Annotated in this window: 94 protein-coding genes, 2 tRNA genes and 6 pseudogenes (2 of these 102 running past the window's edge); 52 read left to right on the top strand and 50 right to left on the bottom strand. The window is 71.3% G+C overall.

Annotated elements, in window-relative coordinates; genetic code table 11:
- The 4 genes from QF034_RS13895 to QF034_RS13880 form a co-directional block, all read left to right on the top strand.
- On the top strand, positions 1–869 hold the 3' portion of the coding sequence (locus QF034_RS13895; protein WP_370880796.1) for a serine/threonine-protein kinase. Its footprint begins 1,789 nt before the window's first position; 869 of the gene's 2,658 nt are visible here — the last part of the coding sequence; its start codon lies beyond the left edge, outside the window; the stop codon is at positions 867–869.
- 3 nt (positions 870–872) lie between these two features.
- Entirely contained in the window at positions 873–2,354 is a 1,482-nt protein-coding gene (locus QF034_RS13890) for a PP2C family protein-serine/threonine phosphatase (protein WP_307175245.1), read from the top strand.
- Positions 2,355–2,454: 100 nt separating this feature from the next.
- Positions 2,455–3,801: a vWA domain-containing protein gene (locus QF034_RS13885; RefSeq protein ID WP_307175244.1), complete on the top strand. Its 1,347-nt coding sequence runs from the start codon at positions 2,455–2,457 to the stop codon at positions 3,799–3,801.
- 32 nt (positions 3,802–3,833) lie between these two features.
- Positions 3,834–5,273: an FHA domain-containing protein gene (locus QF034_RS13880; protein ID WP_307175243.1), complete on the top strand. Its 1,440-nt coding sequence runs from the start codon at positions 3,834–3,836 to the stop codon at positions 5,271–5,273.
- A gap of 5 nt (positions 5,274–5,278) precedes the next feature.
- Here QF034_RS13880 and QF034_RS13875 read toward each other — a convergent pair whose 3' ends face one another.
- Positions 5,279–6,262: a methyltransferase domain-containing protein gene (locus QF034_RS13875; RefSeq protein WP_307175242.1), complete on the bottom strand. Its 984-nt coding sequence runs from the start codon at positions 6,260–6,262 to the stop codon at positions 5,279–5,281.
- A gap of 66 nt (positions 6,263–6,328) precedes the next feature.
- Here QF034_RS13875 and QF034_RS13870 point away from each other — a divergent pair, with 66 nt between their 5' ends.
- Positions 6,329–6,742: a globin gene (locus QF034_RS13870; RefSeq protein WP_307175241.1), complete on the top strand. Its 414-nt coding sequence runs from the start codon at positions 6,329–6,331 to the stop codon at positions 6,740–6,742.
- Between the two features lie 33 nt (positions 6,743–6,775).
- Here QF034_RS13870 and QF034_RS13865 read toward each other — a convergent pair whose 3' ends face one another.
- The 3 genes from QF034_RS13865 to ettA are packed head-to-tail and all read right to left on the bottom strand — an operon-like array spanning position 6,776 to position 9,521.
- On the bottom strand, positions 6,776–7,444 hold the full coding sequence (locus QF034_RS13865; protein ID WP_307175240.1) for a DUF8010 domain-containing protein: 669 nt from the start codon (positions 7,442–7,444) through the stop codon (positions 6,776–6,778).
- A complete protein-coding gene (locus tag QF034_RS13860) occupies positions 7,441–7,854 on the bottom strand; it encodes an acyl-CoA thioesterase (RefSeq protein WP_243380696.1) in 414 nt (137 codons plus the stop codon). The genes QF034_RS13865 and QF034_RS13860 overlap by 4 nt, the downstream gene beginning before the upstream one ends.
- A 2-nt stretch (positions 7,855–7,856) precedes the next feature.
- Complete coding sequence (gene ettA, locus QF034_RS13855; RefSeq protein WP_307175239.1) at positions 7,857–9,521, bottom strand: energy-dependent translational throttle protein EttA; 1,665 nt, start codon at positions 9,519–9,521, stop codon at positions 7,857–7,859.
- A 270-nt stretch (positions 9,522–9,791) separates the two neighbouring features.
- Between ettA and QF034_RS13850 the strand changes: the two genes are divergently transcribed.
- From QF034_RS13850 to QF034_RS13840, 3 genes are all read left to right on the top strand, one after another.
- Positions 9,792–10,193 (top strand): DUF4234 domain-containing protein, encoded by a 402-nt coding sequence (locus tag QF034_RS13850; protein WP_307175238.1) that lies wholly within the window; start codon positions 9,792–9,794, stop codon positions 10,191–10,193.
- Between the two features lie 72 nt (positions 10,194–10,265).
- Complete coding sequence (locus tag QF034_RS13845) at positions 10,266–11,030, top strand: hypothetical protein (protein WP_307175236.1); 765 nt, start codon at positions 10,266–10,268, stop codon at positions 11,028–11,030.
- 44 nt (positions 11,031–11,074) lie between these two features.
- A complete protein-coding gene (locus tag QF034_RS13840; RefSeq protein ID WP_307175235.1) occupies positions 11,075–11,872 on the top strand; it encodes a DUF1963 domain-containing protein in 798 nt (265 codons plus the stop codon).
- Positions 11,873–12,184: 312 nt separating this feature from the next.
- Here the strand turns inward: QF034_RS13840 and QF034_RS13835 are convergent, their stop codons facing one another.
- From QF034_RS13835 to QF034_RS13800, 8 genes are all read right to left on the bottom strand, one after another.
- Positions 12,185–12,406 carry a hypothetical protein gene (locus QF034_RS13835; RefSeq protein WP_029181646.1) on the bottom strand — a complete coding sequence of 74 codons (222 nt, stop codon included), beginning with the start codon at positions 12,404–12,406 and terminating at the stop codon, positions 12,185–12,187.
- A gap of 117 nt (positions 12,407–12,523) precedes the next feature.
- Positions 12,524–13,495 carry an N-acetylglucosamine kinase gene (locus tag QF034_RS13830; RefSeq protein WP_307175234.1) on the bottom strand — a complete coding sequence of 324 codons (972 nt, stop codon included), beginning with the start codon at positions 13,493–13,495 and terminating at the stop codon, positions 12,524–12,526.
- Positions 13,486–14,751, bottom strand: coding sequence for a 6-phospho-beta-glucosidase (locus QF034_RS13825; protein ID WP_307175233.1), 1,266 nt, complete (start codon positions 14,749–14,751; stop codon positions 13,486–13,488). The genes QF034_RS13830 and QF034_RS13825 overlap by 10 nt, the downstream gene beginning before the upstream one ends.
- Positions 14,752–14,755: 4 nt before the next feature.
- Complete coding sequence (locus QF034_RS13820; RefSeq protein WP_307175232.1) at positions 14,756–15,649, bottom strand: carbohydrate ABC transporter permease; 894 nt, start codon at positions 15,647–15,649, stop codon at positions 14,756–14,758.
- Complete coding sequence (locus QF034_RS13815; RefSeq protein WP_307175231.1) at positions 15,646–16,590, bottom strand: carbohydrate ABC transporter permease; 945 nt, start codon at positions 16,588–16,590, stop codon at positions 15,646–15,648. The genes QF034_RS13820 and QF034_RS13815 overlap by 4 nt, the downstream gene beginning before the upstream one ends.
- A 21-nt stretch (positions 16,591–16,611) precedes the next feature.
- Positions 16,612–17,949, bottom strand: coding sequence for an ABC transporter substrate-binding protein (locus tag QF034_RS13810; RefSeq protein WP_307175230.1), 1,338 nt, complete (start codon positions 17,947–17,949; stop codon positions 16,612–16,614).
- A gap of 56 nt (positions 17,950–18,005) precedes the next feature.
- A complete protein-coding gene (locus QF034_RS13805; RefSeq protein ID WP_307175229.1) occupies positions 18,006–19,217 on the bottom strand; it encodes an ROK family transcriptional regulator in 1,212 nt (403 codons plus the stop codon).
- 235 nt (positions 19,218–19,452) lie between these two features.
- Positions 19,453–20,559 (bottom strand): mechanosensitive ion channel family protein, encoded by a 1,107-nt coding sequence (locus QF034_RS13800; protein WP_307179875.1) that lies wholly within the window; start codon positions 20,557–20,559, stop codon positions 19,453–19,455.
- A 319-nt stretch (positions 20,560–20,878) separates the two neighbouring features.
- On the opposite strand from QF034_RS13800, the gene QF034_RS13795 reads away from it, so the two are divergent.
- Positions 20,879–21,415 carry an HNH endonuclease gene (locus tag QF034_RS13795; RefSeq protein WP_086560153.1) on the top strand — a complete coding sequence of 179 codons (537 nt, stop codon included), beginning with the start codon at positions 20,879–20,881 and terminating at the stop codon, positions 21,413–21,415.
- Between the two features lie 94 nt (positions 21,416–21,509).
- On the opposite strand, the gene QF034_RS13790 is transcribed toward QF034_RS13795, so the two are convergent.
- From QF034_RS13790 to QF034_RS13775, 4 genes and pseudogenes are all read right to left on the bottom strand, one after another.
- Entirely contained in the window at positions 21,510–22,865 is a 1,356-nt protein-coding gene (locus tag QF034_RS13790) for an FtsX-like permease family protein (RefSeq protein WP_307175228.1), read from the bottom strand.
- Complete coding sequence (locus QF034_RS13785) at positions 22,862–23,548, bottom strand: ABC transporter ATP-binding protein (protein ID WP_307175227.1); 687 nt, start codon at positions 23,546–23,548, stop codon at positions 22,862–22,864. Before QF034_RS13785 ends, QF034_RS13790 begins: the two co-directional genes overlap by 4 nt.
- On the bottom strand, positions 23,545–24,078 hold the full coding sequence (locus tag QF034_RS13780; RefSeq protein WP_307175226.1) for a PadR family transcriptional regulator: 534 nt from the start codon (positions 24,076–24,078) through the stop codon (positions 23,545–23,547). The genes QF034_RS13785 and QF034_RS13780 overlap by 4 nt, the downstream gene beginning before the upstream one ends.
- Positions 24,079–24,160: 82 nt before the next feature.
- A pseudogene (locus QF034_RS13775) lies at positions 24,161–24,394 on the bottom strand (hypothetical protein); the annotation flags it as partial.
- A 198-nt stretch (positions 24,395–24,592) separates the two neighbouring features.
- Here QF034_RS13775 and QF034_RS13770 point away from each other — a divergent pair.
- The 4 genes and pseudogenes from QF034_RS13770 to QF034_RS13755 all read left to right on the top strand — a co-directional run.
- Positions 24,593–26,216 (top strand): annotated as a pseudogene (locus QF034_RS13770) (IS200/IS605 family accessory protein TnpB-related protein); the annotation flags it as partial.
- A gap of 283 nt (positions 26,217–26,499) precedes the next feature.
- A complete protein-coding gene (locus tag QF034_RS13765; protein ID WP_307175225.1) occupies positions 26,500–26,796 on the top strand; it encodes a hypothetical protein in 297 nt (98 codons plus the stop codon).
- Positions 26,797–28,890 (top strand): annotated as a pseudogene (gene malQ / locus QF034_RS13760) (4-alpha-glucanotransferase). It begins immediately after the preceding gene.
- A 61-nt stretch (positions 28,891–28,951) separates the two neighbouring features.
- A complete protein-coding gene (locus tag QF034_RS13755; RefSeq protein WP_307175224.1) occupies positions 28,952–29,251 on the top strand; it encodes a hypothetical protein in 300 nt (99 codons plus the stop codon).
- Positions 29,252–29,386: 135 nt separating this feature from the next.
- Here QF034_RS13755 and QF034_RS13750 read toward each other — a convergent pair whose 3' ends face one another.
- Positions 29,387–29,965 carry a TetR/AcrR family transcriptional regulator gene (locus tag QF034_RS13750; protein WP_307175223.1) on the bottom strand — a complete coding sequence of 193 codons (579 nt, stop codon included), beginning with the start codon at positions 29,963–29,965 and terminating at the stop codon, positions 29,387–29,389.
- 155 nt (positions 29,966–30,120) lie between these two features.
- Between QF034_RS13750 and QF034_RS13745 the strand changes: the two genes are divergently transcribed.
- Complete coding sequence (locus tag QF034_RS13745) at positions 30,121–31,563, top strand: FAD-dependent monooxygenase (protein ID WP_307175222.1); 1,443 nt, start codon at positions 30,121–30,123, stop codon at positions 31,561–31,563.
- Positions 31,564–31,572: 9 nt separating this feature from the next.
- On the opposite strand, the gene QF034_RS13740 is transcribed toward QF034_RS13745, so the two are convergent.
- The gene (locus QF034_RS13740; protein WP_307175221.1) at positions 31,573–32,091 is read right to left on the bottom strand and encodes a MarR family winged helix-turn-helix transcriptional regulator; all 519 of its coding nucleotides are present in this window, start codon (positions 32,089–32,091) and stop codon (positions 31,573–31,575) included.
- A gap of 104 nt (positions 32,092–32,195) precedes the next feature.
- Here QF034_RS13740 and QF034_RS13735 point away from each other — a divergent pair, with 104 nt between their 5' ends.
- Positions 32,196–33,164, top strand: coding sequence for an EamA family transporter (locus QF034_RS13735; protein ID WP_307175220.1), 969 nt, complete (start codon positions 32,196–32,198; stop codon positions 33,162–33,164).
- Positions 33,165–33,271: 107 nt separating this feature from the next.
- On the opposite strand, the gene pepN (QF034_RS13730) is transcribed toward QF034_RS13735, so the two are convergent.
- Both pepN (QF034_RS13730) and QF034_RS13725 read right to left on the bottom strand, forming a co-directional pair.
- Positions 33,272–35,845 (bottom strand): aminopeptidase N, encoded by a 2,574-nt coding sequence (pepN, locus tag QF034_RS13730; RefSeq protein WP_307175219.1) that lies wholly within the window; start codon positions 35,843–35,845, stop codon positions 33,272–33,274.
- 55 nt (positions 35,846–35,900) lie between these two features.
- Positions 35,901–36,797: a LysR family transcriptional regulator gene (locus tag QF034_RS13725; RefSeq protein WP_307175218.1), complete on the bottom strand. Its 897-nt coding sequence runs from the start codon at positions 36,795–36,797 to the stop codon at positions 35,901–35,903.
- A 96-nt stretch (positions 36,798–36,893) separates the two neighbouring features.
- On the opposite strand from QF034_RS13725, the gene QF034_RS13720 reads away from it, so the two are divergent.
- Positions 36,894–38,138 (top strand): MFS transporter, encoded by a 1,245-nt coding sequence (locus QF034_RS13720; protein ID WP_307175217.1) that lies wholly within the window; start codon positions 36,894–36,896, stop codon positions 38,136–38,138.
- 5 nt (positions 38,139–38,143) lie between these two features.
- On the top strand, positions 38,144–38,659 hold the full coding sequence (locus QF034_RS13715; RefSeq protein ID WP_307175216.1) for a DUF1203 domain-containing protein: 516 nt from the start codon (positions 38,144–38,146) through the stop codon (positions 38,657–38,659).
- Here the strand turns inward: QF034_RS13715 and QF034_RS13710 are convergent.
- Complete coding sequence (locus QF034_RS13710; protein WP_307175215.1) at positions 38,656–39,672, bottom strand: aspartate-semialdehyde dehydrogenase; 1,017 nt, start codon at positions 39,670–39,672, stop codon at positions 38,656–38,658. The two genes, QF034_RS13715 and QF034_RS13710, sit on opposite strands and share 4 nt — an antisense overlap.
- 362 nt (positions 39,673–40,034) lie before the next feature.
- On the opposite strand from QF034_RS13710, the gene QF034_RS13705 reads away from it, so the two are divergent.
- Positions 40,035–40,571, top strand: coding sequence for an RNA polymerase sigma factor (locus QF034_RS13705; protein WP_307179874.1), 537 nt, complete (start codon positions 40,035–40,037; stop codon positions 40,569–40,571).
- A gap of 1 nt (position 40,572) precedes the next feature.
- On the top strand, positions 40,573–41,637 hold the full coding sequence (locus QF034_RS13700; protein WP_307175214.1) for a hypothetical protein: 1,065 nt from the start codon (positions 40,573–40,575) through the stop codon (positions 41,635–41,637).
- A 66-nt stretch (positions 41,638–41,703) separates the two neighbouring features.
- Here QF034_RS13700 and QF034_RS13695 read toward each other — a convergent pair whose 3' ends face one another.
- The gene (locus QF034_RS13695) at positions 41,704–45,000 is read right to left on the bottom strand and encodes a S8 family serine peptidase (RefSeq protein ID WP_307175213.1); all 3,297 of its coding nucleotides are present in this window, start codon (positions 44,998–45,000) and stop codon (positions 41,704–41,706) included.
- A gap of 219 nt (positions 45,001–45,219) precedes the next feature.
- Here QF034_RS13695 and QF034_RS13690 point away from each other — a divergent pair, with 219 nt between their 5' ends.
- Both QF034_RS13690 and QF034_RS13685 read left to right on the top strand, forming a co-directional pair.
- Entirely contained in the window at positions 45,220–45,687 is a 468-nt protein-coding gene (locus QF034_RS13690; protein ID WP_307175212.1) for an NUDIX hydrolase, read from the top strand.
- Positions 45,688–45,918: 231 nt separating this feature from the next.
- Positions 45,919–47,688, top strand: coding sequence for a TIGR03767 family metallophosphoesterase (locus tag QF034_RS13685; protein ID WP_307175211.1), 1,770 nt, complete (start codon positions 45,919–45,921; stop codon positions 47,686–47,688).
- On the opposite strand, the pseudogene QF034_RS13680 reads toward QF034_RS13685, so the two are convergent.
- Positions 47,685–48,922, bottom strand: a pseudogene (locus QF034_RS13680) (RNA-guided endonuclease InsQ/TnpB family protein). The gene QF034_RS13685 and the pseudogene QF034_RS13680 overlap by 4 nt on opposite strands.
- Positions 48,923–49,172: 250 nt before the next feature.
- Here QF034_RS13680 and QF034_RS13675 point away from each other — a divergent pair.
- The 7 genes and pseudogenes from QF034_RS13675 to QF034_RS13645 all read left to right on the top strand — a co-directional run bounded on the left by QF034_RS13675 (position 49,173) and on the right by QF034_RS13645 (position 59,366).
- A complete protein-coding gene (locus QF034_RS13675) occupies positions 49,173–50,312 on the top strand; it encodes a serine hydrolase domain-containing protein (protein ID WP_307175210.1) in 1,140 nt (379 codons plus the stop codon).
- Positions 50,313–50,491: 179 nt separating this feature from the next.
- A pseudogene (locus QF034_RS13670) lies at positions 50,492–52,988 on the top strand (Pls/PosA family non-ribosomal peptide synthetase).
- The gene (locus QF034_RS13665; RefSeq protein ID WP_307175209.1) at positions 52,988–55,450 is read left to right on the top strand and encodes a non-ribosomal peptide synthetase; all 2,463 of its coding nucleotides are present in this window, start codon (positions 52,988–52,990) and stop codon (positions 55,448–55,450) included. Before QF034_RS13670 ends, QF034_RS13665 begins: the two are co-directional and overlap by 1 nt.
- A gap of 30 nt (positions 55,451–55,480) precedes the next feature.
- Complete coding sequence (locus QF034_RS13660; protein ID WP_307175208.1) at positions 55,481–56,506, top strand: TauD/TfdA family dioxygenase; 1,026 nt, start codon at positions 55,481–55,483, stop codon at positions 56,504–56,506.
- Positions 56,503–57,570, top strand: coding sequence for a 2,3-diaminopropionate biosynthesis protein SbnB (gene sbnB / locus QF034_RS13655; protein WP_307175207.1), 1,068 nt, complete (start codon positions 56,503–56,505; stop codon positions 57,568–57,570). The genes QF034_RS13660 and sbnB overlap by 4 nt, the downstream gene beginning before the upstream one ends.
- A 45-nt stretch (positions 57,571–57,615) precedes the next feature.
- The gene (sbnA, locus tag QF034_RS13650; protein WP_307175206.1) at positions 57,616–58,629 is read left to right on the top strand and encodes a 2,3-diaminopropionate biosynthesis protein SbnA; all 1,014 of its coding nucleotides are present in this window, start codon (positions 57,616–57,618) and stop codon (positions 58,627–58,629) included.
- A 128-nt stretch (positions 58,630–58,757) separates the two neighbouring features.
- Complete coding sequence (locus QF034_RS13645; protein ID WP_307175205.1) at positions 58,758–59,366, top strand: 4'-phosphopantetheinyl transferase family protein; 609 nt, start codon at positions 58,758–58,760, stop codon at positions 59,364–59,366.
- A gap of 3 nt (positions 59,367–59,369) precedes the next feature.
- On the opposite strand, the gene QF034_RS13640 is transcribed toward QF034_RS13645, so the two are convergent.
- The 4 genes from QF034_RS13640 to pepN (QF034_RS13625) form a co-directional block, all read right to left on the bottom strand.
- Entirely contained in the window at positions 59,370–60,110 is a 741-nt protein-coding gene (locus tag QF034_RS13640) for an anti-sigma factor (RefSeq protein WP_307175204.1), read from the bottom strand.
- On the bottom strand, positions 60,107–60,718 hold the full coding sequence (gene sigK / locus QF034_RS13635; RefSeq protein WP_307175203.1) for an ECF RNA polymerase sigma factor SigK: 612 nt from the start codon (positions 60,716–60,718) through the stop codon (positions 60,107–60,109). Before sigK ends, QF034_RS13640 begins: the two co-directional genes overlap by 4 nt.
- A 258-nt stretch (positions 60,719–60,976) precedes the next feature.
- Entirely contained in the window at positions 60,977–62,017 is a 1,041-nt protein-coding gene (locus QF034_RS13630) for a hypothetical protein (protein ID WP_307175202.1), read from the bottom strand.
- A gap of 196 nt (positions 62,018–62,213) precedes the next feature.
- Positions 62,214–64,793, bottom strand: coding sequence for an aminopeptidase N (pepN, locus tag QF034_RS13625; RefSeq protein WP_307175201.1), 2,580 nt, complete (start codon positions 64,791–64,793; stop codon positions 62,214–62,216).
- A 136-nt stretch (positions 64,794–64,929) separates the two neighbouring features.
- Here pepN (QF034_RS13625) and QF034_RS13620 point away from each other — a divergent pair, with 136 nt between their 5' ends.
- Complete coding sequence (locus tag QF034_RS13620; protein WP_307175200.1) at positions 64,930–65,565, top strand: mycothiol-dependent nitroreductase Rv2466c family protein; 636 nt, start codon at positions 64,930–64,932, stop codon at positions 65,563–65,565.
- Between the two features lie 9 nt (positions 65,566–65,574).
- Here the strand turns inward: QF034_RS13620 and QF034_RS13615 are convergent, their stop codons facing one another.
- Genes QF034_RS13615 through QF034_RS13570 form a run of 10 tightly spaced genes read right to left on the bottom strand, consistent with a single transcriptional unit; the run spans position 65,575 to position 75,423 of the window.
- On the bottom strand, positions 65,575–65,796 hold the full coding sequence (locus tag QF034_RS13615; RefSeq protein ID WP_086562740.1) for a hypothetical protein: 222 nt from the start codon (positions 65,794–65,796) through the stop codon (positions 65,575–65,577).
- Entirely contained in the window at positions 65,796–66,839 is a 1,044-nt protein-coding gene (locus QF034_RS13610) for a glycerophosphodiester phosphodiesterase family protein (RefSeq protein ID WP_307175199.1), read from the bottom strand. Before QF034_RS13610 ends, QF034_RS13615 begins: the two co-directional genes overlap by 1 nt.
- 26 nt (positions 66,840–66,865) lie before the next feature.
- Complete coding sequence (locus tag QF034_RS13605; RefSeq protein ID WP_307175198.1) at positions 66,866–68,290, bottom strand: FGGY-family carbohydrate kinase; 1,425 nt, start codon at positions 68,288–68,290, stop codon at positions 66,866–66,868.
- An 18-nt stretch (positions 68,291–68,308) separates the two neighbouring features.
- Positions 68,309–69,340, bottom strand: a complete 1,032-nt coding sequence (locus QF034_RS13600; protein ID WP_307175197.1) for a 2-hydroxyacid dehydrogenase — start codon at positions 69,338–69,340, stop codon at positions 68,309–68,311.
- A complete protein-coding gene (locus QF034_RS13595; protein ID WP_307175195.1) occupies positions 69,337–70,416 on the bottom strand; it encodes an ABC transporter ATP-binding protein in 1,080 nt (359 codons plus the stop codon). The genes QF034_RS13600 and QF034_RS13595 overlap by 4 nt, the downstream gene beginning before the upstream one ends.
- On the bottom strand, positions 70,394–71,218 hold the full coding sequence (locus QF034_RS13590; protein ID WP_307175194.1) for a DeoR/GlpR family DNA-binding transcription regulator: 825 nt from the start codon (positions 71,216–71,218) through the stop codon (positions 70,394–70,396). Before QF034_RS13590 ends, QF034_RS13595 begins: the two co-directional genes overlap by 23 nt.
- Complete coding sequence (locus tag QF034_RS13585; RefSeq protein WP_307175193.1) at positions 71,215–72,303, bottom strand: ABC transporter ATP-binding protein; 1,089 nt, start codon at positions 72,301–72,303, stop codon at positions 71,215–71,217. Before QF034_RS13585 ends, QF034_RS13590 begins: the two co-directional genes overlap by 4 nt.
- Positions 72,300–73,124 (bottom strand): carbohydrate ABC transporter permease, encoded by an 825-nt coding sequence (locus QF034_RS13580; RefSeq protein ID WP_307175192.1) that lies wholly within the window; start codon positions 73,122–73,124, stop codon positions 72,300–72,302. The genes QF034_RS13585 and QF034_RS13580 overlap by 4 nt, the downstream gene beginning before the upstream one ends.
- On the bottom strand, positions 73,121–73,999 hold the full coding sequence (locus QF034_RS13575) for a carbohydrate ABC transporter permease (RefSeq protein ID WP_307175191.1): 879 nt from the start codon (positions 73,997–73,999) through the stop codon (positions 73,121–73,123). Before QF034_RS13575 ends, QF034_RS13580 begins: the two co-directional genes overlap by 4 nt.
- A gap of 2 nt (positions 74,000–74,001) precedes the next feature.
- The gene (locus QF034_RS13570; protein ID WP_307175190.1) at positions 74,002–75,423 is read right to left on the bottom strand and encodes an ABC transporter substrate-binding protein; all 1,422 of its coding nucleotides are present in this window, start codon (positions 75,421–75,423) and stop codon (positions 74,002–74,004) included.
- 156 nt (positions 75,424–75,579) lie between these two features.
- Between QF034_RS13570 and QF034_RS13565 the strand changes: the two genes are divergently transcribed.
- Positions 75,580–77,097, top strand: a complete 1,518-nt coding sequence (locus QF034_RS13565; protein ID WP_307175189.1) for an FGGY-family carbohydrate kinase — start codon at positions 75,580–75,582, stop codon at positions 77,095–77,097.
- Positions 77,094–77,708, top strand: coding sequence for a histidine phosphatase family protein (locus tag QF034_RS13560; RefSeq protein ID WP_307175188.1), 615 nt, complete (start codon positions 77,094–77,096; stop codon positions 77,706–77,708). Before QF034_RS13565 ends, QF034_RS13560 begins: the two co-directional genes overlap by 4 nt.
- A 119-nt stretch (positions 77,709–77,827) precedes the next feature.
- On the opposite strand, the gene QF034_RS13555 is transcribed toward QF034_RS13560, so the two are convergent.
- From QF034_RS13555 to QF034_RS13520, 8 genes are all read right to left on the bottom strand, one after another.
- Positions 77,828–78,475 (bottom strand): superoxide dismutase, encoded by a 648-nt coding sequence (locus QF034_RS13555; protein WP_307175187.1) that lies wholly within the window; start codon positions 78,473–78,475, stop codon positions 77,828–77,830.
- A 130-nt stretch (positions 78,476–78,605) separates the two neighbouring features.
- On the bottom strand, positions 78,606–79,985 hold the full coding sequence (locus QF034_RS13550) for an amino acid permease (RefSeq protein WP_307175186.1): 1,380 nt from the start codon (positions 79,983–79,985) through the stop codon (positions 78,606–78,608).
- Positions 79,986–80,105: 120 nt separating this feature from the next.
- A complete protein-coding gene (locus QF034_RS13545; protein WP_307175185.1) occupies positions 80,106–80,999 on the bottom strand; it encodes a TauD/TfdA dioxygenase family protein in 894 nt (297 codons plus the stop codon).
- Positions 81,000–81,016: 17 nt separating this feature from the next.
- Positions 81,017–82,360 (bottom strand): LLM class flavin-dependent oxidoreductase, encoded by a 1,344-nt coding sequence (locus tag QF034_RS13540; protein WP_307175184.1) that lies wholly within the window; start codon positions 82,358–82,360, stop codon positions 81,017–81,019.
- The gene (locus QF034_RS13535) at positions 82,357–83,130 is read right to left on the bottom strand and encodes an ABC transporter ATP-binding protein (RefSeq protein ID WP_307175183.1); all 774 of its coding nucleotides are present in this window, start codon (positions 83,128–83,130) and stop codon (positions 82,357–82,359) included. The genes QF034_RS13540 and QF034_RS13535 overlap by 4 nt, the downstream gene beginning before the upstream one ends.
- Positions 83,106–83,984, bottom strand: a complete 879-nt coding sequence (locus QF034_RS13530; protein ID WP_307175182.1) for an ABC transporter permease — start codon at positions 83,982–83,984, stop codon at positions 83,106–83,108. The genes QF034_RS13535 and QF034_RS13530 overlap by 25 nt, the downstream gene beginning before the upstream one ends.
- The gene (locus tag QF034_RS13525) at positions 83,981–85,036 is read right to left on the bottom strand and encodes an ABC transporter substrate-binding protein (RefSeq protein WP_307175181.1); all 1,056 of its coding nucleotides are present in this window, start codon (positions 85,034–85,036) and stop codon (positions 83,981–83,983) included. Before QF034_RS13525 ends, QF034_RS13530 begins: the two co-directional genes overlap by 4 nt.
- Before the next feature lie 230 nt (positions 85,037–85,266).
- Positions 85,267–86,466 carry an ROK family protein gene (locus QF034_RS13520; RefSeq protein ID WP_307175180.1) on the bottom strand — a complete coding sequence of 400 codons (1,200 nt, stop codon included), beginning with the start codon at positions 86,464–86,466 and terminating at the stop codon, positions 85,267–85,269.
- A gap of 451 nt (positions 86,467–86,917) precedes the next feature.
- On the opposite strand from QF034_RS13520, the gene QF034_RS13515 reads away from it, so the two are divergent.
- Together QF034_RS13515 and QF034_RS41775 are read left to right on the top strand one after the other, a co-directional pair.
- The gene (locus QF034_RS13515) at positions 86,918–87,499 is read left to right on the top strand and encodes a biotin transporter BioY (RefSeq protein WP_307175179.1); all 582 of its coding nucleotides are present in this window, start codon (positions 86,918–86,920) and stop codon (positions 87,497–87,499) included.
- 185 nt (positions 87,500–87,684) lie between these two features.
- On the top strand, positions 87,685–88,056 hold the full coding sequence (locus tag QF034_RS41775; protein ID WP_503167798.1) for a serine/threonine kinase C-terminal domain-containing protein: 372 nt from the start codon (positions 87,685–87,687) through the stop codon (positions 88,054–88,056).
- Positions 88,057–88,113: 57 nt separating this feature from the next.
- Here the strand turns inward: QF034_RS41775 and QF034_RS13505 are convergent, their stop codons facing one another.
- Positions 88,114–89,574 carry an amino acid permease gene (locus QF034_RS13505; RefSeq protein WP_307175177.1) on the bottom strand — a complete coding sequence of 487 codons (1,461 nt, stop codon included), beginning with the start codon at positions 89,572–89,574 and terminating at the stop codon, positions 88,114–88,116.
- A 216-nt stretch (positions 89,575–89,790) separates the two neighbouring features.
- Here QF034_RS13505 and QF034_RS13500 point away from each other — a divergent pair, with 216 nt between their 5' ends.
- Together QF034_RS13500 and QF034_RS13495 are read left to right on the top strand one after the other, a co-directional pair.
- Positions 89,791–90,276: a ribose-5-phosphate isomerase gene (locus QF034_RS13500; protein ID WP_307175176.1), complete on the top strand. Its 486-nt coding sequence runs from the start codon at positions 89,791–89,793 to the stop codon at positions 90,274–90,276.
- 630 nt (positions 90,277–90,906) lie between these two features.
- Entirely contained in the window at positions 90,907–91,716 is an 810-nt protein-coding gene (locus tag QF034_RS13495) for an Fpg/Nei family DNA glycosylase (protein ID WP_307175175.1), read from the top strand.
- 25 nt (positions 91,717–91,741) lie between these two features.
- On the opposite strand, the gene QF034_RS13490 is transcribed toward QF034_RS13495, so the two are convergent.
- Positions 91,742–92,998: a GNAT family N-acetyltransferase gene (locus tag QF034_RS13490; protein WP_307175174.1), complete on the bottom strand. Its 1,257-nt coding sequence runs from the start codon at positions 92,996–92,998 to the stop codon at positions 91,742–91,744.
- A 161-nt stretch (positions 92,999–93,159) separates the two neighbouring features.
- Between QF034_RS13490 and QF034_RS13485 the strand changes: the two genes are divergently transcribed.
- Positions 93,160–94,338 carry a PP2C family protein-serine/threonine phosphatase gene (locus QF034_RS13485; RefSeq protein WP_307175173.1) on the top strand — a complete coding sequence of 393 codons (1,179 nt, stop codon included), beginning with the start codon at positions 93,160–93,162 and terminating at the stop codon, positions 94,336–94,338.
- Between the two features lie 30 nt (positions 94,339–94,368).
- A complete protein-coding gene (locus QF034_RS13480) occupies positions 94,369–94,830 on the top strand; it encodes an HD domain-containing protein (RefSeq protein ID WP_307175172.1) in 462 nt (153 codons plus the stop codon).
- Between the two features lie 15 nt (positions 94,831–94,845).
- Here QF034_RS13480 and QF034_RS13475 read toward each other — a convergent pair whose 3' ends face one another.
- Positions 94,846–95,958, bottom strand: coding sequence for an acyltransferase family protein (locus QF034_RS13475; protein WP_370880942.1), 1,113 nt, complete (start codon positions 95,956–95,958; stop codon positions 94,846–94,848).
- Between the two features lie 694 nt (positions 95,959–96,652).
- On the opposite strand from QF034_RS13475, the gene QF034_RS13470 reads away from it, so the two are divergent.
- A complete protein-coding gene (locus tag QF034_RS13470; protein ID WP_031114136.1) occupies positions 96,653–96,847 on the top strand; it encodes a hypothetical protein in 195 nt (64 codons plus the stop codon).
- Between the two features lie 86 nt (positions 96,848–96,933).
- Positions 96,934–99,370, top strand: a pseudogene (locus QF034_RS41735) (serine/threonine-protein kinase).
- A gap of 74 nt (positions 99,371–99,444) precedes the next feature.
- On the opposite strand, the gene QF034_RS13455 reads toward QF034_RS41735, so the two are convergent.
- Positions 99,445–99,515: transfer RNA gene (locus QF034_RS13455), tRNA-Gly, on the bottom strand.
- 164 nt (positions 99,516–99,679) lie between these two features.
- On the opposite strand from QF034_RS13455, the gene QF034_RS13450 reads away from it, so the two are divergent.
- From QF034_RS13450 to clpX, 5 genes are all read left to right on the top strand, one after another.
- Positions 99,680–99,756 (top strand) — tRNA-Pro (locus QF034_RS13450).
- 194 nt (positions 99,757–99,950) lie between these two features.
- Entirely contained in the window at positions 99,951–101,336 is a 1,386-nt protein-coding gene (tig, locus tag QF034_RS13445; protein ID WP_307175170.1) for a trigger factor, read from the top strand.
- Positions 101,337–101,595: 259 nt separating this feature from the next.
- Positions 101,596–102,201, top strand: coding sequence for an ATP-dependent Clp protease proteolytic subunit (locus QF034_RS13440; RefSeq protein ID WP_030240055.1), 606 nt, complete (start codon positions 101,596–101,598; stop codon positions 102,199–102,201).
- A 109-nt stretch (positions 102,202–102,310) separates the two neighbouring features.
- Positions 102,311–103,018, top strand: coding sequence for an ATP-dependent Clp protease proteolytic subunit (locus tag QF034_RS13435; protein WP_086560987.1), 708 nt, complete (start codon positions 102,311–102,313; stop codon positions 103,016–103,018).
- A gap of 182 nt (positions 103,019–103,200) precedes the next feature.
- Positions 103,201–104,487: an ATP-dependent Clp protease ATP-binding subunit ClpX gene (gene clpX / locus QF034_RS13430; RefSeq protein ID WP_020271910.1), complete on the top strand. Its 1,287-nt coding sequence runs from the start codon at positions 103,201–103,203 to the stop codon at positions 104,485–104,487.
- A gap of 61 nt (positions 104,488–104,548) precedes the next feature.
- Here the strand turns inward: clpX and QF034_RS13425 are convergent, their stop codons facing one another.
- Entirely contained in the window at positions 104,549–105,499 is a 951-nt protein-coding gene (locus QF034_RS13425) for a hypothetical protein (protein WP_307175169.1), read from the bottom strand.
- A gap of 138 nt (positions 105,500–105,637) precedes the next feature.
- Here QF034_RS13425 and QF034_RS13420 point away from each other — a divergent pair, with 138 nt between their 5' ends.
- The 8 genes from QF034_RS13420 to mrdA form a co-directional block, all read left to right on the top strand.
- On the top strand, positions 105,638–108,262 hold the full coding sequence (locus QF034_RS13420) for a valine--tRNA ligase (RefSeq protein ID WP_307175168.1): 2,625 nt from the start codon (positions 105,638–105,640) through the stop codon (positions 108,260–108,262).
- A 172-nt stretch (positions 108,263–108,434) separates the two neighbouring features.
- Positions 108,435–109,958 carry a bifunctional tetrahydrofolate synthase/dihydrofolate synthase gene (gene folC / locus QF034_RS13415; RefSeq protein WP_307175167.1) on the top strand — a complete coding sequence of 508 codons (1,524 nt, stop codon included), beginning with the start codon at positions 108,435–108,437 and terminating at the stop codon, positions 109,956–109,958.
- A 5-nt stretch (positions 109,959–109,963) separates the two neighbouring features.
- Complete coding sequence (locus QF034_RS13410; protein ID WP_307175166.1) at positions 109,964–110,320, top strand: DUF4233 domain-containing protein; 357 nt, start codon at positions 109,964–109,966, stop codon at positions 110,318–110,320.
- A 65-nt stretch (positions 110,321–110,385) separates the two neighbouring features.
- On the top strand, positions 110,386–110,799 hold the full coding sequence (gene ndk, locus QF034_RS13405) for a nucleoside-diphosphate kinase (RefSeq protein WP_020271915.1): 414 nt from the start codon (positions 110,386–110,388) through the stop codon (positions 110,797–110,799).
- Between the two features lie 265 nt (positions 110,800–111,064).
- Positions 111,065–112,084 carry a rod shape-determining protein gene (locus tag QF034_RS13400; RefSeq protein WP_004001297.1) on the top strand — a complete coding sequence of 340 codons (1,020 nt, stop codon included), beginning with the start codon at positions 111,065–111,067 and terminating at the stop codon, positions 112,082–112,084.
- Between the two features lie 144 nt (positions 112,085–112,228).
- Positions 112,229–113,176 (top strand): rod shape-determining protein MreC, encoded by a 948-nt coding sequence (mreC, locus tag QF034_RS13395; RefSeq protein WP_307175165.1) that lies wholly within the window; start codon positions 112,229–112,231, stop codon positions 113,174–113,176.
- A 13-nt stretch (positions 113,177–113,189) separates the two neighbouring features.
- Positions 113,190–113,861, top strand: a complete 672-nt coding sequence (gene mreD / locus QF034_RS13390) for a rod shape-determining protein MreD (protein ID WP_307175164.1) — start codon at positions 113,190–113,192, stop codon at positions 113,859–113,861.
- 202 nt (positions 113,862–114,063) lie between these two features.
- A protein-coding gene (gene mrdA / locus QF034_RS13385) for a penicillin-binding protein 2 (protein ID WP_307175163.1) crosses the window boundary here: on the top strand, positions 114,064–115,343 show its 5' portion. Its footprint extends 967 nt past the window's final position; 1,280 of the gene's 2,247 nt are visible here — the first part of the coding sequence; its start codon is at positions 114,064–114,066; its stop codon lies beyond the right edge, outside the window.

Raw genomic sequence — 115,343 nt, 5'->3', positions numbered from 1 at the left:
CCGGCTTCCTGGCGGGCCTGATGACCTCCGCCCCGGCCGAGCTGCTCGGCGCCCTCGCGGCGGCTCCGGCCCCCTCGATCGAGACGCGGCTGCGGCAGATCCGGGCCTGGCTGGAGACCGGCGATCCGGCCGCCGCGCTGGAGGCGCTGGTCACGCTGGAGGGTGAGCGGCCCGACGACTGGCGGGTGGTCTGGTACCGGGGTGTGGCCGCGCTGGTGACAGGCGACGACGAGGGCGCCGCGCTCGCCTTCGACGCGATCTACGACGCCTTCCCCGGCGAGATCGCGCCCAAGCTGGCGCTGGGCCTGTGCGCGGAGGTACTGGGCCAGCTCGACAACGCCGCCGAGTACTACCGGCTGGTGTGGTCCACTGACCCGAGCTACGTGAGCGCCGCGTTCGGCCTGGCGCGCGTGCAGTTGGCGACCGGCGACCGGCACGGCGCCGTGCGGACGCTGGAGTCGGTCCCGGAGTCCTCCATCCACTACACGGCCGCCCGTGTGGCCGCCGTCCGGGCGCGGTTGCGGCAGCGCACGGCGACCGCCTCCGACGTACCGTTCCTGGAGGACCTCACGGCCGCCGCGACGCAGGTCGAGGCCCTGGACGCGTACGGTCTGGACCCGGCGCGCCGCGAGCAGTTGTCGGCCGAAGTCCTCGGCTGCGCGCTGGACTGGGTACTCTCCGGGGGCCAGGGTTCCGCCCCTCCCGCCGCCGGAGGACGGACGCTGCTCGGCAGCGGCCTGGACGAGCGGGGCCTGCGTTTCGGCCTGGAACGCTCGTATCGCACGCTGGCCCGGCTGGCGCGCGGCGGCGAGGAGAGGATCGACCTGGTGGAACGTGCCAATCGTTACCGCCCCCGGACGTGGGTGTAGTTGATGTCGCAGATGCCCCAGTTGTCCGCCTGCCCGAGTTGCGAGGAACCCCTCGAATCGGGTGACCGTTTCTGCGGCGCGTGCGGATATGACCTGTCCGCCGTGCCGGTACGGCCTCAGGACAACCCGACCATCACCATGAACGGCTCGGTGCCCGCGCAGGGCGCTCCGGCCGCTGCGTATCCCGAGCCGCCGTCGGAGCCGCCCACGGGCGCGCCCTGGCCCGCCCCCGGGCCGGACGGCGCGCGCGGATCGCAGGCGGCGCACCAGCCGGCGGACCTCCCGGGCACGGACTCGGGCGGCTCCGCGCTGCCCCCGGACACACCCCCGCCCCCCGGTGCCCCGCCGGCCCCGGCCGCGGGCGTCCGCTTCGACAACCCGCCCCAGGCCGAGGGCCACCCACAGGCCGAGGGACACCACCCCGCGCCGCCCGGCGGCCACGCCCCACAGCCCGAGGGATATCCGGCACCGTCCGAGACCTACCAGGCGCAGCAGCCCGACGAGTACCTCCTCCAGGCACCGGACCCACGGGTGTCCGCCGACCCGGCGGCCCAGGCCGCGGGCGCCGGCGGCAAGGTCTGCGTGGCCTGCCGGGCCGGCCGCGTGGACGACGACGGCTACTGCGAGAACTGCGGCCACGCCCAGCCGCGCGAACGGGACCACATGGAGCAGGAATCCGGCCCGGTGGCCGCGGTCAGCGACCGCGGTCTGCGCCACCACCGCAACGAGGACGCGTTCGCCATCGGCAGCACCGCGCTGCCGGACGGCTCACCCGCCTCCGTGGCGATCGTCTGCGACGGCGTCTCCACGGCGACCCGCCCCGACGACGCCTCGATGGCGGCGTCGAAGGCGGCGAGCGAGGCACTGCTGGCCGCCCTGCCGCGCGGCACGCACCCGCAGCAGGCGATGCACGACGCGATCATCGCCGCCTCGCGCGCGGTCAACTCGCTCGCCGCGGAACCCGCCACGGCCCGCGAACACGCCCCGCACCAGAACGCGCCCGCGTGCACCATCGTCGGCGCCGTCGTCACATCCGGCCTGCTGATCGTCGGCTGGGTCGGTGACAGCCGCGCCTACTGGGTCCCGGTCGACCGGAGCGCACCCCCCGCCCGGCTCACCGAGGACGACTCGTGGGCCGCGCAGATGGTCGCCGCGGGCCTGATGAGCGAGGCCGAGGCCTATGCCGACGAGCGCGCCCACGCGATCACCGGCTGGCTCGGCGCGGACGCCTATGAACTGGAACCGCACACCGCCGCGTTCAAGCCCGACCGCCCCGGCGTGGTCGTGGTCTGCACGGACGGCCTGTGGAACTACGCGGAGGCGGCCGACGAGATGGCCAGGGTCGTCCCGCTCGACGCGGCCGCGCATCCGCTGCACAGTGCCCGGGTGCTCGTCGGTCACGCCCTGGACGGCGGGGGCCACGACAACGTAACAGTGGCCCTCGTGCCGTTCCCGGCGGTCTCCCAGGGGGCAGGATCGGCCTGAGGCCGCGTTATGGGGGCGGCTCAGCGGACCGGAGGGGACCGGTCCGCCCACCGTCATCACCCCGCTGAAGCGGGGGCTTTCGAGGGGGATCGAAGCAGGCATGGCCAATTTCTCGAAGTCGAACGTGCCCCAGTTCTCGGTGGACGTCTATCAGAACGAGTACCTGCCGGAGGGCGCCGGCGAGGTCAACGCCATCGTCACGGTGACGGCGACCGGCGGCGGCACGATCGGCAGCGCGGTCTCGGCGCCCCACCTCTTCTCGCCCGGCCAGGGCCCGTCCGCGGCCGTGGCGATCATGGTCGACTGCTCCGGGTCGATGGACTACCCGGCGACCAAGATGCGCAACGCCCGCGACGCCACGGCCGCCGCGATCGACACCCTGCGCGACGGCGTGCACTTCGCCGTGATCGGCGGGACGCACGTGGCCAAGGAGGTCTACCCGGGCGGCGGTCGCCTCGCAGTCGCCGACGCCACCACCCGCGAGCAGGCCAAACAGGCGCTGCGCTCGCTCAGCGCGGGCGGCGGCACGGCCATCGGCACCTGGTTGAAACTGGCCGACCGCCTGCTGTCCTCCGCGGACGTCGCCATCCGGCACGGCATCCTGCTCACCGACGGCCGCAACGAACACGAGGCGCCCCAGGATCTGAAGGCCGCGCTCGACGCGTGCGCGGGGCGCTTCACCTGTGACGCGCGCGGCGTGGGCACCGACTGGGAAGTGAAAGAAGTCACAGGGATCGCCTCCGCCCTGCTCGGCACCGCCGACATCGTCGCCGACCCGGCGGGGCTCGCCGCCGACTTCACGCAGATGATGGAGACGGCGATGGGAAAGGAGGTCGCGGACGTCTCCCTGCGGCTGTGGACCCCGGTCGACACCACTGTGAAGTTCGTCAAGCAGGTCGCGCCCACGGTCGAGGACCTGACCGGCCGGCGCGCCGAGGCGGGCCCGCGCGCCGGCGACTACCCCCTGGGTTCCTGGGGAGACGAGTCCCGTGACTACCACGTCTGCGTCGAGGTCCCGGTCGCGAACATCGGGCAGGAGATGCTGGCGGCCCGGATCTCGCTGGTCATTCCGCAGCCCGACGGCACCGTCCGGAACCTCGGCGCGCAGGGCCTGGTGCGGGCCGTGTGGACGGACGACATGGTCGCCTCGACGTCGATCAACCCCCAGGTCGCCCACTACACCGGGCAGGCAGAACTGGCGCAAGTCATCCAACAAGGGCTGGATCTTCGCAAGTCGGGAGATATGGACGGAGCAACGGCCAAACTGGGCCGGGCTGTTCAGCTCGCGAGTGCCTCCGGGAACGCCGATACTGCGAAACTGCTTGCGAAGGTGGTGGACGTGGTCGATGCCGCGACCGGTACTGTGCGACTGAAGGCGAAGGTCGAAGAGGCCGACGAGATGACGCTCGAGACCCGGTCCACCAAGACTGTTCGTGTGAAGAAGTGACCTAGAAGGAATCGAAGGAGGGACGCGCCGACATGCCGACCTGCCCGAACGGACACCAGTCGGGTTCCGACGACTGGTGCGAGGTCTGCGGTCACCGCATGGCGGGTGCCGTGCCTCCGCCTCCTCCCCCGCCGCCCCCGCCCGGCGGCTACGGCTTCCCGCCCCCCGGCGGCCCGGGCGGTCCCGGTGGCCCGCCCGGTGGGCGTCCTCCGCACCTGTCCGCCGTGCCGAACGCCGAGCCGGAGCTCTGCCCGCAGTGCCGTACGCCGCGTGAGGGCGGCGCACCGTTCTGCGAGGAGTGCCGGTGGAACTTCCTGACGAACACGGCGACTTCGTACACGCCCGCCGCCCCGCCCCCGCCGGCGCCCGGCCCGGGCGTGCGCTTCCAGCCGCCGGGCCAGCCCGGTCAGTCCGGTCCTCCCGGCCCGCCCGGTCCTCCCGGCCCGTCTGGTCCGTCGTACGGCGGTGGTGACTCGTACGAGTACCAGGGCTCCCGCCCGTCGCAGGTGAACCGCCCGGCCGAGCCGATCCCGCCGTTCGGCAGCGACCCCTCGGGCCACCCGGGTCCCGGCGCCCCCGGCGGTCGTCCCGGTCCCGGCGGTCCTGGTGGCCCCGGTGGTCCTCCCGGCCCGCCCGGATTCGGCCCCGACCCCTCGCGGCCGGTCCCGCCTCCGCCCGGCCATGGGGGCCCCGGCGGTCCCGGTGGCCCCGGCGGCGCTCCGCAGGGCTTCCACCAGTCCGGCCCGCCTGCCCCGCCCGGGTTCCCGCAGGAGACCCAGCGTCCCCAGCAGGGCGGTCAGTCCTTCGGCGGCGGCGGTGACGACTGGGTGATCTCCCCGCCGTCGTCCACCGGCCCGGGCGGCGGCCCTGGCGGACCGGGTGGCCCTGGCGGTCCCGGCGGCGGTCAGGGCGGTGGCTACGGCTATCCGCAGCCCGGTGCCACCCAGGCCCCGCCCGGTCCCCCCGGCGGTCAGGGGGGCGGCTACGGTTACCCGCAGCCCGGTGCCACTCAGGCCCCGCCCGGCCCCGGCGGCTTCCCGCAGCAGCCCCAGGCTCCCCAGGGACCGGCGACGTGGACCGCGACCATCGGCCCGGACCGTGAGTACTTCATGGCGATGATGCAGCGCTCCGGCCCCGAGGCCGCGGGACTGAACCTGCCCGCGTACTCGCCCGAGCAGCAGCGCACGCTCACCGGCAACCAGATCACGATCGGCCGCCGCCGGCACTCCACCGGCGACACCCCCGACATCGATCTCTCGGTGCCGCCGGAGGACCCGGGCGTCTCGCACCAGCACGCGGTGCTGGTCCAGCAGCCCGACGGCAGCTGGGCGGTCGTCGACCAGAACTCGACGAACGGCACGACGGTCAACGGCTCGGAGGACCCGATCCAGCCGTTCGTCCCCGTGCCGCTCCAGGACGGCGACCGGGTGCACGTGGGCGCCTGGACGACGATCACGATCCGCCGCGGCTGAGCCTGTCACGACGGGAGGGGCCAGGCGTACGGCCCCTCCGGGTCGTCCAGCCAGGCCCACTCCCGGTCCCCGCGGACGGTGATGCCGTAGCGCTCGCGCTGCGGCCTGCCCTCCTGCTCCCACAGCGAGTGCGCCTCCTGCGGGTCGAGGGTGCCGCGGGTCAGAGCCAGCAGGAACCGGAACAGGTCGTCCTCCCTGGCCCGGCGCGGTACGCCGCCCAGCTGGAGCGGCTCGCCCCCGGGCCGGCTCCCGCCGCGCAGCGGCACGAAGTAGGCGGGCGTGTGCAGGAAACGCCCCTCGGCGTGGCCGGCGTCGGTCACCGTGAGCGCCATCAGGCCGGTGGCGAGCGGCATCAGGATCCGGCCACCGGGGCGGCTCTGGGCGAGCCAGGCGCGCGGCACGGTGCTGAGCGCGCAGGTGGCGATGATCCGGTCGAACGGCGCGCGCTCGGGCACGCCCCGGGCGCCGTCGCCGGTGACGACGACCGGGTGGTACCCGGCCGCGGCCAGGTGCCGGCGGGCCGACTCGGTGATCTCAGGGTCGAGATCGACGGTGGTGACCCGGTCGTCGCCCAGCCGGTGGGCGAGCAGCGCGGCGTTGTAGCCGGTGCCGGCGCCGATCTCCAGGACCGTGTTCCCGTCCTGCACGCGCAACGCGGCCAGCATGTCCGCCATCAGGGACGGCTGGCTGCTGGAGGAGAGCAGTTCGCCGTCGCGCAGCCGGGTCGCCAGCGGGGTGTCCTGGTAGGCGCCCCGTATCCACCGCTCGCGCGCCACGGGGTCGGGGCTCTCGCCCCACCGGCGTTCGTAGCCGCCGGCGACCCCGACGTAGTAGTACGGCACGAAGAGGTGACGCGGGACCGCCGCGAACGCCTCCCGCCATACCGGGTCGGCGGCCCAGGCTCCGTTCGCGTCGATCCGGCGCACCAGCGCCGCCCGTGCGGAGGCGGCGAGATCGTCCGGTTCCCTGTCGGGTGCATGCCCGCCCATACCCCCACAGTAAGGGCACCGGGGCCGGTCCTAGGCCTTGAGTCCTATGCCCCCGCGTCTGAGAGCATGGAGGGCGTGAGAGAGATTCGGCGCGGCACGCTTCAGGAGCAGACCTTCTACGAGCAGGTCGGCGGGGAGGAGACCTTCCGTCGGCTCGTCCACCGTTTCTACGAGGGAGTCGCCGAGGACCCGCTGCTGCGGCCCATGTACCCCGAGGAGGACCTGGGCCCGGCCGAGGAGCGCCTCACGCTCTTCCTCATCCAGTACTGGGGCGGCCCCACGACGTACAGCGACAACCGCGGCCACCCGCGCCTGCGCATGCGGCACGCGCCCTTCACGGTCGACCGTGCGGCGCACGACGCCTGGCTGAAGCACATGCGGGCCGCCGTCGAGGAACTCGGGCTCTCCGAGGAGCACGAGGAGACGCTGTGGAACTACATGACGTACGCGGCGGCCTCGATGGTGAACGCCCCGGGCTGACATCCGCGCAGACTCGCAGGGGCGTTGTGACCGTCAGCGGACGCTGACGTCCAGCGCCCCGAGCCCGGCCTGCCGTACGGCGACCGACCCGTACGGCGTGCGCAGCCTGAGCCACGCGCCCGACGAGAACAGGCCCAGCGTCACTCCGGGCCGCAGGAACCCCAGCGACTGTGCGGCGTGCACGGCCCGGACCGGGAGCCGGGTGTCGCCGACCGTACGGGACCAGATGTCCCGTCCGATCCCGTCCAGCTCGGCCCTCGTGCGCCGCTCGGCCGGCAACTCCCGCGTACGGGAGCGGAACTCGGCGACGGAGGCGGCCACGAGGGATCGCAGGGCGTCGGGCGCCGGCAGCCCCGGCTCGGCCCGCCAGCCGCCGCGCGGCGGCAGTACGCCCGCCCACGGCGGCCCGGTCACCGCGCCCGGCACGACGGCCGTGGCGCCCTTCTCGTCCACCGACTCCAGCAGCTCACCGGCGGACACGGTCACGTCCAGCGTGACGTCGAGCCCGTCCTCGTACGGCTTTGCCAGCCGCACCGCGCGCACGGCCAGCACCTCGAAGGACGGCGGCCGTCCGAACACGGCCAGGGCGGTGCCGGCCGCCTGGAGGCGCACCGCGGCCCCGCGGTCGTAGTGGAGCAGCCGCGAGAGGAAGGCCGCGAGGTCCGCAGCCTCCCCCTCGTCGGCGAGGTGGAGCACCGTCATGCGGCGACGGCCTCCTCCTCGTCGTCGTCCGTGTACTCCCGGAGGAACTCCCGTTCCTCCGAGGTGAGCCGGCGCGGGCGCTGTGCCTCGAAGTCGAACGGCACGATCACCGTCGAGGCCCGGACGTAGACCACGTCGTCGTCCTTCACCTCGTAGGTGAGGGTGAAGGACGCCGCCCTGATCTCCGTGACCCACAGCTCGATGTCCACCGGGTGGTGCCGGTGGACGAGCTGCCGCTTGTAGTCGATCTCATGGCGTGCCACCACGGACCCCTGCTTGAAGTCCTTCTCCGGACGGAACAGGAAGTCGATACGGGCCTCCTCCAGATAGCGGAGGAACACCACGTTGTTGACGTGGCCGTACGCGTCCATGTCCGCCCAGCGCAGCGGGCAGCGGTAGATGTGCCGCAAGATCAGCCCCGGGTCAGCTTCTTGTAGGTGGCGCGGTGCGGACGCGCGGCGTCCGGGCCGAGCCGCTCGATCTTGTTCTTCTCGTACGACTCGAAGTTGCCCTCGAACCAGAACCACTTGGACTCGCCCTCGTAGGCGAGGATGTGCGTGGCGACCCGGTCCAGGAACCACCGGTCGTGGGAGACGACCACGGCCGCACCCGGGAACTCCAGCAGCGCGTTCTCCAGGCTGGAGAGGGTCTCGACGTCCAGGTCGTTGGTCGGCTCGTCGAGGAGCAGCAGGTTGCCGCCCTGCTTGAGGGTGAGCGCGAGGTTCAGGCGGTTGCGCTCACCGCCGGAGAGCACACCGGCCGGCTTCTGCTGGTCCGGCCCCTTGAACCCGAAGGCGGAGACGTACGCGCGCGAGGGCATCTCGACCTGGCCCACGTTGATGTAGTCCAGCTCGTCGGAGACGACCGCCCACAGCGTCTTCTTGGGGTCGATGTTCTCGCGGCTCTGGTCGACGTACGAGATCTTGACCGTGTCGCCGACCTTGATCTCGCCCGAGTCGGGCTCCTCGATGCCCTGGATCATCTTGAACAGCGTCGTCTTGCCGGCGCCGTTCGGGCCGATGATGCCGACGATGCCGTTGCGCGGCAGCGTGAAGCTGAGGTCGTCGATGAGCAGCTTCTCGCCGAAGCCCTTGGTGAGGTTGTTGACCTCGACGACGACGTTGCCCAGGCGCGGGCCCGGCGGGATCTGGATCTCCTCGAAGTCCAGCTTCCGCATCTTGTCGGCCTCGGCGGCCATCTCCTCGTAGCGGGCGAGACGCGCCTTGGACTTGGCCTGCCGCCCCTTGGCGTTCGACCGCACCCACTCGAGCTCTTCCTTGAGGCGCTTCTGCCGCTTGGCGTCCTTCTGGCCCTCGACCTTGAGGCGGGCGGCCTTGGTCTCCAGGTACTTGGAGTAGTTGCCCTCGTAGGGGTAGAGGCGACCGCGGTCGACCTCGCAGATCCACTGGGCGACGTTGTCGAGGAAGTACCGGTCGTGGGTGACCGCCACGACGGTGCCCGGGTACTTGGCCAGGTGCTGCTCCAGCCAGTTCACGGACTCGGCGTCGAGGTGGTTGGTGGGCTCGTCGAGCAGCAGCAGGTCGGGCTGCTCCAGCAGCAGCTTGCACAGCGCGACGCGGCGGCGCTCACCGCCGGACAGGTTGACGACGGGCCAGTCGCCGGGCGGGCAGCCCAGGGCGTCCATGGCCTGCTCCAGCTGGGCGTCGAGGTCCCACGCGTTGGCGTGGTCGAGGTCCTCCTGGAGCTTGCCCATCTCGTCCATGAGCTCGTCGGTGTAGTCGGTCGCCATCTGCTCGGCGATCTCGTTGAACCGGTCGAGCTTGCCCTTGATCCCGGCGACACCCTCCTGGACGTTCTCCAGAACGGTCTTCTCCTCGTTCAGAGGGGGCTCCTGGAGCAGGATGCCGACCGTGTAGCCGGGGGTGAGGAAGGCGTCGCCGTTGGACGGCTGCTCGATCCCGGCCATGATCTTGAGGATGGTCGACTTGCCGGCGCCGTTCGGGCCGACGACGCCGATCTTCGCTCCCGGGTAGAAGCTGGTCGTCACGTCGTCGAGGATCACCTTGTCGCCGTGCGCCTTACGCGCCTTGCGCATGGTGTAAATGAACTCAGCCAAGAGAAACCGTCCGGCAGCTTGAATACGGCAGTGGGCAGATACACCCCATCTTGCCGTACCGCCACCCCTGGGTGGAAACGCGTCTGGTCAGAGGGCTCTGACCTGCGGTTTCGTGGTCGACAGCGGAGGCGCGCCGACCCGTCTCGGTCGCCGTCGGCCGGCCCGGGGCGCCCTCGCGCGGCCCGGAGACGGCCCGGCCCGAGGGCCCCGGGTCTCACCACGCGCGGGTGGCGGCTGATCGTGATGCACTGGATTCATGGGAGGTGCGTCATGTCAGGTCGCGCTGGAAAAACCCGCAACATATTTCTTGTTTGGCTGATCTGGCCGCTGATCACGCTGGGCATCTACCATCTGGTCTGGTATTACAAAGTGAATCGCGAAGCCCAGGACTTCGATCACCGAATCGAGGTCAATCCGGTGATGGCTCTCCTGGCTCTTGCCGTCGGCTGGCTGCTGATCATTCCCCCCTTCGTGTCGGTCTACAACACCGGTCTGCGCATTGCCCGCATGCAGCAGTCGGCCGGGATGGAGCGGAGCTGCAATCCCTGGATCGGCCTCATCCTTTTCATCGTGGCCGGCCTCTACCCGCTCTACTACCAGCACGAGCTGAACCAGATCTGGGCTCACTACCAGGTCCCGGAAGAGGGCGAGCAGGTGCCTCTTGCGGCCTGATACGGGGACCGCGTAGCGTGGCGATCTTCGCTCGGCGGAAGTCGTACGGAGTCCTCGAAGGCCGGGCACACCATGCATCTCGCCCCTCATTCCGCACGCCGCCGCCTCGGCGCCGCCCTGGAGAACCTTTCCGTCACTTTCCGCGGCATGACCGCGCATCCGGACGAGGCCAACTGCGCATGCCACTGGGGCAGCCCTGAGGAGCTTTCCCTTCTGAAAACACCGGACGTGGAACTGGAGCCGGACCTTCTGCGCCGGACCTGGCAGGCCATCGACTGGACCGATCACGCTGCCGTGCTGCGCCGCATACTGCCGCAGTTCGCCACGGTCCTGGTCGCCGGTCGCGCGGAGCCGCTGTTCGGGCTGGAAGAGGCCGGATACTCGTTCGCCCGCGGCTGCTGGCAACAATGGCCCGACGAACAGGCCGAGTCGGTACGCGAATTCCTGCATGCCTGGTGGGTGCAGAGCCTCACCGACCCCAATGCGGTCGTCCCGGCACACCAGGTCTTCGTGGCGTGCGCCGAGGCGTCCGGAACGCTCGGCCCTTGGCTCGCCGACTGGGAAGAGCAGACCGAGCACCTCAGTGACCGGCGTCTCATCGAGGCGGCCGCGGAATGGGAGTGCGAGCTTTTGAGGGACGCTCTGCCGTGGAGCGTCGGCTGGTACGAGCACGACGAGGAGGAGCTGCGCGCCGAACTGGTCGCCTGGCTCCTGGGCCACGCAGCGACGCGGCTCCGCGAGGCGGGCGCACCGGCGGATCTGCAGCACCGGATACGGCTGCTCGGACTCACCGGCGAGGATCGCTGGACGGATCCGCACTGGCCCGGCTACCGCTGACTGAAGGCTGGCCGAGGCCGAGCGGCGGTTGAGAAGATCCCGGCATGCAGTTCGATGATCCTGCCGGCTTGAGCCGGGTATGCGCGGAACGGCTCGGTGAGAAGACCGGCCGGCAGTTTGCCGCCATGGCCCGCCGCGGCTTTCGACTCGTCCAATCGACGGGAAGTGTCCAGGCCACCGGTCGATGCCGGCTCGGTGGGCCTGCCCTCCTGGAACCGGAGACCCCCTGGCCCGAACACAGTGGGGTTCCCTTGTCCCTGCACGCCGTACTGGACACCGATGCCCTCGCCGCATGGCTGGGCGATGAACTGCCCATACGGCCTGGTCTGCTCAACTTCTTCTATCTCGATCCGGACCTGCCGTACGAGGAGTACCGCAAGCTGGACATGTACGGAGCCGGGGTGTGCCGCGTGATTCCCGCAGACCCGGCACGGGCCGTCGAGACGACCGCACCCGAACCAGCACGAAGCTACCCCGCGATGCCCGTCCACGCGGCTGAGGTGACCATGCTCCCGGACTGCTGGGACGTCGAGGACACGGACCTGGAGTTCGACAGGGAGCAGCACTGGGGAGCGCCATCGCTCATTCTCAGCGAGATGGGAGATCTCGACGGGAACACCGCCGGCAGTCACTGCGCCTTCGGCTGGCCGGACACCTCGCACACGCTCCAGGTGTCGTCCCGCGACGACGACGGCTCGGCTGTCCATCTGCTCCAGCTCGCCGAGGACACCGAACTCGGATGGGGCTGGGGGGACGCCGGAACGCTGTATTTCACGATCCCGGTCAAGGCACTCGCGACCGGCGACTTCCGCGAGGCAGTGGCACAGGTCCTCTGCGGCTGACTGGTCCGAGCCCGCCGCAAACAGCCCCTCATCGGCAAGGAAACAGCTGGTGAGGGGCGGTTTCGTGCCCTCTCTGGGGCAAGTTTGGTGTCAGTGCCGGTCGCCGTTGAGGGGCTCCGGTGCTGTCGCGCCGTCGTCCTCTCCGAAGTCCGGGGCCTGGAAGGGGTTCGTGGTGGGAGGCGGCGAGGTCGTGGCCGTGCTCCGGGGTGCCCCTTCCGGGGCGGAGAAGAGCGAGGTCAGATCGATGGGAGGTCTCCTTCTGGTGCCAAGCCCCCGGAGGGACCTGGTGTGCCGTGACCGGGCACAGCGATGTCAGAGCTTGGTCATCTTGGCGTACGGGCTCAGGATCCGATGCTGGGCCGAGCCGAAATCCACGAGGACCGCGATTCCGTCCTCGATGCCGATGACCCGGCCGAGGCCGTACATGTCGTGTGTGACCTGGTCGCCCACAGCGAAGTGCTTGGGAGCTGGAATGACCGGGGCCCTGAAGGGGCTGGTGGGCAGATGGCGCTTCGGTGCAGCAGGCTTTGTCATTGCCCCTAGTATGCGCCCTCGCGTGTTCGGGCGCCTTCGTCTGTCCATCTCCGCTGTCCCGCAGGGCTCCGGCCGGTCCCGTGAGCCGGCCTCTCTCACGTCCCGTGGTACGCCCCCTCACGCCCCGAAGTGCGCCCGCAACCGCTCCTGTGCCCCCTTGTCGGCTGCCACCGTGTCCAGCCCCAGCAGCGCCGCCCCGAGGACGGGGCCGGCCGTGACGACCTGCGGGGTCGCCTTGGGCGCTCGGTCGGACAGCACCTCGGCGATCCTGCCGTCCAGCTGGGCGTGCCGGGCGGCCAGGACCCCGCCGCCCAGGAGGACGGGCGTCGGTTCGTCCAGGAGGTCCAGGCGGGTCAGGGCGACCACGGCCATCGCGACCACCTCGTCCGCCTGCCGTTCGACGATCGTGCGGGCGACCGGGTCGCCGTCCGCCGCGGTGGCGAAGAGGACCGGCGTCAGCTCGTGGCGCCGGGATTGTTCTACGGCGCCCAGGTGCAGCGCCTCGATGAGGGCGTACATCGACGGCAGGCCGAAGTGGGCCGGGAGGGTGTGGGCCAGGGCCGTGTGACGCCCACGGCCGTCCTCCGCGCGCGCCGCGTGCCACAGGGCCTCCTCGGACAGGCCCCAGCCGCCGCCCCAGTCGCCCGAGACCCTGCCGAGTGCCGGGAAGCGGGCCGTGCGGCCGTCGGGGCGCATGCCGACGCAGTTGATGCCCGCGCCGCAGACGACCGCGACACCCCGGGGTTCCGTCACACCGGCCCGGAGGATGGCGAAGGTGTCGTTCCGGACCGTCACCGTCGTGCCCCAGCCGCGCGCCTGCAGCGCTGCCGCCAACTGGTCCTCCTCGACCGGGAAGTCGGCGTTGGCGAGGCAGGCCGAGACGTGGTCGACGGTGGTGAGTCCGGCGGTGGACAGGGCCTGGGTGACCGTGTGGGTGAGAGTGGTCATCGCCGTGTCCAGGCCGACCGCGGGCGGGCGGAAGCCGCCGCCGCGTGCCGTGGACAGGACCTCTCCGTCCGAACTCACGATCGCGACGTCCGTCTTGCTGTTGCCGGCGTCGATGGCGAGGACACGTGCGGTCAGGCCCACGCGAGGTGCTCCCGGTTGTGTGCGATCAGTCGGTCGGTGAGCGTCTCGGCGTACTCGTACTGGCCGATGAGGGGGTGGGCGAGGAGGGCCCGGAAGACGCGGGCCCGGCCGCCGTGCAGAGCCGCCTCCAAGGCCAGGTCCTCGTACGTCGTCACGTTGGCCATCAGGCCCGCGTAGAGGGGGTCCACGGACGGGACCGGGAGGGGGGTGGCTCCCTGCGGGCCCACCGCCGCCTGGACCTCGATGACCGCGTCGTCGGGGAGGAACGGGAGCGTGCCCCGGTTGTACGTGTTCACCACCTGGTAGGGCGTGCCGCCGCCGCCCAGCAGGGCCGCCGCCAGGTCCACCGCCGCCTCCGAGTAGTAGGCGCCGCCCCGTTTGGCGAGCAGGGCCGGCTTCTCGTCCAGGGACGGGTCGGCGTACATGGTGAGCAATTCGCGTTCCATGGCGGCCACTTCGGCCGCGCGGGAGGGCTTCGCCCCGAGTTCGCGTACGACCTCGTCGTGCGCGTAGTAGTAGCGCAGGTAGTACGACGGGACCACGCCCAGGCGGTCGAAGAGCGGGCGGGGCAGGCGCAGGTCCGCCGCGATCGTGTCGCCGTGGTCGGTCAGCAGTTTGGGCAGGACGTCCTCGCCTTCCGGGCCGCCGAGGCGTACTCCCGTTTCCCAGGTGAGGTGATTGAGACCCACGTGGTCCAGATGGACGTCCGGGGGCTCGACGCCCAGCAGGCCCGCGAACTTGCGCTGGAGGCCGATCGCCACGTTGCACAGGCCCACCGCCCTGTGGCCCGCCCGGAGCAGGGCGCGGGTCACGATGCCGACCGGGTTCGTGAAATCGATGATCCAGGCGTGGGGGTTCGTGCGGCGTACCCGGTCCGCGATGTCCAGGACCACCGGGACCGTGCGCAGGGCCTTCGCCAGGCCGCCGGCGCCGGTCGTCTCCTGGCCCACGCAGCCGCACTCCAGGGGCCAGGTCTCGTCCTGCTCGCGGGCCGCCTGGCCGCCGACGCGGAGTTGCAGGAGTACCGCGTCCGCGCCCTCGACCGCCCGGTCGAGGTCGCTCGTGGTGGTGATGCGGCCGGGGTGGCCCTGGCGGGCGAAGATGCGGCGGGCGAGGCCGCCCACCAGGTCCAGGCGGTCCTGCGCCGGGTCCATCAGGACCAGTTCCTCCACGGGCAGGGTGTCCCTCAGGCGGGCGAAACCGTCCACGAGTTCGGGGGTGTAGGTCGAGCCTCCGCCGACCACGGTGAGTTTCATGTGTCTAACCCTTTACTCCTGTGAGCGTGACTCCCTCTACAAACGCCTTCTGGGCGAAGAAGAACACGAGGATCACGGGGGCCATCACCAGCACGGTGGCGGCCATGGTGAGGTTCCAGTCGGTGTGGTGGGCGCCCTTGAACGACTCCAGGCCGTAGGAGAGGGTCCACGTGCCCGGGCTTTCCGAGGCGTAGATCTGGGGTCCGAAGTAGTCGTTCCACGCGTAGAAGAACTGGAAGAGGGCCACTGCGGCGATGCCCGGTTTCGCCATCGGGAGCACGACCTTGAGCAGTGTGCGCAGGTCGCCGCAGCCGTCCACCCTGGCCGCGTCCAGGTACTCGTCGGGGATCGTGGTGAGGAACTGGCGCAGCAGGAAGATGGAGAACGCGTCGCCGAACGCCATGGGGATGATCAGCGGCCAGAGCGTGCCGGACAGGTCGAGCTGCTTCGCCCAGAACAGGTACATCGGGATGATGATCACCTGGGGCGGCAGCATCATCATCGAGATGACCAGCATCAGGGCCAGGTTGCGGCCCCGGAAGCGGAACTTCGCGAGGGCGTAGGCCACCGGGATCGAGGAGACCACCGTGAGCACCGTGCCCAGGACCGCGTAGAACAGGGTGTTCCGCCACCAGGTGAGGAAGCCGGGGGTGTCGAAGACCTTGCGGTAGTTGTCCCATTCCCAGGTGTGCGGGATCAGGTCGCGGCTGAGCGCCTGGCTGTCGCTCATGAGCGAGGTGAGGAAGACGAAGAGGAAAGGGAGGGTGAAGAAGAGGGCCGCCGCGACGCCCAGGGAGTGGATCGCGATCCATTCGAGGAACGCCCTGCGGTGGGCCGTGCGCTGCGCGGGAGAAGGGGCTGCCTTCAACTCCAGGGGATTGTCCAGTAGTTGGGTCATCGGTCACCTGTCTGGATCAGACCGCCCTTGCGGCGCATCAGGAGTGCGGTGAAGGCCATGGAGAGGGCGAAGAGGACCAGGGCGACCACGCAGGCGGAGCCGTAGTCGAAGCGCTGGAAGCCCAGGTTGTAGACGAGTTGGGGGAGGGTGAGGGTCGACTTGTCCGGGTAGCCGGGCTCGAACTGGGTGCCCGCGCCCTGGATCACGCCCGAGGCGACCTTTCCGGCGATCAGCGGCTGTGTGTAGTACTGCATGGTCTGGATCACGCCGGTGACGACCGCGAACATGACGATCGGGGAGATGTTCGGCAGCGTGACGTAGCGGAAGCGCTGCCAGGGTGTCGCGCCGTCCAGTTCGGCCGCCTCGTACTGCTCCTTCGGTACGTCCAGCAGCGCGGCCATGAAGATGACCATCAGGTCGCCGATGCCCCACAGGGCCAGGAGGGTGAGGGCCGGCTTCGACCAGGCGGGGTCGTTGAACCAGCCGGGGGCGGGGAGTCCGGCCTTTTCCAGGATCGAGTCGACCGGGCCCGTGCCGGGGTTGAGGAGGAAGGCGAAGGCCATGGTGGCCGCCACGGGCGGGGCCAGGTACGGCAGGTAGAAGAGGGTGCGGAAGACACCCGTAGCCGTCTTGATCTTGGTGATCAGCAGGCCCACGCCCAGGCCGAAGGCGACCCGGAGCGTGACCATGACGAGGACCAGCCACAGGGTGTTGCGCAGGGCGGGCCAGAAGAACGGGTAGTGCTCGAAGACGTACGTCCAGTTCTTCGTGCCCGACCACGTCGGCGGCTTGAAGCCGTCGTAGTGCATGAAGGAGAAGTAGACGGTGGAGAGCAGGGGGTAGGCGAAGAAGACCGAGAAGCCGATCAGCCAGGGGGAGAGGAAGGCGAGGGTGCGCAGCGTCGAGCGGCGGTGTTTCGCGCGCAGGGTGTACGTGCTCACGGTGTTCACGGTTTTCATGGCCTACTTCGCCTGCGCGATGTCCGTGTCGATCTGCTGGGCCGTCTTCTTCAGGCCGGCCTTGAGGTCGGTGGCCTTGCCGCTCTCGTAGTCGTAGCCGAACTCCTGGATCGTGGTGAGGTAGACGCCGCCGTTGACGGAGGCGGGGGCCGTGGTGGAGTCCGGGTTGGCGGCGATGTCGAGGAACGTCTTGAAGCGCGGGTCGTACTTCAGCTTCGGGGACTTCAGGGCCGCGAGCGTGGAGGGCACGTTGTGGATGGCGTTGGAGAAGTTCACCACCGCGTCCGTGTCGGTGGTCATGTACTTCACCAGCTCCCAGGCCGCGTTCTGCTTGGTGCTGGTCGCCGCGATGCCGGCGATGGTGCCGGTGATGTAGCCCTTGCCGTACTGGTCGGCCTGGTCGTCGGGGACGGGCAGCGGGGCCACGCCGATCTCGAACTTCGGCTTGGTGTCCAGGGCCATGCCCAGGCGCCACTCGCCGTCGAGCTGCATGGCGACCTGGCCGGTGTGGAAGGGGTGCTTGGGGCCCCACTCGTCACCGAGCCTGGAGCGGTAGGTCTCGAGCTTGCGATAGCCGCCGAGTGCGTCGACCAGCTTCTTCTGGACCGTGAAGGCCTGTGCGAAGGCCGGGTCCTTGGCGACGTTCGACTTTCCGTCCTTGTCGAAGTACGTGGGGGAGAACTGGCCGAGGTAGTGCTCGGTGGTGGTCTCCCAGCCGTGGTAGTCCGGCATGAAGCCGAGCTGCTTGTAGGAGTCGCCCTGGGGGGTCGTCAGCTTCTTGGCGACCTTCTCGAACTCGGACCAGGTCTTCGGCGGGCCGGTGATGCCGGCCTTCTCGAACGCGGTCTTGTTGTAGTAGAGGCCGTACGCGTCGCCGAGGAGGGGGACCGCGCAGCGGTCTCCGTCGAACTGGGTGTACTCGTTCATCGCCTTCGGGAAGGTCGTCTCCGGGTCGATGCCCGACTTCTCGAAGAACGGGTTCAGGTCCACCAGGGCGCCGGAGGAGCAGAACCTCCCGACGCTGTTCGTGGTGAACGACGAGATCACGTCCGGGGCCTTGCCGCCGCCGGTGCGCAGGGCCTGGTTGATCTTGTCGTCGGTCATGTTGCCGACGACGTTCACATGGATCTTGGGGTGCGTCTTCTCGAAGCCGGCGACCAGGTCCTTGACGGCCTTCACCTCGGAGGGCGCGCTCCAGGCGTGCCAGAAGTTGAGGGTCGTCTCCTGGGAGGCGTCGTCGGAGGCGCCGGAGTCCGCCTGGCCCGTACAGGCCGTGGCGAGGAGGGCGAGGGAGGCGGAGGCGGCGAGGGCGATGGCTGCTTTTCTGGATATTCCGGGCATGGCAGAGCTCCCTGAGGTACGGGGGAAGAAGGGAAATACCGGGGAGGGGGGTGGGGTCAGCGGGAGGTGTCGAAGACCTCGTCGCGCGTGGTCGCGAGCGCGCTCTCCAGCGCGCCGCGCAGCACGGGGTGTTCACGGACGTCGCCCACGACCAGGCGTGGGCGGGACGCGGCCAGTTCCTCCAGCTCGGCCTGGACGAGGGCGCGCAGCGTCTCGCCGCCCGAGGTGAGGGAGGCGCCGCTCAGCACGACGAGCTCGGGGTCGAGGACCGAGACCAGGGAGGCCAGACCGGTGGCCAGCCGGGTCGCGTAGGTCCGCAGGAGGTGGCGGTGCGGTTCGTCGTCGGTCTCCGCGGCCCGGGCCAGCAGGTGTGCGGCGGCCTCGGCGTACGGGCCCGCGGGGATGTCCTCGATGCCGAGTTCGCGGGCCAGCCCGGGGACGGCCTGGGAACCGGCCAGCTCCTGGTAGCCGCCGCTGTTGGCCTTGGCGACCTGGCGGACCAGGGGCGTGCCCGGCACCGGCAGGAAGCCGACCTCGCCGGCGCCGCCGGTCCAGCCGCGGTGCAGCCGGCCGCCCAGCACCAGGGCGGCGCCCAGGCCCTCCTGGTTCCACAGCAACACGAAGTCCGTGTGGTCCCGGGCCGCGCCGAGGCGCTGTTCGGCGAGCGCGACCAGGTTGACGTCGTTCTCGTACTCGAACGGCATCGGCAGGGCGGCGGCGAGCTCCTCCAGCAGGGTGGGGGAGTGCCAGCCGGGGAGGTGGGAGGCGTAGCGCAGGCGGCCCGTGGTGGGGTCGAAGGCGCCGGGGGTGCCGATGACGAGCCGGTGGATGTCGCCCCGGGCCAGGCCCGCCGCCTTCACCGCGCCGTCCAGGGCGTCGGTGACCTGCTGGACGACGGGGATCCCGGTGCGCCTGCCGGGGGTGGGCAGCTCGTGGCGGCCGACCGTACGGCCGGTGATGTCGGCGACCGCGGCGAGGATCCGCTGAGGGGTGACGTCGAGTCCGGCGGCGTACCCGGCCGCCGGGTTGACCTCGTAGAGCTGGGCGTTCGGGCCCGGCCGGCCTTCGGTGGTGCCGGTGGCCAGGACGAGGCCCGCGGCCTCCAGGCGGGCCAGGAGCTGGGAGGCGGTCGGCTTGGACAGGCCGGTGAGCTTGCCGATCCGGGTGCGGGACAGCTGCCCGTGCTCCAGCAGCAGGTCCAGGGCGGCCCGGTCGTTCATGGCGCGCAGGACGCGCGGGGTGCCCGGCGTGCCGGCGGTTCCTGCCATGCCTGTCCACCTGCCCTTCGGCTGCTCAGCTTCTCAGTGATCAGGCGGGGAAGTCCATCGGCCGACCTGCGTCTGATCACTGTTAGGAAAGTTTCCTATCGGTGGGGAGGAAGGTAAGCCCGGCGCCGCGCGGGCGTCAATAGGGGACGGTCCAGGCAACACAGTCGTTACTCGGGCATGCGAAAGGGCGGCACCCGGAAGGCCCGGGTGCCGCCCTCTTCGTGCGGCGGGACGGTTACTTCGTGGTGCTCGTCGGCGGTGCGACGGGCGTGAGCGGGGACGCCGCCGCCGACTGCGGGGACGACGAGTTCGCGTACACCGACGGGGCCGCGATTCCCTCCGTCGGGTCGGTGGAGCCGTCCTCCGCGGGGGCCGTGGCGCCGCCGACGATCTGGATGTCCGCCGCATCGAACGCCCGCTTGACGCGCCAGCGCAGCTCGCGCTCCACGGCCAGGGACTTGCCCGGCATCGTCTTGGCCGAGACGCGCACGACCATGGAGTCCAGCAGGACGCTGTCCAGGCCGAGGACCTCGATCGGGCTCCACAGCAGCTCGTTCCAGGGCTCCTCGGCGTTCATCTTCTCGGCCACCTCGTCCAGGGTGGCCTTCACCTTGTCCAGGTCCTCGCCGGCGTGGACCGTGACGTCGACGTTGGCCGTCGCCCAGCCCTGCGACAGGTTGCCGATCCGCTTGACCTCGCCGTTGCGGACGTACCAGATCTCGCCGCCGTCGCCGCGCAGCTTGGTCACGCGCAGACCCACCTCGATCACCTCGCCGGAGGCGACGCCCGCGTCGATCGTGTCGCCGACGCCGTACTGGTCCTCCAGGATCATGAAGACGCCCGAGAGGAAGTCCGTGACCAGGTTGCGCGCACCGAAGCCGATCGCCACACCGGCCACACCGGCGGACGCCAGCAGCGGGGCCAGATTGATGTTGAACGCGGAGAGGATCATCAGGGCCGCGGTGCCCATGATCAGAAAGCTGGCCACCGAGCGCAGTACCGAGCCGATCGCCTGCGATCGCTGGCGACGGCGCTCGACGTTGACCAGCAGCCCGCCGAGCCCCGAGCCGTCCACGGACTGGCCGGACCGGTTCATGCGATCGATCAGCTTGGTGATCGCGCGCCGGACGACGACCCTCAGTACCGCCGCCACCACCACGATGAGCAGGACCCGCAGGCCGACCGCGAGCCACGTCGACCAGTTCTGCTCGACCCAGCCGGCGGCGTTCGTCGCGCTCTCCTGGGCGTCCTGGAACGAGGGCACTCTCGGGGTCTCCGACTCCGAGGGGGTCGGGGACGGCGACGGGCCGGCGGCCGGCAGGACGGCGTCCGCAAGGGACAAGGACACGGCAGGTACCTCCAGGTGCAGCGGTCTGCCCCGGCGCGGTGGTTCAGGGGGGTCAAGGTCACGACTGGGTCACCGAAGGGGCAGAACCACCACACTAACGGGGCATTGTGTGTGCTCCCGCGGGATGTGTGAAGGAGAGACCGTGCTCACCTGGGCTTGAACAGGCCATGATCCGGGGGATGAATGAGGTGTGGTCGAAAACACTCCCAGCCCGTTACGGGGACATGGTGGCGCTTTCACCAGGCATGAGGGGAGACTGGCTACGAATCGTCCCGGCGCGAGCCACGCGCCGCCGGCGTCCAAGGAGGCATCCGTGCCGCACGTCCTGGTCCTCAACGCGTCGTACGAGCCGCTAGGTGTCGTACCGCTCCGCCGCGCGCTCGTCCTCGTCCTCGAGAACAAGGCCGTCTGTCTCGAGGAGTCCGGCGCCTATCTGCACAGCGCGACCGTCACAGTCCCCGCACCCAGCGTGGTCCGGCTCAAGCGATTCGTCCGGGTCCCCTATCGGGGGCCCGTTCCACTGACCCGCCGGGCGCTGTTCGCCCGTGACGGGGGCCGGTGCATGTACTGCGGTGGCGTCGCAACCAGCGTCGACCACGTCATCCCGCGCAGCCGCGGGGGCAAGCACGTCTGGGACAACGTGGTGGCGTCCTGCCGCCGCTGCAACCACGTGAAGGCCGACCGTCACCTCTTCGAGATCGGCTGGCGGCTGCGCCACAAACCCGCTCCGCCCTCCGGCCTGGCCTGGCGCATCATCGGGACCGGCCATAGGGACCCGCGCTGGCTGCCGTACTTGCAGCCGTACGGCGCGGACGACGCCATGGCCCGGATCGACGGCATTTCCGCCTGACGAGGATCCGGGCTTTCGTATTGCCGCCTGCGGCCGGCCGACCGGCCCGGGGAACCCCCGTTCCCCCGGGCCGGCCCGTCATGAGGCGGGGCGCTCACGCGTACCGCAGTTCCCCCGGGCGTACCGACCGGCGCAGCAGGGGCAGTGAGGTGGCCGCGGCCAGCAGGCAGGCGGCGTAGACGGCGACCGGCATCAGGGTGATCGCCCAGGGCACCGGCCGGCCGGAGAGCACGGCGTACCCGGTGCCGATGGTCATCCCGCCCAGGCCCGAGAGCAGCACGGCGGGGGCGAGCGGCAGCGCGGTCTCCAGCAGCAGGGCCCGGCCGAGCACCGTGTGCGGCACCCCGGCGGCGGCCTGCGCGGCCAGGCCCCGGCGGCGGGTGGCCAGGGACTCGGCGGTGCCGACGGCGAGGCCGGACAGGGTGATCGCGAAGGCGATGGCGATCGCGGCGCCGGTGAGGTCGAGGCCGGTGGTGTAGTAGGACGCGCGCTCGGCGAGGTACCACGTGCTGCGCACCTCGTCGCTCAGCACCTGCCGGATGCCCAGGAAGCCGGTGCCCACGACCGTGACCAGCAGCACCGCCGCATGGGTGCGGGCGGCCGACCAGGGGTCGTCGCGCAGCCGTTCCGCCGCGATCAGCGTCGCCGCCGACCGGGCCCGGGGCGCGAGGATCCGCCCGGTCGCCTTCGCGGTGGCCCCGGAGAGCCACACCGCGCCCGCGCCGACCACGAGGACCACGCCCATCATCGTCAGCGGCACCCTGCCGTTCGGCCGGTTGGGGGCGGCCGTGGACGTGGTGACCACGGCCAGCAGCGCCAGCACCGCGACGAGCAGCACTCCGGCCAGGAACAGCAGCCCGGGCCCCCGTCCGCCGCGCGGCCCGACCCGGCGGACCCAGCCGAGCGGGGAGGCCACGACCCGGCGCAGCGCCAGTGCGCCCGCCGCCGCGCCCAGCACCGGTACGGCCACGGCGACCAGGGCGATCCCCACCCAGGCCAGGGCGGTCGGCCGGTCCCACTGGCGCAGCAGGAGCAGCACCGAGAGGACGGTGGCGGCCGCCGAGCCCAGCAGACAGGCCAGGCCGGTCTCCAGCGCGGCGATCCGCCGGACCTGCCAGGGCGTCGCCCCGGCCAGCCGCAGCCCGGCCAGCCGCCGGTCGCGGTGCACGGCGCCGATCCGGGCGCACTGGCCGAGGAAGCCCAGCACGGGCACGAGCAGGAGCAGCAGGCCGACGATCACGCCGGACCGCGTGCCGGGCTCGTCCAGCAGGCCCGCGGCGACGGGCACCTGGTGGCCACCCCGCAGGGAGGCCAGGGCGACGGCGGCCAGCGCGAACCCCGTCGCGAGCGCGGCGCCCGTCACCGTCAGCGCGACCCGCCACCACTCGCCTCGGTCGGAACCACGGGTGAGCTCCCAGGCGAGACGCAGATCGGAACGCAGGGAGTTCACGCCGTCACCCCCAGCGGCGCCACGACGCCGTCCCGCAGCTGGACCTCACGGTCCGCGTACGCCGCCACCTGGGCGTCGTGCGTGATCAGCAGGACCGCCGTGCCCGACTCGCGGGCCGTGGTGACCAGGGCCGTCATGACCCGCTCGCCGGAGAGCGAGTCCAGGGCCCCCGTCGGCTCGTCGGCGAAGACCACCCTCGGGCCGGTGACCAGGGCCCGGGCCAGCGCGGTGCGCTGGGCCTGGCCGCCGCTCATCTCGCCCGGCCGCAGGTCCTGCTGCCCCCGCACGCCGAACCGCTCCAGCCACTCACCGGCCAGGGCCCGGGCCCGGGCGCGGTCGGTGCCGGCCAGCAGCAGCGGCAGGGCGACGTTGTCCAGGGCCGTCAGCTCGGGGATGAGCTGCCCGAACTGGAACACCACGCCGAACTCGGTCCGCCGCAGCTCGCTCAGCCGCTGCTCGGGCAGGTCCGCCAGGCGCCGGCCGTCGTACGTCACCGAGCCCTCGTCGGGCCGGACGATCCCGGCCAGGCAGTGCAGCAGCGTCGACTTCCCGCTGCCGCTCGCGCCGGTCACGGCGAGGATCTCACCGGCGTGCAGCTCGACCGACGCCCCGCGCAGGGCGGGTGTCCTGCCGTGCGCCTTGGTGAGGCCACTGGCCGTGAGAAGAGGCACGGGTCTGTTCATGCTGCGTCGACCTCCGCGGTCAGGGTGGTGAGCCGGGCCGCCGTGGTGCTCATCCAGCGGAGGTCGGCGTCGAGGTGGTTGAGGGCGTAGTCCGCCGAGAGCACGGTCGCCAGATCCGCGCCCTGCGCGGCCTTGAGGGCCGTGAGCTCCCGCATCCGCTCCATGTGGGCGGCGCGCTGGGCACTCAGATACCCGGCCGGGTCACCGCCCGAGAGGATCGCGACGACGACCCTGGCGAAGATCTCGTTCGCCACGAAGGGCGCGGGCGGGGCGATCTCCCCGGCCCAGCGGGACAGTTCGCGTGCCCCCTCGTCCGTGGCGCGGTACATCGTCCGCTCCGGGCCGCCGTCCGAGTCGGTGCCCTCGATCTCGGCGAGGCCGTCCCGGACGAGGCGCTGCAGGGTCGTGTAGACCTGCCCGTAGGCCAGCGGGCGGGCCTGCGGGAAGCGTTCGTCGTGGCGTCGCTTGAGGTCGTAGCCGTGGCTCGGACCCGTGGCGAGCAGGCCCAGCAGGATGTGGCGGGTGCTCATGCCGATCATTATGTACTCAGTACATGTACTGAGTGAATAGTGGGCGCCGATTCATTTTCCGCCCCCGGACCCGGGGATGGGTTCAGTCCGTGACGGCGTACGCCTCCACCGACCACAGTGAGTACCCGTACGGCGTGGCCCGCTTCTCGCCCTGCACCCGCACGAAGCGCACGTCGCGCTCGTCCATGCGGACGCTCTTCCGGCCGCCCCGGCCGCCCCGGCCGCCCCGGCCGCCCCGGCCGCCCCGGCCGTCCCGGACGGCCGCCGCCGTGCGCCAGCGGCGGCCGTCCGGAGAGACCTGGACGAGGTACGCCGAGCGGTTGTGAACTGCTGGCGCTGGGCTGAGTGCGAGCGCGTATGGGTGAGCGGGAGTGAGTGCTGGTGGCCTGTTGAGGTCTTCCGCGGCTGGGGAATGGAGGTTCGTATGTCGAATGCGTGACCTGTGCGGGTGTGGCTCGTTGAGTGCGGTGATCGGGTTTTCGGCAGCGTGGTGGCGGGTGTGGGGGTGGGTGGGATGCGTCAGGTGGAGGCGTCGTTCGTGGTGCCCGGCCCTTCGGGGGTGGCCGTCCGGGACCGGCTGAGGGTGTCGGCAACGGATGTGGCGGTGCTGTGTGAGGTCGGGCTCTTCCTCGGTTCGCTGGCCTCGGGGGATCTCGCAGTGCGTTCCCGGCAGGGTCTGGCCCATGATGCCGGGTCGTGGGCGGTGCGCAAGCGGGAGCTGACGGGGTGTTCGTCGGCGCGGTGGGCGGGCAGCATCACCAAGGCCACGCATGATCAGTGGGCGCTGGCGCGGCGTGGCCGGCAGGCGGAGATGGCGTGGCTGCGCGGTCAGATCGCCGCGATCGAGCCGCGGCTGGCCCGTCCGCTGGGTGCCAAGGCGAACAAACGCGAGGGGCTGGTGCGGGGCTATGGGTCGCGGGCCGAGTGGCATGCCAAGTCCCGCCGCCTGCACACACTGAAGGCCCGGCTGGCTGGGGTGGAGGCGGACTGGGCGGCGGGCCGGGTCCATGTGGTGCGGGGCGGCAAACACCTCGCGCACCTGCGCCACCACCTGGATGAGGCCGGGCTGGACGAGAATGGGTGGCGCCAGCGGTGGCGGGCGGCGCGGGTGTTCCTGTCCGCCGACGGTGAGTCCGGCAAACGCTTCGGCAACGAAACCATCCGTATCACCGACACCGGACAGCTCTCGATCAAGCTCCCGGCGGCTCTGGCGCACCTGGCCAACGCACCGCACGGCCGGTACGTCCTGGACGCGCGCGTGGCGTTCCAGCACCGTGGGCAGGAGTGGCTGGACCGGATCAGCACCAACCGGGCGGTGGCTTACCGCATCCACCACGACCCCGTCCGGGGCCGCTGGTATGTGACCGCGGCCTGGCAACGAGCCCCCGCCCCCCTCCTGTCCTTGGAGGGGGCCCTGGCCCGGGGTGTGGTCGCCGTGGACATGAACGACGACCACCTCGCCGCGTGGCGGCTGGATGTGCACGGCAACCCGGTCGGCGAGCCCCAACGGTTCTTCTACGACCTGTCCGGCACCACCACACAGCATCGGGACGCGCAGATCCGGCACGCACTGACCCGCCTGCTGCACCACGCGCGCCGTAGCGGAGTCGCCGCGATCGCGATCGAGGACCTCGACTTCACCGACAACACCAGCCGGGAGAAGCACGGCCACAACAGCGTTTCCGCCGTCTGATCTCCCGCTTCCCCACCGCGAAGCTGAAGCGCGACTGGTGTCGATGGCCACCGAGCAGAACCTGTCCATCGTCGCGGTGGATCCGGCCTATACCTCGCAGTGGGGTGCCCAGCACTGGCAGCAGCCGCTGACAACCCCCACCCGTGAAGTGTCCCGGCACGATGCGGCAAGCATCGCGATCGGGCGACGCGCCCTCGGGCATCCGATCCGGCGACGGACGGCACCGCCCCGTAACGACCAGAGCGATCGTTACGGGCATCGGACCCTCCAGGCCCGACCGGACACCCGTGGGCGTGAGGAAACCCGCCCCCGCATTCCCGGACCACGCACCAGATGCGTGCCGCCCGGCAGCGGAGCGAAAGCGGGCGACCAGCGTGCCCAACACCGTTCGGAGCACGCGACTGAGCAGCAGCAGTCCTGGCAACAGGACTCACTCCCGCTCAGTTATCAGGAACGGTGGGCGTCCTGCCAGCGCAGCACGACCTGCCCGAGGCGCGCCGGGCGCGGCAGCTCGACCTGCCACCAGGCGCCAGGGAGAACGAGCCCCCACCCGTCCGGTGAAGGTGTCAACGAGAGTGGCCGGTATCACTGGATTGCCGGAATCTGGAAGGAGTGGAGGGCAGCGGAATGTGAGCAGAAGCACGATGTCCGGCCCGGGGTGTCTGCCTTCGCGTCGACTGGGTAGGGCTGCGATAACCGTTGAACGTCGCACCGACAAGGAGGCCCCCGTGGCTGCGATGACTTTCCTCCCGCTCCCGGCCCAGTCCAAACCCGTGGCGGACCCGTCCAAACCCGTGGCGGACACGTCCGCCGACCTCGACCCCCACTATGACGATCCCCGCTACGAAGACCCGCACTACTGCATCTTCAGCTCCGAGAGCACCTGCGCCGAGCCCCCGCTGACCAGCGAGACGCCGCTGCCCGACGCCGAGCCCCTCACCAGCGAGCCGCCGCTCGCCGAATCCGCCCCCCTCACCAGCGAACCCTCCGCCTTCTCCGTCGTCCCGGACTTCTCGAGGTCGTAGATGACCGAACCCCGGCCGGCCGAACCGCCTTCCGAGGACCTGTCCCGCCTCGCCGAACTGCACGGCGTCGCCACCTCGTACAGCCCGTCCCCGGACCGTACGGTCGCGGCCTCGGCCGCCGCGGTCACCCTCACCCTGGCCGCTCTCGGCGTGGACGCGAGCACGCCCGGCGCGATCCGCGCCGCGCTCGCCGCCCGGGAGCGGCAACTGGGCGCCAGGCTGCTGCCGCCCACGGTGGTCGGCTGGGGCGCAGGCCCCCCGGCCGCCCTGGCCGCGCTCCCCGAGGGAAGCCGGCTGCTCATCGAGACCGAGCAGGGCGAGACCCGCGCCTCGGCCGAGCACCTCCCGCCCGGGGTCCACCGGCTGACCGCCACCGTCCCCGACGGCCGCACGGCCACCGCCCACCTGGTCATCGCCCCGCCCCGCCTGCCCACCCCCACCGGACGCTCCTACGGACTCCTCGTCCAGCTCTACTCCCTGCTGTCCCGCCGTTCCTGGGGCATGGGCGACCTGGGCGACCTCGCCGAGCTGGCCGGCTGGGCCGGGCGGTCGCTCGGTGCCGGATTCGTCCAGGTCAACCCGCTGCACGCGGCCGTGCCCGGCGCCCCCACCGACCCCTCCCCGTACCGCCCCTCCTCACGCCGCTTCCCCGACCCTGTGCACCTGCGCATCGAGGACGTCCCCGAATGCGCGTACGTCGAGGACCGCGAGCGGCTGCGCGCGCTGCTGGAGCGATCCGGCCGGCTGCGCGAAGCCGTGCTGGACAAGGGCGCCCTGATCGACCGGGACGCCGTGTGGGAGCTCAAGCGGGAGGCGCTGGAGCTGCTGTGCGAGGTGCCGCTCGGTCCCGGCAGACGCGCCGCCTACTGCGACTTCCTCGCCGGGCAGGGCCAGGCCCTGGAGGACCACGCCACCTGGTGCGCGCTCGCCGAGGTGCACGGCTCGGACTGGCACCGCTGGCCGACGGGCCTGCGCGACCCGCGCTCGGCCGAGACCGTCCGGGCCCGCAACGGCCTGCTGGACCGGGTGGACTTCTGGTCCCGGCTCGCCTGGCTCACCGACTCCCAGCTGACCGCCGCTCAGCGCGCCGGGCGCGAGGCCGGCATGCCGGTCGGGATCGTGCACGACCTCGCGGTCGGCGTCCACCCCGGCGGCGCCGACGCCTGGGCCCAGCAGTAGTACTTCGCCGCCGGCATGTCGGTGGGCGCCCCGCCGGACGCCTTCAACGCCCGCGGCCAGGACTGGGGCCTGCCGCCCTGGCGGCCCGACCGCCTGGCCGAGTCGGGCTACGCCCCCTTCCGCGAGCTGCTGCGCGCCCTGTTCCGCTACGCCGGCGCCCTGCGCATCGACCACGTCATGGGCCTGTTCCGCCTGTGGTGGGTGCCGCAGGGCCGGCCGCCGACCGAGGGCACCTACGTCCGCTACGACGCCGAGGCCATGCTCGCCGTCCTCGTCCTGGAAGCCTCCCGGGCCGGGGCGCTGGTGATCGGCGAGGACCTGGGCACCGTCGAACCGGGCGTGCGCGAGGCGCTGCGCGAGCGCGGGGTGCTCGGCACGTCCGTGCTGTGGTTCGAACGCGACTGGGACGGCGACGGCCGCCCGCTGCCCCCCGACCGCTGGCGCGCCGACTGCCTGGCCACCGCCACCACCCACGACCTGCCCTCCACGGCCGCCCGCCTCACCGGCGAGCACGTCGAACTCCGCGACAGCCTGGGCCTGCTGACCCGCCCGCTTCAGGAGGAGCGCGCCGAGGCCGCCGCCGACATCGGCGAGTGGCTGGCCCTGCTCACCCACCTCGGCCTGCTGGACGGAACCGGCGGCACCGACACCTCCTCGGAGGAGGCCGAGATCCGGGCCGTCCACCGCTTCCTGCTGCGCACCCCGGCCCGCATGGTCGGCGTCTGGCTCCCGGACGGGGTGGGCGACCGCCGCCCGCAGAACCTCCCGGGGACGTGGGACCAGTACCCGAACTGGCGCCTGCCGATCGCGGACGCGGAGGGACGTCCCGTGACCTTGGAGGATCTGGCCGCCTCGCCCCGGCTGCACGCCCTCATGGAGGTCCTGAGACAGCCGCCCGACGCGTCGGGCGGCTGAGGACGCCTCTTACGGCACCCCGGGCGCGCGGCCACGACCGGCGTTGGATACTTTTGGCACCGTGGACAAGAAGAACGCCCTGCGAGCCGGCGCCCTGGCAGCCGGTACGACGCTGATGATGCTGCTCATGTCGTCGCCCGCCTCCGCGCTCACCCGCGACGACGGTGACGACCCCGGCCCGGGCCTGAGCGTCATCGAGACGCTGGGCCTGTTCGTCGCGGCCCCGATCGTGCTGTACCTGGTCATCGCCGGTCTGGTGATGGTCGGGGACAAGTCGCACAAGCGGAAGGACCCGACCAGCTCCAACATCACGACCAAGGCCGGCGCCGAGGCCGACACCAAGGCCGACGCGAAGGCCTGACCAGGGCTCGCTTCGAGTCCGCCGCGCACCTTTTCCGAGGGCGCCGTCCCGTCGTACGTACGCGCATGCCGCTGCACGACGACCGGGGCGGCGCCCTCGGCTTTTCCGGCGGGCGGCTTTTCCGGCGGGCGGGCGTCAGGGATTGGGTGCCGTCAGATAGCGCTGCACCGTCGGTGCCAGCCACGCCACGATCTCCTGGCGGCTGAGCGCCACGGCCGGCGGGAAGCGCAGGACGTACCGGGCGAGTGCCATCCCGAGCATCTGCGTGGCGGTGAGCGCGGCCCGCGCCGGGACCTGCTCGGGGTCGGGGCACACCTGCTGGGCGACCGGGAGCAGCTGGTCCTGGAAGACGCCCTGCATGCGCTCGGCCCCGGCCTGGTTGCTGGCGCCGACCCTCAGCAGGGCCGTGAGCACCTCGTTCTCCTCCCACATGGCGAGGAAGTGGGTCACGAGGGCGGACCCGACCTCCTCCCGGGGCAGCGGGCCCAGGTCGGGCAGCTTCAGATCGACGGCGACGGCCGCCGCGAACAACCCCTCCTTGCTGCCGTAGTACCGCATCACCATGGACGGGTCGATGCCCGCGTCCCGCGCGACGGCGCGGATGGTGGACCGCTCGTAGCCGTCGGCGGCGAAACGCTCGCGGGCGGCATCGAGGATGGCGGCGCGTGTGGCGTCGGAGCGTCTGGAGGGGGCGGTGGGCTTGCTGTCTACCATGCCAACGAGCGTAGGCCAACATCCGTAGGCCAACAAGTGTTGACGGCGCAGTGGTGCGGTTCTACGTTGGTCAACGACCGTTGGTCAACAAACGTTGGCGAACGCGTGTTGACCAACAATCGTTGACCAACACGTGCTGGCCCCAGGAGGCGCTGATGAGCGACATCACCCGCACCGTGATCGTGGTCGGCTCCGGCCCCACCGGCCTTCTCCTGGCCGGCGACCTGGCCACCGCCGGCGTTCCGGTCACCGTCGTCGAGAAACGCCCGCACAGGATCAGCAACCTCTCCCGCGCGTTCGTCCTGCACGCCCGCACGCTGGAGCAGTTAGACGCCCGAGGCCTGGCCGAGGAGCTGGAAGCGGTGGGCCGGCGGCTCGGCCGGTTCCGCCTCTACGGCCGCCTCAGCCTCGACCTCTCCACGCTTCCGTCCCGCTTCAACCACCTCCTCGTCCTGCCGCAGTACGAGGTGGAGAAGGTCCTGGAGCGGCGGGCGCGTCAGGCCGGGGCGGAGTTCCGGTACGAGACCGAGGTGACCGGGCTGACGCAGGACGCACAGGGCGTGACCGTCGAGGTCCGCGGACCCGGCGGCGGCACGGAGGTGCTGCGCGCGGCGTACGTCGTCGGCGCCGACGGGATGCGCAGCACGGTGCGGAACGCGATCGGGCTGCCGTTCCCCGGCCGTTCGGTGATCCGCTCCGTCATGCTCGCGGACGTACGGGTGACCGAGGAGCCCGGGGAGCTGCTCACCTTCGACGCCGTCGGTGACGCCTTCGCCTTCCTCGTCCCCTTCGGTGACGGCTACCACCGCGTCGTCTGCTGGGACCGCGGCCGCGCGCTCCCCGACGACGCGCCGGTCGGACTCGACGAGATCAGGGAGACCACCCGGCGCGCCCTCGGCCGTGACTTCGGCATGCACGACCCCCGCTGGATGTCCCGCTTCCACAGCGACGAGCGGCAGGCACCCGCCTACCGGGTCGGCCGGGTCTTCCTCGCCGGGGACGCCGCGCACGTCCACACCCCGGCCGGTGCCCAGGGCATGAACACCGGCCTCCAGGACGCGGCCAACCTGAGCTGGAAGCTGGCCGCCGTCGTCCAGGGGCACGCGGCCGAGGCGCTCCTCGACACCTACCAGGCCGAACGTCACCCCATCGGCAGGTCGGTGCTGCGCAGCAGCGGCGGTATCGTGCGCGCCGCCATGGCCAGGCGGCCCTGGACGATCGCCCTGCGCACCGCCTTCGCCGCCTTCCTCGACACCGTCGGCCCGGCCCGCCGCAAGGCGCTCGGCCAGGTCACCGGTATCGGCTACCGCTATCCCGCTCCCCGCGGCTCCCACCGCTTCACCGGTCACCGCGTCCCGGACGTCGCCCTGGCCGGCGGCGGTCGCCTCCACGAGGTGATGCGGGGCGGCCGGTTCGTGCTGATCACCCCGGAGCCGTACAAGGCCGGGGCCGACCGTGAGGACCGGCTGGCCGTGGAGCGCTGGGCGGGCGACCGCCGTACGACCGTGCTGGTGCGGCCCGACGGGTACGCGGCGTGGGCGGCCGACGCGGCGGACGCCCGGGCGATCGACGCGGCCGTCACCGCCCATGTGGGATGAACCCAGGCTCTAGTCCTGCCCGCCCTCCGTCGTCCGGAGCAACTCCCTGAGCAGCTCCGCCAGCTGTCCGGCCTGCTCGGTGTCGAGGCCGGACAGCGCCTCCGTCTGGGCGGCGAGTCCGGCGCCGACCGCCTGGTCGATCAGCTCCAGGCCCTTGTCGGTGAGGGTGACGTGCAGGCCGCGCCGGTCGTGCGGATCGGGGGAGCGGCGCAGCAGGCCTGCGCGCTCCAGCTTGTCCAGGCGCCCCGTCATGCCCCCGGTCGTGAGCATCAGCGTCGCGGAGAGCTGGCGGGGCGAGAGCGTGTAGGGCTCCCCGGAGCGGCGCAGTGTCGCCAGGACGTCGAACTCCCCGCGTGAGATCCCGAACCTGGCGTACGCCTTCTCCGACCGGTCGCTCATCGCGCGCGAGAGCCGGTGGATCCGGCCGAAGACCTCCATCGCCCGGGTGTCGAGATCGGGCCGGACCGTCGCCCACTGGCCGATGATCGCGTCGACGGGGTCCGTGCGCTGCTCGGGGCGTGCGTTCATGGCACGAGTATCCGACGCCTCTCGGTCACCCGCAAGAAAGTAGCTTGACGGAAAGTTGCTTAGAGCTAAGCTACTTACCATCGACCTACTTGAAGGGCGCCTCCATGGCCACCTCCCGCCCGGCTCTCATCACCCTCACGGCCCTCGCCCCCGTCTCCTGGGGCACCACCTACGCCGTCACCACCGAGTTCCTCCCGGCCGACCGCCCCCTGTTCACCGGCCTCATGCGCGCCCTGCCGGCCGGTCTGCTGCTGCTCGCCCTCGCCCGGGTGCTGCCGCGCGGTGCCTGGTGGTGGAAGGCGGCCGTGCTCGGCGCGCTGAACATCGGTGCCTTCTTCTCGCTGCTGTTCCTCGCCGCGTACCGGCTGCCCGGCGGCATGGCGGCGGTCGTCGGCTCGGCCGGGCCGCTGTTCGTGGCCGGCCTCGCGGCGCTGCTGCTCGGGCAGCGGCCGACCCGGCGCACGCTGCTGACCGGGGCCGTGGCGGCGTTCGGCGTCAGCCTCGTCGTCCTGCGGGCGGCCGGGGCGCTGGACGCGCTCGGCGTGCTGGCGGCCCTCGCCGCGACCGTGTCGATGTCGGCCGGTACGGTGCTCACCCAGCGGTGGGGCCGGCCCGAGGGTGTCGGCCCACTGGCCCTCACCGGCTGGCAGCTGACCGCGGGGGGTCTGCTCATCGCGCCGCTCGCCTTCCTCGTCGAGGGCGCGCCGCCGGCGCTGGACGGCCGGGCGGTCGGCGGCTACCTCTACCTCGCCGTCGCGAACACGGCGATCGCGTACTGGCTGTGGTTCCGCGGCATCGGCCGTCTCACCGCCACCCAGGTGACCTTCCTCGGCCCGCTCTCCCCGCTGACCGCGGCCGTCGTCGGCTGGGCGGCGCTCGGCCAGGCGCTGACGCCGCTGCAACTGGCGGGCATGGCGCTGGCGTTCGGGGCGACGGTGGCGGGGCAGGCCGGGCCGCGGCGGACGGCGCCGGCCCCGCGCACCCTCGCTTCCGGCCGGCCGGTACGGCCTGCTGAGTCCCGGCGCGGCACCAAACGCGGGGGGTACGTCAGCGCGGGTCCCGGTCCGCGGTGATGACGGCCTGGACCAGGCCGGGGAACCTGACCTTCATCCGACCTTGAACAAAGGGGGCGCCCGGCACAACGCCGGGCGCCCCCCCACAGCCGTAGCGACAGGAACGGCTACTCCGCCGCCGCGTCCGCCCGCTGCGCGCGCAGTGCGCGCTCGACGCCCGCCCGGGACTCCGATACCAGCCGCCGCAGGGCCGCGTTCGGCTCGGCGGAGGCCAGCCAGGCGTCCGTCTTGTCCAGGGTCTCCTGGGAGACCTGGACCGTCGGGTAGAGGCCGACGGCGATCTGCTGGGCCATCTCGTGGGAGCGGGACCCCCAGATGTCCTTGACCACCTCGAAGTAGCGGTCCGCGTACGGGGCGAGCAGCTCACGCTGGTCGGTCTGGACGAAGCCGGCGATGACCGCCTCCTGCACGGCGTTCGGCAGCTTGTCGGAGTCGACGACCGACGCCCACGCCTCCGCCTTGGCCTCCGGGGTCGGCCGGGCCGCGCGGGCCGTGGCGGCGTGGCGCTCACCGGCGGCCGTACGGTCACGGTCGTACTCGCCCGCGATCTCCGTCTCGTCGAACCGGCCCACCGCCGCGAGCCGCTGGACGAACGACCAGCGCAGCTCCGTGTCGACGACCAGGCCCTCGATCGTCTGCGAGCCCTCCAGCAGCGCGTCCAGCAGGTCCAGCTGCTCGGGCGTGCGGGCCGTCGCGGCGAACGCGCGCGCCCACGCCAGCTGGTGGTCGCTGCCCGGCGCCGCCGCCCGCAGATGGGCCAGCGTCGCGTCGGTCCAGCGGGCCAGCAGCGCCTCGCGGGCGGCCGGGTCGGCGTACAGGTCGACCGCCAGCTTCACCTGGCGGTGCAGCGACTGCACGACACCGATGTCGGACTCCTTGCCGATGCCGGACAGCACCAGCGACAGGTAGTCGCGGGCCGCCAGCTCGGCGTCGCGGGTCATGTCCCAGGCCGACGCCCAGCACAGGGCGCGCGGCAGGGAGGACTCGAAGTCGCCGAGGTGTTCCGTCACGAAGGCCAGGGACCGCTCGTCCAGGCGGACCTTCGCGTAGGAGAGGTCGTCGTCGTTGAGCAGGATCACGGCCGGGCGGCGCTTGCCGACCAGCTGCGGTACGGCGGTCAGCTCGCCGTCCACGTCCAGCTCGATCCGCTCCTCGCGGACCAGCTTGCCGCTGGCGTCGTCCAGTTCGTACACGCCGACGGCGATCCGGTGCGGGCGCAGCGTCGGCTCGCCCTTCGCGCCGGCGGGCAGGGCGGGGGCCTCCTGGCGGATGGCGAAGGACGTGACGACACCGTCGGCGTCCGTCTCGATCTCGGGGCGCAGGACGTTGATGCCGGCGGTCTCCAGCCATGCCTTCGACCAGGACTTCAGGTCACGCCCGGAGGTCGTCTCCAGGGCGCCCAGCAGGTCGGACAGGCGCGTGTTGCCGTACGCGTGCGCCTTGAAGTACGCCTGTACGCCCGCGAAGAACTCGTCCTCGCCGACGTACGCGACGAGCTGCTTGAGCACGGAGGCGCCCTTGGCGTACGTGATGCCGTCGAAGTTGACCAGGACGTCGTCCAGGTCGCTGATGTCCGCCATGATCGGGTGCGTGGAGGGCAGCTGGTCCTGCCGGTACGCCCAGGTCTTCATGGAGTTGGCGAACGTCGTCCACGAGTGCGGCCAGCGCGAGCCGGGCGCGGCGGCCTGGCAGGCGATGGAGGTGTAGGTGGCGAACGACTCGTTCAGCCACAGGTCGTTCCACCACTCCATGGTCACGAGGTCGCCGAACCACATGTGGGCCAGCTCGTGCAGGATGGTCTCCGCGCGCACCTCGTACGCCGCGTCCGTCACCTTCGACCGGAACACGTACTGGTCGCGGATGGTCACCGCGCCCGCATTCTCCATCGCGCCCGCGTTGAACTCCGGCACGAACAGCTGGTCGTACTTCTTGAACGGGTACGCGTAGTCGAACTTCTCCTGGAACCAGTCGAAGCCCTGCCGGGTCACCTCGAAGATGGCGTCCGAGTCGAGGTACTCGGCGAGCGAGGGGCGGCAGTAGATGCCGAGCGGGACGGACTGGCCGTCCTTCTCGTACACGCTGTGCACCGAGTGGTACGGGCCGACGATCAGCGCCGTGATGTACGTCGAGATGCGCGGCGTCGGCTCGAAGGCCCAGACGCTGTCCTGGGGTTCGGGCGTGGGCGAGTTGGAGACGACGGTCCAGCCCTCCGGCGCCCTCACGGTGAACTGGAAGGTCGCCTTGAGGTCCGGCTGCTCGAAGCTCGCGAACACCCGGCGGGCGTCCGGCACCTCGAACTGGGTGTAGAGGTAGGCCTGGTCGTCGACCGGGTCGACGAAACGGTGCAGGCCCTCACCGGTGTTGGTGTACGCGCAGTCGGCGACCACCCGGAGGATGTTGCGGCCCTCCAGCAGGCCCCGCAGGGCGATCCGGGAGTCCGCGAAGACCTCGGCGGGGTCGAGCGAGTCCCCGTTGAGGGTCACCTCGTGCACGACCGGGGCCACCAGGTCGATGAACGACTCCGCCCCGTTCTCCGTGACGTCGAAGCGCACCGTGGTCACGGACCGGTAGGTGCCGCCCTCCTGCGCGCCGGAGAGGTCGAGTTCGATCTCGTACGAGTCAACGGCGAGCAGCTTCGCCCGCTGCTGCGCCTCTTCGCGGGTCAGGTTTGTGCCAGGCACGCGGTCATCTCCTCGGTATGGGTGGGTTGCGCCATCTTTCCACGGCAGCCTCGCATCAGGCGACGACCTGGGGATGTCCAAGGGATACCCCTCGCCCGGCGAGGGCACGGGCGAACTCGCGCACCGCCGCCGTCTGACCGTCCCGGTGCCACACCAGGCCGAGAGCCGACTCCGGCACGCCCTCCACCGGTACGAACACCACGTCATCGCGCCGGTGATACGCGGCCGTGGGCCGGCACAGCAGCATGGCCGCGCGGCCCGCGGCGACCTGGGTCAGGCCCTCCTGGAGGGTGGACACCGCCGGGCCGGGCACGGCGGACGGGGCGTGGGCGGCCCGCCAGTAGGCGGGGGCCGGGGGAGCGGCTGTGACCAGCGGGGCCGCCGCCACCTGCGCCGCGGTCACCTTCGCGAGGGACGCGAACGGGTGGTCCCGGCCGACCGCGACCGTCTGGGGCCGCTCGGAGAACACCGGGCCCAGCACCAGGTCCGGCTCCTCGACGGGCAGCAGGACGACCGCCGCGTCCACCGTGCCCTCGCGCACGGCGCCGAAGGGATCGGCGAGCGGAATCTCCACCACGTCCGTCACGCACTCCGGGTGCGCGGACCGGAAGGCCCGCACCGCCGCCGTCAGCCCGGTGTCCGCCGTCCCCTGGAAACCGATCCGCAGGGCACCCTCGACACCCCGGGCGGCGGCCCGCGCGTCGTCCACGGCCTCCCGCAGCCCGCCGTACGCCGGACGCAGCCGCTGCACGAACCGCTCGCCGAGCGGCGTCAGGGCGACCCGGCGGCTGGTGCGGTGCACCAGACGGCCGCCCACCCGGCGCTCCAGCGCGCTCAGCAACTGGCTCACCCGGCTCTGCGAGACGTACAACCGCTCCCCGGTCCGGCCGAAGTGCAGCTCCTCGGACAGCACCAGGAAGCACTCCAGCTCACGCAACTCCAGCCCCGCCACGGCGGTTTCCCTCCGGTTCCGATCGATCAGTCCCGCTCATGCAAGGGTGAGGACTTCGGCGTTGTTCCCGGGCGGCCCGCGCAAAAGGGTGGAGGCATGCCCTCCACGACCACGGTCCCCCTCGGGACCGACACCACCCCGCCGACCCGCCCCTGGCCCGCCGTCCTGGCCCTGGCCGCCGCCACCTTCTCCGTCGTCACCACCGAGATGCTCCCGGTCGGCCTGCTCACCTCGCTCGGCACCGGCCTGCACGTCTCCCCCGGCACCGCCGGGCTCGCCGTCACGCTGCCCGGCCTGGTCGCCGCGGCGAGCGCGCCCCTGCTGCCGGTCGCGGCCCGCCGCGCCGACCGGCGCACGGCGCTGTGCGCGCTGCTGCTCCTGCTCGCGGCCGCCAACGTGCTGTCCGCCCTGGCCCCGCACATCACCGTCCTGCTGCTCGCGCGTGCCCTGGTCGGGGTGTGCATCGGCGGGGTGTGGGCGATCGCGGCCGGGCTGGGGACACGGCTGATGCCGCCGGACCGGGCGGGCCGGGCCACCGCGCTGATCTTCAGCGGGATAGCGGTGGCCTCGGTGCTGGGCGTCCCGGCCGGCACCTTCCTCGGCTCGCTCGCGGGCTGGCGCTGGGCGTTCGCCGCCCTGGCCGTCCTCGCGGCGGCCGTCGCCGCGGCCCTGGCCCTCGCCCTGCCGTCGCTGCCGCCCGAACGCCCCGTCACGTTCGGCACGTTCCCGGCCCTGCTGCGCACGCCGGCCGTCTCCCGCGGCCTGCTCGCGACGGCGCTGCTGGTCACCGGCCACTTCACCGCCTACACCTACGTCCGCCCGGTCCTGGAACGCGTCCCCGGCCTGGGCGCGGGAACGGTCAGCACCCTCCTCCTCGGCTACGGCCTGGCCGGAGTCGCCGGCACCTTCGCGGGCGGCCGGCTCGCGTCCCGCGACCCGCGCCGGGCCCTGCTGGTCATCGCGGCCGGGCTGGGCTCGGTCGTCCTGCTGCTGATCCCGGCGGCGGGCTCACTCGCCGCCTCGACGCTGCTGCTCACCGTCTGGGGCCTGGTCTACGGGGGTGTCTCGGTCTCCGCCCAGAACTGGCTGTCGGCCGCCGCACCGGGGGCCCGCGAGGCCGGGTCGGCGCTCTTCGCGGCCGTCTTCAACACGGGGATCGCGCTGGGCGCGTTCACCGGGGGCCGGGTGGCCGACGCCCTCGGCGCGACGGCGGTGCTCTGCGTGGGCGGCGGCCTGGCGCTGCTGGCCCTGCCGGCGGCCTCCCGGGCCGGGCGGCCCGGGGCAGAGGCAATACGACGTCCGGAATCCGCCGGTACGCAGGCCCCGGGCGAGCAAGCCTGAGGAGCATGACGACGACGTACACCGCACAGCCCATCGCCCCGCGCGTCCTGAAGGAACTCCGCACGACGGACGACGCCGGCCGCCCCACGGCCCCCTTCACCGACACCGAGGGCGGCGCGCCCCTGCGCTGCTGCCTGGGCCGCAGCGAGCCCGGCGAGCGCATCGCCCTCGTCTCGTACGCCCCGCTGCGCCGCTGGGCGGCGGAACTGGGCGTCGACCCCGGCGCGTACGACGAAGTGGGCCCGGTCTTCATCCACGCCGACGACTGCCCGGGGCCGGACGCCGGCGTGGCCCTGCCCTTCACCAACGCCCACCGCACGGTCCGCCGCTACTCCGCCGAGGGACACATCCTGGGCGGGCGGCTGGTCGAGGAGCCCGGCGCCTTCGACGAGGCCCTCAGGGAAGCGTTCGACGACCCGGCCGTGGTGCTCGTCCACGTCCGGGCCGTCGAGTACGGCTGTTTCCTCTACGAGGTGCGCAGGGGCAATGAGGTGCGCGGGGATGAGGTGCGCGGGGACTAACCCTTCAGCTCGGCCGCCACCAGTTCCGCGATCTGGACCGCGTTGAGGGCCGCGCCCTTGCGGAGGTTGTCGTTGGAGACGAAGAGGGCCAGGCCGTTGTCCACCGTCTCGTCGCGGCGGATGCGGCCGACGTAGGAGGGGTCCTTGCCGGCGGCCTGGAGGGGGGTGGGGATGTCGGAGAGCTCGACTCCCGGGGCGTCCTTCAGCAGCTCCGTCGCGCGCTCCGGGGAGATCGGGCGGGCGAAGCGGGCGTTGATCTGCAGGGAGTGGCCGGAGAAGACCGGGACGCGCACGCAGGTGCCGGAGACCTTCAGCTCGGGGATCTCCAGGATCTTGCGGGACTCGTTGCGGAGCTTCTGCTCCTCGTCGGTCTCGTTCAGACCGTCGTCGACGATGTTGCCCGCGAGCGGCAGTACGTTGAAGGCGATGGGGCGCTTGTAGACGCCCGGCTCGGGGAAGTCGACCGCCTCGCCGTCGTGCGTCAGCTTGTCCGCTTCGGCGACGACCTTCTGCGTCTGGCCGTGCAGCTCGGCGACACCGGCGAGGCCGGAGCCGGAGACCGCCTGGTACGTGGCGACGACCAGGGCTTCCAGGCCGGCTTCCGCGTGCAGCGGGCGCAGGACCGGCATCGCGGCCATCGTCGTGCAGTTCGGGTTGGCGATGATGCCCTTGGGGCGGTTCGCGATCGCGTGCGGGTTCACCTCGGAGACGACCAGCGGCACCTCCGGGTGCTTGCGCCAGGCGGAGGAGTTGTCGATCACGACGGCGCCCTGGGAGGCGACCTTCTCGGCCAGCGCCTTGGACGTGGCTCCGCCCGCGGAGAACAGCACGATGTCCAGGCCGGTGTAGTCGGCGGTCGCCGCGTCCTCCACCGTCACGCCGTCCAGCTCCGTGCCCGCCGAGCGGGCCGAGGCGAACAGGCGCAGCTCCGTGACCGGGAAGTTCCGTTCCGTGAGGATCCTGCGCATGACCGTGCCCACCTGTCCGGTGGCTCCGACGATTCCGACCCTCACGGTGACTCCCTCTCCTGCGTCTCTTCACGTGCTCGTTGCTTGGCCGAGGCTTTTCCATCATGCGGCCGACCAAGGCCCGCCTGTCCACTTCTTTCCCCGGTCTGACCGGAGAGTGGGACGACGTGTCCCGTTCCGTGGTTGCGGACGTCCGGCGCCCACCCCGGCTGAGCTGGAGGAATTCGTCCGCCGGGGGGCATACGCCGCAAGGTCGCCTGCCCCTGTTGTTCTCGGCCACACGGGAGTGTGACGTACGCCTCTGTCGGCCTGCCGTCGCCCTGCCACCGTCCTGCCGGAAAAAAAGACCGAACGTTCCGGGCCGTGCCGGCGTCGTAGGAGAAACACGGCGAGGGGGGTGGCTTGTGCTGCTGCGGGGAAGGGCCCGGCGGGGCCGGGAGGCGCACGCCGGTACCGGTGACGATCCGCTGGACGCGGCACAGGAGCGCCGGGTGCGGGCGGTGCTCGCGCTGGGCGGTGTACCGCAGGCGGACCTGCCGGACGGGGTGCAGCAGGTCCGCCTGCGGTTGCTGGAGCGGGCCGCGAGCGGCCGGGAGGCGCCGCGGGACGTCTCGGCGTGGGCGGCGGTCGTCGCCTCCAACCTCGCCATGGACTGGCACCGGGCCAAGCGCCGCCAGGAGCGCCTCGGGGAGCGGCTGGCCGCCCTGCGGCAACTGGAACATCCCTCCGGCGAGGACACCAGCGTGTTGTCCCTCGCCGTCGCCCAGGGCCTGGACGAGTTGCCCGACGCCCAGCGGCAGGTCGTCGTGCTGCGTTTCTACGCCGACCTGCCGGTCCGGTCCATCGCCGAGCAGCTCGGCGTTCCGGAGGGCACGGTCAAGAGCCGGCTGCACACGGCGGTACGGGCCCTGCGCGCCCGCCTGCACGAGGACGAGGTGGTGTGACGTGACCGCCCGGAACGACGACGACCGGCGCGACGCCGACTACGACGGCATGGACGCGCTGATGGCAGCGCTCGTCGACGACCCGCTGCCGGAGGGGGCCCGGCGGGACCCGGCTTTCATGACGGCCCACCGCGCGGCAACCGCGGACGTGGCCCTGCTGCGGGAACAGCTGCTGCTGATGGGGGACACCCTGGCGCACGACACCGCGTGGGACGTGGCCGGGCCCGAGGCCGGGGCACGGACTCGGCCGGAAGCGGGGGGCCCGGCGGGGCCGGCGCCGGCGGCAGGATCGGCGGGTGCCGCGGCGCGTGTGCGTCTCGGCGGGCGGGGGGCGGTCGCCGATGCGTCGCCGGAGGCGGGGGGCCGGCACGCCGACGGGCCGGGGGGAGCAGCCGGTCCGTCGTCGGAAGCGGTGGATCCGCCGGGACGAGCCCCGGCGACCGGGCCGGCGGACGGCGCGCGGGTCGTGCACGCCGACGGGCCGGGCGCGGGCGGCGACCCGTCCGTGAGGGTGCTGCCCGTGGGTTCCCGGGCACATGGGGGGCTGTCCCGGCGGCGTAGCCGGCCCCGGGCCCTCGATGTGGTCCTGCGTGGGCTCGTGGCTGCCGCGGCCGCGACCGTCGTCGTGGGGATGGGATGGCTCGTCGTGCAGGGCGATCACGGGTCGGGGGCGGACTCGGACTCCGGCTCGACCGCCGATGCCGCGGCCGGTGCGCCGCGGGGCGAGGAGGGTGCCAAGCTCTCTCACGCCGGATATCTCGCCTGCGCCCGGCTCGTGGCCGAGGGCACCGTCGCCGGGGTCGAACCGGTTCCCGGCACCGGCCAGGACCGCGTCACCCTCGACGTGGACCGCTCCTACAAGCCCGCCAAGGGGCTGGACCGGATCGTCTTCCCCCTGGACGAGGACGTCGACCCCCTGCTGCGGCCGGGCGACCACGTCCTCGTCGGGATCACGCGCGGGCAGGCCCAGCCGGACCTGTGGAGCGTCGGCGAGAAGGAGATCGCCCGCGCACGCGCCTGGATCACCGCGGCCCTGCCCGAGTCGGCGACCCTGCCCTGCGAGTGAGCGGAAGGCGGAAAAACAAGGGCGGGCGCCCAGCCGGGACGCCCGCCCTCAGATGCCGCCCAACCGCTACGGCACGACCTTCTCGATCTTCACGCTGCCCACGCCCGCGGCCGTCCCGCGCGCGTTGACCAGCTGGACCTCGCCGAAGAACTCACGCCCCTCGGGCGCGGCCGCCGCGGCGGTGACGCTGCCCGAGACCGTCGCCGAGTCACCCGTGCCGAGCTTCACCGGCGCCGACCCGTCGACGGTGACGCTGCCGAGGGAGGGGGCGAAGAACACGTCCTGGTAGTCGTACTCGGTCGTGCCGGCCGGCACCGAGTAGCCGACGACCTGGACGGTGTACTTACCGGCGGCCGGCGAGGGCACGGAGACCGACTCCTCCGAGTCGCCGTCGGCGGAGCTGCCGACCTGCTTGCCGGCGGCGTCGTAGACCGCGAGGTCCAGGTCCGCGGCGGCGTCCGAGACGCGGCCGATGGCGACGTCCAGGGACTTCGCGCCCGCGGGCACCTCGACCGTGGTGCTCTGCGTCTCGCCCTGCTTGATCGACGGCCGGGTCGTCTTCGACGAGCCGAGCGGACCGCCCACCAGCTTGCCGTCGATCGCGGCGAAGCCGTTCGTCACCTTCCAGGAGGCGGCGGCCGGGGTGCCGACCTTCGCCTCGGGCACGGTCACGGTCTCCGGCTCGAACGCCACGCCGAGCACGGCGACATCCAGCTTGTACGGGTTGTCGAGCAGCGGCGACGTACGGCGCGACTCGACCTCGATCTCCCACACGCCGGGCTGCGGGTCCGCGTAGGAACGCAGGTCCGGGCGGCAGGTGTTGGCCGGGTTCGAGTAGTTCGGGTAGCAGTTGACCGTCGACGTCGGGTCGGACGGGACGCCGTACGGGTGGATGGCGATGAACCGGGTCTGGCTCTTGTCCTTCAGCCCGCCCAGCGCGACCTCCAGCGTCTTCGCGCCCTCGGGCACGGTGACGTAGTAGTGCCGCGAGCTGTTGCGCTGCACCGAGTCCGACGCGGAGAACGTGTACTTCAGCGGCGCCGAGACCACGACCGTGTTGAGGAGCTGCTTGTCGATGCCCTCGGTCTTCGGGTCGTCGACCTCCAGGATCGCGCTCTTGAGCCCCGCGGACTTCGGCGCGGCCTGGACCTTGACGGTGACCGGCTTGTTCAGCGGCAGCTTCACCTCGTCGGAGCCGACGATCCGGAACGTGCCGCCCGCGTTGTTCTCGAAGTGCAGCTCGTGCCGGACCGCCTTGTCGGCGCCGGACGTACGGGTGATGGTGATCTCGTACGTCTTCTTCTGGCCGGCCTTCAGGCCGCCCTCACGGTCGTACAGGCCCGTGCCGTAGCCCGGGGTCTTCAGGAGCTGGTCGATCGCGGTGTCGACCGGCGCCTTCACGGTGTAGCCGTGCGAGGTGGCGCCGTCGCGGATCGAGTCCCAGGCGTCCTCGATGTTCATCAGACCCGCGCCCTCCTCGTACGCCTGCACACCCTTGATGTGGTCGGCGGTCGAGGTGAGGGCCGTGCGCAGGGTCGCCGGGGTGAGCTCGATCTTCTTCTGCTTCGCGGCGGACAGCAGCAGCGCGGCGGCACCGGCGGCCTGCGGGGAGGCCATCGAGGTGCCCTGGAGCATGGCGTAGCCGGCCGGCAGGGAGTAGCCCGCCTCGGCGACCGGGGCGCCCGGCATCCAGGTCTGGATGGTGTTGATCGCGGCACCCGGGGCGACCAGGGTCGGGGTGAAACCGCCGTCCTCACGCGGGCCGCGCGAGGAGAACGGCATCAGCGCGTACTTCTTCTCCACGACCGAGCCGTAGTTGGCGGCCCAGGTCTCCTTGGAGACGGACGCGCCGACCGAGATCACCTTGTCGGCCAGGGCCGGGTCGCCGATGGTGTTGGCGCCGGGGCCGGAGTTGCCCGCGGAGATCACCAGCTGCACGCCGTAGGTGTCGATGAGGCGCGTGTACAGCTCCGCGCGCGCGTTGTTGCCGTCGTTCAGCGCGGGCAGGCCGCCGATGGACATGTTGACGATGTCGACGCCGCGCTTGGTGACGAGGTCGATCATGCCCTCGGTGAGCGCGACGTTGGTGCAGCCGCCGGACCAGGTGCAGGCGCGCGAGGAGACCAGCTTGGCCCCCGGGGCGGCGCCGTCCATCTTGCCGCCGAACAGGCCGTTCGCGGCGGTGATGCCGGCGACGTGCGTGCCGTGCTCGGACTCGACGACGCCGATGTTGACGAAGTCGGCCTTCGCGCCGGCGCCGTTGTAGACGACGTCCTTGCGGATCTCGACGACGAACGGCTGCCGCTCGGCGATGTCCGTCTTCGGGTCGTCGGTGCCGAAGTACCCGATCTGGAAGCCGTCCTTGTACGGCTTCATCGCGGTGTCGTCGGCGAAGTCGAAGTTGTTGTTCAGGTCGACGCGGACCGTGCCGGCGGCCGGGTCGTACAGCACGCCCCAGGAGTCCGTGGTGTCGCCGTCGCGGTTGGCGTCCCCCGCGGCGTCACCGCCGGTGGTGTACGCCTCCTTGAAGGTGCTCACCCGGTACGAGCCCGAAGGCGCCTTCCAGGTCCTGCCGTCGTGCGTGAACGTGGGGCCCGCGACCGGAGTGTCCATCCGGCGCCACGTGTTGTCGTTGTCGACGACCGGGTCCGTCGCCGTCACCCAGTCGACGATCTTCCGCTCGCCGGTGGTGGTCTTCTGCAGCGCCGGGTGACCCAGGTCGACGCCGGAGTCCAGGATGCCGATGGTGATGCCGCGGCCGTCCGCCTTCGGGTGGTCCTCGACGAAGTCGACCGCGCCCGTCTCGAAGGACGGGTTGTACGGGTTCTCCGCGGGGGTCTTCTTCCCCGGCGCCGGGTACGTCCCCGCGGCTGCCTTGGCGCCCTTGGCGGTGTCCGCGGCCGGCGTCGGGTCGTCCAGCGGGATCTCCTCGCGCAGGTCGATGCCGTGCACCGAGGAGAGCTTGGCGGCGGCGGCGATGGCCGAGTCCGCCCGGGACGTCGGGACGGTGGCGCGGACGTAGCCCAGCTTGTCGTCGGCCCGGCCCACCGAGCCGCCCTTGACCGCGTCCAGCTGCCCGGCGACCTGCTCGGTCTGCCCGGGCGCGGTGGCGATCATCATCGTGACGGTCTTGTCGCCGTCGGCCTTGGCCTCGGCGAGCAGGTCCGCGTCCCCCGAACCGAGCTTGTCATGCGCCGACTTGACGTCGGCGTCGGCCGGGGCGGACGCGCCGGGCTCGTCGGCGGCGAAGGCCAGGGGGACCGGCCCGGCCGCGGAGAGTGCGGCGACGAGGCCGGCGGCCACGGCGATGCGCGCCACACGTCTGCGGGCCGATATCGGGTCACGCTGGGGGGTGTTGGTCATCGGCATCCCTTGGAGGTAAAGGAACGAGCGGGAGCGACCGGAACCGATCGGCCCTGGTCGCGACCGTCCGGTTCACTGGCCCGGACGATCGCACAGCTTTACGCAAGGTGATGTTCTTTGGGGAGGGTTGACCGAATCGAAATGGATGTATGGGGAAAACCCGCGATGCGTTTTGCGGGCATGAGTCCCGAAGGCGGCGAAATCGGTTAACGTCCCGGAGTGCGACAGAAGTTGAGGGTGGCGGCCTACGCCATATGCGTCCGTGACGGACAGATCCTGCTCGCCCGCTCCCCGGCCCCCGACGGCACCCCAGAGTGGGTCGTGCCCGGCGGCGGCATGGAGCACGGCGAGGACCCCTACGACACCGTGCGGCGGGAGGTCGAGGAGGAGACCGGGTACCACATCGAGGTCACCGCACTGCTCGGCGTGGACTCCTCCCACCGCGTCTTCCGCGAGGGCTTCGGACGCGCCGTCGACCATCACGGCGTCCGGTTGGTCTACGAGGGCCGCGTCATCGGCGGCGAACTCCGCAACGAGGTGGGCGGCTCCACCGACCTCGCCGCCTGGCAGGACCTGGACGCGGTGCCCGGGCTGGTCCGGGTGCGGATGGTCGACATCGCGCTGCGCCTGTGGCGGGAACGGCCTCCCACCGGACGGCTCGCCGACGTCCTGGAGGACGCCGAATAGGTTCAGTACCCCGGAAGATGAACACCGCGTGACCGGCTCCCGGCCGTTCCCGGAGCGGCCGACGGCGCGCAGGGTAGTCCAAGATCCACGTACGGTGATCGGCGCTGCGCGTTGCCGCCCCGTTTACGCGCAGGTCATTCCCGGTGCCAACGATCCAGTACGAGCGGGATGTTCGCGTGCCGAGCATCCCGCGACCACTGCCGACGCGTTCGCACTCGGGGAGAGAAGCGCATGTCGCGCACACGCTCAGTCGCCGGCTCCGGCCAGGGCATCCACCGTCGTTCCGTCCTCGCCGCCACCGGAGCGGTCGCCCTGTCCGCGGGTGTCGGCTACGCCCTGCGGCCCAGCGACAGCCAGGCCGCCACCGCCACGGAGACCACCGAGGCCGTCGCCGCCTCCTCGCGCCGGGCCCCGGCCGCACCCCTGGCCCCCTACACCAAGGGCACGACCCTGGCGTCCGTGGCCACCCCGCGCGGCTCCGGCTACCGTCGCCTGGGCGACGGCCCCGGCTGGCAGCGGGTCGTGCGCTCGGACCTGGCCGCGCCCAAGTCCGGCCGCGCCGGGCGCCGTACCGCGCTCGCCGCGTTCGTGCAGCTCACCGACCTGCACATCATCGACGCCCAGCATCCGCTGCGCCTGGAGTACCTGCGCTCGGCCGACGTGCACGCCTGGCGGCCGCACGAGGCGCTGACCGTGCAGGGCGCGATCGCGCTCGTGGAGCGGATCAACGCGCTGCGCGGCGCCCCCGTCACCGGCGCCCCGCTGCACTTCGCCATGACCACCGGCGACAACACGGACAACAACGCCAAGTCCGAGCTGGAGTGGTTCCTGAAGGTCATGAGCGGCGGGCGCATCACACCCAACTCGGGGGATCCGCGCCGGTACGAGGGCGTCCAGAACAGCGGCCTCACGCAGTACTGGCAGCCGGACGCGGCGATCCGCGACTCCGACAAGCAGGCCGGCTTCCCGCACCTCGACGGCTTCCTGACGGCAGCCATCCGCGAGGTCCGCAGCCCGGGCCTCAACCTGCCCTGGTACTCCACCGTCGGAAACCACGACTCCCTGCCGATGGGCTGCTACGCCTCGCACGGCGACTCCTACCTCACCGAACTCGCCGTCGGCGGCAAGAAACTGATGGACGTGCCGGCGGCCGAGGCGCAGCGGCTGCAGACCCTCATCAAGAAGGCCGGAGACCCCAAGGGCGTCCGCTACGAGGACTTCCTGAAGTCCCGCTCCAGGGCCATGCGTTCGGTCACCCCGGACGAGAGCCGCGCCCCCTTCACCCCCACCGAGTACCTCCAGGCGCACCTGGACCCGGCCTACCGCGGCATCGGCCCGGCCGGCCACGGCTACTCCTCCGCCAACCTCGACGCGGGCACCCAGTACTACGCCTTCCGCATCTCCGACGACGTCATCGGCATCAGCCTGGACACCACCGACGCGGGCGGCCACTACGAGGGCTCGCTCGGCACGGCCCAGCTGAAGTGGCTCGACCGGACCCTGCGGGAGAACAAGGACTCCCACGCGGTGATCTTCAGCCATCACACCAGCAAGACGATGACCAACACCCGCATCGACCCGGCCCGCCCCCAGGAGCGCCGGCACACCGGCGAGGAGGTCCTCGCCCTCCTCGGCGGCCACCGCAACGTGCTCGCCTGGGTGAACGGCCACATCCACAAAAACGTCATCACCCCGCACTCGCTGTCCGGCGGCGGGTCCTTCTGGGAGATCTCCACGGCCTCCCACGTCGACTACCCCCAGCTCGCCCGGGTCATCGAGCTGACCGACAACAAGGACGGCACGATCTCCCTGTTCACCACGCTGGTGGAGTCCTCGGCCCCGCACCGCACGGACTTCTCCGACCTCTCCCAGACCGGCCTCGCCGCCCTCTACCGCGAGCTGTCCCTCAACGCCCCCGGCGCGAGCACGACCCTCGGCGGCGACCCGGAGGACCGCAACACCGAGCTGGTGCTGAAGAAGGGGTCAACTACCCGTCGTTAAAGCGACGGGCTTGCACAACGGGCGCCACTGGCTGTGGTGCTGCGTTTGCGTCCTGCCCCTCCGGCTGGCTTCGAGGGTGGGGCTGCGGCCGTTGACTGGGCCCCGCGTCGCCACAACTCCCACGCGCGGGCGCGGAGGTTGCGGGAGCTGTTCCGGTCCGCATGATCAACGAGTCCGCAGGACCGGCACGCGAACCAGGCCTGGGAGACCCGGTTCGCTCTGTCGATGTGGCCGCACTCGGCGCAGGTACGGGAGGTGTACGCCGGATCGACATGCATCACCGGCACCCCGGCCTTGCGGGCCTTGTACGCGATGAACTGCCCCAGCTGGGCGAAGGACCAGCTGGAGTGGGCGGCCCGTTGGGGCTTCCTCAGCCGTACCCGCTCGCGGATGCCCGTGAGGTCTTCAAGGGCGATTCCACGACCGGTGCGTTCAGCCTCGGCCACCACATGTTTCGCGATCTTGTGGTTGATGTCTCTGGCCCGCCGTGCTTCCTTACGGCGGCGCTTCTTCAGCCGCCGCCTCGCGGACGGGGTGTTCTTCTTCTGGAGCTTGGTGCGCAGCCTGCGCTCGCGGATCCGGATCCGGTTGAGCTCACGCCCGGCCATGATCTCGCCGCCCGAGGTGGTGGCGATGTTTACGATGCCCAGGTCGATGCCGAGGAAGTCAACCGGTTCGGTGTTCGGCTCGGCCTCGGGGATTTCGCAGGTGGCGTTCAGGAACCACATGCCGTCCCGGTGCACGAGATCGGACTCGCCCCTGCGGTACAGCGTGAGGGTGGCCAGCTGCTCGACAGATGCCGTGAAAGCCACGTTCTTCATCCGCCCGCCGATGGTCCAGACCGACACCGTCCGCCCGGCGATCTGCCACGAGAGCATCCGGTCGTCGTAGGGCTGAGCACCAAGGGGACGGAAGGCAACGGGCTTTTGCGTGGCGCGGCAGTAGCGTGCTGAGCCAGGACGACCCAGACGGCCGCCCTCAGGTTCGCCTTCAGCGTGGCGTACGCGTCGCAGGTCTTCTTGATCGTGTGCTGGGCCGCCTGAGCGCCGAGGTTCCAACGGGACTTGACCTGCTCGTAGGTGAGCTTGCGCAGGGCGAAGTTCTTGAACTCCCCGCGTTCGAAGGCGACCTGGCTCACCCAGGTGGCGGCCTCGTTGCAGGCGCGCAGGGTCGCCTCCAGAGCCGCCGCCTGGACGGGCGTCGGCAGCAGCCTGACCTGCACCACCAGCTTCACGATCAGCGATCGTAGACACCCGCACGACGCCCCACCACACGTTCTCCACTGCTCACCCCATCGAGTGACCCGTGCACTCTGTCCTGACGCGCCGTGAGCCCGAAGATGCGATTCCTCCCGGGGCTGAAGCCCCGGGGTTTCTCGCAAGAACAGGCTGAATCCCGCTCAACCCGCCCGGGCCGGTCAACTCCTGCCCGCCGACTCGTGGTCTCACCCCCTGACACCGCTCGACGTGACGGGGGCAGGGAACATGAACAGACGCGTAGGCACGATCCTGATGGCGGCGACGGCCGTGGCACTGTCGGCGGCCCTGGCGGGCCCCGCGGTCGCGGCCCCGCCCACTGACGACCACGACGCGACCCGGCAGGCGATGCGGGCCGCGGTCGCCGACGGCGTCCCGGGCGTGACCGCGAGAGTGCAGCAGGGGCACGGCACCTGGGCGGCCACGGCCGGAGTGGGCAACCTCAAGACGGGCAAGCCGCGTTCGGCGAACGACCACTACCGCGTGGCCAGCATCACGAAGACGTTCGTCGCCACCGTCGTCCTGCAACTGGAGGCGGAGGGACGGCTGTCGCTGGACGACACGGTGGACAAGTGGCTGCCGGGTGTGGTCCGGGGCAACGGACACGACGGCCGTGAGGTCACCCTCCGCCAGCTCCTGAACCACACCAGCGGCATCTTCGACTACCTGGCGGACCCCGGTTTCCAGCGGACGTACATGACCGCGGACGGCTTTATGAAGCACCGGTTCGACGAGACGGACCCGGAGGAGCTGCTCGCCTTCGCCCTGGCCAACGAGCCGTACTTCGCGCCGGGCAGTTCGTTCAAGTACTCCAACACGAACTACCTCCTGGCCGCGCGGGTGATCGAGAAGGCCACGGGCAACGACGACTACGGTGACGAGATCGACCGGCGCATCATCGCCCCGCTGCACCTGACCTCCACGTCCGTCCCCACCACCCGCGTCACCCTGCCCCGGCCCAGCAGCCGCGCCTACTCCAAGCTGGTCCGGACGGACACCGGCCCGACGTACGACGTCACGGAACTGAACGCGCGTCTGGCCTACGGCTCGGGCCAGATGGTCTCCAGCTCGGCCGACCTGAACCGCTTCTACTCGGCGCTGCTCCGCGGCAGGCTGCTCCCGCCCGAGCAGCTGAAGGAGATGAAGACCACGGTTCCCTCCAGCCGGACCAACCGCTACGGCCTGGGGCTCGTCGACCGCGAGCTCGACTGCGGCGTCCACGTCTGGGGCCATGACGGCGGCATCTTCGGTTCGAACTCGGACGCCGTGACGACGGAGGACGGCCGGCACTCCCTGGCCGTCAACTTCAACGGCGACTGGTCGGGCAGTACCGACGCGGTCATCGAGGCGGAGTTCTGCGGCACGTAGGACGGTGCCGTCCGTCCGCCTGGTGAGAGGCCCGCTCAGCATGTGAGAAGGACAGCTGGACCTTCCATCCCTCGGCTGCCTGGCTACGAATCCCTAGCGAGGAAGGGCACGCGACAGTCGCAGCCGAGGGGGTCCTCCTCATGAAGGGACAGCAACTCCAGGAAGCGGCCAGGGCCGTCATGGAGGGAGCCCGGCCCTGCGAAGCGCCGCCACATCCCGCGGTATCCGCCGCGGCGGAGCGGCTCGCCGCGCTGCTGGCGGATGTCGCCCATCTGGACGAGGTGCCGCTCGACAGCAACTTCTTCGATGATCTCGGCGCCGACTCCCTGGTGATGGCGCACTTCTGCGCGCGGGTGAGGAACCGGCCGGACCTGCCACCGGTGTCGATGCGCGACGTCTACCGGCATCCGACCGCCCGCAGCCTCGCGGTCGCACTGCTCGACAGCACCCCGCCGCCACCCGAATCCGAGATGCCCGCCCCGCCGGACCTGCCCAGGGGACAGGCCGAGGCCCCGGCACCGGCGCCGCCGACGGGCCGCCCCCACCGCGTGCTCTGTGGGGCACTCCAGCTTCTGGCCTTTCTCGGCTACGCGTTCCTCGTCGCCGCCGTCACCGCCCAGGGCTACGAATGGATCTCCGCGTCTACGCACCCGCTCGACGCCTACCTGCGGAGCGTCGTGTTCGGCGCCGCGCTGCTCCTCGTGCTGTGTGTCCTGCCCGTGATCGCCAAGTGGCTGCTGTTCGGCCGGTTCACACCACGCCGGTTTCGCGTCTGGAGCCTCACCTACTTCCGGTTCTGGCTGGTCAAGACACTGATCCGGTCGAGCCCGCTGATCCTGTTCGCCGGGTCGCCGCTCTACCCTCTCTTCCTGCGGGCCCTGGGCGCGCGGATCGGCAGAGGAGTGACGATTCTTTCGCGCTCCGCCCCCGTCTGCACCGATCTGCTGACCGTCGGTGACGGCACGCTCGTCCGCAAGGACGCGCTGATGAGCTGCTACAACGCGGCCGGCGGGGTGATCCAGACAGGGCCGGTCACCCTCGGCCGGGGCGCGGTCGTCGGTGAGGTGACCGTGCTGGACATCGGGACCCGGCTCGGCGACGCATCCCGGCTCGGGCACGCGTCCTCCCTGCACACCGGCCAGGCGGTCCCCGACGGCGAACACTGGCAGGGCTCTCCGGCCCAGCCCGCGGACCACGACTTCCAGGAGGTGGAGCCCGCCCGGTGCGGCACCGCACGGCGAGCGGTCCACGGCACCCTGCTGGTGCTCACGGTGCTGCTGGTGTACGTGCCGCTGGCGGTGGGCTGCCTGGACGTGCTGCTCTCCCGGGTGCTGGAGGGATCCGCGGTGGTGAAGGGCGGGGCCACGGTGCTCCTCGCCGACCTGCTGGTGGTCACGGCCGTGGTCTTCTTCGGCGGTGTGATCGCCGCCCTGGTGGTCCTGGCCACCGTCCCACGGCTGCTGGGCGCCCTCGTCCGGCCCGGCCGGACCTACCCGCTCTTCGGTTTCCACCACTCCGTGCACCGGACGATCGTCCTGATGACGAACAGGAAATTCCTGACGCGCCTGTTCGGCGACAGCTCCTGCATCGTGCACTACCTGCGCTGGATCGGCTATCGCCTGACTCCCGTGGAGCAGACCGGCTCGAACTTCGGCACAGCGGTCAAGCACGAGAGCCCCTACCTGAGCAGGGTCGGCACCGGGACCATGGTCGCGGACGGACTGTCCCTGATGAACGCCGAGTACTCCAGCACATCCTTCCGGTTGTCGCCGACCGCGATCGGGGCGCACAACTTCGTCGGCAACCGGGTCGCCTACCCCGCCGGCGGCCGGACCGGCGACAACTGCCTCCTCGCCACCAAGGTGGCGGTCCCCGTCAGCGGACCGATCCGGCACGACGTGGGACTTCTCGGCTCCCCCTGCTTCGAGATCCCGCGGTCGGTGGCGCGGGACAGCACCTTCGACGAGCTCACGGACGGGACCGGCCTGCGCCGGCGCCTCGCGGCCAAGAACCGGCACAACGCCGTCACCATGACATGCCATCTGCTCACGGGATGGCTGTTCTTCTTCTGCGTCACCCTGCTCTTCGCGTTCGCCGCGAGCCGGTACCCCGCGTGGGGCACCGTGGCCCTCGCACTCGCCAACGCCGCCCTGCTGCCGTTCACCTTCCTGTACTACGTCCCTCCTCGAGCGGGCCGTCATCGCCGCGCACCCACCGGAGCCGTTGTTCTGCTCGATCTACGACCGCCGCTTCTGGCGCCGTGAGCGGTACTGGAAGGTCCCGTCCGAGACCTATCTGCACCTCCTCGACGGCACCCCGTTCAAGACCGTCGTATGGCGCCTGCTGGGCGTCCGGATCGGGGCGCGGGTCTTCGACGACGGCTGCCACATGACGGAGCGCCCCATGGTCACCATCGGGGACGACTGCACCCTCAACTCGGGCAGTGTCCTGCAGTGCCACTCCCAGGAGGACGGCACGTTCAAGTCGGACCGCAGCGCGCTCGGCGCCGGCTGCACCGTCGGCGTCGGAGCGCTCGTGCACTACGGAGTGACGGTCGGTGACGGTGCCGTGCTTGCGGCGGACTCCTTCCTCATGAAGGGCGAGACGGTTCCCGGGAACGCCCGCTGGGCGGGGAATCCGGCCCGTCCCCTCGACGAAAGCGGAGGTGTGCGGTGATGGCAGCGACAGCGACCGACGCCCGCGTCCCCGGAAGCGACAGCAGGGCCGAGGGCGGCTTCACGGCCCTGCCCCGATGGGCGAAGGAGCCGGTGCCCGGCACCGGGGAGCACGTCAGGAGCGTCCCCCACGACCTGACGGCGGCCCTGCGCGGGCGGGCCCGTGAACTCGGCGTGCCGCTCACCGCGATCCTCCTCGCGGCACACGCGAAGGTGCTCGCCCTGCTCTCCGGCGATCCGGACGTGCGCAGCGGCTGTCTGCTCCCCGGCCGGACCGGGCCGCTGCCCTTCGAGCTGACGGTCGGGCCCGGCACCTGGCGCCGGCTGGTACGGGAAGCCCGGCGGGCCGAGGCGGCGGTGCCGTCGCCCGGGACCGGCTCACCGTCCGCGGCCGGAGCCGAAGCGGTGTTCGCCCCGGCCGGGCAGGAGGTCACCGTCCCGGCGGACGGCAGCCTGCTCCTCGGCGTCTCGGCGGGCGAGGAGGGCGGCCGGCTCGTACTGCGCCTGCGTCACCGGACGGACCTGCTGGACGCGGACTGTGCCGCGCGGATCGGGGGATACCACCTCGCCGCACTGGAGGCGATCGCCGCCGATCCCGACGCCCCCCATGACCGGCGCAGCCTGCTGTCCGCGGACGAGGTCCGGTTCCAGCTCGACGGGCTGGCGGGGCCGCACCGTGCGCTGCCGGACCTCCGGCCCCACGAGCTGTTCGAGGAGCGGGTGCGCAAGGCTCCGGACGCCGTCGCCGTGGTCCACCAGGGCCGCAGCCGGACGTACGCGGACCTCAACACCCGGGCCAACCGGCTGGCCCGCGCCCTGCTGGCCGAGGGGCTCGGACCCGAGGACACGGTCGCCGTGGTGACCGAGCGCGACCTCCACTGGGCGGCCGCCGTCCTCGGTGTCCTCAAGGCAGGCGGCGTGTACCTGCCCGTCGACCCGCGTCACCCGCCCGGCCGTATCGCCGCGATGCTCACCCGGGCCGGCTGCTTGTACGTCCTCACCGAACCGGACAGCACCGGGCAGCTGGACCGGGCGCTCGCATCGCTCCCCGGGACCCGGCGGCTGCTCGTCCCGGACGTCACCGACCGGGCCACCGACGGCACGGACCTCGGCCTGGACATACCGGCGGACCGGCTCGCGTACGTCTTCTTCACCTCCGGCTCCACCGGGGAGCCGAAGGGCGCCATGTGCGAGCACGCCGGCCTGCTGAACCACCTGTTCGCCAAGATCGACGATCTGGGTATCGGCGAGGGCACCGTGGTGGCGCAGACGGCCTCGCAGTGCTTCGACATCTCGCTGTGGCAGTTGCTCGCGGGGCTGCTGACGGGCGGACGGACCCTGCTGGTCGAGCAGGACGCCATCCTCGACGCGGACCGGTTCCTGGACACGATCACCGAGGGCCGCGTCAACGTCCTGCAACTGGTGCCGTCCTACCTCGACGTCATCCTGTCCGCCCTGGAACGCCGCCCCCGGGATCTGCCGGAACTGCGGTGCGTGTCCGTCACCGGTGAGGCCCTGCGGGGGGAGCTGGTCCAGCGGTGGTTTGCCACCGGTCCCGCCGTACGACTGGTCAACGCCTACGGACTGACCGAGACGTCCGACGACACCAACCACGAGGTGATGGACCGGGCGCCCGGCACCGACCGGATCCCGCTCGGCCGGCCCATCGCCAACGTGTACCAGTACGTCGTCGACGACAACCTGCTCCCGGTTCCGCTCGGGGCGCCCGGCGCCATCGTCTTCTCCGGGGTGTGCGTCGGTCGCGGCTACGTCAACGACGCCGAACGCACCAGTCTCGCCTACCTGCCCGACCCTCACCGCCCCGGCCGACGGCTCTACCGCGCGGGAGACTTCGGCCGCTGGCGGCCCGACGGGAAACTGGAGTTCCTCGGCCGCCGGGACGCACAGGTGAAGATCCGGGGCTTCCGGGTCGAGATCGGCGAGGTCGAGAACGCGCTGCTGCGCGTGCCCGGTGTCACGGACTGCGCGGTCGTGGTCACCGGCGCGGAGGGGCACGGCCGCCAGCTGGCAGCCTTCTGCACGAGCGCGGGTGCGGTGACCGCCGAGGACCTGCGGGAACGGCTCGCGGACCTGCTCCCCGCGTACATGATCCCGGCGTCCTTCCACCAGCTCGACCGCCTGCCGCTCACAGCCAACGGCAAGACCGACCGCAAGGCGCTCGCGGCGCTCGCCGAGGATCTCGGTCCGGCCCGGGAGGCCCAGGGCGCCCCGCGGACGCCGGCCGAACGGCGGCTCGCGGCGCAATGGGAGGCGGAACTCGGCCTGCCGCCCGGACGGATCCGCCGGGACGACAACTTCTTCGACCTGGGCGGCACCTCCCTGTCGGCGGTACGGCTCGCGGTCTCGCTGGGCCGGGCGATCTCCCCGCGCGACCTCGCCGACCGCCCCGTACTGGCCGACCTGGCCCAGTTGATCGACAGCCGGACCGGCGGAGAACCGTGACGGACACGCGGAGTACGAGAGGAGATCCCCATGCTGTCGGCACTCTTCCGCAAGAACAGGGCCACCACGGCACCGCCTCCGGACGGCCTTCCGGTACTCGATGCCGCAGACACCCAGGACACCCAGGACGCCACGGACGCGGCGGCCTGGGCGGCCGGCCGGCGGAACGCGCTGCGTGAACTCGTCGCCGAGCGGGGAGCGCTCGTCGTCCGGGGCCTCGGCCTGCGCACCCCGGCCGACGTCGAGTCGGTCCTGCGCCAGGTGGCCGAGCGCCCCGTGGCCGAACGCGAGGCGTTCGCCGCCCGCGACCGCCACGCGGACGGCGTCTACTCGTCCTCGGCGTGGCCGCCCAACCAGCCCATGTGCATGCACCACGAACTCAGCTACGCCTTCGAGTGTCCCGGCCTGCTGATGTTCGCGTGTCTGGAGCCGCCCGTCGAAGGCGGTGCCACCGCGGTGGCCGACGCCACCGAGGTGCTGCACGCGCTGCCCGCCGAACTCGTCGACCGTTTTGCCCGGGAGGGCTGGCTGCTCGACAGGGCCTACAACGAGGGGATCGGCGCGACGCTCGGTCAGTCCTTCGGCACCGACGACCGCGGCGCGGTCGAGGCCTACTGCCGTGCCCACGCGATCGACTGGTCCTGGCAGCCGGACGGTTCGCTGCGGACGCGCCAGCACCGGCCCGCCGTCGTGCGGCACCCGGTCTCCGGCCGGCACTGCTGGTTCAACCAGATCGCGTTCCTGAACGAGTGGACGATGGCACCCGAGGTCAGGGAGTTCCTGATCGAGGAGTACGGACCGGACGGGCTGCCCTTCAACACCCGCTACGGCAACGGCGATCCGGTGCCCCCGGACGTCGTCGAGCAGATCAACAAGACGTACGAAGCCCACACCGCACGCCGGCCCTGGCAGCGCGGGGACCTGATGCTCGTGGACAACATCCGCACCGCGCACAGCCGGGAGGCGTACCGGGGGCCTCGGGACATCGTGGTGGCGATGGCCGACCCCGTGCGCCCCGGCCTTCCGGAACCGCGGACGGGGAGGGAAGCGGCATGACCACCCTGCACACCGCATCGCAGACAGCCCGGACGGACACCCCGGCCGTGCCGTCCTTCGCCGTCGTCCCCGGAAACCAGGTCAAGGAAGTGCTCCAGGGCCGGGAGAAGACCGTGGTGGAGGTCGTCGAGGCGACGTACCGCCTGCACGGCGCCGGCCGCACGGTCAACCCGCCGTCCTCCTTCCTGCGCTTCCCCGACCGGCCGACGTCACGGATCATCGCCCTGCCCGCCTCGCTCGGCGGCGAGGGCCGGGTGGACGGACTGAAGTGGATCTCCAGCTTCCCCGCCAACGTCGCCTCGGGCATCCCCCGGGCGTCAGCCGTCCTCATCCTCAACGACCCCACCACCGGCTACCCGTTCGCCTGCATGGAGAGCTCGATCATCAGCGCCGCCAGGACCGCGGCGTCCGCCGCGTCGGCCGCCGACCGGCTCAGCAGGGGACGGCCCCGCCCCACCCGCCTGGGGTTCGTCGGGGCGGGTCTGATCGCCCGTTACATCCACACGTACCTGGAGGGCACCGGATGGTCCTTCGACGCCATCGGTGTGCATGATCTGTCCCCCGACAGCGCTGCCGGCTTCCGCACCTACCTGGAGCAGTCCGGGGCCGTCGGACGCGTCACCGTGCACCGCAGCGCCGAGGAGCTGATCCGGCTCAGCGATCTGATCGTCTTCGCCACGGTCGCCGACCGGCCGCACATCACCGAGCCGTCGTGGTTCCGGCACAACCCGGTGGTGCTGCACGTGTCACTGCGCGACCTCGCGCCGCAGGTGCTGCTCAGCGCGACCAACGTCGTCGACGACATCGACCACTGCCTCAGGGCCGCCACCTCGCCGCACCTCACCGAACGCCTCACCGGCAACCGCGACTTCCTGCTCGGCACGCTCGACGACGTGATGGCCGGCCGCGTGACGGTCCCGCCCGACCGTCCGGCGGTCTTCTCGCCGTTCGGCCTGGGCGTGCTGGACCTCGCGGTCGGCTCCTACGTCTACGACGAAGTGGCCCGCTCCGGAGGACTGCAGGTCATCGACCACTTCTTTCACGAACTGAGCCGACACGGCTGAGGACGGCACCCCGTCCACCGTCCGGCTCCGGACGAGGAGAACATCGTGCCAGTCATATCCGTACCCCAAGCCTTCAACGAGGAGGACCTGTACGTCGACCTCGAGCCGATCACGGGACACCGGCTCTTCCTCAAGTGCGAGGGCTTCAACTTCGCCGGTTCCATCAAGCTGAAGGCCGCGACCGAGATGGTGGAGTCCGCCGAGCGGAGCGGGACCCTCAGGCGGGACTCGATCCTGATCGAGTCCTCCTCCGGCAATCTGGGCGTCGCGTTGAGCATGATCGCTGCGAGCAAGGGCTACCGCTTCGTCTGCGTGACGGACTCCCGGTGCAACCTGGCCACCCGGCTGATGATGGAGGCTTTGGGAAGCCAGGTCCACGTCGTCTCCGACGAGCACGCCACGGGCGGTCTCCTGGGCGCGCGGCTGGCGCACCTGCGCGATCTGTGCGCCGCGGACGACCGTTATGTGTGGCTGAGTCAGTACACCAACCCCGACAACTGGAGGGCGCACTACTTCAGGACGGCCCCGGCCATCGCCCGCTGGTTCCCGCACCTGGACGTCCTGTTCATCGGTGTCGGCACGACCGGCACGCTGATGGGCTGCGCACGCTGGTTCCGCTCCTGGCACCGGCCGGTGCGGATCGTCGCGGTGGACAGTGTCGGCTCCGCCATCTTCGGCGACCCGCCCGGACGGCGGATGATTCCCGGACTGGGCATGAGCCTCCGGCCTCCCCTGCTCGACGAGAGTTACGTCGACGAGGCGGTCCGCGTCGAGGAGGCCGATGCGATCCGTACCTGTCAGAACCTGGCGAGGCGGGGATTTCTGTTCGGCGGTTCGACCGGCACGGTCGTCAGCGGAGCGACGAGCTGGCTCGCCCGGCATGGATCGCCGGGCCTCACGCCCGTCGCGATCGCCCCGGACCTCGGTGAGCGCTACCTCGACACGATCTATCAGAGCAACTGGGTGCAAACCCTGTACGGCGGCGACGCGCTCGCCCCGCCGGTGTCGTACGCCGGCGGAATCGAAGACACCCGCGCCGTGCGGGCCACCTCCGACTGAAGGCGGACGTTGCCGTGTGCCTCCTCCCCGCGAGACCGGTCCCGCGTCCCGAACGGCTCACGCCCGCCGCCTGGACCCGGCTTCCGGAGCCGCCCCGCCCCGGTCGGCCCCGGCTGTGGCTGGCCCGGGTGGAGGAGCTCCGCGGCGCCGTGGCCCCGCTCGCGGACGTGGTGCTGGACAGCGGGGAAAGGGCGCGGGCCGCGGCATTTCACCGGGCGGCGGACAGGGACGGCTACCGGGTCGCCCACGTGTGCCTGCGCATGCTCCTCGGTGCCCACCTCGGCCTCGAGCCGTCGGAGGTACCGCTGGTGCGGCGGCCCTGCCCCGGGTGCCAGGCCCCGCACGGCCGCCCCGACGTGCCCGGCGTGCCCTTGTGCTTCTCCGTCTCCCGTACCGCAGGGCTCTGCCTTCTCGCCTTCGCGGACACAGCGGTCGGCGCGGACATCGAGCGGCTGCCCGCCTCCGACGTCGTCTCCGCCCTCACGGCGACGCTGCATCCCCGGGAGGCCGCCGAACTCGCCGCGTGTCCGCCCGACCGGCGCCCGGCCGCCTTCGCCCGTGTGTGGACGCGCAAGGAGGCGTATCTGAAAGGGCTCGGCATCGGACTGGGACGCGACCTCCGCCGCGACCATCTCGGCGCTTCCGCGCGCGGGCCCAGCCGGGTGCCGGGCTGGGCGATCGACGACGTGGCGGTGGGGAGGGGGTGTGCGGCCGCCGTGGCGGTGGCCGAGCAGTGATCGTCAACGGGGGACGGAGATGAAGCCTATGGGGTCGGTGGTGGGCTGGGTGGAGCCGCCGGCCGGTTCCACGGTGATACACACGGCAGTGGCCCCTTCGAGGCGCCCGTCCAGGACATAGGCCTCATGTCCGCCCGCGGAGGAGAGCAGTCCGGCCGGCCGGTACCGTCCCGATTCGGCGTACCAGAGTGCGTAGACCCGGTCGCCGGTGAGCTGCGGCAGTCCGGAGGCGATGAGCGCGGACCGGCCCCGCGTCCGGGAGGCGACCACGCTCGCGGTCCCGCCGCCCGTGAGCTCCTTGCTGCTGATCGTGGCGTCGGGGGAAGTGAGGACATCGGCGAGTTGCCGGTACTCGGCGCGCTCCTGCGCGGACTGCTCGCGGGCGGTGTCGGCCTCGGAGCTCTGCCACCAGGCGACGCCTCCGAGGGCCACGGCCGCCGCCACGGCTGCCGCCAGCGCCGACTTCGGAGGCCACCGGTGGTGTCGGCGCCGGGACCCGCCTGTGACGGACCGGCCCTGACGTACGGTGACGATCTGGTCGAGCACGCGGCGGCGCAGGTCCGCGGAGGGTGTGCTCGTCTCGGCCGCCCCCAGCCGAACGGCCGCACCCGACAGCTGATCGACTTCCCGACGGCACGGGCCGCACACGGTCAGGTGCTTCTCGAAGACGGTCTCCTCACCGGCCGGCAGCGCGTGCAGCACGTACGCTCCGACTGCGAGGTGGGGGTCGTCGGTGAGGTTCACGATGCGGCCTCCATGCAGTCGTGCAGGCGCCGCAGCCCCTGGCGCATCCGCGACTTGATGGTTCCCGCCGGCGTCGAGAGCGCCTCGGCGACCTCCGCGTACGTCAACCCCTGGTAGTAGGCCAGCACCAGCGGCAGCCTCAGCTCGCGGGCCAGCTGGGCCAGGCAGCGGAAGACCGCGCGCTGCTCCTCCCGCACCTCGACCTCTTCGGCGACGGTGTCGAAGGACCGTTCCTGCTCCATGACCGCGGCGCGCAGCTCGCGGACGCGGCCCGCGGTGACGGACCGTACCCGGTCCACCGCGCGGCGGTGCGCGAGGGTGAGCACCCAGTTCCGGGCGGCTCCGCGCGCCGGCTGGAACCGGTCGGCGGTCCGCCACACCTCCACCATCACGTCCTGGGTCACCTCCTCCGCCTGGGCCTTGTCCCCCACCACACGGCAGGCCAGTCCCAGCACCGTGTGCGCCAGGGCGTCGTACAGCTCGGCGAAGGCCTGCTCGTCACCGTCGGCGGCGCGGACGAGCAACTGGTCCAGCCCGGCGTCGTCCGCCGGCCCTCCTCGTCGCCCTTGCGTGTCACCCTCCCTCCGATCTCCGGCTCCTCGGTCCATCACGCCTCCTCGCCTCAGCTCGACACTGGCCCTCTTCCGCGAGCGGCGCATCCGGTCCGAAGCCGTCCGTCTGACAGATTCACCTGCCTGCCGCAGCGAACGGCGGTCCTCGCGCCGGGCGGGGCGTTTCCCCTCACCTTTTGTTCGAAGCTGCCGCCGCGACAGATCATGATCAGTCGCCGCCGGAGTGCGGGGAGGGGCCGCCGGCGACTCCGGCGTCCCCTCCTCTCCCCTCCTGGTCCTGCCCCCGGCCCGTCACTACCGGGGCAGCACCGCGACATACGCGGCCGGTTCTCGGTCGGCCGAGGCCATCAGGGCCGTGCGGACCACCGTCGCCTGCTGTTCCGGACTGTCGCGGAGCTTCCTGGGCGTGATGTGGACGACCGTGATGCCGAGGCGCTCCAGGTGCTCCCGCTTGCGGGCGTGCTCGGACCACGGGGCGTCGTCGTCCTGCCGGGGCGCCCGTGTGTCCAGCTCCACCGCCACCGCGTGGTCCGGCCAGTACGCGTCCAGGCCGCCGAGGTAGGGGCCGCCGGGCAGACGCAGGTCCACGTTCCAGGCCGGGTCGGGCAGGCCGTACTCGCGCACCATCCGGTACAGGCGGTCCTCCGCGATCGCCCGGCTCTCGGCCAGCAGGGACTCCACCGCGTCCACCACGTGCGGGCGGCTCAGCAGCTGCGCCTGGTTCAGCTCCCGCACCACCGCCGCCGGCTCGCAGTGGGCGCCGCGCACCGCCTCCGTCATCAGCCGGCGCACGATGCCGGCGTCCGTCAGGTCGGCCACCGCGTCGGCCAGCGCGCGGGCGACCGGGGCCACCGGCAGGCCCGCGACCTGCTCGGGGGCGGGCAGCGCGGCGCCGCGGACGATGCGCGCGCAGCCCGTCGAGCGCAGCCGGCGCAGCCGCGGGACCAGGACGTCGATCGCGTCCAGGGACAGCAGCGGGGGAGTGGAGGAGAAACCGTGCAGCGTCAGGGCGGCCAGGCCGGTGATCATCGCCTCCGGGTGGGCGGGGGCGTGGCCCCGGCCCGCGCCGGGCTGGGCGGGGACACCCGTGCCGCGCTCGCGCGCCGCGTACATCAGCACCGCGTGCAGCCGCTCCTCGCTGGTCGGCGGGCCCGGGTGGAGCAGGACGACGCCCGGGAGGAGCTGCTGCCAGGGTCCGCCGGGGCGGCACTGCTCGTTCGTCGCGGACGTCGTCACGCCGTGCGAGCGGAGCTGCGCAACCGTCATCACACGGAGCCGGCCGCGGCCGGACAGGTCGTGCAGGGGGCGCGGGGAGAGCGGGGTGTTGTGGGTCATGACCGGCAATTTCCCGTGCTCCGACCCGTCTTTAACCGCTGTTACAGGCCCGTCGACAAATACGGACAACACAGCCCTAAAGGACGGGTGTTCGGATGCCGAAAGCCCCTGGTCCGTTCGGGTGCGGACCAGGGGTTACGGCTCGCGGGGCACGCATCTCGTAACGATGGCGGAACGCCCCGATCTCAGGCCAAAGCTACTGGCCGGCGGCCTCGTCGCACTGCTGCGCGCGCAGCGCCCGCGCCAGGTCGTCCCGGGCCTCCAGCACCAGCCGGCGCAGGGCCGGGGCCGCCTCCCGGTGGGCCTCCAGCCACGCGTCCGTGGCGGCGAGGGTCTCCGGGGACTGCTGGAACGAGGGGAACATGCCCTGTACCACGTGCATCCCGATCTGGATGGACCGCTCGGCCCACACCCGCTCGATCGCCGCGAAGTACTTCTGCGCGTACGGCGCGAGCAACTCCCGCTGCGAACCCCGGGAGAAGCCCGCGATGGTCGCCTCGACCATGGCGTTGGACAGCGCGTCCGACTCCACGACCTGCGCCCACGCCTGCGCCTTGACCGCCGCCGACGGCCGGGCCGCCAGGCAGCGCACCTGGTGGCGCTTGCCGGAGGCCGTGTCGTCCCGGGCCAGCTCCTCGGCCAGCGCCTTCTCGTCCACCGCCCCGTGCGCGGCCAGCGGCTCCAGGAACACCCACCGCAGCTCCTGGTCCAGGTCGAGGCCCTCGACCGACGCCGTGCCCGCCAGCAGGTCACTCAGGAGCTCGAAGTCCGCATCGGCGGTGGCCGTCCGGGCGAAGAACCGCGCCCACGCCAGCTGGTGCTCGCTGCCCGGCCCGGCCGCGTACAGCTCGCGCCGCGCGCCCTCGGCGAGGAGGCGGGCGGTCGTCTCCCGCCGTGCGGGCGCCGCGTAGTGTGTGACCGCGGACTCGGCCCACGCGTGCAGCATCTGCACCACGCCGATCTCGGACTCGCCTCCCGCGAACCGCAGCACCAGGTCCACGAAGTCCCCCGCCGGGAGCAGCGCGTCCCGCGTCATGTTCCACAGCGCCGACCAGCACAGGGCACGCGCCAGCGGATCGGTCACCGACCCCAGGTGCTCGCGCAGCGTCGCCAGCGAGGTCTCGTCGAAACGGATCTTGCAGTACGTCAGGTCGTCGTCGTTGACCAGGACCAGGTCGGGCGCCTCGGCGCCGGACAGCTCCGCCACGACCGTCCGCGGGCCGTCGACGTCCACCTCGGCGCGCGCGTACCGCTCGACCGCCCCGTTGTCCGTCGCCCGGTACAGGCCCGCCGCCACCCGGTGCGGGCGCAGTTCCGGATGCGACTCGGCCGCCTCCTGCACCACCGCCAGCTCCTCGATCCGGCCCTGCGGATCGAGCAGCAGCTGCGGGGTCAGCGCGTTCACCCCGGCCGTCTGGAGCCAGGACCGCGCCCAGGCGCTCATGTCCCGGCCGCTGGTCTCCTCCAGCACCGACAGCAGGTCACCGAGGCGCGTGTTGCCGTACGCGTGCCGTTTGAAGTAGCGCCGGGCGCCCTCCAGGAACGCGTCCTGGCCCACGTACGCCACGAGCTGCTTCAGCACCGACGCGCCCTTGGCGTACGTGATGCCGTCGAAGTTCAGCTTGGCGTCCTGGAGGTCGCGGATGTCCGCCGTGATCGGGTGCGTGGAGGGCAGCTGGTCGGCCCGGTAGGCCCAGGACTTGCGGCGGTTGGCGAAGGTGATCCAGCCGTTGACGAAGCGGGTCGCGCCGACCAGTGAGAACGCGCCCATGAAGTCCGCGAACGACTCCTTCAGCCACAGGTCGTCCCACCACTCCATGGTGACCAGGTCGCCGAACCACATGTGCGCCATCTCGTGCAGGATGACGTTGGCCCGGCCCTCGTAGGACGCCTGCGTCACCTTGCCCCGGAAGATGAACTCCTCCCGGAAGGTGACCAGACCCGGGTTCTCCATCGCGCCCAGGTTGTACTCGGGCACGAACGCCTGGTCGTACTTCCCGAACGGGTACGGGTAGTCGAAGTGGTCGTGGAAGAAGTCCAGGCCCTGCTTGGTGACCAGGAAGACGTCCTCGGAGTCGAAGTGGGGCGCGAGGCCCTTGCGGCACAGGGCGCCGAGGGGGATCTCCAGCGTCGTGCCGTCCTCGAGCGTACGGGAGTACGTGTCGGTCACGTAGTGGTACGGGCCCGCCACCACACACGTGATGTACGTCGAGATCGGCTTGGTCTCGGCGAACCGCCACACCCCGTCGGCCCGTTCGCCCGCTCCGTTGCTCCACACCGTCCAGCCCTCCGGCGCCCGCACCTCGAAGCGGAACGGGGCCTTGAGGTCCGGCTGCTCGAAGTTCGCGAAGACGCGGCGGGAGTCGGCCGGCTCGTACTGCGTGTACAGGTACACCTCGCCGTCCTCGGGGTCGACGAAGCGGTGCAGCCCCTCGCCGGTGCGGGAGTAGGCGCACTGCGCGTCGACCACCAGCTCGTTGTCGGCGGCCAGGTCCTCCAGCGTGATCCGCGAGCCGTCGAAGACCTCGCCGGGGTCCAGATCCCGGCCGTTGAGTGAGACGGCCGTCACACTCGGCGCGATCAGATCGGCGAAGGTGCTCGTACCGGGCTCGTTGCAGCGGAACCGGACGGTCGTGACCGACCGGAACGTGCGGGGCCCGTCGGTGTCGTCCTCACCGACCGCGGACCGCAGGTCGAGGGACACCTCGTACCCGTCGACGCCGATCAGGGCGGCCCGCTCGCGGGCCTCGTCGCGGGACAGATTCTCACCGGGCACGGGCGGAACTCCTCAAGCGTCGTCGGATACGGCTGAACAGCCACGATCCTGCCACGTGCCCCTGACACGAGGCAGCCGGGAATGAGCGGGCGAGCGGAGACGTTCCCGGGGAAACGGTTTCCTCACGAGGAGAGACATGTCGGACAAGACCCCCGTCGACTTCTGGTTCGACCCGCTGTGCCCCTGGGCGTGGATGACCTCCCGCTGGGTGCTGGAGGTGGAGAAGGTCAGGGACATCGAGGTTCGCTGGCACGTCATGAGCCTCGCCGTGCTCAACGAGGACAAGCTGGACGAGCTGCCCGAGAGGTACCGCGAGCTGCTGGAGACGGGCTGGGGCCCTGTCCGGGTCGCCATAGCCGCACAGCAGGAGCACGGCGCCGAGGTGCTCGGCGACCTCTACACCGCGCTCGGCACCCGCATCCACAACCAGGGCGAGGGCCACGGCAAGGAGACCGTCGCCGCCGCCCTGAAGGACGTGGGCCTGCCCGAGTCCCTCATGGAGCACTGGGACGGCACCCGGTACGAGCCCGAGCTGCGCGCCTCCCACAAGGAGGGCATCGACAAGGTCGGCCAGGAGGTCGGCACCCCGGTCATCGCCGTGCCCGGCGCGGACGGCGAGCAGCTCGCCTTCTTCGGCCCGGTCGTCACCCCGGCCCCCAAGGGCGAGGAGGCCGCCCGCCTCTGGGACGGCACCCTCGCCGTGGCCTCCGTCCCCGGCTTCTACGAGATCAAGCGCACCCGCACCAAGGGCCCGGACTTCTCCAACCTCTAGGGCCCTGGGTCACACCGAGGCGTCGGCTCCCGGGTTCTGCAGTTCCTCCGGGAGCCGGCCCCCGCCGGCCTGATGGCCCCAGGGCTGATACCACCGGCAGCCCGGGGCGGTGCAGCGCCACAGGTCGGTGCGGTGCGTCCCGAGCGCCTTTCTCTCCTCGGGCTTGAGCGGTGTGAACACCTGCGTACCGCTGCCGCCACAGGTCGGGCAGTGCTTGTCCCTGAAGAACATCAGCCCCTCCTCGCCATCACCGCCAGGTCCGGGAAGTCGGTTACGACCGCATCGACCCCCATGCGGTAGTACAGCGCGTATTCGGCGAACGCGTCCCCGAAATCGTTCGGTCCGGTTCCCCGTCGCAAGTCCGCCGGCAGGAACTGGTTCTCCGCCCGGAAGGTGTACGGCCCCACGCGAAGGCGCGCCGCGTGGGCGTCCGCGAGGAGTGAGGTGCCGGCGACCGAGGACTTGTCCGGGCCTATCCAGTCCGCGTACCGCGCGATCCGGGCCAGGCCCGCCGGCGTCATCATGTCCCGGTAGGTCGTCGGATCACCGGACGAGGCCAGGTCGTACGGCCCGCCCGTCGTCCCCAGGGCCTGCCACAGCGGTACGCCCAGGCCCGTCATGCGCTGCAGGCTCGTCGGCTCGAAGGACTGCACGACGCACTCGCGCGGGCCGAGCCGGGCCCGCCGGATCGCGGCCGCCAGCTTCGGCTCCAGCGGCAGGCCGATGGACCGGAAGTACGTCGGGTGCTTCGTCTCCGGGAAGACCGCGATCGTCCGGCCGTGCGCCTTCGACAGCTTCCGCGCCAGAGCGACGACCTCCTGGAAGGTCATGACCTCCTCGCGCCCGTCGAAGACCGTGTTGCGGTTGCGGACCTGCGGAAGCCGCTCCACCGCCCGCAGCGTCTTCAGCTCGGCGAGGGTGAAGTCCTCCGTGAACCATCCGGTCACGGACCGGCCGTCGACCGTCTTCGTCGTGCGGCGGCCGGCGAACTCCGGCCGGTGGGCCACGTCGGTGGTCTGGGAGATCTCGTTCTCGTGCCGGACCACCAGCACATGGTCCTTCGTCGGCACCAGGTCCGGTTCGATCCAGTCGGCGCCCGTCTGCACGGCGTACGTGTACGAGGCGGCCGTGTGCTCGGGGCGCCAGCCGGCCGCGCCGCGGTGGCCGATGACCACCGGGCCCCTGCGGGGTTCGGCCGCCGCCGTGGCGGCTGTGGCGGCTGTGGCTGTTCCCGCGGCCGCCGCGAGCAGCAGAGATCTCCGTCCGAGCCGCATGCGACTCCCTTTCCCGGTAGGCGGATTCATGTACGGGCCCGGGCCCGCGCCTGCGCGAGCCGGACCAGATGCTCCTCGTAACCCTTGGTGTAGTACGCCGCCCGGGCCGGGTCCGGCTCGACGACCTCCGTCGGCCGGGTCCACGCCCGCGCGTCCAGGGGCACCCCGTACCGCTCGGCCGCCGCGAGGACCGCGCCCCGGGCGCCGACCTCGCCCTCGACGACCCGCAGCGGCCGGCCGAGCACATCGGCGAGCAGCCGCATCCAGGCGGGGCTGCGGGTGCCGCCGCCGCAGACGGCCAGATTCCCGTCGAGGCCCGCCGCCTCCAGGCAGTGCCGGGCGGCGTACCCGATGCCCTCGCAGGTGGCGCGGACCAGATCGCCCCGGGTCGACTCCAGGGAGACACCGGTGAGTTCGGCGCGCAGCCGGGGCTCGACGAAGGGGGCCCGTTCCCCGGAGGGTGCGAAGTACGGCAGCACGCGGACGCCGTTCGCGCCCGGCGGCGTCTGCGCCAGCAGGCCGTCCACCTCCTCGTGCCGCACGCCCGTCGTCGACAGCACCCAGTCCAGGGCCGCCGTGCCGACCATCGCGGGCATGGCGCGCAGCCAGTGCCCGGGCCGGTCCGTGGAGATGTACAGGCCCGCGGGCTCGCCGCTCAGGTCCAGCTCGGTCGTGGCGACCAGACTGGCCAGACAGGTGCCGACGATCAGCAGACCGTCCCCGGGGGCCGTGACCCCGGCGCCCAGCGCGCAGGCCGGCAGATCGTACGGCCCGTTCGCGATCCGCGTGCCCGACGGCAGGCCTTCGCCCCGCGCCTCGGCCGTCGCGACCGGGTCGCTGACCGGGGCGAGCAACCCGCGCCGGTGCGTGAGCCCCAGCAGCTCCACGACCAGGTTGTCGTACGTCCGGGTGCGCGGGTCCAGGAACGGCATCGAGGCGTCCGACACATCCGTCGCCGGGCCCGCCCCCGTCAGCCGCTGGAACACCATGTCCTTGCAGTACAGGGCGGCCTTCGCGGCATCCAGCGCCTTCGGTTCGTTGCTGTCCAGCCAGGCCAGCAGCGGCCCCGGGCAGCCCGGGAACATCGCGCTGCCGGTCCGCCGGAACACCGTCTCGAACGTACCGTCGGCCAGCCACCGGTCGACCAGTTCGTGCGCCCGCCCGTCCATCCAGGAGGCCGCCGCCCGCACCGGCCGCCCCTCCCCGTCGACCAGCCACACCCCGTCGCCCTGCCCGGTGAGCCCGGCGAGCTCGACCGGCCCCCGGACCCGCCCGGTGACCTCATCCAGCACGGCGACGACCGCCCCGTACACCTCGTCCATGTCCTGCTCGACGAACCCGCCGTGCAGGGTCAGGTCCACCGGGCGGGACGACACGGCCAGTTCCCGGCCCGTGTCGTCGAAGGCCGCCGCCTTGACCATGGACGTGCCCACATCGATACCGACGTACATGCGGCTCCCCTCGTGTCCTCAGGTCAGGCAGTGCGCGAGCGGCTCGCCGCGCACCCAGCGGCCCACCTCTTCGGCGGCGATCCGCGCCGCCTTCTGCGCCACCGCGCGCGACGCACCACCCAGATGCGGGGTCAGGACGACGCGGTCGCCCAGCCCGAGAAGCCGCGAATCCGCGGGCAGCGGCTCCCGCTCGTAGGTGTCGAGCGCCGCCGCCGACACCCGCCCGCTCTCCAGCGCGTCGCACAGTGCCCCCTCGTCCAGCAGCGGGCCCCGGGCCACGTTCACCACCACCGCGCCGGACGGCAGCAGCCCCAGCTCCCGGGCGCCGATCAGCCCCCGGGTCTCGGGGGTGAGCCGGGCGTGCAGGGTGATCACCTGGGAGCGGCCCAGGAGTTCGTCCAGCGAGGTCACGCGCAGTCCGTGGATCTCGCCGTGCACGTACGGGTCGTACACCATCACCCGGGCCCCGAACGCGCACAGCACGCGGGCCACCCGGCTGCCGACGGCCCCGTATCCGACCAGCCCGACGGGCAGGTCCTCCAGCTCCAGCCCGCTCTGCTCGTACGTGTAGTACGTCGCGCCCTCCCAGCTGCCCTGCCGGGCCAGCGGGTCGTGGGCCTGGGGGATGCGGCGCAGCGCGGCCAGCATCATGCCGACGGTGAACTCGGCGGTGGCGGCGGCGTTGCGGCCCGGCGCGAAGCACACCCGCACGTCACGCTGCTTCGCCGCGTCCAGGTTGACGTTGACCGGCCCGCCCCGGCAGACCACGACCAGCCTCAGATCCGGGCAGGCGGCGAGCACCCTCTCGGTGACCGGCCCCATCTGCGTGACCAGCACCTCCGCCCCGGCCAGCGCCTCGATCATCTCGTCCTCGGCGTCACTGGCCTCCTGCACCTCGGCGACCGGCCCGAACGGCTCCAGGGGCCAGCCGAGTTTCACTTCCGTCACCCGGGCCCGCTCCACCTCCTGTTCCACCGCCCGTGTGATCAGCGACGGCAGGACGAAGTGGTCACCGGCGGCCACCACACGCACGCTGTTTCCGGCAGTCATCGCAGGGCTTCTCCCGTCTCGGCGTCGAAGACATGGGTGTGCCGGAGGTCGGCGGCGACCCGGACCCGCTCGTCGTGGGCGAGCCGTACCTCGGGGTCGGTGAGGACGACCAAGTGCCGTTCCACCCCGTCGAGGGCGAGGGTCGCGAGGCCCGACTCCAGCAGGGGTTCGTGGGCGACGACCCGGGCGGACAGGCCGTCCTCGGCGGTGAGCCGGACGTCCTCCGGGCGGATCCCGACCACCACCTCCCGCCCCTCCTCCACCGGCACGGGCAGCGCGATCCGCACCGCGTCGGAGAGGCGGGCCCGGCCGTCGCGGTCCGCGATGCCGGGCAGCAGCGTGATCGCGGGCTCCCCGACGAAGTCCGCGACGAACACGTTGGCCGGGCTGTCGTAGATCTCGTAAGGGGTGCCGAGCTGCTGGATGACGCCGTCCTTCATCACGGCGATCCGGTCGGCGAGGGACAGGGCCTCCTCCTGGTCGTGGGTGACCAGGATCGTGGTGTGGCCCAGATCCTTCTGGATGCGCTTGAGTTCGCGGCGGGTGGTGTCCCGCTGGGCCGCGTCCAGGTGGGACAGCGGCTCGTCGAGCAGCAGCACGTCCGGCTCGCGGATCAGGGCCCGGGCCAGCGACACGCGCTGCTTCTGACCGCTGGACAGGCCGGCCGGGCGGGCGCCGAGGAGGTCGGTCAGACCGACCCGCTCGGCGATCTCCTTCACCTTGCGGTCGACGTCCCCACGAGCCTTACGGCCCCGGGCCTTCAGTCCGAACGCCAGGTTCTCCGCGACCGACAGCGGCGGATACAGCGCGTAGTTCTCGAACGCGACCCCGATGTTCCGCTGCTGTGCGGGCCGCTCGACCACCGACGCCCCGCCGACCAGGATGTCCCCGCCGGTCACCGGCTCAAGCCCGGCGATCATCCGCAGCGTCGTCGACTTGCCGCAGCCGGAGGGACCGAGCAGCCCCAGCAGTTCCCCGGAACGCAGCGCGAGGTCGAGGCCGCGCACCGCGTCCACGCCCGGACGGCCCCGGGCCCGGTAGGTCTTGCGCAGATCACGTAGCTCCAGCTCGGTCATCGCTGCCCTTCGTCGCACAGACCTCGTAACGGACCTTGTGCTCGTCCAGATCCCGCAGCGCCTCCGCCGACGCCCCGTCGTCCACGAGGAGCGTGTCGAAGCGGGACAGCGGGACGACCCGGTGCAGGGCGACCCGGCCGAGCTTGGTGTGGTCGATCAGCAGGACGTTCCGTGCCGCCGCGTCGAGCATCGCCCGCTTCACGGACACGATGTGCTGCTCCTGGTGGTAGGCGTAGCCCCCGTGCACGGCCGACGTCGACGCGAAGCACACGTCCACCCGCAACTGCTCGACCGCCTCCACGCAGGACACCCCCAGGAAGGAGGAGTGCAGCGGGTCGTAGTCTCCGCCGAGCGCCATCAGGTGGATGCCTCGCTGGTCGGCCAGCAGGTTGATCGCCTCCAGGAAGTTGGTGACGACCGTCAGCGGTGTGACCTCGCCCGTGCGCAGCCGCCGGGCTATCTCCAGGGTGGACGTGGAGTCGTCCAGCAGGATCGCCATGCCGGGCTCCACCATCCGCAGCGCGTGCTCGGCCACGGCGGCCTTCTCGGCCCGCATGGTCTTCAGCCGGTACTGCACGTTCGACTCGAAGACCCCCGACGGCTGCGCGGTCACCCCGCCCCGGAACTTCCGTACGATGCCCTGCCGTTCGAGCTCGTCCAGGTCCCGGTGGATGGTCATCAGGCTCACCCCGAACCGCTCGGCGAGCTCCGCCGCCGTCGCCGATCCGTCGGCCAGCACCCGCTCGGCCATGGCGGCCTGCCGTGCCGCCGGCCCCTGCTGTCCACCACTGCTGCTGCTCATCGCTGTGTCTCTATCCGTCGTCCCGGTCGCTCCGGCCGGTCGGCCTCGAACAGCAGCAGGTTCTCAGGCCGGACCGCGAGCCGTACCGGATCGTCCGGACGAAGGCGTGCCGCGTCCGCCCGTGGGGCCACCAGCGACACCCGCTGTTCCCCGGTCCCGAGCCGGACGGTGACCTCGACGGACCGGCCGAGCACCTCGGTGACGTACACGGTCCCGGTCATCTCGTGGCCCTCGCCGTGCAGGGCGATGTCCCGGGGGCGGATGCCGACGAGGACCTCGGTGCCTGCCGGGGCCTGCGCCCGGACCGGCAGCTCCACCCCGCCGTCCGACCGCACCCCGCTCTCCGTCACCACCCCCGGCAGCAGATTGATCCGGGGCCGCCCGAAGGCCCGCGCGACCTCCGTGTCGTACGGCCGGTACCAGATCTCCTCCCGTGTGCCCGTCTGCACGATCCGCCCCTGCCGGATCACCCCGATCCGGTCCCCGAGCGCCAGCGCCTCGACCGAGTCGTGGGTGACGTACAGGGTGGTGGTGTGCTGCACGGCCCCGATCGCCTTCAGCTCGGCCCGCATCTGCTGGCGGAGCTTGGCGTCGAGGTGGGAGAGCGGCTCGTCGAGGAGGAAGGCCCGGGCGGGGCGGACCAGCACCCGGCCGAGGGCGACGCGCTGCCGCTGCCCGTTGGACAGCCGGCCCACGGGCCGGTCCAACAGCTTCGAGATCCCCAGCAGTTCGGCGATCGCGCCGATCCGCTGCCGGGCCTCGGCGGCGGGCAGCCGGTGCCGGGGCGAGCGCAGCGGCGAGGCGAGGTTGTCGTAGGCCGAGCGGTGCGGGTAGAGGGCGTAGCTCTCGAAGCACATCGCCACGCCCCGGTCGTACGGCTCCACACCCCGCATGTCCTCGCCGTCGAGCGCGACCGTGCCGGAGTCGGGCTGTTCGAGCCCGGCGACGGTCTTCAACGTCGTGGTCTTGCCCGCGCCCGAGGGGCCCAGCAGGCAGAAGAACTCACCCTCGCGGACCTCCAGTTCGAGCTCGTCGAGCGCGACGGTCTTCCCGTACGTCTTCCGTATCCCGCTCAGCCGGATCACGACTTCACCGCCCCGAACGACAGTCCCCGCACCAGATACCGCTGGATCGTCAGCGCCAGCAGCAGCGGCGGTACGACGGACACCAGCGCGGCGGCGGCCGTCAGGTTGTACTTGGGCCGGTCGCCGCCGAGGAAGGACAGCGCGCCCACGGTCACCGTCTGGGCCTCGTTGGAGGTGAGGATCAGCGGGAAGACGAAGTTGTTCCAGGCGAAGATGAACGCCAGCAGGGACACGGCCGCGATGCCCGGCTTGACCAGCGGCAGGGCCACCTTGAAGAAGGCCTGCTTGCGGGTGTAGCCGTCGAGCAGGGCCGCCTGTTCCAGCTCGGGCGTGAGGTCGGCGAAGTACGACCGCATGATCCACACGATCAGCGGCAGGGTGACCAGTTGCAGCACCCACACCATGCCGACGTACGTGTCGAACAGCCCGAGCTTCTGGTACAGCACGAACAGCGGGATGATCACGGTCAGTTCGGGCGCGAAGCGGAACGACAGCAGCGTGAACATCAGGTTCTCCGAGCCCTTGAACCGCCACCGCGCCGAGGCGTACGCCGCCGGCAGCCCGACCACCAGCGACAGCGCCACCGCCCCCACCGACACCACCAGGCTGTTGACGAAGAACCGCACGAACGGGATGCCCTCGCTGTCGCCGAGGACGGTCCGGTAGCCGTCGAGGGTGGGGGAGAAGGAGAAGTAGGTGGAGAAGAGCTGGTCCGTCGGCTTCAGCGACAGGATCACCATCCAGGCGATCGGGAACAGCGCGAAGACGAAGTAGAGGACGAGGGCGGCGTCCGCGAGCCAGCCCAGCACACGCTTCCTCACGTGGTCACCTCCGCGGCCCGCCGCTGGATCTTCCCCAGGTGCTTCACCAGCACCATCGCGGCCAGATACACCACGGCCCACAGCACGATCGTGTAGCTGATCCCGAAGGAGTAGCGCTGGAAGCGGATGGCTTCCAGATATGCCCGGATCTGGAGGACGACGGTCGAGTCACCGGGCCCGCCCTCGGTGAGGGCGTAGATGATGTCGAACACCTTCAGCGAGTCCATGAACCGGAAGATCACCGCCACCAGCACGTACGGCCACAGCATCGGCAGCGTCAGCCGCCGGAACGTGTACCACCACCCCGCGCCGTCCACGGCCGCCGCCTCGAACGGGGAGGTGGGCAGCGACCGCAGACCGGCGAGGGCGAGGATCGCCACGAACGGCGTGTAGACCCACACGTCCACGGCGATCGACGACAGCAGGGCGCCCGTCGGGGTGTCCGTCCACTGCACCCCGCCCAGACCGAAGGGCCGCAGCAGGTGGTTGACGACCCCCACGGACGGCTGGAGCATCAGCTTCCAGATGATCGCCGCGATCACCGGGGCGATCATCAGCGGCAGGATGAGGATCTTCTCCAGGATCCGGCCGAGGAGACTCGACCGGTGCAGCAGCAGGGCGACGGCCACCCCGAGCACGGTCTCGACGGCGGCCGCCCCGACCGCGTACAGCACCGTCACCCACGCCGAGTTCCAGAACGCCTCCTGCGTGAAGACGGCTCTGTAGTTCTCGAACCGCACCATGTCCGGCTGCGGTTTGCTCGCCGAGAAGTCGAACAGCGTGTAGTACAGGCCGAGCCCGAACGGGTAGAGGATCCCGCAGGTCAGCAGCAGCGCGGGCACGATCAGGACGTACGGACGCAGCGCGAGCCGCATGGCTAACGCACCTTGTCGGCGAGGTCGTCCGCCAGCCCGTCCAGGACGGACTGCGCGTCCTTGCCGCCGTAGATCTCCTGGAGGGCGGCCGCCCAGCTGGTCGTCGCGTCGAAGAACTGAGCCTGCGGGGTGAACTGGATCCTCGTCTGGTCGACGACCGTCTCGAAGGTCTCCAGGAAGCCCGGCAGATGCCGCATCTTGTCCTTGTACGCGGCGTCGCCGGCCACCGACTTGCGCACCGGGTCGATGTGGTTGTGCGTGATCGCGCTCTTGCGCAGGTGCTCCTTGCCGGTCGCCCACTGCAGGAACAGCCAACTGGCGCTCTTCTTCTTGCTCTTGGCGTTCATGCCGAGCGACCAGATCCACATGTTGGTGGCCAGGGACCCGTCGGGCCCCTTCGGGCCGGGGTGGAAGGCGATCTTCCCGGAGGCCGGGCTGGCGCCCTTCACCGCCTGGAAGTAGGCGGCCGTGTCGGCGTCGAACAGCATCCCGGCCTTCTTCGCGCCCAGGTCACTGGAGCACTGGTACCAGGTGTACGACGTCCAGGACGGCGGCCCGCCCCGCTTGACCATGTCGGCCCAGTCCTCGGTGAAGGCGACGGCTTCGGAGCTGTTCATGACGGGGGTGAGCTTGCCGCCGTCGACCCTGAAGTCCGTCAGCCCGTTGCGGGCGTACATCGTCATGAAGCCGGGATGGATGGTGGCCCAGCTCCTGGACCCGCGTACGGCGATCCCGTACATCCCGTCGAAGCCCGCGCCCGGTGCCCTCTGCTTGATGCCGCCGGCGAGTTCGGTCAGCTCCTCGAAGGTCTCGGCCGGCTTCAGGCCCAGCTTCTTGAAGACCTCCGTGTTGTAGGCGACGACGTTCGTCTCCCAGCCCCACGGCAGCGCGTACTGCCCGCCCTGCCCCAGCGGCGCGCCCGCCTTCAGCGACCACTGGTCGGCCTGCAGCAGATTCGGGAAGAAGTCCGCCTGGTCCCACTCGGCGCCCGTCGCCGAGGAGTTGCGCATCCAGGGCCCGAGGTCCTCCAGCCAGCCCGGCGGACCGTACTGCCACACCATGTACGCGCCGAGCATGAACACGTCGTAGGAGGCACGCCCGCTGGACAGGTCCACGGTGAGCTTGTCGAAGTAGTTGTCCTCCGGGAAGACGTCGTACTCGACCTCGATGCCGGTCTTCGCGGTGAAGGACTTCAGGTCGGCGATCAACGCGTCCGTGTACGGGTGCTTGTTGAGCAGCGCCTTGACGGTGGTGTCCTTCTCCCGCTTCCAGTCGAAGGAGCCGGTGACGTCGTCCGCGGCGGACCCGTCGCTCTTGCTGTCGTCCCCGCCGAAGCCGGCGCCGCAGGCCGTGAGCAGCGGGGCCGCGGCAGCCCCGGCGGCGAGCGCGAGGAAGCGCCGCCGGTCGTGCACGTGCGTGTCCATCCGTACCTCCACGTGGGGGCTGGTTAACACGTCGAGTCGACTCGTTAACAGAGGGTGGAACGGCTGAAGTTGGGCGTCAATCCCTCGCGCACGGGAAAATATCGGGGCACAGTGAGAAGTTCACAGATCCGGCTGCGACATCGTGGGAGGTTCCGGATGGCGGACGAGAGTGCGGGCTGGCTGGGCATCGACCTGGGCACACAGAGCGTCCGCGTGCTGCTCGTCACCGCCGCCGGCCGGGTCCTCGGCAGCGGCTCGGCCCCGCTGACCGGCCGGCGGGACGGGGTGCGGCACGAGCAGGACCCGGAGCAGTGGTGGTCGGCGCTGTGCACGGCGTCCCGGGCGGCACTCGGCTCCGCGCCCGGCGTGCCGGTCGGCGGCCTCGCGGTGTGCGGCACGTCCGGCACGGTCCTGCTCACGGACGGCTCGGGCCGCCCGGTGAGCCCCGCGCTCATGTACGACGACGGCCGCGCGGTGGCCGAGGCCGCCCGGGCCCGCAAGGCGGGACTCGCGGTCCAGGACACCTGGGCGCTGCCGAAGGCGTTGTGGCTGCTGGGGGAGTACGGCGGCGGGGCGGGCACGGGCCGGGCGGCCAGGGCCGGCGGGCGGGCACCCGCCCCGCGGCTCCGCCTCGCCCACCAGCCCGACCTGGTCATCGCCCGCCTCACCGGCGAACCGCCCCCGGCGGACTCCAGCCACACCCTCAAGACCGGCTACGACCTGCACGCGGAGGCCTGGCCGCAGGCCGCTCTGGCGCAACTCGGCCTACCCGAGCGCCTGTTGCCCGACGTCGTACGCCCGGGCACCCGCCTCGGCGAGGTCTGCCCGGACGCCGCCGACGCCACCGGCATCCCCGCCGGCACCCCGGTGCTCGCCGGGATGACGGACGGCTGCGCGGCCCAGATCGCCTCGGGCGCGCTGCGCCCCGGCTCCTGGAACTCGGTGCTCGGCACGACCCTCGTGCTGAAGGGAGCGACCCGGGACCCGGTCCGGGACCCCACCGGCGTGGTCTACAACCACCGCGCCCCCGACGGCACCTGGCTGCCCGGCGGGGCGTCCAGCGTCGGCGCCGGGGCGCTCAGGGCGCACTTCCCGGACGCCGACCCCGCCGCGATGGACGCACGGGCGGCGGCGTTCGAGCCGTCCCGTGCGGTCGCCTACCCGCTGGTCTCGCCGGGGGAGCGGTTCCCGTTCCGGGCGCCGGACGCGACCGCCCTGGTCCTCGGCGAACCCGAGGGCGACGCCGGCCTGTGGGCCGCGCTGCTCCAGGGCGTCGGCTTCGCGGAACGCCTGTGCCTGGACTATCTGCACCACCTCGGCGCCCCGCTCGACGGCCCGCTCACCTTCACCGGCGGCGGCGCGCGCAGCCGCTACTGGAACCAGCTCCGCGCCGACATCCTGGCCCGCCCGGCCCGCGTCCCCGAGCAGACCGAACCGGCCCTGGGCATGGCCGCGCTGGCCGCGTACGGGGCGTCGGGGGCGGGGGCGCTCGCGGACGTCACCGAGCGCATGGTCCGCGTCCGGACCGTCCTGGAACCCCGCCCCGACCGCACGGCGGCCCTCGCCGAGCCGTACGCCCGCCTCGTCCACGCCCTGCGGGAACGCGGCTGGCTGCCCGCCCCCGTAGCGGAACACGCCCTGACCCGCCTGCACCTGGACACTGGGGAGTCATGACCACCACGCTCCTGCTGGCCCGCCACGGACAGACCGTCTGGCACGCCGAGAACCGGTACGCCGGCGTCAGCGACATCGGCCTCACCGACACCGGCCGCGCCCAGGCCGAGGCCCTCGGCCGCTGGGCCGCCGCCCACCCCGTAGACGCGATCTGGACGTCCCCGCTCTCCCGGGCCGTCGCCACCGCCGATCCCGCCTGCCGTGCCCTGGGTCTCGTCCCGCGGCGCGAACCCGGCCTCGCGGAATGCGACTTCGGAGTCGTGGAGGGCCGTACGCTCGCCGAGTTCGAGGCCGAGAACCCCGACCGGGCCGCGGCCTTCCGCGCCGACCCCGTCGCCCACCCCTTCCCCGGTGCCGAGGACCCCGCGGCGGCAGCGGCCCGCGGCGCCGCCGCCCTGCGCCGCATCGCCGGCGCCCACCCCGGCGGACGCGTCCTCGTCGTCGCCCACAACACCCTGTTGCGCCTGGTCCTGTGCACCCTGCTGTCGATCCCGGCCGGGGAGTACCGCCGGGTGTTCCCGCGCCTGCGGAACGCGGCGATCAGCGAACTGCGCATGAACCCCGACGGTTCCGCCGCACTCCTCTCCCTCAACGTGCCGTGCCAGTCCTAGGGGGGCGCGCGGAAAGCCCCCGCGAGTCACGTCCTCGCGGGGGCTTCCTTCTCTCCGCCTGCCGTCGTGAAGGGTGAGAAGACGATCACGAGGCAGGACGACTCGACGGCACGCCGCCGTCAGGGCGTCAGCAGCAGCACGTCCGCGCGGGACTTGGCGGCCTCGTAACGCCGCGCCACGTCCTGCCAGTTGACGACCTGCCACATCGCCTCGATGAAGTCGACCTTCTGGTTCCGGTACTGGAGGTAGAAGGCGTGCTCCCAGGCGTCGAAGACGAGGATCGGGGTCGAGCCCTGGCCGACGTTGCCCTGGTGGTCGTAGACCTGCTCCACGATCAGCCGCCCGCTCAGCGGCTCGTAGGCCAGCACGCCCCAGCCCGAGCCCTGGGTGGTCGCCGACGCCTTGGACAACTGCGCCTTGAACTTCGTGAACGACCCGAACGACTCGGCGATCGCGTCCGCGAGCTCGCCCACACCGTCCTGCGCCAGCGGCTCACCCCCGCCGTCCTTCGGGCCGGTCATGTTCTGCCAGTAGATGCTGTGCAGGATGTGCCCGGACAGATGGAAGGCCAGGTTCTTCTCCAGCCCGTTGACGGCTCCCCACGTCTCCCTGTCCCGCGCCTGAGCGAGCTGCTCCAGCGTGTCGTTGGCGCCTTTCACATAGGCCGCGTGGTGCTTGTCGTGGTGCAGCTCGATGATCTCGGGGCTGATCACGGGGGCGAGCGCGGAGTAGTCGTACGGGAGCTCGGGCAGCGTGTAGACGGGCATGACGGGGAACCCTCCGGACCTCTTATTGCAATTAGCTTGCAACTGCACGCTAGCAGCAAGAGGGTGTGACGGGTGCCCAGGACACACAAAAAGGCCCCCGCGTGTCGCGGGGGCCCGGGTGCCGGGTTCCCTACTGCCGAGCGCGCGCCTTCTGCCACGCGTACCCGACCGCCGCCAGGACCAGAACCATCCCGCCCGTCGAGTACAACTGCACCCGCGTGTCGGGCTGGCGGGCCATCAGGACGAAGACGGCGGCCATGCCGGCCAGCGCGACCCACGTCAGCCACGGGAACGCCCACATCCGCACGACCAGCTTCTCCGGCGCCTCCCGCTCCAGGCGTCGCCGCAGCCGCAGTTGCGAGACGGCGATGAAGATCCAGACGACCAGGATCACCGCGCCGATCATGTTCAGCAGCCAGGAGAAGACGTCGTTCGGCCGCCAGTAGCTCAGCAGCACGCACACGAAACCGAAGACGGAGGACGCGAGAACGGCGATCCGCGGGACCCCGCCCGAGACCCGGCCCAGCACCCTCGGGCCCTGGCCGCGTCCCACCAGCGAGTAGGCGATGCGCGAGGCGCCGTAGATGTTGGCGTTCATGGCGGACAGCAGGGCCACCAGCACGACGACGTTCATCAGCTGGCCGGCGCCCGGGATGCCGAGCTCGTCGAGGGCGGCCACGTACGGACCCTTCTCGACGACCTCCTCGGAGTCCCACGGCACCAGCGTGACGATGACGGCCATCGAGCCGACGTAGAACAGCGCGATCCGCCACATCGCGGTCCGGACCGCGCTCGCCACGCCCTTGACGGGGTTCTCCGACTCGGCCGCCGCGATGGTGACCGTCTCCAGCCCGCCGTAGGCGAAGACCGAGGCGAGCAGGCCGATGACCAGGCCCTCGCCGCCGTTCGGCAGGAAGTCGGACAGATGGGTCGCGCCCGGCGAGTCCGTGCCCGGCAGGATCCCGAGGATCGCCAGGACGCCGAGCACCAGGAACAGGGTGATCGCGCCGACCTTCAGGGCCGCGAACCAGAACTCGAACTCGCCGAAGTTCTTCACGGCCGCGAGGTTCGTGCCGCAGAACACGACCATGAACAGCGCCACCCAGGCCCACTCCGGCGTGCCCGGCAGCCAGCCGCTCACGATCTCCGCGGCACCGATGCCCTCCAGACCGACGGCCGTGCACAGCAGCACCCAGAACGCCCATCCGGCGGTGAATCCGGCCCAGGGGCCGATCGCCCGCTCCGCGTGCGCCGAGAACGAACCCGACGACGGATAGGCGGCCGACATCTCGCCGAGCATCCGCATCACCAGCATCACGAGGAGACCGGAGAGGGCGTAGGCGACCACGATCGACGGACCGGCGGCGGCGATGCCCGCGCCGGAACCGACGAACAGTCCGGCGCCGATCACCCCGCCGAGGGCGATCATCGACAGGTGGCGCTGCTTCAGGCCATGGGAGAGGGAGACGTCGTCCCTGCTGGGCGTCTCCGTGGTGGTGCTGCTGGGCATGGGCGCGGCTCGTCCAATGCGTGAGAGGCGTGCGAGGGAAAAAACGCCGCCAGTCTCGGATGCCTCCCCGGGAAACGGAGAGGCATCCCACCATCCGGACGGCCGCGTCGCTCTTCGTGACTACGCGGCGACCGGCGTGTAGTGCGAGGCGTCGCCCTCGATGACGTAGCTCTCCTTACCCTCGATCCCGACGGGGATGTCTCCCGCGACCGTGACCCGGTGCAGCCGGCGCGGCAGACCGTCGTAGTTGTCGACGGCGTAGTGCTGGGTGATGCGGTTGTCGAACACGACGAGCTGGTTCGGCGACCAGCGGTGCCGCAGGACGTTCTCCGGCCGCACGACGTACGCCTGGAGCAGGTCGAGGATCTTGCGGGACTCGCCCGGCGACAGGCCCACGATCCGCTGCGCGAAGCCGCCGATGAACAGCCCGCGCTCGCCGGTCAGCGGGTGGACGCGGACCACCGGGTGGACCGTGCGGTACTTGATCGAGGTGAACTGGGCGCGCCGGGCGGCCTGCGCGTCGTCGACGTCCTCGTCGGGGACGGCGTAGTCGTAGTCGTTGGTGTGCTCGGCCCACAGCGTGTCGGCGAGGGTGCGCAGCGACGCGGGCAGGTTCCGGTAGGCGGCGGCCGAGCTGGCGATCAGCGTCTCGCCGCCGTACGGGGGGACCGTGATGCTGCGCAGGCTGGTGGCCTGCGGCGGGTTGAGGACGAAGGTGACGTCGGTGTGCCAGTGGTTGGCGGCCCGGCCGCCCTCGCTGTCGACGGGCAGGACGTTCGGGGCGCCGTCGACGGAGGACACCGTCGGATGGGCGGCGGTGATCTCGCCGAAGTGACGGGCGAAGGCCTGCTGGCCCGCGTCGTCCAGCCCCGCCGCGTCGAAGACGAGGGCCTTGTGGGCGTTGAGCGCTTCACGCAGGGCGCTGTACGTCTCCTCGTCGAGGGGCCGGGTGATGTCGACGCCTTCGACGCGGGCGCCGATGTTCGCGGTGACCTTGTGGATCTCGATGGCCATGACGGGTTCCTTCCGGATCAGACGAGAACGGGGGCGAGGACGTGCTGGTTGGCGGGGCGCGGGAGGCCGTACCGCTCCCGCAGGGTCCGGCGGGAGCCGCCGTACCCGGTGCGGAGCAGGCCCCGGGCGCGCAGGATCGGGACGACGTGCTCGACGAAGGCCTCCAGGCCGGACGGCAGCACCGCGGGCATGATGTTGAAACCGTCGGCGGCGCCCGAGCCGAACCAGAGCCCGATGGTGTCGGCGACCTGCTCGGGCGTCCCGGCGAACGTGAGGTGCCCGCGCCCGCCGCCGAGCCGCCCGATCAGCTGCCGCACGGTGAGCCGCTCGCGGCGGGCCAGCTCGACGACGAGCGTGTAGCGGCTCTTGGCGCCCTCGATGGCGCTCTCCGGCGGCAGGTCGGAGGGCAGCGGGCCGTCCAGGTCCAGGGTGCCCGGGGTCAGGTGCAGCAGCCGCTCCAGGCGGTCCACTCCGTGCGTGTGCACGATGTGGTCCTCCAGGACCCGCTCGTGCGCTCGCGCCTCGGCCTCCGTCGAGCCGATCACCGGCACGATGCCCGGCAGCACCTTGATGTGGTCGGCGTCGCGGCCGGCCGCGACCGTCCGGGACTTGAGGTCGGCGTAGAAGGCCCGCGCGTCCTCGACGGTCTGCTGGGCGGTGAACACCGCCTCCGCGTACCGCGCGGCGAACCGCTTGCCGTCCTCGGAGGAGCCGGCCTGCACGAGCAGGGGGTAACCCTGGGGTGTGCGGGGCACGTTGAGTGCCCCCTCGACGCTGAAGTAGCGGCCCTGGTGCCGGGGCGGGTGGATCTTCGTGTCGTCGCCCCACACTCCCGCCGCCTTGTCGGCGACGATCGTGTCGTCCTCCCAGCTGTCCCACAGCTTTAGCGCCACGTCGAGGAACTCGGCGGCCCGCGCGTACCGCTCGGCGTGCGCCGGCTCGGCGTCCAGACCGAAGTTGCGGGCGGCCTCGGCACCGGCGGTGGTGACGATGTTCCAGCCCGCCCGGCCGCCGCTGATGTGGTCCAGGGTGGCGAACTTGCGGGCCAGGTTGTACGGCGAGTTGTACGAGGTGGAGGCCGTGGCGATCAGGCCGATGTGCTCGGTGGCCGTGGCCAGGGCGGTCAGCAGGGTGATCGGCTCCAGTGCCCCGGCGGGCCGCTGGGCCACACTGCTCCACAGCTGCGGGCCGTCGGCGAGGAACAGCGAGTCGAAGGTGCCGCGCTCGGCGATCCGGGCGAGCCGCACGTAGTGCGCCAGGTCCACATGCGCGTACGGGTCGCTCTCCGGCAGCCGCCACGACGCCTCGTGGTGGCCGGTGGTCATCAGGAACGCGTTGAGGTGCAGCCGTCTGCGGGTCATCGATGGTCCTCCGTGACACCGAGCGCGGCCAGCAGCCGCTCCCGGTACTCGCCTAGCAGGGGGTCGCGGTACGACCGCGGGTGCGCGCGGCCGATGGTGAGGTCGAGGCCGATCCGGCCCTTTTCGAGGACGAGCACCCGGTCGGCGAGCACGATCGCCTCGTCCACGTCATGGGTGACCAGCAGCACGGAGGGGCGGTGGCGCTCCCACAGCTCCCTGAGCAGGCCGTGCATCCGGATCCGGGTGAGCGCGTCCAGCGCCCCGAACGGCTCGTCGGCCAGCAGCAGTTCCGGCTCGCGGACGAGGGACCGGGCCAGTGCGGCGCGCTGGGCCTCCCCGCCGGACAGCTCGCCCGGCCAGGCCCGCTCGCGGCCCTTCAGCCCCACTTCTTCCAGCGCCTCACGGCCGCGCCGCTCGGCGTCCTTGCCGTCGAGTCCGAGCAGGACGTTGGCGAGCACCCGCCGCCAGGGCAGCAGCCGGGAGTCCTGGAAGACCACCGACACCCGCTCGGGGGCGGTGAGCTGCCCTCCCCCAAGCTCTCGGCTTCGCTCGAGCAGGGGGGACCCCCACCCGGTGACACCGTGGTCGAGTCCGGCGATCGCCCGCAGCAGCGTGCTCTTGCCGGAGCCGCTGTGCCCGAGCAGGGCGGTGAGCTGCCCGGCGGGCAGATCGAGGTCGATGCCGTCGAGGACCGTGCGGCCGTCGAACGACCGGGTCAGACCCCGCAGTTGGACGGCGGGCCGGGTCAGCTGCTCAGTGTGCGGCGCCATGACAGCACCCTCCGTTCGACGATGCGGACCGCGCTGTCGGAGATGAGGCCGAAGATGCCGTAGACGACCAGGCCGACCAGGATGACGTCCGTCTGGCCGTAGTTCTGCGCCTGGAACATCATGTAGCCGAGCCCGCTGGTGGCGTTGATCTGCTCCAGCACCACCAGGCCCAGCCAGGAGCCGGTCACGCCGAGCCGCAGCCCGACGAAGAAGCCGGGCAGCGCGCCGGGGATGACGACCTGCCGGATGAACCGGTACTTCGACAGGCCCTGGACCTCGGCCAGTTCGACGAACCGGCTGTCGATGCCGGACAGCGCGGCATGCGTGTTGAGGTAGACCGGGACGTAGACGACGATCGCGATGATGGCGATCTTGAAGGTCTCGCCGATGCCCAGCCAGAGGATGAACAGCGGGATCAGACCCAGGGTGGGGATCGCCCGGTTGAGGTTGACCGTGCCGTCGATCAGTGCCTCGCCGGTCCGGGTGAGCCCGGACGCCAGCGCGAGCAGGATTCCCACGGTCAGGCCGATGGCGAAGCCGGCGGCCGCGCGCTGCAGCGAGGTCAGGATGTCATCCGGCAGCGTGCCCGCGCTCCACAGGCGGCTGCCCGTCTCCAGCACCGTCCAGGGCGCCGGGATCGCGCCCGTGTCGAGCAGTCCGGCCGCGGAGGCGACGACCCACAGGGCGAGGACGACGGCGGGCCCGACGATCCGGGTGGCGGGCAGCCGCCTGCCGGGGGCCAGCCGCCGGCGCCTGCGCACCTGGCGCGTCTCCTCGACGGCGGCGGCGAGCGGTGCGGCGGCGGTCCTGTTCGTGTGCGTGGTCGTGTGCGTTGTCGTGGTCACGGCGGTCACCTCCGGTACTCCGCGGGTACGGCCTTCGCCGCGATGGACTCGAACCGGTGGTCGAAGAGCTCGGAGACGTCGAACTTCTTCACGAAGCCGCCCTCCGCGAGCAGATCGGCGGTCTCCTGCTCCCACGCGATCGCCTCGTCCCAGCGCGGCGGGAACAGCGGCTTGTTGGCCAGCGCGGTGACCGCCTTCGCCTGGGCCAGAGTCAGGTTCTGCGTCCCGACGTAGAACTGCTCGTTCCACTCGTCGGGGTGCTCGTACGTCCACACCTGGCCCTTCGCCCAGTACGGGATGTACGCGGCGATCGCGGCGGCCTTCGCGGAGTCGTTCAGCACCGAGACCGGCGCCCACAGCAGGTTGAGCAGGTCCACCACGTCCGTGGTGATGGTCCGGGCGGACCTGTACTTCGCCAGGTACGCCGGCGCCTGCGTGTTGCCGAGCGGGGCGATGTCCACCTGCCCGGACTGCAGGGCGGTGAGGAACTGGTTGCTGGTCAGCGGCACCAGCTCCACGTCGTCGTACGCCAGCCCGGCCTTCTTCAGCGCCCGCAGCAGCACGACACCCTGGGCCTGCCCCTGGGAGAAGGCCAGCCGCTTGCCCTTGAAGTCGCCGACCTCGCGAATGTCGCTGCCGGGCTTGGTGGCGAACAGGTAATTGGGCTTGCGGGTGATGTTGATCGCGACGATCTTCGCGTCAAAGCCCTGGTAGTGCGCCTGGATCGGAGGAATGCCCGCGTTGTTGGCAACCTCCAGCGACTTCGCGCGGAAAGCGTTGATGACATCGGGGCCCGCGCCGATGTTCAGCCAGTGGGACACCTTGAACGGCAGGTCGCGGAAACCGGCCAGCTTGAACTGGAGTTGCTGCGCGTTCTGGTACGAGGCGATCTGCAGGCTCGTACCCGCGGGAACCTTGGAGGCCAGAGGGGCGTCGGACGCCGCCTCGGCCGCGGCGCTGTTGTCCGCGCAGCCGCTCAGTCCGGCCGCCGCGGCCGTCACGCCGAGCAGTGAGGTCAGGAACAGTCTCCGGTCGACACCGGAAACGGGGGGCGAAGGCATGGGAGTACTCCCTGGGGATGGAAGACGGCACAGCACGCGGAATTCCGGCAGGAAAAGCCGGGCAGGGGAATTCACGTGAATTTCACACGGGAAGGAGAAGGCGCTCCGTGAACGGGCGCCGGGGGCGCGTCAACGGGTCAGCAACAGAGAGTGCGACAGCTCGTGAGCGGGCTCATGAACAGGATGTTCCCGGCCATGCGCGACTCCTGTCAACATTCCGAGTTTCTGAATTAAATGACCTCAGGTGACGCGCCCAGCGGATCCCGGTAGAGGACGTCGAGCGCCACCGCACCACCCGCCACGGCCAGGACGGATTCCGGGAAACTGATCGGTGACACGGTCGCGGCGCGGCCGGCTTCGACCTCTTGCCGCAACGCGGTCAGGCAGTCCTCCCGGTGCATGATGCCGATCTCCGTCACGACCACCCGCTCGGGGTTGAGCACATCGAGCAGCAGCCGCACCGCACGCCCGACCCTGCGCGACCGCTCCAGCAGCAGCCGTACGGCCACCGGGTCACCGGCCGCGGCGGCGCCGACCACGTGCATCGGGTTCACCCCGTCGACGATCCCCGCCTCGCGGGCCCGCCGGCACAGCGTCCGCTCGCTCAACTCGGCCTGGAGGCAGCCCACACGGCCGCAGTCGCAGTTCTCCGTGCCGCCAGGCACCGGCAGATGGGCGATGGCCCCGGCCTGGGAGCGCGGCCCGTGGTGCACCTCGTCGTGGGTGGCGAACGCCGCGTCGACCACATTGCCCGCGAACAGATGCAGCACGCTACGGCTGCCCCGTGCCCCGCCGAACAGGCGCTCCGCGTTGACCAGCGCCCGCGCGTGCCCGTCCACATGGACCGGCAGCCCGGTGTGCGCGCCGAGCACCTCCCGCACCGGCACCTCGCGCCAGCCCAGCAGCGGATGCTCGACGACGGTGCCCGAGTCCCGGTCCACCCAGCCGCCCGCGGCGAAACCGACGCCCAGGGACCTGCGGCCGGGAGCCCCGGCGAGCAGTGCCGCCAGCCCGTCGGCGGCCCGCGCCAACGCCACCGCGGGCTCGGTGCGTTCGTGCTTCATCTCCCGCCGGGCCACCACCCGCCCGCGCAGATCCAGCAGCGCGACGGTGGTGTGCGGCACCGCCACGTGCACGGAGCCGACCACGAACCGGGAGTCGTCCAGGTCGACCGGCAGATGCGGCCGTCCCACGCCCCTGGAGCGCCGGAGCGCGGCGGACTCGCGGATGAGCCCCAACTCGGCGAACCGGGCACAGTAGTCGGTCACCGACGCCGGCGACAGGCCGGTCAGCCGGGCGATGGTGCTGCGCGCGACCGGCCCGTGCTCCAGCACGGACCGCAGGACGACACTGGCGCTGGTACGGCGCCGGTCGCTGTCGGCGACACGGGGGATGGGAGACGTCAGAAGGGGAGCCGCGGTACGGGGCATGGGAATCTTCCTGGAGGCCGGTCCGACACTGCGCCGTCTCGTGCGGCGAGCCGGATCCCTCCGCCCCGCCTCACACCGGGCGGCGACAGGTGGCCGTGCCCTGGCGTCGCAGGTCGACGTAGCGACGCGACGAGAAGTACCGGGCCTGGGCAACCATGTCCGCGACGCTAGCAAAGCGGCCCGGGGCTGCCCAGACGGTGACCGACGGGCGAGACGGCGGACCCGGCGCCGTTGGGGGAAACCTACAGACGCCCTTCGACCGGTCTCGGTGTCGCGCACCACCTCATCACCGTGACCGGCGTCACCTCGTACCCGGTGTGGGCCGCACTCTTTGTCCGGAGCCAACCAACCGTGTGTTCGTGCCTTTGTCGACCGCGGACGGTGATCGCGGTATGGACGCTGGGATAGCGTCACGGTGTCCCGACCGGCCCTCACTCCCGCGGAGTCCCCCATGAGCACCGCTGCCGCCACACCCGCCCGCACCGGGCAGGTCCTCGCCGACCTGCTGCCCGTCTCCCGAGTCCGGGACGCGGCCCTCGTGCTCGGCGGAGCCGCGCTCACCGGCCTCGCCGCCCAGATCTCCGTGCCCGTGCCCGGCTCCCCGGTGCCCGTGACCGGCCAGACCTTCGCCGCACTGCTCGTCGGCACCGCCCTCGGCGCCGGCCGCGGCTTCCTCGCGCTGGCGCTGTACGCCGTGGCGGGCCTCGCCGGTGTGCCGTGGTTCGCGAGCGGCACCTCCGGCGTCGCCCCCTCCTTCGGCTACATCCTCGGCATGATCCTCGCCTCCACGGTGGTGGGCGCCCTGGCCCGCCGCGGCGCCGACCGCTCGGTACTGCGCATGGCGGGCACGATGCTGGTGGGCGAGGCGATCATCTACGCCGTCGGCGTGCCCTACCTGGCCCTCGCCACCGGCATGTCCGCGACCGCCGCGATCGCGGCCGGCCTCACGCCGTTCCTGATCGGCGACGCGCTGAAGGCGGCGCTGGCGATGGGGGCGCTGCCGACGGCATGGAAGTTCGCGAACAAGCGCTGAACCCGTAGGCGTTGACAAGAGGCCCGCCGGGGGCGCCACGCCCCCGGCGGGCCTCTTGGCGTAAGCACGGTCGGCAGGGGCTGAATCAGCCCTCCTGAGCCCCTGGCCGCCGCCGCTGCGCCCCCCCACATCCCGGCCGCGCCCGCCGCGAGCAACGACGCACCGGCCGCGCCCAACGGCAGGAGATCACGGGCCGGACTGCCGCCGGGCGCGCACCGGGAGGCCGGAGGGTTCGCCTGGACGGCACGCAGGAACTCGTCGGCAAGTCGTCCCCGGCCCGCGGCGACCTGCTGGAGACCTGGCAGACCTCGGAGCGCAACGCCCACCAGGGCGAGGACTACCGCAAGGTCCGCCTGGAGGAGACGACGTTCCGCGGCCGTCCGGCGGTGGTCTGGGAGTACACCTTCACGCTGAAGGGCGTCCACTGGCACGCCCGCCTGCTCGGCTTCAACAGGGGCGGCAAGTCGTACCAGATCAACACCTGGTACGACTCCGGCATCGAACCGGAAGCCCTCCGCACGTACGAGAAGGTCAGGGACAGCTTCACGGTGCTGTAGACGGCAACGGAAAAGCCCCCCGTTCACCACGAACGGGGGGCACCGAGGAAGAACGGGTCAGCCGACCGAGACCTCGTCAGCGGCGGCCCGCCGCCCCCCGAGGACCTTCTCCTTCACGAAGGCGACGACGAGGACGAGCGCCGCGACGAGCAGCGACAGCAACATGGTCTCGCGTCCGTCGTGCTCGGTGTCGGTGAGCATGTAACCGAGGATGAACACGATCAGCGCGGCCGTCGCCCAGGTCAGGTACGGGTACAGCCACATCCTCACGACGAGCTTCTCGGGCGCCTCGGCCTGGATGATCTTCCGCATCCGCAGCTGGGAGAAGCAGATCACCAGCCACACGAACAGGGCGACGGCGCCACTGGAGTTCACGAGGAAGAGGAAGACGGAGTCCGGGTACTTGTAGTTGAAGAACACGGCGACGAATCCGAACGCGACGGACGCGAGGATGGCCGTCCGCGGCACGCCGTTGGCGGTGGTCCGGGCGAAGGCCTTCGGCGCGTCACCGCGCTGGCCGAGCGAGAAGGCCATGCGGGAGGCGGTGTAGAGGCCGGAGTTGAGACAGGACAGCACCGAGGTCAGCACGATGAAGTTCATGATCTGACCGGCGTGCGGAATGCCGAGGGAGTCGAGCGCGGCGACGTAGGAGCCGTCGTCGGTGATGGACTTGCTGTCCCACGGCAGCAGGGACACCACGACGAAGATCGAGCCGAGGTAGAACACGGCGACACGCCAGATGATGCTGTTGGTGGCCTTGGTGACGGCCTGCTGCGGGTTCTCGGACTCACCGGCGGCCAGGGTGGCGATCTCGCTGCCCATGAAGGAGAAGACGACGAGCAGCACACCGGTGAGGATCGCCCCGGCACCGTGGGGCAGGAAGCCCCCGTGCTCGGTGAGGTTGCCCAGCCCGGCCTGCTCACTGTCCACACCCGGCAGGAGCCCGAACACGGCCAGCCCGCCGATGACGATGAACGCGGCGATCGCGACGACCTTGATCCCGGCGAACCAGAACTCGAACTCTCCGTACGACCCGACGGAGACGAGGTTGGTGGCGGTGAGCACCAGCATCACGATCAGGGCCCAGGCCCACTGCGGCACGGCCGGTATCCACCCCTCCAGGATCACCGCACCGGCGGTCGCCTCGACCGCCAGCACGACCACCCAGAAGAACCAGTACAGCCAGCCGATGGAGAAACCGGCCCAGGACCCGAGCGCGCGGTCGGCGTGCGCGGAGAAGGAACCCGACGTCGGGTTGGCGGCCGACATCTCACCGAGCATCCGCATCACCAGCACGACGAGCGTGCCGACGAGGGCGTACGACAGGAGGATGCCGGGCCCGGCGGTGGCGATACCGGAGCTGGACCCGACGAACAGGCCCGCCCCGATGACGCCACCGATGGCGATCATGGAGAGATGCCGGCTCTTGAGCCCGGCCTGGAGCCCGGAGCCGTCACCGGGGTCTCCGGGCCCTCCGGGTTCGTTTCCTGTCGTCTTCAGAGTCGGCTGCGAGGTCATGGAACGGATTTCCTTTGCGCCGGGGAGCTGTTTGCTCGTACGAGCGGTGTACAAGCCGGTCCAGTGAATCGGAGGCGAACTGATAGGAGAACCTTTGAATCCAGATTGTTACTTGAGGTTTTCCTGAGCTTCCGTAATCCGGCTCACACTCACGTCAGGTTTTCGTGAGCGACACCCCGCGCGCCTGCCCCGAAACACCCGTGTCACACTCGTCCCATGCGCGTGTACCTCGGCTCGGACCATGCGGGCTACGAACTCAAGAACCACCTCGTCGAGTGGCTGAAGGCGGCGGGTCACGACCCCGTCGACTGCGGCCCGCACATCTACGACGCCCAGGACGACTACCCGCCCTTCTGCCTCCGCGCCGCGGAACGAACGGCCGCGGACCCCGACGCACTCGGCATCGTCATCGGCGGCTCCGGCAACGGTGAGCAGATCGCCGCGAACAAGGTCAAGGGTGTCCGCGCGGCCCTCGCCTGGAGCGAGGAGACGGCGGCCCTCGGCCGCCAGCACAACAACGCCAACGTCGTCGCCGTGGGCGCGCGCATGCACTCGCAGGACGAGGCGACGGCGTTCGTCGAGACGTTTCTCAGCACGCCGTTCTCCGGTGACGAACGTCACATCCGCCGAATCGACATGCTCGACGCGTACGAGTCGACAGGCGACCTCCCTCCCATCCCACCCCACCACCCCCAGCAGTAGACCCTCCGCGCCCCCGCCCCGGCATGACCCGTGGGAGGGGCCGGGGCAGGGGCTCCAGCGTCTGAACCGACGTGGGGGTACGGCGCCCGAGCCCTGCGCGGGGCCGAGCCCAGCGTGCTTCAGCCCAACGAGGGGATGAGTACCCGAACCCACCACGGCCGTTCAGCGCATCCGAGCCGATGCGAAGGGCCAGGGCATCTGACCCAGAGGCGGCGGTCCAGCGCATCCGGGCCCGACGCAGGCGTCCGGAGTGTCTGGCCCGAAGCGGTCGCCCGGCGCGCTCCGGCCTGATGCGGAGGCGAGGGGCGTAGCCCCCGTGGGGTGCAGGGGCGGAGTCCCGCGAGGGGGTGCAGGGGCGGAGTCCGCGGGGGTGCAGGGGCGGAGCCCCGCGAGGGGTGCAGGGGACGCAGTCCCCGCCGGGGCCCGGGGCGGAGCCCCGGGGCTTTTCGACTCCAGCCTCCTTGAGGAACTGCTTCGGGTGGGTGGGCGGGAAAGCTCCCCTCGGGGTCCGGGGCGGAGCCCCGAGGCGAGGTCAGCCTCTTGACCGGCCGAGTCGGGTGGGCGGGTGGGAAACCCACACCCCAGGGCGGCGCCCCGCGCAGGGAAAGGCGACGATCACAGGAGAACCCCATGCCAGAAGGCCACACCATCCACCGACTGGCCCTCGACTACGCCGCCGCCTTCCTCCGCACAACCCCCCGCGTAACCAGCCCCCAGGGCAAGTTCACCGCCGCCGCCACCCTCCTCACCGGCACGGAACTCACCCACACGGAAGCCCACGGCAAACACCTCTTCCTCGGCTTCCGCACCACCGACTGGATCCACATCCACCTCGGCCTCTTCGGCAAGGTCACCTTCGCCCCCACCCCCGCACCCCCACCCACCGGCACCGTCCGCCTCCGCCTCGCGAACGACACCACCTGCGTCGACCTCCGCGGCCCCACCACCTGTGCCCTCATCACACCCCCGGAGAAGCAGGCGATACACGACCGCCTCGGCCCCGACCCCCTCCGCGACGACGCCGACCCGGACACCGCGTACCGCCGTATCTCCCGCAGCCGTACGACCATCGCCGCCCTCCTCATGGACCAGAAGGTCGTCGCCGGCGTGGGAAACGTCTACCGTGCGGAGGTCCTCTTCCGGCACCGCATCGACCCGTACCGCCCCGGCAAGGACATCACCCCGCCCGAGTGGCACGCGATCTGGACCGACCTGGTCGAGCTCATGCACGAGGGCGTCCGCACCAACCGCATCGACACGGTCCGCCCGGAACACACCCCGGAGGCGATGGGCCGCCCACCCCGGGTGGACGACCACGGCGGCGAGGTGTACGTCTACCGCAGGGCCCACCAGCCCTGCCACATCTGCGGCGGCGAGATCCGCACCGCCGATCTCGCCGCCCGCAACCTCTTCTGGTGCCCGACCTGCCAACGCCCCTGAAGAGCCAGGTCCTTGAACCCCGCTCTCAGAACCCGTGCGGCAACCACGGAGCCGCCATCCCGCTCCCGAACGCCAGCGACGCCTCCGCCAAGGCCCCCGGCCGCACCTCCCGCACACGCCCCGCCGCCCCCAGCGCCCCGAGGCTCACCCCACCGAGATACGCCGCCCCCAGCTCCCGTACGGACAAGGCGACATCCGCCGCGTCCGCCGTACGCTCACAGGACGCCCCCTTCGCATCCCCGCTGAGCCGCCAACGCCCGGCGTTCCAGGGACAGAACGCGTCCTCCACCTCGAACACCACGTCCACCGGCGTCTGATACGTCCGCGCCTCCAACGCGGCCCCGACATCGACCGGCCGTACGTACAGCGAATCCCGCAACCGCGGCTGACACCGCCGTATGTCGGACACCAGGTACTGCCACGCGTCGTCGACCGGCCGCCCCCGCAGCACCAGCGTCGACGTCAGGTCGATACCGAACAGGAACCGCAGCAGCGCCGCGTCCGCCGCGGGATCCAGCGCGGCCGAGTTCTCCAGTGTCACCGTGCCGTTGGCGCCGGTGAGCTCCCAGCCCGGCTTGACGCGGTACCGGGCGTACCCGACCGTCTCCCCGTCCCGCTCGGCGAGGACACACTGCAGCGGCGACGCCCCGTTCCGCTCGCTCTCCGGATCGAGCACCCCGACCCGCTCCCAGCCGGGCTGCCGCGCCAGCATCCCCGGCCGCGACGGCACCAGCCGCGCGTACACCGCCTCGCACACGTCGAGGACATCGGCGGGAACGGCGTAGCGCAGGCGTACGTCGTCCGTACCCGCCGGCAGCGAGGCCAGCCGCACCCGGCTCTTGTCGATCTCGGTGTTCAACTGGAAGGTGGCCGCGCCGTATCCGAACCGGCCGTAGATCGCCGGCTCGGAGGCCGTGAGCACGGCCAGCGGCTCGCCCCACGCGCGGACGTCGTCCAACTGCCGCCGCATCATCGACGTCAGGACACCGCGCCGGCGGTGCGTCGCGGCCACGCTCACCATCGTGACGCCCGCGGCCGGCACCGAGGCCCCGCCGGGCACGGTGAGCCGGAAGGAGAACGCCCCCGCCGTCCCCACACAGGCGTCCCCGTCCCAGACACCGAGCGAACGGTCGTACTCGGTCAGCGAGTCCCACAACTCCCGCTCCTCCGCGGACTCGGGCACTCCGCCGAAGGCGCGGATGAGGGTGTCGTACCACTTGTCCCAGTCGTCCCGCCGAAGCACCCGGGGGGTCGCCGCGGAGCCGGCCGTGTCAGTCGCCATGGCCCATGCCTACCAGGGCACTGCGGGACGAGCGAGGGAATTTCCCCCGGCCGGAGACAGGCGGCGCACCGTGAAGTTCGCTGTGAAGTCGGCCCTCGGACGGGGGACAAGTAGGACCTCCCGTGCCAAGTGGCCGGTCCGATGGATAGGGTCCCGAACTAATGGCAGCAGGACGAGAGCGGCGCGCGGAAGCCGAGACGTTCACGGCCCGGTTGAAGAAGCAGTGGCACCGGGCCCGCGTCGGCGTGCGCCGAGCCGCCGTGGACTACTTCCGCGGCGACGGCTCGGACTGGATCGCCCTGGCCGGTCTGCTCCTGATGGTTCCGGTGATCGCGGCGGCGACGCTGGCGAACTCGGTGTGGTTCTCGCCGGCCGCGCTGGTCCTGCCGGTCGTCGTGGGCGGCCTGGTGCTGCGCCCGGCGAGCCTGCTCGGCCTGTACGCGGCGGCGGCCACGGCGCTGATCGTGGAGTCGGTGCGGCTCGGCCCCTACACGGAAGGCCCGTCCAGGGTCACCCCCGGTGTGGTGCTCGTGGTCGCGGCCTGCGGTTTCTTCGGGCTGCTGCTGGCCCAGTTCCGCAGCCGGGTCGGCGTGCCCTGGCGGCGCGGCGGCACCATGCTGTTCGACCTGCGCGAACGCATCCGGGTGCAGAGCAAGCTGCCCGGCCTGCCGGACGGCTGGCACCGGGAGATGGCGCTGCGCCCGGCGGGCGGCCAGTCCTTCTCGGGCGACTTCGTGGTGGCGGCGCGCACCAACGGCGGCCGTACGCTCGAGGTCGTCCTCACGGACGTCTCCGGCAAGGGCATGGACGCGGGCTCCCGCGCGCTGCTCCTGTCCGGCGCGTTCGGCGGCCTCCTGGGCTCCCTCCCGCCGCACGCCTTCCTGCCGGCCGCGAACGGCTATCTGCTCCGCCAGGACTGGGACGAGGGCTTCGCGACCTCCATCCATCTGGTCCTCGACCTCGACTCCGGCGACTACGAGCTCTACTCCGCCGGCCACCCGCCGGGCCTCCAGCTCAGCGCGGGCAGCGGCCGCTGGGAGGAGAAGGCGGCCGAGGGCCCGCTCCTCGGCGTGTACGACGGCGCCCAGTTCGACCCGGTGAAGGGCACGCTCCGCCCGGGCGACGTGCTGATGCTGTTCACGGACGGCCTGGTGGAGACCTCCGACCGCGACATCGTCGAGGGCATCGACCGTCTCACCGGCGAGGCCGACCGGTATGTGGCGGGCGGCTTCCACGGCGCCGCCTGGCACCTCATCGAGGCGGTGGCCAAGGACGTCAACGACGACCGGGCGCTGCTGCTGATCTGCCGGGAGGGCCCGACGGCCGCCGCGGCCCGCTGACGTGCGCTGCTCCCGGTGCACACTGGTGCCGTGACCGAGACACCCCGCACCCCGCTGACCCTGGCCCAGGTGGAGGCCACCGCCCGCGCCGCGCACGCCGGCCAGACCGACAAGGCCGGACGGCCGTACGCGGAGCATCTCCAGGCCGTCGCGGAGGGCGTGCGGGCGCGGGGCGGTGACGAGGAGCAGATCGCGGCGGCCTGGCTGCACGACGCCGTCGAGGACGACGCGCTCTCGCCCCGGTGGCTGCGCGAGGCCGCGCTGAGCAGCCGTACCAAGGACATCGTCCTCGCGGTCACCAAGCGGGCCGGAGAGCCGCCCGAGGCGTACGCCGCGCGCATCCTCGCCACGCCCGGCGCGCTGCTGGTGAAGGAGTCGGACTTGGCACACAACGCGGACCCGGCACGCCTCGCGGTCCTCGACGAGGCCACCCGTAAACGACTGACCGAGAAGTACTCGCGGATGCGCGCACTTCTCGGTCTCGTCGGATGAACTCGGGCAGGGGCGTCAGGCGTTGACCTTCTCGCGCTCGCGCTCGCGCCGCTCGGCGCTCTGGCGCTCACGGGCGACCTCGGCCGCGTCCCGCTTGAAGGCCCACTCCATCTTCGGCTCCATCGCGAACCGGAAGACCCGCCGCACCGGCTTGGTGCACAGCACCGTCACGACGGCGGCCGCAGCGACGGTCACGGCGATCTCGCCGAGCGGCCGGTGCATCCACGCCGGCTCGAACCAGCCCTGGTAGTCACCGGCCTTCACCAGGAAGCCGTGCAGCAGGTAGCCGTAGAGCGTGCCGGCGCCGAGGGCGGTGAACCACATGTGGCGGCGCGGCACCCAGGCGAAGAAGCAGGCGGTCAGCACCAGGGAGCAGCCGAACATCGCGAGCACCATGACCGGGCCGGTCCACCACGGCGCGCCCAGCTCCTGCGCGGCGTCCCGGTGGTAGAACCACGCGGTGTTCATGCGCGGCACGGCCCACCAGCTGACGGCCAGCGCGGCGGCGAACACGGGCACCGAGGCGATCCGCACGGAACGGCGGCGCACCATGTGGAAGTGCTCGGGCTTCATCACCAGGCCCAGCACGAAGAACGGCAGGAACTGCAGGACCCGCTGGAGGTCGAGGTCGTCACCGATCTCCGGGCTGACGGTCGCCAGCATCGCGAGGCCGAGCGCGAGCGGCAGCGGCCAGCGCGCCATCTTCCAGATGGGGGTGGTCAGCCGCCAGACGAACAGCGCGACCAGGAACCAGGTCAGGTACCAGGGGTCGAGGAGGCTGATGTCCTGCCCCGGGTCGTCGTCGATCCACCGCTTGAAGAGCGGGTAGGCCGTCTCGAAGACGATGTACGGCACGGCCACGCCGGTGATCAGGCGCTTGAGCCGGTCGGGCCGCATGTCGAAACTGCGCGAGAAGTAGCCGGAGATGATGATGAACGCCGGCATGTGGAACGCGTAGACGACCTGGTACGCGGCCTCGAGTACCCGGCTGTCGCCCTTGAGCGGTTCCCAGGCGTGGCCCATGGCGACCAGCACGATCGCGAGGTACTTGGCGTTGTCGAAGAACGCGTCGCGCTGCTTTCCGTTCTGCTTCTTCTGGGGGTTCTGCGGCGAGCGCGGGCTCGGCACTCCGTCGGCAGAGGACTGTGCCGGGGGAAGTGGCGCCCTGCGGTCGCCGTTCGGTCGCAGCGAGTTCGTCACAGACCCTCCCACCAGGAGCTCGGGGAGACGATCCGGGACCTCGCTGCGCTTGCGGGGGACGAGGCAGCGTGGAACATCTGAGGCACCCTAGCGTTCCCTGCGGCTATTCGTAAAACGCCGGATGTGAATCCTGGCTATTCGCTGTGGGTACCCCGGATTTCGGGTAGTTGACGTCCTTGCTGGAGTGATGGCCAACACATCGTCGGACGGCGGACTGTGTTCATCACACCCGTCCTGCTTGTCGTGATACTTCCGGACTAAGCGGCGCATAAGACCAGCAGGCGACTCCGGCGGAATGTCCACTTCCGTGCCGCTCCGGCGTCTGCCCATAGGGCTGTTGAGGACTTGCGGGGGCAATTCGAATTAGCTGCGAACGCGTTGTGTGGACACGGAAACGATACGGTCGAATTGCCTGCGCGGGTGGCGCATCGAATTCCCGTACGAGTCCCTGCCGTTCGGCCCCTGGCCCCGGGCGGCGCGCACCGGTCCCGACACGAGTGGCGTGGTCGATCCGTCACGGGCCGCATAGCCCGGCCGGGTTGGTGGCACGATGGTCCTGGCGGGGTGCGCGGGGTTGCGTCCCCGGGCCGGGAGAGCGAACCGACCGAGGGTGTGATCAGTTGTGGCCATTTCACTGTCTGTGGTGCTGCTGTTGGCGATCATCCTTGTGGTGTTGCTGAGAGGGGGATCCATCAAGGCAGGGCCGGCGATCGTGGCGATCCTCTTCGGCTTCTTCCTCGCCTCGACCGGCATGGCCCCCTCCATCCAGCGATTCCTCAACTCGATAGCGGAGACCATCAACTCCATCAGCTTCTGACCGGGCCGCAGCCGCCGGCCCGAGGTACGTGCGGATACGCTCCTCCCCGACCAGGGGACAGTGCGTGACGGGGGGAGCGTACGGGGATGGCGCTGCGCGACTTGGACCCGGCCGAGGTGGGCGGCTACCGCATCGAGGACCGCCTCGGCTCCGGCGGCATGGGTGTGGTCTACCTGGCCCGGTCCGCCTCCGGCCGGCCCCTCGCGATCAAGGTCGTGCACGGCCAGTACGCCGACGACGACGAGTTCCGCGCCCTCCCCCAAGCTCTCGGCTCCGCTCGAGCAGGGGGGACCCCCATCGCCGCGAGGTGGCCGCAGCCCGCCAGGTCAGCGGCGCCTTCACGGCTCCCGTCGTGGACGCCGACGCCGACGCGCCGCGCCCCTGGATGGCCACGCTCTACATACCGGGCGCGGACCTCGGCACCCACGTCCGCGAGCACGGCCCGCTCCCACTGCCCCGCCTGCGCGAAGTCGCCGCCGGCCTGGCCGAGGCGCTGCGCGACATGCACCGCGCCGGAGTCGTCCACCGCGATCTGAAGCCGGCCAACGTGATGCTCGCCGACGACGGCCCCCGCGTCATCGACTTCGGCATCTCCCGCGCCGCCGAGTTCGCCGCCGCCGACGTCCTCACCCAGACCGGCCGGGATGGGGGCACCGCCCGCTCGAGCGAAGCCGAGAGTGGGGGAGGGCACACCGCCCTTCATGTCCCCGGAACAGTTCGCCTCCCCCCAGGACGTCGGCCCGGCCGCCGACATCTTCTCCCTCGGCTCGGTCCTGACCCACGCCGCCACCCGCCGCGGCCCCTTCGACAGCCCGAGCCCCTGCGAGACGGCTCTGCGGGTCGTCGAGGGCGAGCCGGAGCTCTCCGGCGTACCGGACGAACTGCTTTCCCTCATCCGCCTCTGCCTGCAGAAGCACCACAAGTCCCGCCCCACCGCGGACGACCTGCTCACCCTGCTCCGCGAGGGCGGCGCCCCCGCCGGCCACCCCCAGCCCGCCACCGACTCACCCCGGCCCCTGCGCCCCGGACCGGGCGCACGGCCGACCGAGCCCGCCGGGACGGTATGGCCGGACGCGGCGCGCGCCGAGCAGGACGAAGGGCAGCCCCACCGACCCGGCAGAGCCCGGACGGAGCGACGCGAACAGCCACACGCCCCGGCCGGGACGCCGACGCCACCGCCAACCACCACCCCGCCCCCTTCACCCGAGCCCCCGCGCCCCGGCGGCCGCCGCAAACGCCGCCTGCTGCTCGTCTCGGCCGCCCTGGCCGCCGCACTCGCCGCGGTCGTCGCCACCACCGTCGTGCTCACGCGCGGCGGCGACCCCACCCCCTCGTCCACCGCGAAGCCGGCCGACCTCCCCGACGGCTGGAAGCCCTGGACAGCCCAGGCCAAGGCCCCGCCCCAGGCCGAGCGGGTCCCGGGCCGTGGCTCCTCCTTCCAGCGCTGCACCTCCGTGGGCACGTCCCTGGTGTGCGCCGGCGCCCAGACCATGGCGACCCGCTTCGACCTCGCGGGGGGCCGCAACACCTGGTCCCGGTTCGTCGACCCCACGGCTCCGGACGGCCTGTCCGCGTCCGAGGGCGCGATCATCGGCACGGGCCACGGCCGCGTCTACGCCTACCAGGCGGACGAGCGCCGGCCGGCGGGCGGCGCCGGCCCGCTGTTCACCTACACGGTCGCCGCCCTGGCCGCCGACACCGGCAAGGTGCTCTGGCGGACCCCGACGGCCGACGGCCAGACGGCGAGCGTGCCCGACGGCGAGCAGGGCGGCGCCACAGCCGTCCCCGAAGGCGTCATCACGCTGTACGGCGACCAGGGCGAGCAGTACGCCCTGCTCGACGCCGACACCGGCAAGGTCCGCTGGAAGCGCCCGAAGCCCGAAGCCCCAGGCCGCTGACGACTGCCGACTGCGCGCCGCGGCCGAGCGCGCCTACCTGATCTGCACGAGTGGCAGGTGGCACAAGGGCACCGCCCGGACCAGCGTCTCCCGGCTCAGCGCGGCCACCGGCGAACCGAGCTGGACGGTCGAGGCGCAGGGCGCCCTGGACGTGCTCGGCCAGGCCGGCGGCCGCCTGGTGCTCGCGGACGCGATCTCGCCGGGCAGCGGCCTCACCCTGGTCGACGTCTCCTCCCGCGCGCTCACCGCCGTACGGGTCCCGGACAAGCAGTCCGACGCGTCCGGCGCGTACCTGGTCCGCGGAACCGTCTACTTCACCCGCACCAGCGGCGGCGTCAGCGCGGTCTCGCCGCGCACGGGCCGGACCCTGTGGGACAGCAACTCCACCGTGGAGCGGCCGGGCCCCCCGGCCGCCTCCGCCACCCACGTGTACGTCGCGTCCCCCAGCGGCCGACTGGCCGCCCTGGACGCCGTCACCGGCAAGGTCGAAGGCACCCGCCCCGGCCGCGACGACAGCGGCCGGACCGACAACACCTCCGGCGCCCCCCTCACCCTGGTCGGCGACGCCCTGTACGTCCCGTACGGCGAGCGCTCGGTCTACACGGTCGACGTACGGAACCTGTGAGCCCGCACACCGACCTCACAAACACCGAAGGCCCGGACAGAGGAGAACCTCTCGTCCGGGCCTTCGGCCTACAGAGCGGGCGACGGGAATCGAACCCGCGTAGCTAGTTTGGAAGACTAGGGCTCTACCATTGAGCTACGCCCGCACAGCGCGCGCCGCAGGTCGGGCGACCGCGGCACTGAAGGCATCGTAGCGGGTCGGGCCCGTCCGTCGCACACCGCATTCCCGCCGTGGCCGACGCGGCACCGGCCCCGTGGAAATGCGGCGGCCGCACCGCCTGGCGGCATGTACCCTACGTGTCGCACCAGACGGGGTGTGGCGCAGCTTGGTAGCGCGTCCGCTTTGGGAGCGGAAGGCCGTGGGTTCAAATCCCGCCACCCCGACCAGCCACCCGATCACCCTGGCGTGATCGTCTCCTGATCACTCGCGTGATCGCCTTTTGGGCGGTGTAGTCCCTGCCGTTACTATGCAAGCTGCACGCCCGTGTGTCTCATCGTCTGAAGTCCTCCGGGCGGCGAAATCCGCCGGGCCGCTCTGGCACCGGCAGAACCCAAGAAGTCAGCCACAAGGAGACCGAACCGTGAAGAGCGCCGTGGAGACCCTGAACCCGACTCGGGTTCGGCTCACTGTCGAGGTGCCCTTCGAGGAGCTCAAGGACAGCCTCGACGCGGCGTACAAGAAGATCAACCAGCAGGTCACGGTGAAGGGCTTCCGCAAGGGCAAGGTCCCGGCCCGGGTCATCGACCAGCGGTTCGGCCGCGGTGCGGTGCTGGAGGAGGCCGTCAACGACGCGCTGCCGAAGTTCTACACCGACGCCGTCAACGAGGCCGAGCTGAGCCCCCTGGGCCAGCCCGAGGTCGACATCACGGAGCTGAAGGACGGCGAGACGCTGAACTTCACCGCCGAGGTCGACATCCGCCCCGCGATCGAGATCCCGGACTACTCCGGCATCGAGGTCGAGGTCGACGCCGTCGAGGTCACCGAGGAGGACGTCGACAAGGCGGTCGAGGAGCTCCGTGAGCGCTTCGCCACCACCGCCCCGGTCGAGCGTGCCGCCGAGGACGGCGACGTCGTGACGATCGACCTGGAGGCCAAGGTCGAGGGCGAGGTCCTCGAGGACGGCGTCGCGGACGGCGTCTCCTACACCATCGGCTCCGGCGAGCTGCTGGACGGCATCGACGACGCCGTGAAGGGCCTGGAGGCCGGTGGCGAGGCCACCTTCACCTCCGAGCTCAAGGGCGGCTCCGCCGCCGGCAAGGAGGCCGAGGTCACCGTCAAGGTCACCCAGGTCGCCAAGCGTGAACTGCCCGAGCTGGACGACGAGTTCGCGCAGCTCGCCTCCGAGTTCGACACCATCGAGGAGCTGCGCGCCGACAGCCGCAAGCGCCTGGAGAACATGAAGCAGTACGACCAGGCCACGCAGGCCCAGGAGCGCGTCCTGGAGAAGCTGCTCGAGCTGGTCGAGGTCCCCGTCCCCGAGAAGCTGCTCGAGGACGAGGTCAACACGCGCAAGCACAACCTCGAGCACCACCAGCTCGGCCAGATGGGTCTGGACCTCGCGAAGTACCTGGAGATCCAGGGCAAGAGCGAGGAGGAGTTCGAGACCGAGACCCGCGAGGCCGCGGTCAAGGGCATCAAGACCCAGTTCGTCCTCGACGAGCTCGTCAAGCAGGAGAAGCTCAACGTCAACCAGGAGGAGCTCACCGAGCACCTCATGCGGCGTGCGGCCTCCTCCGGCATGTCCCCCGACCAGTTCGCCCAGGCCGTCGTCGAGGGCGGCCAGGTTCCGCTCCTGGTCGGCGAGGTCGCCCGCGGCAAGGCCCTGGCCGTCGTGGTCGAGAAGGCCACGGTCAAGGACACCAACGGCGAGATCGTCGACCTCGACGACGAAGAGGACGAGGGCACCACCGAGGCCTCCGCCGAGGAGACCCCGGCCGAGACCGCCGAGGAGAAGACCGAGGGCTGAGCCCCCGGGCACTTCGTAACGCCGTGAGGACGGGCCCCGAGACACTCAGTGCTCTCGGGGCCCGTCGCGTTACCGGCCCCCCGAGTCGCTACGCCCCCGGCGAACACTCCCATCTCCGGGATTCCCCGAAGGGACCCGCGCGTTAGGGTCCATGAATACCAGGGCAGTGGAGTCTCCGATACGGCTCCCGCCCCGCAGGGAACACGTGAGACGGCCCGGCGCCGTCGTAAGACGAGCAGGTGGATACGTGACGAATCTGATGCCTTCAGCCGCCGGCGAGCCTTCCATCGGTGGTGGCCTCGGCGACCAGGTCTACAACCGGCTGCTCAACGAGCGGATCATCTTCCTCGGCCAGCCGGTCGACGACGACATCGCGAACAAGATCACCGCACAGCTGCTGCTCCTTGCCGCCGACCCGGACAAGGACATCTACCTGTACATCAACAGCCCCGGCGGTTCGATCACGGCCGGCATGGCGATCTACGACACCATGCAGTTCATCAAGAACGACGTGGTGACGATCGCCATGGGCCTCGCGGCCTCGATGGGACAGTTCCTGCTCAGCGCGGGCACCCCCGGCAAGCGCTTCGCGCTGCCGAACGCCGAGATCCTCATCCACCAGCCCTCCGCCGGCCTGGCGGGCTCCGCCTCCGACATCAAGATCCACGCCGAGCGGCTGCTGCACACCAAGAAGCGCATGGCCGAGCTCACCGCCCAGCACACCGGCCAGACGGTCGAGCAGATCACCCGCGACTCGGACCGCGACCGCTGGTTCGACGCGTTCGAGGCCAAGGAGTACGGCCTCATCGACGACGTGATCCCCACGGCCGCCGGTATGCCGGGCGGCGGCGGCACCGGGGCCTGAGAGGTCCCCACGGGGCCTGTGGCGCCCCGTGAGGCCCACGGAGCCCTCCCGGGCCCCCGAGACCCCAGACAGCCCCAGCCGACCGCCTCAGCCCTTTTCAGGAGACACCGTGAACCAGTTCCCCGGCAGCGGGATCTACGACCGTATGCACGCCGTGCAGGACATGCGCGCCGCTCAGGGCGAGTACACCGGCCCGCAGGCCGAGTCCCGCTACATCATCCCGCGCTTCGTCGAGCGCACCTCCCAGGGCATCCGCGAGTACGACCCGTACGCGAAGCTCTTCGAGGAGCGCGTGATCTTCCTCGGCGTCCAGATCGACGACGCCTCCGCCAACGACGTCATGGCGCAGCTGCTGTGCCTGGAGTCGATGGACCCCGACCGTGACATCTCGGTGTACATCAACAGCCCCGGCGGCTCCTTCACGGCGCTCACCGCGATCTACGACACGATGCAGTACGTGAAGCCGGACATCCAGACGGTCTGCATGGGCCAGGCGGCCTCCGCCGCCGCCGTCCTGCTCGCCGCCGGTACGCCGGGCAAGCGCATGGCCCTGCCGAACGCGCGCGTGCTGATCCACCAGCCGTACAGCGAGACGGGCCGCGGCCAGGTCTCCGACCTGGAGATCGCCGCCAACGAGATCCTCCGGATGCGTACGCAGCTGGAGGAGATGCTGGCCAAGCACTCGACCCAGACGATCGAGAAGATCCGCGAGGACATCGAGCGCGACAAGATCCTCACGGCTGAGGACGCGCTGAGCTACGGCCTGATCGATCAGGTCATCTCCACCCGGAAGATGGACAACTCGAGCCTGCGCTGAGGCGAGAGGCTGTATCGTCTGCCGCCCCTTGGCACGGTTTGGGACGGTCCACGTCAAAGTGAACCGCGCCAAGGGGGGCCCGAACGAGGGGCCCGGCAAGGTACCGTCGGACATAAGGCAGCACCAGGAGTCCGCTTGGACGTCGGCGTCCAGGAGTCTCCCAGGCGAAGGGGAAGCACACCGTGGCACGCATCGGTGACGGCGGCGATCTGCTCAAGTGCTCGTTCTGCGGCAAGAGCCAGAAGCAGGTCAAGAAGCTCATCGCAGGGCCCGGTGTGTACATCTGCGACGAGTGCATCGACCTCTGCAACGAGATCATCGAAGAGGAGCTGGCGGAGACCAGCGAGGTCCGCTGGGAGGAGCTCCCCAAGCCCCGCGAGATCTACGAGTTCCTCGAGGGGTACGTGGTCGGCCAGGAGGCCGCCAAGAAGGCCCTCTCCGTCGCGGTCTACAACCACTACAAGCGGGTCCAGGCCGGCGAGAACGGCGGGGGGAACGGCCGCGACGACGCCATCGAGCTGGCGAAGTCCAACATCCTCCTCCTCGGTCCCACGGGCTCGGGCAAGACCCTCCTCGCGCAGACCCTGGCGCGGATGCTGAACGTGCCCTTCGCGATCGCCGACGCCACGGCCCTCACGGAGGCCGGTTACGTCGGCGAGGACGTCGAGAACATCCTGCTCAAGCTGATTCAGGCCGCGGACTACGACGTCAAGAAGGCCGAGACCGGGATCATCTACATCGACGAGATCGACAAGGTCGCGAGGAAGAGTGAGAACCCCTCGATCACGCGCGACGTGAGCGGGGAGGGCGTGCAGCAGGCCCTCCTCAAGATCTTGGAGGGCACCACGGCCTCCGTCCCGCCGCAGGGTGGCCGTAAACACCCCCATCAGGAGTTCATCCAGATCGACACGACGAACGTGCTGTTCATCGTGGGTGGTGCCTTCGCCGGCCTGGAGAAGATCATCGAGTCCCGGGCCGGAGCCAAGGGCATCGGCTTCGGCGCGCAGATCCGCTCCAAGCGCGAGATGGAGTCCAAGGACCAGTTCCAGGAGGTCATGCCGGAGGACCTGGTCAAGTTCGGCATGATCCCCGAGTTCATCGGCCGCCTGCCGGTGATCACCTCGGTCCACAACCTCGACCGCGAGGCCCTGCTCCAGATCCTCGTCGAGCCGCGCAACGCGCTCGTCAAGCAGTACCAGCGCCTCTTCGAACTCGACGGCGTGGAGCTGGACTTCGAGCGCGAGGCTCTCGAAGCCATCGCGGACCAGGCCATCCTCCGCCAGACCGGCGCGCGAGGCCTGCGCGCGATCATGGAGGAAGTCCTCCAGGGCGTGATGTACGAGGTGCCGTCCCGCAAGGACGTGGCCCGGGTCGTCATCACGGCGGACGTCGTCCAGTCGAACGTGAACCCGACGCTGATTCCGCGGGATGCGCGGGGGCGGGGGCCGGGGGAGCAGAAGACGGCCTAGTCACCCACTGCACGCGAAAGGCGCCCAGCACTTCTGCCGGGCGCCTTCGTCGTTTCCGGCGTCAGGCCTTGACGCGGACTTCCTTGCGGACCTTGGTGGTGAGGTCGATCGCGACGTCCTTGGTGACGTCCTGCGCCGCGTCACCCGGCGACACGATGGCGATCGTGCTGTAGTCGGCCCATGCGCAGAACCAGTTGGTCTGCTCCTTATTGGTCGCCCGGTTCTGCCCCTTGACCGACTGGCACTTCATGACCGCGCCGTCGAGGTCCGCCGCCTCGGGCTCGCCGACCAGCTCGGGCTTGCCGGACCCGGTGGCGGACTCCTTCTCGGCCGACTTCTTGAAGTTGGCGAAGAACAGGTCCAGAGTCGCCTCCGGGTCGGAGATCTCACCGTAGGCACCGGCCACCGAAAGGGTCTTGGCCGTCGCCAGCTTCGCCGCGGACGCCGGGTCGTCGGGGTCGTAGTCGCTCGCGTCGATCGTGCTGTAGAGGCCCGCCGCGGACTTGGCGTTCTTGACGCCGCTCTTCTCCAGCTCCGACGTCGAGTCGGCGCCGACGGTCGACCCGTCCTTCGTGGTGCGCTTGTAGTCGGTGAGCACGGTCGCCGGCGTCGTGAGCTTGTGCGGCCCGTCGTCCTCCAGGCCTCCACCGCCCCCGCCGATCACGAAGTACGCGCCCACGCCGATGGCCGCCACGACCGCCACCGCGCCGATGATGAGGCCGGTCTTCTTCTTGCCGCCCTCCGGCGCGGGCGGCTGGGGGACGCCGTACGGGGCCTGGCCGTAGGGCGGCTGCTGGCCGTACGGGGGCTGCTGGCCGTAACCCTGCTGCGGCGGGACGCCCTGCGGGGGCTGCTGCGGGTAGCCGTAACCGGGCTGGGGCGGAGGGGCCTGCTGGGGGTAGCCGTAGCCGGGCTGGGGCGCCTGCGGCTGCTGGCCGTACGGACCGGGCTGGCCGTACGGTCCGGGCTGCTGGGGCTGCCCGCCGTACGGGCCCGGCTGGTTGTAGCTCATGTTCTGGGTTCCCCTCCAGATGCTTATGTGTTCCGGACATCCTGGCGCAGACCCGTCGTGTGCATGGCATCGGGGCCCCCACCGTTACACAGCAAACGCGTTTCGGGACGGAGTGGTGACACCCCTAAACTGACCCCCGTGACCGAGAACGCTCAGCAGCAGCCACCAGCGCCCAGCACCGACCTGCCGACCCAGTACGCGCCGGCCGACGTAGAGGGGCCGCTGTACGAGCGCTGGGTAGAGCGGGGTTACTTCGAGGCGGACGAGAAGAGCGACAAGCCGCCGTACACGATCGTCATCCCGCCGCCGAACGTCACGGGCAGCCTGCACCTCGGGCACGCCTTCGAGCACACGCTCATCGACGCCCTGACCCGCCGTAAGCGGATGCAGGGCTTCGAGACGCTGTGGCAGCCCGGCATGGACCACGCCGGTATCGCCACGCAGAACGTCGTCGAGCGCGAGCTCGCGAAGGAGAACAAGTCCCGGCACGACCTCGGCCGTGAGGCCTTCGTCGAGCGGGTCTGGCAGTGGAAGGCCGAGTCCGGCGGGCAGATCAGCGGGCAGATGCGGCGCCTCGGTGACGGCGTCGCCTGGTCGCGTGAGCGGTTCACCATGGACGAGGGCCTGTCCCAGGCCGTCCAGACCATCTTCAAGCGGCTCTACGACGACGAGCTGATCTACCGCGCCGAGCGCATCATCAACTGGTGCCCCCGGTGCCTGACCGCCATCTCGGACATCGAGGTGGAGTACCAGGACGACGACGGCGAACTCGTCTCCATGAAGTACGGCGACGGGGACGACACCATCGTCGTCGCCACCACCCGCGCCGAGACCATGCTCGGTGACACGGCCGTCGCCGTTCACCCCGAGGACGAGCGGTACAAGCACCTGGTCGGCAAGCTGGTCAAGCTGCCGCTGACCGACCGCTCCATCCCGGTCGTCGCGGACGAGCACGTCGACCCCGAGTTCGGCACGGGTGCCGTCAAGGTCACCCCGGCGCACGACCCGAACGACTTCGAGATCGGCCAGCGCCACGGCCTCCCGGCCCTGACGATCATGGACGAGCACGCGGTCATCACCGCCCACGGCCCCTTCCAGGGCCAGGACCGCCTGGAGGCCCGCTCCGCGATCGTCGCCGCGCTGCGCGCCGAGGGCCGGATCGTCGCCGAGAAGCGGCCGTACGTCCACTCGGTCGGCCACTGCTCGCGCTGCAAGACGACGATCGAGCCGCGCCTGTCCATGCAGTGGTGGGTCAAGGTCGGCCCGCTGGCGAAGGCGGCCGGTGACGCCGTCCGCGACGGGCGCGTCAAGATCCATCCGCAGGAGATGGAGAAGCGCTACTTCGACTGGGTCGACAACCTGCACGACTGGTGCATCTCGCGGCAGTTGTGGTGGGGCCACCGCATCCCGGTCTGGTACGGCCCGAACGGCGAGGTCGTCTGCGTCGGCCCCGACGAGGAGCCGCCGAGCGGCGAGGGCTGGCGTCAGGACACCGACGTCCTGGACACCTGGTTCTCCTCCGGCCTGTGGCCGTTCTCCACGCTGGGCTGGCCCGAACAGACCGAGTCGCTCGCGAAGTTCTACCCGAACTCGGTCCTGGTCACCGGCTACGACATCCTCTTCTTCTGGGTCGCCCGGATGATGATGTTCGGCCTGTACGCGATGGACGGCACCCCGCCGTTCCACACCATCGCCCTGCACGGCATGGTCCGCGACCAGTTCGGCAAGAAGATGTCGAAGTCCTTCGGCAACGCGGTCAACCCGCTGGACTGGATGGACAAGTACGGCAGCGACGCCCTGCGCTTCACCCTCGCCCGTGGCGCCAACCCGGGCGTCGACGTCCCGATCGGCGAGGACTGGGTCCAGGGCTCGCGCAACTTCGCCAACAAGATCTGGAACGCGACGCGCTTCGCGATGATGAACGGCGCGACGGTGGACGGCCCGCTGCCGGACCCGTCGAGGATGTCCGCGACGGACCGCTGGATCCTCTCCCGCCTGAACACGGTCGTCGCGGAAGTCGACGCGTACTACGACGACTACCAGTTCGCGAAGCTGTCCGACGCCCTGTTCCACTTCGCGTGGGACGAGGTCTTCGACTGGTACGTCGAGCTGTCCAAGACGACGTTCCAGGCGGGCGGCGAGGCGGCCGAGGTCAGCAAGCGCGTCCTCGGTGAGGTCCTCGACGTCACGCTGAAGCTGCTGCACCCGGTGGTCCCCTTCGTCACCGAGACCCTGTGGACCACCCTCACCGGCGGCGAGTCGGTCGTCATCGCCGACTGGCCGAAGGACAGTGGCTTCCGGGACGCCGCCGCCGAGCGCGAGATCGAGAGCCTCCAGTCGGTCATCACCGAGGTCCGCCGCTTCCGCGCCGACCAGGGCCTCCAGCCCGGCCAGCGGGTCCCGGCCCGGCTGACCCTGGACGGCACGCCGTTCGCGACGCACGAGGCCGCCATCCGCCAGCTGCTCCGGCTCCAGCCGGAGGGCGACGCCTTCACGGCCACGGCGACCCTGCCGGTCGCCGGCGCGGAGGTCGCCCTCGACCTCTCCGGCACGATCGACGTGGCGGCGGAGCGCAAGCGTCTCGCGAAGGACCTCGCGGCGGCGGAGAAGGAGAAGTCCCAGGCGGGCGCCAAGCTCGGCAACGAGGCGTTCCTGGCGAAGGCCCCCGACCACGTCGTGGACAAGATCCGCACCCGCCTCGCCAAGGCGGAGGAGGACATCACCCGGATCCAGGCGCAGCTGGAGCGTCTGCCGCAGGCGTAAGGGTTCCTACGGTCGTCACGGCCCCGGTGCTTGTCGGCGCCGGGGCCGTGACGTAGTCAGGGGCGCGGGGCTGTATCGATGTGCGGCTCCGCCGCGTGGGCGCGACCAGCCCCCATGGACCCGCACCCGCCCACGGCGAACAATGTCAGTCCGTCTCCGTAGACTGGGCCCCGTGAGCGAGCTCCCCCCAGACCACAGCGCCGACGACCAGCCCGACCCCCTCAACACCTTCGACGAGATCATCGCGGAGGAGACCACCCGCGACCCCGACCTCGCGGTCATCGAGGCCGGCAGCCGAACCCTGCGCACCCAGGGCGGTCCGCCCGACGCCGACATCCCGACCCGGCCCGCCGACCCGGAGGTCGACAAGGCCCTGCGCGAGGTCGAGACGGAGCTCGCCACGCGCTGGGGCGAGACCAAGCTGGAGCCCTCCGTCAGCCGGATCGCCGCGCTGATGGACGTGCTGGGGGAGCCGCAGCGGTCGTACCCGTCGATCCACATCACGGGGACCAACGGCAAGACCTCCACGGCCCGCATGATCGAGGCCCTGCTCGGCGCCTTCGAGCTGCGGACCGGCCGCTACACCTCGCCCCACGTGCAGTCGATCACCGAGCGCATCAGCCTCGACGGCGCCCCCATCTCCGCCGAGCGGTTCATCGAGACGTACCAGGACATCAAGCCGTACGTGGAGATGGTCGACGCGTCGCAGGAGTACCGGCTGTCGTTCTTCGAGGTGCTCACGGCCATGGCGTACGCGGCGTTCGCCGACGCGCCCGCCGACGTCGCCGTCGTCGAGGTCGGCATGGGCGGCTCCTGGGACGCCACGAACGTGATCGACGCCGATGTCGCCGTCGTCACGCCCATAGACCTCGACCACACCGACCGGCTCGGCACCACGCACGCGGAGATCGCCACGGAGAAGGCCGGCATCATCAAGCAGGGCGCGACGGTCATCATGGCGCAGCAGCCGGTCGACGCCGCTCAGGTGCTGCTGAAGAAGGCCGTCGAGGTGGACGCGACGGTGGCCCGGGAGGGCCTGGAGTTCGGTGTCGTGGAGCGGCAGGTGGCCGTCGGCGGTCAGCTGCTGACGCTGCGCGGCCTGGGCGGCGAGTACCCGGAGGTGTACCTGCCGCTGCACGGCGCGCACCAGGCGCACAACGCGGCCGTCGCGCTCGCCGCCGTGGAGGCGTTCTTCGGCGTCGGCGCGCAGCGGGCCGAGCCGCTCGACTTCGACACGGTCCGCAAGGCGTTCGCGGCCGTCGCTTCGCCGGGCCGCCTGGAGGTCGTGCGGCGTTCCCCGACGGTCGTGCTCGACGCCGCCCACAACCCGGCGGGTGCCCGGGCGGCGGCCGAGGCGATCGGTGAGGCCTTCCAGTTCAGCCGGCTCATCGGGGTCGTCGGCGCGAGCGGCGACAAGAACGTACGGGGGCTTCTGGAGGCCTTCGAGCCGGTGTTCGCCGAGATCGTGGTCACGCAGAACTCCAGTCACCGCGCGATGGACGCCGACGAGCTGGCCGGTATCGCCGTGGAGGTGTTCGGCGAGGAGCGCGTCCAGGTCGAGCCGCGGCTGCCCGACGCGCTGGAGGCCGCGATCACGCTGGCCGAGGAGGAGGGCGAGTTCGCGGGCGGCGGTGTGCTCGTCACCGGTTCCGTCATCACCGTCGGCGAGGCCCGACTGCTCCTGGGGAAGGGCTGAGATCCGTGCGTACGCTGTGTTCTTCGACCCTGATCGGCGAGTTCTTCATCATCGGCTTCGCCGGTCTGGTCGCCATGAAGGATCCCGACCTGTCCACGACGACCGTGTGGACGGTCAGCGGTGTCGCGATGTTCCTGTGCCTGGTGCTGTGCGGCCTGGTGACGCGCCCGGGCGGCGTCGCGCTCGGCTGGGCGTTGCAGATCGCGCTCATCGCGTCGGGCTTCGCCGTGCCGATGATGTTCTTCCTGGGCGTGGTCTTCGCGGCCCTGTGGTGGGCGTCCGTGCACTACGGGCGGAAGGTGGACGAGGCGAAGGCGAGATTCGCGGACCGCTCCGGCTCCTCCACACCTGACGCTGCGTAACAGACGCCCCGACACGCCGGGTAATCTCGTCCCACCGCACAACCATGATGCATAAGGAGCCCGTCGTGAGCCAGCGCACCCTCGTCCTCCTCAAGCCCGACGCCGTCCGTCGTGGCCTGACCGGCGAGATCATCAGCCGCATCGAGCGCAAGGCGGGCTGGACGATCACCGCGCTGGAGCTGCGCACCCTGGACCAGGACACGCTGGAGCAGCACTACGGCGAGCACAAGGGCAAGCCCTTCTACGAGCCGCTGGTGGAGTTCATGGCCTCCGGCCCGGTCGTGGCGATGATCGTCGAGGGGGAGCGGGTCATCGAGGGGCTGCGCGCGCTCGCCGGCCCGACCGACCCGATCGCCGCGGCCCCGGGCTCGATCCGCGGCGACTACGGCGTCATCGTCCGGGAGAACCTGATCCACGCCTCCGATTCGGAGGAGTCCGCCGAGCGGGAAGTGAAGATCTTCTTCCCGGGTCGCGCCTAAGACGAAACGGCGAGGGAAGTCTGGGGGCCACGGCTCCCGGACTTTTCTGGCATATACGTGCCGATCGAGGGAACGATCGCCCCCGAACGCCCGTCTCCACAAGCGAACCCGCACAGCATCTGCTGACATTGGCGGAGACCCTCCCGCAGTGTTCGCGAAGGCGCGTCTACGATGGAAGCCTTCACGTCACAGCACCCACCTTTGCCTACCTGAAAAGCCCTCAAAAGCTAGTGGGAAGGCCAGACGAATCCTGATGGGGAACTCAATGTCGTTCATCGGCCGTGACATGGCTGTCGACCTCGGGACCGCCAACACGCTGGTGTACGTCAGGGGTCGCGGGATCGTACTCAACGAGCCGTCCGTCGTCGCGATCAACACCAACACCGGTGGCATCCTCGCGGTCGGTGCCGAAGCGAAGAAGATGATCGGGCGCACGCCCGGCAACATCGTTGCCGTTCGTCCGCTCAAGGATGGCGTGATCGCCGACTTCGAGATCACCGAGCGGATGCTCCGCTACTTCATCCTGAAGATCCACAAGCGGCGCTATCTCGCTCGTCCGCGGGTCGTCGTCTGCGTGCCCTCGGGCATCACGGGCGTCGAGCGCCGTGCCGTCATCGAGGCGTCGTCCCAGGCCGGCGCCCGCCAGGTGCACATCATCGAGGAGCCCATGGCCGCGGCCATCGGCTCCGGCCTGCCGGTCCACGAGGCCACGGGCAACATGGTGGTCGACATCGGCGGCGGCACCACGGAGGTCGCGGTCATCTCCCTCGGCGGCATCGTCACCGCCCAGTCCATCCGTGTCGCGGGCGACGAACTGGACAACGCGATCATCCAGCACATCAAGAAGGAGTACTCCCTCCTGCTGGGTGAGCGGACGGCCGAACAGATCAAGATCACGATCGGTTCGGCGTACGACCTCGACTCCGACGAGCACACCGAAATCCGCGGCCGGGACCTGGTCTCCGGGCTGCCGAAGACCGTGGTCATCTCCGCGGCCGAAGTCCGCAAGGCGATCGAGGAGCCGGTCAACGCGATCGTGGACGCCGTCAAGACGACCCTCGACAAGTGCCCGCCGGAGCTGTCCGGCGACATCATGGACCGAGGAATCGTTCTGACCGGCGGCGGAGCGCTGCTGCGGGGCCTGGACGAGCGGCTGCGCCGGGAAACCGGCATGCCGATCCATATCGCCGAGGACCCGCTGGACAGCGTGGCGCTCGGTTCCGGAAAGTGCGTCGAGGAGTTCGAGGCGCTCCAGCAGGTGCTGGACGCCCAGCCGCGCAGATGACGTAACTCTTCGATTCCGCCGTACGGGACGATCTCCTCTCGTGCGGCGGATCGTTGATATAGATGCATAAGCTCCCACAATGCAGCCCCTCGGGTTTCCCTGGGGCTTCCCGAATTCCGATGAGGAAGGGCACGGCCGCCGCACGTGAGGGACACACGAGAGAGCCGGCTGCTCCTGGTGCTGCTGATCGCCATCGCGTTCGCGTTGATCACGGTGGACATTCGCGGTGGGGAGGATTCCCCGGTCGACGGTGCCCGGCAGGGCGCGGCGACGGTCTTCGGCCCGATCGAGAGCGGTGTGTCGGCCGCGGTCGACCCGGTCGGCAACGCGGTCTCCGCCATCCGGGAATCCGGCGAGCGGCACGACCGGCTCGCCGTACTGGAGGAGGAGAACGCGGCCCTGAAGGCGCGGCTCGGCAGCGACGACCGCAGCCGCAGCCGCCTCAAGCAGCTCGACAAGATGCTGAAGATCGCCGGCCAGGGGCAGTACGGCATCAAGGGCGCCGAGGTCATCGCCATCGGAGCCGCGCAGGGCTTCTCCTGGACCATCACCATCGACGTCGGCGCGGGCGACGGCATCAAACGCGACATGACCGTCCTGAACGGGGACGGGCTCGTGGGCCGGGTCACCACCGTCGGGCCCAGCACCGCCACGGTCCTGCTCGCCAGCGACCCCGACTTCACCGTCGGCACCCGGATGGAGGCCGGCGACGAGCTCGGCTTCGCCTCCGGGCAGGGCGACCGCCCGCTGCGCGTGGAACTCCTCAACGGCAAGGCGGAGGTGAAGAAGGGCGACCGCCTGGTCACCTTCGGCTCGCAGGCCGACCGGCCGTTCGTGCCCGGCGTGCCCGTCGGTGTGGTCTCCCGCGTCGACCCGTCCGGCGGCGGCCTGACCCGCACGCTCTACGTCACGCCGTACGCCGCCTTCACCAAGCTCGACATCGTCGGCGTCGTCGTCGAGGCCCCGAAGAAGGACCCGCGCGACACAGTGCTTCCGCCCAAGCCCAAGCCGACTCCCAGGCCGACGGTGACGGTGACCGTGACGCCGTCCGCCGAGGCACCCGCAGACGGCCAGAACCAGCAAGAGCAGTAGGAGCTGTCACCTCATGCGCGTCAACCGGATCCTGCTCTCCTCCGCCCTGGTCGTCGTCGCCCTGGTGATCCAGGTGAGCGTCCTCGCCCGCCTCCACCTGCCCGGTGCCGTCCCCGACCTGATGCTCCTCACCGTCCTCGGCCTCGCCCTCGTGTACGGCCATGTGGGCGGCGCCCTCGTCGGTTTCGGCGCGGGTCTGCTCGCCGATCTGGCCCCGCCCGCCGACCACGCCGCCGGGCGCTACGCGCTCGTGCTGTGCGTCATCGGCTACCTCGCGGGCCTGGTGAAACCGGAGACGGGCCAGCTGAAGTCCGCGACCGGCCCCATGGTCGTGGTGGTCGCCGCCGCCCTCGGCTCGACCCTGCTCTACGCCGGGGTCGGTGCCCTCGTCGGGGACACCGCCGCCCGCCATGTGGGCCTGGGCAGTCTGCTGTTCACGGCCGCCCTGTACGACCTGCTGCTCGCCCCGTTCGTGGTGCCGGGGGTGATGGCGCTGGCCAGGCGCGCCGAGAACGATCCGCTCGCCGAGACCGGCTCCGGCGCCAAGGCCACCGACATCTCCTCCGGCTGGCTCTCCGGCGGCACCGGCCTGAAGATCGGCAGCCAGCGGAACGGGCTGCGCGTGAAGGCGGCCCGGGCGCGGATGGCGCGGGCCGGGCGCATCAAGGGGGTCAAGCGGCTGTGAACGCAGGGAAGTTCACCCGAACGGACCCCTCCGGTAGGAACGCCGGCTCGTGGGCCCGTCGTTCCTCACTCGTATCCGCACACACGTGCCCGGACAGACGCTCGCACCCTGGCCCGGCTTCGCACCGGGGCCAGGCTGCGCGCCCTGGCCCGGCTTCGTACTCGCACAGCCGTACGCGCACTGAGAGGGGGAGGCAGCCGCAGTGACCAACATCCCCGAGACCGGGCGGAACCCACGGGTCCAGATCCGGCTCGTCGTCATCCAGGTCCTCGTCCTGTCCCTCCTGCTCACCCTCGGCGGCCGTCTGTGGTACCTCCAGATCCGTGAGGGCGCGGCCTACGCCAAGGAGGCGTCGGGGAACCACGTCCAGCAGGTCGTCCAGCCCGCCGTCCGCGGCTCCATCCTGGACGCGCGCGGAGTGGCCCTCGCCGACAACGAGACGCGACTGGTCGTCTCCGCCTCCCGCACCGACCTGCTGAAGATGCCGGACGACGGCAAGGACGTCCTCACCAAGCTTGCCGGAGTCCTGGGCATGACGCCCAAGGAGGTCCAGGAGAAGGTCCGGCTCTGCGACGCCAAGACCCCCCAGCCCTGTTGGAACGGCTCGCCGTACCAGCCCATCCCCATCACCGACGAGGCCACCCCCAAGCAGGCCCTCCAGATCCGCGAGCGCGCCGAGGACTTCCCCGGCATCACCGCCGAGCCCGAGGCCGTGCGCCGCTACCCGAGCCCCGGCAAGGCCAACACCGCCCAGGTCCTCGGCTACCTCTCGCCGGTCACCGACGAGGAGATCAAGAAGGCCCAGAACACCAACTCGCCGTATCTGCGCTCCGACCAGGTCGGCCGCTCCGGCCTGGAGCGCCAGTACGACAAGCAGCTGCGCGGCAAGGCCGGCGTCACGCGCTACGAGGTCGACAACCTCGGCCGCGTCATCGGCCAGGCCGAGGCCGACCCGGCCCACCCCGGCGACAACCTCGTCACCAGCATCGACGCCCGCGTCCAGCGGATCGCCGAGTACCAGCTGAACGAGGCCATGAAGGAAGCCCGCAGGCAGCACGACCGGAACACCGGCACCAACTACAAGGCCGACTCCGGCGCCGTCGTCGTCATGGAGGCCAAGACCGGCCGCGTCGTCGCCATGGCCTCCAACCCGAGCTACGACCCGAACGCCTGGGTGGGCGGCATCTCCGCCAAGGACTACGCGCGGCTCACCGGCAAGAACTCCAACTACCCGCTGCTCAACCGCGCGATCCAGGGCCAGTCCGCGCCCGGCTCGATCTTCAAGGTCATCCCGACGGCCGCCGCGATCAACGCCGGTTACTCCTTCGACGGCCCCTACCAGTGCTCCAGCTCGTACTCCCTGGGCGGCCAGGTCTTCAAGAACTTCGAATCCAAGGGATACGGCCCCATCAGCCTCGGCCGCGCCCTGGAGGTCTCCTGCGACACGGTCTTCTACCGGCTCTCCCACGAGGAGTGGAAGAA

Source organism: Streptomyces africanus (assembly GCF_030816955.1).
Taxonomy (GTDB): Bacteria; Actinomycetota; Actinomycetes; order Streptomycetales; family Streptomycetaceae; genus Streptomyces; species Streptomyces africanus.
Note: the sequence above shows the minus strand (reverse complement) of the source record. Positions and strands in the feature narration are given on the sequence as shown.

Bases quoted from the DNA above. Each gene is read 5' to 3' on its own strand.
- QF034_RS13890 (WP_307175245.1), top strand. From the start codon at position 873: ATGTCGCAGATGCCCCAGTTGTCCGCCTGCCCGAGTTGCGAGGAACCC.
- QF034_RS13885 (WP_307175244.1), top strand. From the start codon at position 2,455: ATGGCCAATTTCTCGAAGTCGAACGTGCCCCAGTTCTCGGTGGACGTC.
- QF034_RS13880 (WP_307175243.1), top strand. From the start codon at position 3,834: ATGCCGACCTGCCCGAACGGACACCAGTCGGGTTCCGACGACTGGTGC.
- QF034_RS13875 (WP_307175242.1), bottom strand. From the start codon at position 6,262: ATGGGCGGGCATGCACCCGACAGGGAACCGGACGATCTCGCCGCCTCC.
- QF034_RS13870 (WP_307175241.1), top strand. From the start codon at position 6,329: ATGGAGGGCGTGAGAGAGATTCGGCGCGGCACGCTTCAGGAGCAGACC.
- QF034_RS13865 (WP_307175240.1), bottom strand. From the start codon at position 7,444: ATGACGGTGCTCCACCTCGCCGACGAGGGGGAGGCTGCGGACCTCGCG.
- QF034_RS13850 (WP_307175238.1), top strand. From the start codon at position 9,792: ATGTCAGGTCGCGCTGGAAAAACCCGCAACATATTTCTTGTTTGGCTG.
- QF034_RS13845 (WP_307175236.1), top strand. From the start codon at position 10,266: ATGCATCTCGCCCCTCATTCCGCACGCCGCCGCCTCGGCGCCGCCCTG.
- QF034_RS13840 (WP_307175235.1), top strand. From the start codon at position 11,075: ATGCAGTTCGATGATCCTGCCGGCTTGAGCCGGGTATGCGCGGAACGG.
- QF034_RS13835 (WP_029181646.1), bottom strand. From the start codon at position 12,406: ATGACAAAGCCTGCTGCACCGAAGCGCCATCTGCCCACCAGCCCCTTC.
- QF034_RS13825 (WP_307175233.1), bottom strand. From the start codon at position 14,751: ATGAAACTCACCGTGGTCGGCGGAGGCTCGACCTACACCCCCGAACTC.
- QF034_RS13820 (WP_307175232.1), bottom strand. From the start codon at position 15,649: ATGACCCAACTACTGGACAATCCCCTGGAGTTGAAGGCAGCCCCTTCT.
- QF034_RS13810 (WP_307175230.1), bottom strand. From the start codon at position 17,949: ATGCCCGGAATATCCAGAAAAGCAGCCATCGCCCTCGCCGCCTCCGCC.
- QF034_RS13805 (WP_307175229.1), bottom strand. From the start codon at position 19,217: ATGGCAGGAACCGCCGGCACGCCGGGCACCCCGCGCGTCCTGCGCGCC.
- QF034_RS13785 (WP_307175227.1), bottom strand. From the start codon at position 23,548: ATGAACAGACCCGTGCCTCTTCTCACGGCCAGTGGCCTCACCAAGGCG.
- QF034_RS13780 (WP_307175226.1), bottom strand. From the start codon at position 24,078: ATGAGCACCCGCCACATCCTGCTGGGCCTGCTCGCCACGGGTCCGAGC.
- QF034_RS13750 (WP_307175223.1), bottom strand. From the start codon at position 29,965: ATGGTAGACAGCAAGCCCACCGCCCCCTCCAGACGCTCCGACGCCACA.
- QF034_RS13745 (WP_307175222.1), top strand. From the start codon at position 30,121: ATGAGCGACATCACCCGCACCGTGATCGTGGTCGGCTCCGGCCCCACC.
- QF034_RS13740 (WP_307175221.1), bottom strand. From the start codon at position 32,091: ATGAACGCACGCCCCGAGCAGCGCACGGACCCCGTCGACGCGATCATC.
- QF034_RS13735 (WP_307175220.1), top strand. From the start codon at position 32,196: ATGGCCACCTCCCGCCCGGCTCTCATCACCCTCACGGCCCTCGCCCCC.
- QF034_RS13720 (WP_307175217.1), top strand. From the start codon at position 36,894: ATGCCCTCCACGACCACGGTCCCCCTCGGGACCGACACCACCCCGCCG.
- QF034_RS13715 (WP_307175216.1), top strand. From the start codon at position 38,144: ATGACGACGACGTACACCGCACAGCCCATCGCCCCGCGCGTCCTGAAG.
- QF034_RS13695 (WP_307175213.1), bottom strand. From the start codon at position 45,000: ATGACCAACACCCCCCAGCGTGACCCGATATCGGCCCGCAGACGTGTG.
- QF034_RS13685 (WP_307175211.1), top strand. From the start codon at position 45,919: ATGTCGCGCACACGCTCAGTCGCCGGCTCCGGCCAGGGCATCCACCGT.
- QF034_RS13675 (WP_307175210.1), top strand. From the start codon at position 49,173: ATGAACAGACGCGTAGGCACGATCCTGATGGCGGCGACGGCCGTGGCA.
- QF034_RS13665 (WP_307175209.1), top strand. From the start codon at position 52,988: ATGGCAGCGACAGCGACCGACGCCCGCGTCCCCGGAAGCGACAGCAGG.
- QF034_RS13660 (WP_307175208.1), top strand. From the start codon at position 55,481: ATGCTGTCGGCACTCTTCCGCAAGAACAGGGCCACCACGGCACCGCCT.
- sbnB (WP_307175207.1), top strand. From the start codon at position 56,503: ATGACCACCCTGCACACCGCATCGCAGACAGCCCGGACGGACACCCCG.
- sigK (WP_307175203.1), bottom strand. From the start codon at position 60,718: ATGGACCGAGGAGCCGGAGATCGGAGGGAGGGTGACACGCAAGGGCGA.
- QF034_RS13630 (WP_307175202.1), bottom strand. From the start codon at position 62,017: ATGACCCACAACACCCCGCTCTCCCCGCGCCCCCTGCACGACCTGTCC.
- QF034_RS13620 (WP_307175200.1), top strand. From the start codon at position 64,930: ATGTCGGACAAGACCCCCGTCGACTTCTGGTTCGACCCGCTGTGCCCC.
- QF034_RS13615 (WP_086562740.1), bottom strand. From the start codon at position 65,796: ATGTTCTTCAGGGACAAGCACTGCCCGACCTGTGGCGGCAGCGGTACG.
- QF034_RS13610 (WP_307175199.1), bottom strand. From the start codon at position 66,839: ATGCGGCTCGGACGGAGATCTCTGCTGCTCGCGGCGGCCGCGGGAACA.
- QF034_RS13605 (WP_307175198.1), bottom strand. From the start codon at position 68,290: ATGTACGTCGGTATCGATGTGGGCACGTCCATGGTCAAGGCGGCGGCC.
- QF034_RS13600 (WP_307175197.1), bottom strand. From the start codon at position 69,340: ATGACTGCCGGAAACAGCGTGCGTGTGGTGGCCGCCGGTGACCACTTC.
- QF034_RS13595 (WP_307175195.1), bottom strand. From the start codon at position 70,416: ATGACCGAGCTGGAGCTACGTGATCTGCGCAAGACCTACCGGGCCCGG.
- QF034_RS13590 (WP_307175194.1), bottom strand. From the start codon at position 71,218: ATGAGCAGCAGCAGTGGTGGACAGCAGGGGCCGGCGGCACGGCAGGCC.
- QF034_RS13575 (WP_307175191.1), bottom strand. From the start codon at position 73,999: ATGCGGCTCGCGCTGCGTCCGTACGTCCTGATCGTGCCCGCGCTGCTG.
- QF034_RS13570 (WP_307175190.1), bottom strand. From the start codon at position 75,423: ATGGACACGCACGTGCACGACCGGCGGCGCTTCCTCGCGCTCGCCGCC.
- QF034_RS13565 (WP_307175189.1), top strand. From the start codon at position 75,580: ATGGCGGACGAGAGTGCGGGCTGGCTGGGCATCGACCTGGGCACACAG.
- QF034_RS13560 (WP_307175188.1), top strand. From the start codon at position 77,094: ATGACCACCACGCTCCTGCTGGCCCGCCACGGACAGACCGTCTGGCAC.
- QF034_RS13555 (WP_307175187.1), bottom strand. From the start codon at position 78,475: ATGCCCGTCTACACGCTGCCCGAGCTCCCGTACGACTACTCCGCGCTC.
- QF034_RS13550 (WP_307175186.1), bottom strand. From the start codon at position 79,985: ATGCCCAGCAGCACCACCACGGAGACGCCCAGCAGGGACGACGTCTCC.
- QF034_RS13545 (WP_307175185.1), bottom strand. From the start codon at position 80,999: ATGGCCATCGAGATCCACAAGGTCACCGCGAACATCGGCGCCCGCGTC.
- QF034_RS13540 (WP_307175184.1), bottom strand. From the start codon at position 82,360: ATGACCCGCAGACGGCTGCACCTCAACGCGTTCCTGATGACCACCGGC.
- QF034_RS13535 (WP_307175183.1), bottom strand. From the start codon at position 83,130: ATGGCGCCGCACACTGAGCAGCTGACCCGGCCCGCCGTCCAACTGCGG.
- QF034_RS13525 (WP_307175181.1), bottom strand. From the start codon at position 85,036: ATGCCTTCGCCCCCCGTTTCCGGTGTCGACCGGAGACTGTTCCTGACC.
- QF034_RS13520 (WP_307175180.1), bottom strand. From the start codon at position 86,466: ATGCCCCGTACCGCGGCTCCCCTTCTGACGTCTCCCATCCCCCGTGTC.
- QF034_RS13515 (WP_307175179.1), top strand. From the start codon at position 86,918: ATGAGCACCGCTGCCGCCACACCCGCCCGCACCGGGCAGGTCCTCGCC.
- QF034_RS13505 (WP_307175177.1), bottom strand. From the start codon at position 89,574: ATGACCTCGCAGCCGACTCTGAAGACGACAGGAAACGAACCCGGAGGG.
- QF034_RS13500 (WP_307175176.1), top strand. From the start codon at position 89,791: ATGCGCGTGTACCTCGGCTCGGACCATGCGGGCTACGAACTCAAGAAC.
- QF034_RS13495 (WP_307175175.1), top strand. From the start codon at position 90,907: ATGCCAGAAGGCCACACCATCCACCGACTGGCCCTCGACTACGCCGCC.
- QF034_RS13490 (WP_307175174.1), bottom strand. From the start codon at position 92,998: ATGGCGACTGACACGGCCGGCTCCGCGGCGACCCCCCGGGTGCTTCGG.
- QF034_RS13485 (WP_307175173.1), top strand. From the start codon at position 93,160: ATGGCAGCAGGACGAGAGCGGCGCGCGGAAGCCGAGACGTTCACGGCC.
- QF034_RS13440 (WP_030240055.1), top strand. From the start codon at position 101,596: ATGCCTTCAGCCGCCGGCGAGCCTTCCATCGGTGGTGGCCTCGGCGAC.
- QF034_RS13425 (WP_307175169.1), bottom strand. From the start codon at position 105,499: ATGAGCTACAACCAGCCGGGCCCGTACGGCGGGCAGCCCCAGCAGCCC.
- QF034_RS13400 (WP_004001297.1), top strand. From the start codon at position 111,065: ATGTCGTTCATCGGCCGTGACATGGCTGTCGACCTCGGGACCGCCAAC.
- mreD (WP_307175164.1), top strand. From the start codon at position 113,190: ATGCGCGTCAACCGGATCCTGCTCTCCTCCGCCCTGGTCGTCGTCGCC.